At 37.8% G+C, this 100,948-nt stretch carries 77 protein-coding genes and 6 tRNA genes; 25 read left to right on the top strand and 58 right to left on the bottom strand.

The features are described from left to right. Window positions 1-81 precede the first annotated feature (81 nt). The 14 genes from GAB14E_RS05490 to GAB14E_RS05555 form a co-directional block, all read right to left on the bottom strand. Window positions 82-158 (bottom strand) — tRNA-Arg (locus GAB14E_RS05490). A gap of 163 nt (window positions 159-321) precedes the next feature. After that, a tRNA-Arg gene (locus GAB14E_RS05495) sits at window positions 322-398 on the bottom strand. A 172-nt stretch (window positions 399-570) separates the two neighbouring features. Then, a tRNA-Ser gene (locus tag GAB14E_RS05500) sits at window positions 571-663 on the bottom strand. Window positions 664-854: 191 nt separating this feature from the next. Beyond that, a tRNA-Arg gene (locus GAB14E_RS05505) sits at window positions 855-931 on the bottom strand. A gap of 64 nt (window positions 932-995) precedes the next feature. Continuing rightward, window positions 996-1,072 (bottom strand) — tRNA-Arg (locus GAB14E_RS05510). 83 nt (window positions 1,073-1,155) lie between these two features. Further along, window positions 1,156-1,248: transfer RNA gene (locus tag GAB14E_RS05515), tRNA-Ser, on the bottom strand. A gap of 235 nt (window positions 1,249-1,483) precedes the next feature. Continuing rightward, a complete protein-coding gene (csrA, locus tag GAB14E_RS05520; RefSeq protein ID WP_033083594.1) occupies window positions 1,484-1,681 on the bottom strand; it encodes a carbon storage regulator CsrA in 198 nt (65 codons plus the stop codon). A gap of 444 nt (window positions 1,682-2,125) precedes the next feature. After that, window positions 2,126-4,732: an alanine--tRNA ligase gene (alaS, locus tag GAB14E_RS05525; RefSeq protein ID WP_033083593.1), complete on the bottom strand. Its 2,607-nt coding sequence runs from the start codon at window positions 4,730-4,732 to the stop codon at window positions 2,126-2,128. A gap of 810 nt (window positions 4,733-5,542) precedes the next feature. After that, window positions 5,543-6,601, bottom strand: coding sequence for a DNA polymerase IV (gene dinB, locus GAB14E_RS05530; RefSeq protein ID WP_033083591.1), 1,059 nt, complete (start codon window positions 6,599-6,601; stop codon window positions 5,543-5,545). 107 nt (window positions 6,602-6,708) lie between these two features. Continuing rightward, window positions 6,709-7,815: a ferrochelatase gene (gene hemH, locus GAB14E_RS05535; RefSeq protein ID WP_033083590.1), complete on the bottom strand. Its 1,107-nt coding sequence runs from the start codon at window positions 7,813-7,815 to the stop codon at window positions 6,709-6,711. Window positions 7,816-7,866: 51 nt separating this feature from the next. Beyond that, on the bottom strand, window positions 7,867-9,183 hold the full coding sequence (ccmI, locus tag GAB14E_RS05540) for a c-type cytochrome biogenesis protein CcmI (RefSeq protein ID WP_033083589.1): 1,317 nt from the start codon (window positions 9,181-9,183) through the stop codon (window positions 7,867-7,869). A gap of 36 nt (window positions 9,184-9,219) precedes the next feature. Next, the gene (locus tag GAB14E_RS05545) at window positions 9,220-9,687 is read right to left on the bottom strand and encodes a cytochrome c-type biogenesis protein (RefSeq protein ID WP_033083588.1); all 468 of its coding nucleotides are present in this window, start codon (window positions 9,685-9,687) and stop codon (window positions 9,220-9,222) included. 1 nt (window position 9,688) lies between these two features. Continuing rightward, window positions 9,689-10,237: a DsbE family thiol:disulfide interchange protein gene (locus tag GAB14E_RS05550; protein ID WP_033083587.1), complete on the bottom strand. Its 549-nt coding sequence runs from the start codon at window positions 10,235-10,237 to the stop codon at window positions 9,689-9,691. A gap of 2 nt (window positions 10,238-10,239) precedes the next feature. Beyond that, window positions 10,240-12,279, bottom strand: a complete 2,040-nt coding sequence (locus tag GAB14E_RS05555) for a heme lyase CcmF/NrfE family subunit (RefSeq protein WP_033083611.1) — start codon at window positions 12,277-12,279, stop codon at window positions 10,240-10,242. A gap of 336 nt (window positions 12,280-12,615) precedes the next feature. Here GAB14E_RS05555 and ccmA point away from each other — a divergent pair, with 336 nt between their 5' ends. From ccmA to ccmE, 5 genes are all read left to right on the top strand, one after another. Next, window positions 12,616-13,275 (top strand): cytochrome c biogenesis heme-transporting ATPase CcmA, encoded by a 660-nt coding sequence (gene ccmA, locus GAB14E_RS05560; protein WP_033083586.1) that lies wholly within the window; start codon window positions 12,616-12,618, stop codon window positions 13,273-13,275. A gap of 274 nt (window positions 13,276-13,549) precedes the next feature. Then, the gene (gene ccmB, locus GAB14E_RS0123310) at window positions 13,550-14,203 is read left to right on the top strand and encodes a heme exporter protein CcmB (protein WP_033083610.1); all 654 of its coding nucleotides are present in this window, start codon (window positions 13,550-13,552) and stop codon (window positions 14,201-14,203) included. 125 nt (window positions 14,204-14,328) lie between these two features. Then, window positions 14,329-15,072 carry a heme ABC transporter permease gene (locus GAB14E_RS05565; protein WP_033083585.1) on the top strand — a complete coding sequence of 248 codons (744 nt, stop codon included), beginning with the start codon at window positions 14,329-14,331 and terminating at the stop codon, window positions 15,070-15,072. A 38-nt stretch (window positions 15,073-15,110) separates the two neighbouring features. After that, window positions 15,111-15,356, top strand: a complete 246-nt coding sequence (gene ccmD / locus GAB14E_RS05570; protein ID WP_033083584.1) for a heme exporter protein CcmD — start codon at window positions 15,111-15,113, stop codon at window positions 15,354-15,356. Continuing rightward, on the top strand, window positions 15,356-15,892 hold the full coding sequence (gene ccmE, locus GAB14E_RS05575) for a cytochrome c maturation protein CcmE (RefSeq protein ID WP_033083583.1): 537 nt from the start codon (window positions 15,356-15,358) through the stop codon (window positions 15,890-15,892). The genes ccmD and ccmE overlap by 1 nt, the downstream gene beginning before the upstream one ends. Before the next feature lie 414 nt (window positions 15,893-16,306). On the opposite strand, the gene GAB14E_RS05580 is transcribed toward ccmE, so the two are convergent. From GAB14E_RS05580 to GAB14E_RS05600, 5 genes are all read right to left on the bottom strand, one after another. Further along, entirely contained in the window at window positions 16,307-16,522 is a 216-nt protein-coding gene (locus GAB14E_RS05580) for a TIGR02922 family protein (RefSeq protein WP_033083582.1), read from the bottom strand. A 371-nt stretch (window positions 16,523-16,893) separates the two neighbouring features. Continuing rightward, entirely contained in the window at window positions 16,894-18,210 is a 1,317-nt protein-coding gene (gene nagP / locus GAB14E_RS05585) for an N-acetylglucosamine MFS transporter NagP (protein WP_081967873.1), read from the bottom strand. An 89-nt stretch (window positions 18,211-18,299) separates the two neighbouring features. Continuing rightward, entirely contained in the window at window positions 18,300-19,430 is a 1,131-nt protein-coding gene (gene nagA, locus GAB14E_RS05590) for an N-acetylglucosamine-6-phosphate deacetylase (RefSeq protein ID WP_033083581.1), read from the bottom strand. Between the two features lie 59 nt (window positions 19,431-19,489). After that, window positions 19,490-20,404 carry an N-acetylglucosamine kinase gene (gene nagK / locus GAB14E_RS05595; protein ID WP_033083580.1) on the bottom strand — a complete coding sequence of 305 codons (915 nt, stop codon included), beginning with the start codon at window positions 20,402-20,404 and terminating at the stop codon, window positions 19,490-19,492. 188 nt (window positions 20,405-20,592) lie between these two features. Next, entirely contained in the window at window positions 20,593-23,247 is a 2,655-nt protein-coding gene (locus GAB14E_RS05600; protein WP_081967872.1) for a family 20 glycosylhydrolase, read from the bottom strand. Between the two features lie 179 nt (window positions 23,248-23,426). Here GAB14E_RS05600 and GAB14E_RS05605 point away from each other — a divergent pair, with 179 nt between their 5' ends. From GAB14E_RS05605 to GAB14E_RS05615, 3 genes are all read left to right on the top strand, one after another. Beyond that, window positions 23,427-24,143 carry a DUF6445 family protein gene (locus GAB14E_RS05605; protein WP_033083579.1) on the top strand — a complete coding sequence of 239 codons (717 nt, stop codon included), beginning with the start codon at window positions 23,427-23,429 and terminating at the stop codon, window positions 24,141-24,143. Between the two features lie 93 nt (window positions 24,144-24,236). Further along, window positions 24,237-24,944 carry a SapC family protein gene (locus GAB14E_RS05610; RefSeq protein ID WP_033083578.1) on the top strand — a complete coding sequence of 236 codons (708 nt, stop codon included), beginning with the start codon at window positions 24,237-24,239 and terminating at the stop codon, window positions 24,942-24,944. Window positions 24,945-24,953: 9 nt separating this feature from the next. Further along, window positions 24,954-26,516: a tryptophan halogenase family protein gene (locus GAB14E_RS05615; RefSeq protein ID WP_033083577.1), complete on the top strand. Its 1,563-nt coding sequence runs from the start codon at window positions 24,954-24,956 to the stop codon at window positions 26,514-26,516. A gap of 29 nt (window positions 26,517-26,545) precedes the next feature. Here the strand turns inward: GAB14E_RS05615 and GAB14E_RS05620 are convergent, their stop codons facing one another. The 3 genes from GAB14E_RS05620 to pgi form a co-directional block, all read right to left on the bottom strand. Then, window positions 26,546-28,075 carry a tryptophan halogenase family protein gene (locus tag GAB14E_RS05620; RefSeq protein ID WP_033083576.1) on the bottom strand — a complete coding sequence of 510 codons (1,530 nt, stop codon included), beginning with the start codon at window positions 28,073-28,075 and terminating at the stop codon, window positions 26,546-26,548. Between the two features lie 120 nt (window positions 28,076-28,195). Beyond that, window positions 28,196-30,808, bottom strand: coding sequence for a TonB-dependent receptor (locus GAB14E_RS05625; RefSeq protein ID WP_033083575.1), 2,613 nt, complete (start codon window positions 30,806-30,808; stop codon window positions 28,196-28,198). 508 nt (window positions 30,809-31,316) lie between these two features. Then, the gene (gene pgi / locus GAB14E_RS05630; RefSeq protein ID WP_033083574.1) at window positions 31,317-32,957 is read right to left on the bottom strand and encodes a glucose-6-phosphate isomerase; all 1,641 of its coding nucleotides are present in this window, start codon (window positions 32,955-32,957) and stop codon (window positions 31,317-31,319) included. Between the two features lie 254 nt (window positions 32,958-33,211). Here pgi and GAB14E_RS05635 point away from each other — a divergent pair, with 254 nt between their 5' ends. After that, complete coding sequence (locus GAB14E_RS05635) at window positions 33,212-34,237, top strand: LacI family DNA-binding transcriptional regulator (protein WP_033083573.1); 1,026 nt, start codon at window positions 33,212-33,214, stop codon at window positions 34,235-34,237. 500 nt (window positions 34,238-34,737) lie between these two features. Here the strand turns inward: GAB14E_RS05635 and rraB are convergent, their stop codons facing one another. From rraB to GAB14E_RS05680, 9 genes are all read right to left on the bottom strand, one after another. Beyond that, complete coding sequence (gene rraB, locus GAB14E_RS05640; RefSeq protein WP_033083572.1) at window positions 34,738-35,088, bottom strand: ribonuclease E inhibitor RraB; 351 nt, start codon at window positions 35,086-35,088, stop codon at window positions 34,738-34,740. Between the two features lie 37 nt (window positions 35,089-35,125). Beyond that, a complete protein-coding gene (locus tag GAB14E_RS05645) occupies window positions 35,126-35,854 on the bottom strand; it encodes a 1-acylglycerol-3-phosphate O-acyltransferase (RefSeq protein WP_033083571.1) in 729 nt (242 codons plus the stop codon). 190 nt (window positions 35,855-36,044) lie between these two features. Beyond that, a complete protein-coding gene (locus GAB14E_RS05650; protein WP_033083570.1) occupies window positions 36,045-36,815 on the bottom strand; it encodes a response regulator transcription factor in 771 nt (256 codons plus the stop codon). Window positions 36,816-36,955: 140 nt separating this feature from the next. Further along, window positions 36,956-38,023 carry an ABC transporter ATP-binding protein gene (locus GAB14E_RS05655; RefSeq protein ID WP_033083569.1) on the bottom strand — a complete coding sequence of 356 codons (1,068 nt, stop codon included), beginning with the start codon at window positions 38,021-38,023 and terminating at the stop codon, window positions 36,956-36,958. Continuing rightward, the gene (locus tag GAB14E_RS05660; RefSeq protein ID WP_052093922.1) at window positions 38,020-39,648 is read right to left on the bottom strand and encodes an ABC transporter permease; all 1,629 of its coding nucleotides are present in this window, start codon (window positions 39,646-39,648) and stop codon (window positions 38,020-38,022) included. Before GAB14E_RS05660 ends, GAB14E_RS05655 begins: the two co-directional genes overlap by 4 nt. Next, on the bottom strand, window positions 39,645-40,664 hold the full coding sequence (locus GAB14E_RS05665; RefSeq protein WP_197061232.1) for an extracellular solute-binding protein: 1,020 nt from the start codon (window positions 40,662-40,664) through the stop codon (window positions 39,645-39,647). The genes GAB14E_RS05660 and GAB14E_RS05665 overlap by 4 nt, the downstream gene beginning before the upstream one ends. Before the next feature lie 123 nt (window positions 40,665-40,787). Next, entirely contained in the window at window positions 40,788-41,639 is an 852-nt protein-coding gene (locus tag GAB14E_RS05670) for a sulfite exporter TauE/SafE family protein (RefSeq protein ID WP_033083605.1), read from the bottom strand. Between the two features lie 51 nt (window positions 41,640-41,690). After that, a complete protein-coding gene (locus tag GAB14E_RS05675) occupies window positions 41,691-42,221 on the bottom strand; it encodes a YcxB family protein (RefSeq protein ID WP_033083568.1) in 531 nt (176 codons plus the stop codon). A 282-nt stretch (window positions 42,222-42,503) separates the two neighbouring features. Further along, complete coding sequence (locus tag GAB14E_RS05680; RefSeq protein WP_033083567.1) at window positions 42,504-43,961, bottom strand: HDOD domain-containing protein; 1,458 nt, start codon at window positions 43,959-43,961, stop codon at window positions 42,504-42,506. Window positions 43,962-44,414: 453 nt separating this feature from the next. Here GAB14E_RS05680 and nagB point away from each other — a divergent pair, with 453 nt between their 5' ends. Further along, a complete protein-coding gene (gene nagB, locus GAB14E_RS05685) occupies window positions 44,415-45,221 on the top strand; it encodes a glucosamine-6-phosphate deaminase (RefSeq protein WP_033083566.1) in 807 nt (268 codons plus the stop codon). Window positions 45,222-45,363: 142 nt separating this feature from the next. Here nagB and panP read toward each other — a convergent pair whose 3' ends face one another. The 4 genes from panP to GAB14E_RS05705 all read right to left on the bottom strand — a co-directional run bounded on the left by panP (window position 45,364) and on the right by GAB14E_RS05705 (window position 49,668). Further along, window positions 45,364-46,995 (bottom strand): pyridoxal-dependent aspartate 1-decarboxylase PanP, encoded by a 1,632-nt coding sequence (panP, locus tag GAB14E_RS05690; RefSeq protein ID WP_033083565.1) that lies wholly within the window; start codon window positions 46,993-46,995, stop codon window positions 45,364-45,366. A gap of 166 nt (window positions 46,996-47,161) precedes the next feature. Further along, a complete protein-coding gene (gene trmB / locus GAB14E_RS05695) occupies window positions 47,162-47,884 on the bottom strand; it encodes a tRNA (guanine(46)-N(7))-methyltransferase TrmB (RefSeq protein ID WP_033083604.1) in 723 nt (240 codons plus the stop codon). Window positions 47,885-47,921: 37 nt separating this feature from the next. Beyond that, window positions 47,922-48,686, bottom strand: a complete 765-nt coding sequence (locus GAB14E_RS05700) for an ABC transporter permease (protein ID WP_033083564.1) — start codon at window positions 48,684-48,686, stop codon at window positions 47,922-47,924. Between the two features lies 1 nt (window position 48,687). Further along, on the bottom strand, window positions 48,688-49,668 hold the full coding sequence (locus tag GAB14E_RS05705; protein WP_033083563.1) for an ABC transporter ATP-binding protein: 981 nt from the start codon (window positions 49,666-49,668) through the stop codon (window positions 48,688-48,690). Window positions 49,669-49,902: 234 nt separating this feature from the next. On the opposite strand from GAB14E_RS05705, the gene GAB14E_RS05710 reads away from it, so the two are divergent. Next, window positions 49,903-52,299, top strand: a complete 2,397-nt coding sequence (locus GAB14E_RS05710; protein ID WP_081967870.1) for a S9 family peptidase — start codon at window positions 49,903-49,905, stop codon at window positions 52,297-52,299. A gap of 119 nt (window positions 52,300-52,418) precedes the next feature. On the opposite strand, the gene GAB14E_RS0123305 is transcribed toward GAB14E_RS05710, so the two are convergent. The 5 genes from GAB14E_RS0123305 to GAB14E_RS05730 form a co-directional block, all read right to left on the bottom strand. Then, entirely contained in the window at window positions 52,419-54,185 is a 1,767-nt protein-coding gene (locus GAB14E_RS0123305; RefSeq protein WP_052093919.1) for an anti-phage dCTP deaminase, read from the bottom strand. A 448-nt stretch (window positions 54,186-54,633) separates the two neighbouring features. Further along, the gene (locus GAB14E_RS05715) at window positions 54,634-54,897 is read right to left on the bottom strand and encodes a hypothetical protein (protein WP_033083562.1); all 264 of its coding nucleotides are present in this window, start codon (window positions 54,895-54,897) and stop codon (window positions 54,634-54,636) included. Window positions 54,898-55,246: 349 nt separating this feature from the next. Beyond that, window positions 55,247-57,379 (bottom strand): winged helix-turn-helix domain-containing protein, encoded by a 2,133-nt coding sequence (locus GAB14E_RS05720; protein ID WP_033083561.1) that lies wholly within the window; start codon window positions 57,377-57,379, stop codon window positions 55,247-55,249. Window positions 57,380-57,803: 424 nt separating this feature from the next. Then, window positions 57,804-57,992 (bottom strand): hypothetical protein, encoded by a 189-nt coding sequence (locus tag GAB14E_RS05725; RefSeq protein WP_033083560.1) that lies wholly within the window; start codon window positions 57,990-57,992, stop codon window positions 57,804-57,806. Between the two features lie 89 nt (window positions 57,993-58,081). After that, the gene (locus GAB14E_RS05730) at window positions 58,082-58,480 is read right to left on the bottom strand and encodes a hypothetical protein (protein WP_033083559.1); all 399 of its coding nucleotides are present in this window, start codon (window positions 58,478-58,480) and stop codon (window positions 58,082-58,084) included. A 438-nt stretch (window positions 58,481-58,918) separates the two neighbouring features. Between GAB14E_RS05730 and GAB14E_RS05735 the strand changes: the two genes are divergently transcribed. Continuing rightward, on the top strand, window positions 58,919-59,311 hold the full coding sequence (locus GAB14E_RS05735; protein WP_033083558.1) for a hypothetical protein: 393 nt from the start codon (window positions 58,919-58,921) through the stop codon (window positions 59,309-59,311). Window positions 59,312-59,355: 44 nt separating this feature from the next. Here the strand turns inward: GAB14E_RS05735 and GAB14E_RS05740 are convergent, their stop codons facing one another. Together GAB14E_RS05740 and GAB14E_RS05745 are read right to left on the bottom strand one after the other, a co-directional pair. Next, a complete protein-coding gene (locus GAB14E_RS05740) occupies window positions 59,356-62,025 on the bottom strand; it encodes a serine/threonine-protein kinase (RefSeq protein ID WP_033083557.1) in 2,670 nt (889 codons plus the stop codon). Then, complete coding sequence (locus GAB14E_RS05745) at window positions 62,018-63,076, bottom strand: FHA domain-containing protein (protein WP_231562083.1); 1,059 nt, start codon at window positions 63,074-63,076, stop codon at window positions 62,018-62,020. The genes GAB14E_RS05740 and GAB14E_RS05745 overlap by 8 nt, the downstream gene beginning before the upstream one ends. A gap of 449 nt (window positions 63,077-63,525) precedes the next feature. On the opposite strand from GAB14E_RS05745, the gene GAB14E_RS05750 reads away from it, so the two are divergent. Beyond that, complete coding sequence (locus GAB14E_RS05750) at window positions 63,526-64,407, top strand: 1-acyl-sn-glycerol-3-phosphate acyltransferase (protein ID WP_033083556.1); 882 nt, start codon at window positions 63,526-63,528, stop codon at window positions 64,405-64,407. Between the two features lie 127 nt (window positions 64,408-64,534). On the opposite strand, the gene pulA is transcribed toward GAB14E_RS05750, so the two are convergent. After that, a complete protein-coding gene (gene pulA, locus GAB14E_RS05755; RefSeq protein ID WP_033083555.1) occupies window positions 64,535-67,408 on the bottom strand; it encodes a pullulanase-type alpha-1,6-glucosidase in 2,874 nt (957 codons plus the stop codon). Between the two features lie 104 nt (window positions 67,409-67,512). Next, window positions 67,513-68,469 carry a LysR family transcriptional regulator gene (locus GAB14E_RS05760; protein WP_033083554.1) on the bottom strand — a complete coding sequence of 319 codons (957 nt, stop codon included), beginning with the start codon at window positions 68,467-68,469 and terminating at the stop codon, window positions 67,513-67,515. A 180-nt stretch (window positions 68,470-68,649) separates the two neighbouring features. Here GAB14E_RS05760 and GAB14E_RS05765 point away from each other — a divergent pair, with 180 nt between their 5' ends. Beyond that, window positions 68,650-69,579 carry a TlpA family protein disulfide reductase gene (locus GAB14E_RS05765; protein ID WP_231562082.1) on the top strand — a complete coding sequence of 310 codons (930 nt, stop codon included), beginning with the start codon at window positions 68,650-68,652 and terminating at the stop codon, window positions 69,577-69,579. Between the two features lie 128 nt (window positions 69,580-69,707). Here GAB14E_RS05765 and GAB14E_RS05770 read toward each other — a convergent pair whose 3' ends face one another. Beyond that, on the bottom strand, window positions 69,708-73,652 hold the full coding sequence (locus tag GAB14E_RS05770) for an alpha-1,6-glucosidase domain-containing protein (protein ID WP_052093918.1): 3,945 nt from the start codon (window positions 73,650-73,652) through the stop codon (window positions 69,708-69,710). Window positions 73,653-73,946: 294 nt separating this feature from the next. Between GAB14E_RS05770 and GAB14E_RS05775 the strand changes: the two genes are divergently transcribed. From GAB14E_RS05775 to GAB14E_RS05785, 3 genes are all read left to right on the top strand, one after another. After that, window positions 73,947-76,754 (top strand): TonB-dependent receptor, encoded by a 2,808-nt coding sequence (locus GAB14E_RS05775; protein WP_033083552.1) that lies wholly within the window; start codon window positions 73,947-73,949, stop codon window positions 76,752-76,754. 143 nt (window positions 76,755-76,897) lie between these two features. Then, window positions 76,898-78,415, top strand: a complete 1,518-nt coding sequence (locus tag GAB14E_RS05780; RefSeq protein ID WP_033083599.1) for a tryptophan halogenase family protein — start codon at window positions 76,898-76,900, stop codon at window positions 78,413-78,415. Window positions 78,416-78,448: 33 nt separating this feature from the next. Further along, complete coding sequence (locus GAB14E_RS05785) at window positions 78,449-79,357, top strand: aldo/keto reductase (protein WP_033083551.1); 909 nt, start codon at window positions 78,449-78,451, stop codon at window positions 79,355-79,357. A 79-nt stretch (window positions 79,358-79,436) separates the two neighbouring features. Here the strand turns inward: GAB14E_RS05785 and GAB14E_RS05790 are convergent, their stop codons facing one another. Continuing rightward, on the bottom strand, window positions 79,437-80,126 hold the full coding sequence (locus tag GAB14E_RS05790; protein ID WP_033083550.1) for a hypothetical protein: 690 nt from the start codon (window positions 80,124-80,126) through the stop codon (window positions 79,437-79,439). Between the two features lie 147 nt (window positions 80,127-80,273). Here GAB14E_RS05790 and GAB14E_RS05795 point away from each other — a divergent pair, with 147 nt between their 5' ends. The 3 genes from GAB14E_RS05795 to ygjK all read left to right on the top strand — a co-directional run bounded on the left by GAB14E_RS05795 (window position 80,274) and on the right by ygjK (window position 84,725). Continuing rightward, entirely contained in the window at window positions 80,274-80,678 is a 405-nt protein-coding gene (locus tag GAB14E_RS05795) for a BlaI/MecI/CopY family transcriptional regulator (protein ID WP_033083549.1), read from the top strand. After that, entirely contained in the window at window positions 80,671-82,014 is a 1,344-nt protein-coding gene (locus tag GAB14E_RS05800; protein WP_033083548.1) for a M56 family metallopeptidase, read from the top strand. Before GAB14E_RS05795 ends, GAB14E_RS05800 begins: the two co-directional genes overlap by 8 nt. A gap of 245 nt (window positions 82,015-82,259) precedes the next feature. Continuing rightward, a complete protein-coding gene (gene ygjK, locus GAB14E_RS05805; protein WP_033083547.1) occupies window positions 82,260-84,725 on the top strand; it encodes an alpha-glucosidase in 2,466 nt (821 codons plus the stop codon). Window positions 84,726-84,843: 118 nt separating this feature from the next. Here the strand turns inward: ygjK and GAB14E_RS05810 are convergent, their stop codons facing one another. Continuing rightward, on the bottom strand, window positions 84,844-85,821 hold the full coding sequence (locus tag GAB14E_RS05810; protein WP_033083546.1) for a zinc-dependent alcohol dehydrogenase family protein: 978 nt from the start codon (window positions 85,819-85,821) through the stop codon (window positions 84,844-84,846). Window positions 85,822-86,055: 234 nt separating this feature from the next. On the opposite strand from GAB14E_RS05810, the gene GAB14E_RS05815 reads away from it, so the two are divergent. Both GAB14E_RS05815 and GAB14E_RS05820 read left to right on the top strand, forming a co-directional pair. Continuing rightward, entirely contained in the window at window positions 86,056-86,964 is a 909-nt protein-coding gene (locus tag GAB14E_RS05815; RefSeq protein ID WP_033083545.1) for a LysR family transcriptional regulator, read from the top strand. A gap of 95 nt (window positions 86,965-87,059) precedes the next feature. Beyond that, entirely contained in the window at window positions 87,060-87,617 is a 558-nt protein-coding gene (locus GAB14E_RS05820) for a class I SAM-dependent methyltransferase (RefSeq protein ID WP_331386602.1), read from the top strand. A gap of 293 nt (window positions 87,618-87,910) precedes the next feature. On the opposite strand, the gene GAB14E_RS05825 is transcribed toward GAB14E_RS05820, so the two are convergent. Further along, complete coding sequence (locus tag GAB14E_RS05825) at window positions 87,911-88,426, bottom strand: YgjV family protein (RefSeq protein ID WP_033083544.1); 516 nt, start codon at window positions 88,424-88,426, stop codon at window positions 87,911-87,913. Between the two features lie 70 nt (window positions 88,427-88,496). Next, window positions 88,497-89,093 carry a Crp/Fnr family transcriptional regulator gene (locus GAB14E_RS05830; protein WP_033083543.1) on the bottom strand — a complete coding sequence of 199 codons (597 nt, stop codon included), beginning with the start codon at window positions 89,091-89,093 and terminating at the stop codon, window positions 88,497-88,499. Between the two features lie 458 nt (window positions 89,094-89,551). Between GAB14E_RS05830 and GAB14E_RS05835 the strand changes: the two genes are divergently transcribed. Beyond that, complete coding sequence (locus GAB14E_RS05835) at window positions 89,552-90,178, top strand: hypothetical protein (protein WP_033083542.1); 627 nt, start codon at window positions 89,552-89,554, stop codon at window positions 90,176-90,178. Between the two features lie 47 nt (window positions 90,179-90,225). Here GAB14E_RS05835 and GAB14E_RS05840 read toward each other — a convergent pair whose 3' ends face one another. Further along, window positions 90,226-90,801, bottom strand: coding sequence for a DNA-J related domain-containing protein (locus tag GAB14E_RS05840; protein WP_033083541.1), 576 nt, complete (start codon window positions 90,799-90,801; stop codon window positions 90,226-90,228). Between the two features lie 394 nt (window positions 90,802-91,195). On the opposite strand from GAB14E_RS05840, the gene GAB14E_RS25570 reads away from it, so the two are divergent. After that, window positions 91,196-91,318: a hypothetical protein gene (locus tag GAB14E_RS25570; protein WP_269429126.1), complete on the top strand. Its 123-nt coding sequence runs from the start codon at window positions 91,196-91,198 to the stop codon at window positions 91,316-91,318. Window positions 91,319-91,865: 547 nt separating this feature from the next. Further along, window positions 91,866-93,074, top strand: a complete 1,209-nt coding sequence (locus tag GAB14E_RS05845; RefSeq protein WP_033083540.1) for a serine hydrolase domain-containing protein — start codon at window positions 91,866-91,868, stop codon at window positions 93,072-93,074. A gap of 559 nt (window positions 93,075-93,633) precedes the next feature. Here the strand turns inward: GAB14E_RS05845 and GAB14E_RS05850 are convergent. The 8 genes from GAB14E_RS05850 to GAB14E_RS25370 all read right to left on the bottom strand — a co-directional run. Further along, window positions 93,634-93,864, bottom strand: a complete 231-nt coding sequence (locus GAB14E_RS05850; protein WP_033083539.1) for a glutaredoxin family protein — start codon at window positions 93,862-93,864, stop codon at window positions 93,634-93,636. Window positions 93,865-94,236: 372 nt separating this feature from the next. After that, a complete protein-coding gene (locus GAB14E_RS05855) occupies window positions 94,237-94,575 on the bottom strand; it encodes a hypothetical protein (protein WP_033083538.1) in 339 nt (112 codons plus the stop codon). Between the two features lie 303 nt (window positions 94,576-94,878). Further along, a complete protein-coding gene (locus GAB14E_RS05860) occupies window positions 94,879-96,066 on the bottom strand; it encodes a DUF3500 domain-containing protein (RefSeq protein WP_033083537.1) in 1,188 nt (395 codons plus the stop codon). A gap of 104 nt (window positions 96,067-96,170) precedes the next feature. Continuing rightward, window positions 96,171-97,049 carry a TolB family protein gene (locus GAB14E_RS05865; protein WP_033083536.1) on the bottom strand — a complete coding sequence of 293 codons (879 nt, stop codon included), beginning with the start codon at window positions 97,047-97,049 and terminating at the stop codon, window positions 96,171-96,173. Between the two features lie 219 nt (window positions 97,050-97,268). Next, window positions 97,269-98,144, bottom strand: a complete 876-nt coding sequence (locus GAB14E_RS05870) for a TolB-like translocation protein (RefSeq protein WP_033083597.1) — start codon at window positions 98,142-98,144, stop codon at window positions 97,269-97,271. 291 nt (window positions 98,145-98,435) lie between these two features. After that, a complete protein-coding gene (locus GAB14E_RS24265) occupies window positions 98,436-99,221 on the bottom strand; it encodes an AraC family transcriptional regulator (RefSeq protein WP_052093915.1) in 786 nt (261 codons plus the stop codon). A gap of 388 nt (window positions 99,222-99,609) precedes the next feature. Further along, the gene (locus tag GAB14E_RS0123295) at window positions 99,610-100,215 is read right to left on the bottom strand and encodes a porin family protein (RefSeq protein ID WP_052093913.1); all 606 of its coding nucleotides are present in this window, start codon (window positions 100,213-100,215) and stop codon (window positions 99,610-99,612) included. Window positions 100,216-100,703: 488 nt separating this feature from the next. Beyond that, the coding region (locus tag GAB14E_RS25370; protein ID WP_033083535.1) for a hypothetical protein at window positions 100,704-100,948 on the bottom strand (245 nt) is incomplete at its 5' end.

Below are 100,948 nucleotides of genomic sequence, written 5' to 3'. Positions count from 1 at the left end.
GCTGAACTACCCGCCCAAAGTATAAAATTTTATCCAGCTTTAACAATAGCTGCTCTTCATTATTTAATCACTTGAAGAAAGTGGTGGGCGCGGCAGGAGTCGAACCTGCGACCGCCTGGTTCGTAGCCAGGTACTCTATCCAGCTGAGCTACGCGCCCTTAATTCAAGTTATATTTTATATCGTTACTTAGTCGATATACGAACGTTGCTCGTAGCCTTCAGATTATACAATCCGATCCAGCTGAACTACCCGCCCAAAGTATAAAATTTTATCCAGCTTTAACAATAGCTGCTCTTCATTATTTAATCACTTGAAGAAAGTGGTGGGCGCGGCAGGAGTCGAACCTGCGACCGCCTGGTTCGTAGCCAGGTACTCTATCCAGCTGAGCTACGCGCCCTCAATTAAGTTATTTTTTATATCGTTGCTTATCGATATTCGAATCTAGTACTTAACCATCAAATATAATTTATCCGGTCAACTTAGTATCCTCATAAACTATTTTTTATATCTTAGCCTAAAGATAGTGAACTTTCATTCTACACAACCATAATTATTCATAAGAAAAATAATGGCGGAGAGGGAGGGATTCGAACCCTCGATCCGGCTACAAACCAGATACTCCCTTAGCAGGGGAGCGCCTTCGGCCACTCGGCCACCTCTCCAATGGGTGCGAAAATAAGGAATTATAAAAAATATATTTCATAATAAGCTTACAACCGCAGTTCTTCATTATTTAATCACTTGAAGTAAGTGAGAACTAAGTAAAACTCAATACTGCGTTTATATACCGTATTGGGTAGTCTCTAACCTTAGAACGAAAAAAGCCCCACCTACTAAGGTGGGGCTTTTGATGTGGTGGGCGCGGCAGGAGTCGAACCTGCGACCGCCTGGTTCGTAGCCAGGTACTCTATCCAGCTGAGCTACGCGCCCAAAGTATAAATTTTATCCAGCTTTTACAATAGCTGCTCTTCATTATTTAATCACTTGAAGAAAGTGGTGGGCGCGGCAGGAGTCGAACCTGCGACCGCCTGGTTCGTAGCCAGGTACTCTATCCAGCTGAGCTACGCGCCCTCAATAAGTTATTTTTTATATCTTACCTTAAAGATAGTGAACTTTCGTTCTACACACAACCATAATCCTCATAAGAAGAATAATGGCGGAGAGGGAGGGATTCGAACCCTCGATCCGGCTACAAACCAGATACTCCCTTAGCAGGGGAGCGCCTTCGGCCACTCGGCCACCTCTCCAATGGGTGCGAATAATAAGGGATTCTAAAAATAAGTCAAACAATTTTTAGTATTTATTTAGTAATAATTACAGTTTGCTGACAATTCAGCCAATTGTGTTGTTTTTTAATCATTATGTGAGTTTGAGACATAAAAAAACACCGCCATAACGGTGTTTTTTAGCTGTTAAATAAATCTTTAAATAACGCTTTTCTGAAAAGCCTCTAATAACCGGCTTATTATAAGCAGTTATTAATTAGACTTTGTTACCTGAAACTTCAGTACCACCCTTTTCGGCTTGAATGCGCATGTAAATTTCTTCACGATGCACTGAAATTTCTTTTGGCGCATTAACACCTATTCTTACCTGATTTCCTTTAACGCCTAAAACAGTTACGGTGACTTCGTCACCAATCATTAATGTTTCACCTACGCGTCGTGTTAATATAAGCATATTTTCTTCCTTATCCTTTAAAGTGAGATCACTAAGTAAATATATATAAGCTAGTAATATATTAGAATTAGTTACTTTTTACTCCATCCACTATAACTAATAGTCAATTTTCAGTAAAAAGTCATTATTCACCAAAAACATCATATCCGATGATAGTTCCCAATGAAGCTTCGATAATTAGCAGCAAAAAATTATGCAACTACATCTATCGTTCATATTTTAGCAAGATTTCCATATCCTTGAATAGTTTTATACTCTAATTTAACTACCGATTCAGTGATCATTTGCAATTTTTTGTGGTTTTTTGTGACATTTGACCAACAAGTTGCACAAAACATTAAAATTAACATTTTTTTAACATGAAATATAAAAAAGGAAGCAAACGCTTCCTTTTTAGTTTATTTAAGCCAACTATTCATTTTAGCTAACTTTTTTAATTAGCATTTAAGCTAGTTTATCAGCTAACCATGCAGAGACACTAGCAAGGGCTGGCGTGATATTTTCAGGCTGGCTACCACCTGCTTGCGCCATATCAGGACGCCCACCACCTTTGCCGCCCACTTGCTGAGCAACCATATTAACAAGCTCACCGGCTTTAACACGGCCTATTAAGTCTTTTGTTACGCCAGCAATCAAGCCAACCTTTGGTCCATTGGCAGTTGCCAACATAATAACACCTGATTGCATTTTATTTTTAAGCTCATCGACCATGCCACGAAGTGCTTTGCTTTCTACACCACCGAGATCAGCAATTAAAACTTTAACACCATTAATCTCTATTGCATCATTAATTAAATCAGAGCCAGCTTGTGCAGCTAATTCCTGTTTAAGTTGCCCTATTTCCTTTTCAAGCTGCTTAGAGCGACTAACTAGAAGCTCAACTTTGTCACTAACATTAGCCACATCACTCTTAACCAACGCGGCAATATTAGTTAAAGAGGCGGCCTGCTGGTTAATAAAGTCAAGTGCCCCGGTAGCCGTAACAGCTTCGATACGACGAACACCTGCAGCGATACCCGATTCAGAAACAATTTTTAATATACCAATATCACCAGTTCTATCAACATGGACACCACCACAAAGCTCTATTGAAAAATCTCCAAGGGTAACTACGCGAACTTCGTCATCGTACTTTTCACCAAAGAGTGCCATAGCACCTTTTTCTTTAGCTTCTTCTATATACATAGACTCAGTTTTCTTTGAGTGGTTACGACGAATTTCATCATTAACCATTTGCTCAACCGCATATAATTCTTGGGCGGTAACGCCTTCAAAATGAGAGAAATCAAAACGTAGTTTATCATTATCACATAATGAGCCTTTCTGAGTAACATGTTCACCCAGTACTTTGCGTAATGCCGCATGTAATAAATGTGTTGCAGTATGGTTTTTAACTATAGCAGCTCTGCGCTCAACGTTGATTTCAGCTTTTACCCTACGGTTTAAGCCAATATCTGTACGTGCGGTACCTCTATGGGCAAAAGCATTACCTAATTTAATCGTATCTGTTACTTCAAAGACTCCACCATCGAGGTGTAACAAACCGCTATCACCTGCTTGACCGCCAGATTCAGCATAAAACGGTGTATGATCTAAAATGACAATGCCCTGATCACCTGAATTTAACTGCTGGATCGCTTCTTGATCTTGGCTATTAAATAACTCAACTACAGTCGCTGAATATGAATCATTGTCATAGCCTTTAAAAGCAGTTTTGTGATCAGATTTCAGTTGTTGATTATAATCAGTACCAAATTGACTCGCTTTCTGGGCACGCTCTCGCTGTTGCTTCATCGCTGCATCAAAGCCATCGTGATCAATTTTCAATTGACGTTCACGAGCAATGTCCGCGGTCAAGTCGGCAGGAAAACCATAAGTATCATATAACTTAAAGACATCAACACCTTGAATGGTATCGCCAGATAAATTCGCTAAGATATCTTCAAGTAAGATCATACCGCGGTCTAAAGTACGGCCAAATTGCTCTTCTTCAATGCGTAATAGTTTTTCAATAATCGCTTGTTGTTGGACTAACTCAGGGTATGCTTCACCCATTTGTTCAATTAATGAGGCAACAATTTTGTGAAAGAAGTGTCCATTAGCTTCTAATTTATGACCATGACGGATAGCACGACGTATAATTCGGCGAAGTACATAACCACGGCCTTCATTTGAAGGCACAACACCATCAACAATTAAAAAACTACATGAGCGAATGTGATCGCTAATAACACGTAGTGACTTATGCTCAAGATCAGTACAACCAAGTAATTGTGCAGTATCTTTAATTAATGCTTGGAAAATATCAATTTCATAGTTGCTATGCACATTTTGCATAATAGCAGAAATACGCTCTAAGCCCATGCCGGTGTCTATTGATGGGTTAGGTAATGGCTCCATAGTTCCGTCGCTTTGACGGTTATATTGCATAAATACTATATTCCATATTTCAATAAAACGATCACCGTCTTCATCAGGTGAGCCTGGAGGTCCACCAAAAACATCTGCTCCGTGATCATAAAATATCTCAGAGCAAGGTCCACAAGGGCCAGTGTCTCCCATAGACCAGAAGTTATCTTTAGCACCTATACGAATAACACGCTCTGCCGGGACACCTACTTTCTCAATCCAAAATTTTTCGGCTTCATCATCTTCTTCGAATACAGTAACCGTAAGTTTATCTTTTGGTATTTTTAAAATGTCAGTTAAAAAATCCCAAGCAAAAAATATCGCCTCTTCTTTAAAATAATCACCAAAACTAAAATTACCCATCATTTCAAAAAAGGTGTGATGGCGTGCTGTGTAGCCCACATTCTCTAAATCGTTATGTTTACCACCAGCTCGCACACAACGTTGTGCTGAGGTTGCTCGGGTATAACTGCGCTTCTCTGAGCCTAAGAACACATCTTTAAAAGGAACCATGCCGGCATTGGTAAACAATAACGTGGCATCATTACCCGGTACTAACGAGCTACTTTTAACTATTTGATGTTGTTTGGTGGCAAAAAAATCTAAAAATGCCTGACGGACTTCGGCGGTGCTTTTAATCATGGGATACTCAACAAATCGATTTTAGGTCTATTTAAATTCAGGGTTTATTCTAGTTATGACTCTACATTCTGTAGTTCAATCTAATACAGCAAAAAATTCATCACTGGAATAAGCGCACTATTGTAAAAAACGAATCTTCTTGGCGTGTTGTTTCTGCTCTGCTTTTTTATCAAGCTCGCTATCAATGTTTTCATTAATACAATACTTGTCGCCAAATCGCTTATTATACGCAAGCTGGGCTTGAAGATACCAATCAATTTCGCAACTTTCACGCAATTCTTGAATAATTGTTGTACTGTCGCCTTTTTGATCAAGGTCATGAGCAATGATAAAGCAGTCATAACCACTCTTCGATTATTATCGAGGGGATTACCATTTCGACATTGGTTAGCAGTAAAACCTTGATCACTTAAATAACCTGAACTCTGGATAAGCAGCATTTGCTCAATATTCCCCTTTATCCAATTCCCAGCGTTAAAACGTCGATAAATAACCCGTTATTCATAAACATTTTGCCTTGATAATCGAATAAAGTGATAGAGTATATCGCTATTTAATCCAGTGATTTTTATTTTTAATAACCGCAAACTGTTGTTTTTACTTAAATATCAAGCACTCACTATCCAGAGTTCAGGTTAAATAGTTTTTTTCATTCAGCTTCCCACTGCCGCATACATATCTGCTGGAAAAACTCTCATTGCTCAAGTTTTTGACGTAATTCAATCGACGAATATTCTTCCTAGGCTAATAAACCAACAACGAAGTGTAGTGAAGTTTATTTCAAGGTTTTACTTCTTAGGTAGGGGAATGCTAGAGCGATAGCTGTAGCTGATGGCTTTCACCGGGAGTGTCCGCAAAACCAAGTGTTAGACCAACTAAGCGAATACCTCGTTGATTAGCTCTACTATATGCTTTTGACAGTAAGTTATTAAAAAGTACTTGCTGACATTCATTACTCTGTGTCTCAACAGTGGTCTGATTAAAGTCAGCAAACTTAAGCTTTACTCCTTGCCTAATAATTTCTCTATTACTGTGCGGTGCTAGTCGAGTTAATAACTTTTGATATAAGGACTCTATAACTAGTTGGCACTCATCCTGGGTCGATATATCTTGCATTAACGTTGTTTCAATGGCGAGTGACTTTCGCTGTCGACTTACCTCTAGAGCACGGTTATCGACACCATGAGCCTTTAAATACAAACTATTAGCAAATTTACCGACAATATTCTGTAATGCTCTTATATTACTTTGACGTACATCCGCACAAGTGACATAACCATGACGATTGAGTTTTTCAAAGGTTTTAGGACCAATGCCCGGTATCTTCTTTAGCGATAATTGTTCAACAAAATTCGCGACTTTATCTGGGGTGATTACACATTGACCATTAGGCTTATTTTCGTCGCTGGCAATTTTAGCCAAAAACTTATTCGGTGCAATACCTGCAGATGCAGTCAAGTTCAACTCATTAAAAATATCTGCTCTAATTTGTCCCGCAATAAGTGTCGCGCTGCCCTGACACATAGTTGCCTCAGTGACATCAAGAAAGGCCTCATCTAGGGATAAAGGCTCAATAAGATCGGTATAGCGAGAGAATATTTCTCTGATATGTTTAGAGGTTTCTTTATATACATCCATTCGGCCATGAACTATGGTCAGATTTGGGCAAAGTTGTTTAGCTTTGATAGCTGGCATGGCAGCACGGACACCAAATTGACGTGCTTGATAGTTACTGGTGCACAAGACACTACGAGGGCCATCGCCACCCACTGCCAGCGGGATATTTCGATATTCAGGAAAATCTCGCATTTCAACGGCAGCATAAAAACAGTCCATATCTATGTGAATTATTTTTCGCTGATTACTCATTTATTACCTACACCAGGATAACTGTACATATAAACAGTATACTATTTATATCTGGCTTAGCAAGTGAGTAGTTGGCTTTATGACTAGCTTTGTAACTAGCTCACTGCCTAATTAAGGGAGTTCGGTGAACCCAAAGCTGGCACTAACACATCAAACAAAGCATCAATATGATCGTCACGATCGTTTAATGCAGCAATATAATGGTAATACTCACCACCAGCATTGATGAATATCTCCCGGTTTTCATGCTCTAATTCTTCCAGTGTTTCCAGGCAATCACTACTAAAAGCAGGACTTAAAATAGCAATGTGTTTATCACCTTGTTCTGGTAGATTAGCTAATGTTTCATCGGTATAAGGCTGTAGCCATTGTGCTTTACCAAAACGAGATTGAAAAGTTGAAATGATCTCATCATCCTTAAAGCCACATTGTTCGGCGATACTTGTCGTTAATAACTGCTGTTTTAACAAGTCAGTTGTTTGTAAGCAAAAATCATAATAAGGATCACCCCACTGGCGAAAAAGCTCCGGCATACCGTGGTATGACAACACCAGTTTATCAGGCTTACCATACGCTTTAACATGTTCAACAATAGTATTGATTAATGCCTTAATATAAAGCGGGTTGTGGTGATAGGTATTTAAAAAGTAGATTGATGGCACATAACGCCATTGTTGCAGCTCTTTACTTAAAGCATCGAAGGTAGAGCCCGTTGTTGGCCCTGCATATTGTGGGTACAAAGGTAATACCACAATTTTATCGACGCCTTGTTGCTGAAATTTCTGTAAAGCGCTAGCTATTGATGGATTACCATAACGCATGGCGTAATCAACAATAACATTATCACCATATTGTGCTTTAATTTTCATGGCTAATTTTTGTTTTTGCGCAGCGGTGATAGTCAGTAAAGGTGCGCCGTCATCTTGCCAAATACTTTGGTATAACTTGGCTGATTTTGCCGGTCTAATACGTAAAATAATTCCGTGTAAAATCAAAAGCCAGATCAAACGAGGTATTTCAACCACCCTTCTATCTGATAAGAATTCTCGTAAATAACGACGTAAGGCACTAGTACTAGGTTCGTCTGGCGAACCTAAATTAGTTATTAATACTGCCGTTGTTAAACTTTTCTTATCGGCAGTATTACCTTCAGCAGCATTATCTTCAACGGTACAGTCGCTATTTTCTTTCCGTGCACTAAAGCGAGATTTCATTTGGCTTTTTCTTCTTATTATTAATTAATACTCTAGGCTTACTCAACAAGACTATTCAACGAGTTTATTCACTATAAGCTCAAGTGTTTCACTGCGGTTAACTTCAATACCTAAGGCTTCAGCTTTATAGTCTCCCGATTTAATGCCAACACCACCTTGCATTGAAACAATGGCATATACATGTACTTTTTCTACACTGCCGATTGTATGTTCACTGCTCATGGCTTGGCTGTTGTTTAATACAATAACGGTTGGTAAATCACTGGCTTTCATTTTAACCGCGGCAAGTGGCATACGCTGACCATTAGTTGGTACAGCATAAATAAATACTACTCGGTCTTCGCCTTGCGCTAGTTGTTTGGCAATATCGTCAGACAAACTAACACTCACTTTTAATTGTGGTCCGGAGCTAGCTTGCTCTTGTGTTTTAGCCTCTTGATTCAGCGCCGAATTACTTGCTGAGTTAGCTGCCGAATTACTAGCAAAGTTACCGAGCCTATTTTTAGCCTCAGCTACAGCCTCTTTAAGGGCTTCAATATTAACGCCTTTATTATTTTCATCAATAACACGCTGCCAATAAGTAATGGCACTCTGGTAATTTTCACCAATGAAATTGTGCATACCGAGTAAGATATTAGTTGATGCATCGTTTACATCAAGGGCTAATGCTTTATCAATATACTCTTGTACTTGGGCATTAATTTGTTGGTCATTTTTATAATAAAGCGCTTGTGCAATAGCGCCTAATAAATCGGCATGTTCGCCTTCAATTTTCATCACTTGGGTAAAGGCAGCAATCGCTTCATCAAAACTACCCACCGCAACATAGGTTTGCCCTAAGTTATACCAAGCTTCACTATCTTCAGGGGTTGCTTCAATATGCTGTTGCAGCTTTTCAATATGTGCCATCGCTTGAATTTCACGTTGCTTCAGCATTTTATCTGCTGACATAGCTTGTTGTTGACCATGCCCCGCAGGTAACTCTGTAATAAGTTTGTAACTACCTTGTTTGTTATAGAGCGCCACAGAAAAAATGATTATAAATACACTCAAGCCTAATGGCCAAAAAGGAGAATATTTTTTACCCTTACCGATAGCTAAGTTATCTGCTTTAGTGGTACTTTCAATATCTTGTAATAAGGTATTATCAAGCTCAGCTAGCAAGTATTGATAGTTCTCCTCATCCATCCTATTTTCATTATAATCTTTTTCTATTTCTTGTTTGTGCTCATGGTATAAACGGACATTGGTTTCATCACGTAAGTTACCATTAACACTTACTTGTTGTGTTTTCTGTTTAAAGAAAGGTCGCCATACCATTAATAATAATAAAATTAAAAATATAAGGCCGATTATTAAGAATTCCATAATGTTATCTACTACTTCTTTTAAGGTGTCGAGTTGCTATTTATCATTTAAAAAGTTTTTAAGTTTATCTTGTTGCTCTTTCGATAAAACCAAATCACTTTTAGCCACTGGTTTTCTGCGCACAATGACAATAACGACAATAAAGCCTAACAAAATTAGTACTATCGGACCAAACCATAATATGTAGGTTAACGATGAAACTCTTGGTCGATACAAAACAAACTCACCATAACGGTCTACCATAAAGTTGACAATTTCGCTGTCTGCCTTACCCTGTTGTAATAGCTCATAAAGCTCTTTGCGTAAATCAGCGGCAATTGGTGAGTTTGAGTCGGCTAAGTTTTGATTTTGACACTTAGGACATCGTAATTCTTTGGTCAATGCTTGAAAGCGAATTTTAGTCACTTCATCATTAAATTCATAAGTATCAACGGGACTAGCTTTTACCGGATTAACACTAAAAGCGAATACTAATGTAAGTAGAAGTATACTGATTAAGCGCATGTTATTTCCCCTGATTTTTTTCTTCAACTAGCTGAGCAATTAATGGCTCAAACTCACGTCGCCATACTCTAGTATCAATGGCGCCAGCAAAACGTTTACGAATAATGCCATGATGATCAATAACAAACGTTTCCGGTGCACCATAAACACCTAAATCTAAACCTAAGGTACCTTCTTCATCAAAAATTGAAAATACATAAGGATCATCATAATTTTTCAGCCATTGCTGGGCTGCAGCCCGATCATCTTTATAGTTCAAGCCATAAAGTTTTACTTGTGGGTCTTTTGCTATATCAACTAAATACGGATGTTCGTATTTACAAGTTGGACACCATGTTGCCCAAACATTAACTAAGACAATATCACCTAACAAATCAACCTGAGTGACTACTTGTCCATTATCCTTTAGCGTTTTTAGTGCAAAAGCCGGCATTGTCTTACCCACTAATGCCGAGGGCATATCTTGTGGGTTAAGAGACAAACCTCGATATAACACTACACCTAAAGCGATAACTAAAATGAGTGGTAGAAAACGTATAAAACTGCCCATGTTTATGCCTCCGACACTTTTGCCGAACAAACTGTAGCAGCGGCCACGTTATTAGCCCGTGAGTCAGCCATCGCAGCAGACTCTGCAGCCAGTGCTTTTTTACGGCGATAACGTTTATCAAGCATAGAAAGAATGCCACCAATTCCCATGAAAATAGCACCTAACCAAATCCAACGAACAAATGGCTTATAGTGCACTCTTATTGCCCAAGCACCACCCGGTAATGGGTCACCTAAGGCAACATAGACATCCCGGAACAAACCAGGGTCAATACCGGCTTCGGTCATGCCCATGGTTTGCACACGATATTCACGACGCTCTGGTTTAAGTAAGCTAACAAAGTCACTTTCGTTTTCGCCAGTTACTTTATAAATATTAATTTGCCCCTGCTCGGCACTATAGTTTGGCCCTTCGACATGTTTAATGCCTTTGAACTCAATTTCATAACCAGAAACAGTAACTCTTTCGTTTAGCGACATTTTTACATTGGTTTCACTTTCATACATGGAAACAATAGTGACACCAACAATAGTGATAGCAATACCTGCATGAGCCGTTGCCATTCCTAAATGACTGGTAGTTAATTTTCCGGCTAATTGATATTGGTTTTTAACTTCTTTAACTACAACTAAGAAAACCCAAGTCGCTAAGGTGATACCCATGGCAACTAAAGCATTAAACTCACCGCCGTAAACCACTGGAAACATTAAGCCAAAAGCAATACTAAATACTGACGGTTTTAACAGTTGCTTGCTGAGCTCACCTTTTTTAGCTTTTTTCCAGCGAATTAAAGGACCGATACCCATAAAAATAAATAGAATACTCATTATCGGAATAAAAACGGCATTAAAATACGGAGGGCCGACCGAAATCTTCCCATAACCTAAGGCATCAACCAATAAGGGGTATAAAGTACCAAGAAGTACAGTCATCGTGGCAATAACCAATATAACGTTACAAAGTAGTAACGCTGTTTCACGGGAATAAAAAGCAAAACGTGAAAAACTCGCCACTTTATTAGCTCTAAAGGCATACAAGGTTAACGCTCCGCCCATCGCTATCGCTAAAATCACCAAAATGAAGATACCGCGAGAAGGGTCAGCTGCAAAAGAATGCACAGAAGTAATTACCCCTGAGCGTACTAAGAATGTGCCTAATAAACTTAAGCCAAAAGCAAATATTGCCAGTAAAATAGTCCAGTTTTTAAAAGTACCACGTTTTTCTGTTACCGCTAATGAGTGGATCAGTGCGGTACCAACAAGCCAAGGCATAAAGGATGCGTTTTCAACAGGATCCCAGAACCACCATCCGCCCCAGCCAAGCTCATAGTATGCCCACCAGCTACCAAGTGCGATACCTATAGTTAAAAATACCCAAGCACCTACTGTCCAAGGACGAGACCAGCGAGCCCAAGCGGCATCCATTTTTCCAGCCATTAACGCAGCAACGGCGAAAGCAAAAGCGACGGCAAAACCAACGTAGCCAAAATATAATAATGGCGGATGAATAATTAAACCGACATCTTGTAATAATGGATTTAAATCACGACCTTCCATGGGAACATTGGGCCATAAACGGTCAAAAGGATTAGACGTTAACAAGGTAAAAGCGATAAATCCGATAGCAATCATACCCATTACAGCTAAGACTCGAGCAATAAATTCCTCTTCAATAGCATCTGAAAAACGTGCTACTGCAGCAGTCCAGGCAGTTAGGGAGAAAACCCACAACAATAAGGAACCTTCATGCCCGCCCCAAACGGCACTGATTTTAAAATAATAAGGTAAATGAGTATTTGAATGACTGGCAATATATTTAACTGAAAAATCATCTACGACAAAACTATAGGCAAGAATGATAAGACTGATGCCAGTAAAGAGAAACATACCATAAGCTAATGGTTTGGCATATCCCATGAGTTTTTTCAAAGAACTCTGTTCTGGGCTATGAACACCTATTAATGGGATAAGACTTAAGCAAATAGAAAATGCTAAAGCAATAATAAGGGCTAAGTGACCAAGCTCAGGTATAAGCTCAGGCATTTGGGTTGCTACCAGGTCAGGTATCATTGAGTTCTCCGCTCTACTTCAAAAAAACAATTAACCTCTAATAATTAGTTTTCGATACTAATGAGGTTAAATATTACCGCGTCATACTAACATTTTATTAGGCGAAATATTAATGTAAATTAAGGGCTCAAGTTGTTTCATAATGTTACAACTTTCTGGGCTATGTTAATCTTGGCTATGGTATTATATCACCCAAAGTGATTATACGATCCATATCAAGGATTACTCGACAATCATACGCTAGAATTCACTCTCCTAGCTTAATGCGATAAACTTTTACTCAACGTTGATAAAGAATAAGTGAAGACATTGCCCAAACAAACCTCAACACCTTTGCTCAGTGCGGTAAAGTTAACCTGCATTCGAGAAGAACGCTTATTATTTGACGAATTATCCGTTGAAATAAATGCCGGTGATATTGTGCAAGTTGAAGGGCCTAATGGCTCAGGAAAAACCAGCTTACTACGCATTTTATCTGGCTTGTCTCAACCTTATGATGGTCAAGTTCACTATAAAGGCCAAGCTATTCATCGCTGCCGAGAAGATTTCCATGAAAATTTATTATATTTCGGTCATTTAGCCGGGGTAAAAGGCGAAATGACCGCAGAAGAGAATCTCGACTTTAATTTAGCCTTACACGGTAACAAAACAGATCAAAGCTTGGCTTATTTATCCAAAGTGAATCTCTCCGGCTTTGAAGATAGTTTGGCATCACATTTAAGTGCCGGTCAGCATAGACGTATTGCGTTGGCTCGCTTATATCAAAGTCATGCACCTATTTGGATTTTAGATGAGCCTTTTACTGCCATTGATAAACAAGGCGTTGCTAGCTTAGAGAAATTATTCACCACACATGCACAGCGCGGTGGTTGTATCATTTTAACCACACATCAAGATTTAATTAGCATTAAGCCAGAACAAATCAAAAAGATCACCTTAGATGATAGCTATGATAGTGCTTTTGATTAAGATACCCTTTACCATTTAAAGTGCACTATGAAACATGCATATTGAGTGATAACGAGTATATGTATTTCGTTTATAGCGTTTAGAGAAAAGTAACCAAATGACCCTAAAAACCCAGTCAACGCAAGAGACTGAAAAATTAACAGCTATTATCGATGATTCTGTAATCAAGGGTCTCGCGTTAGAAGGTGATACATTGCATAACTCAGAATTGCAAAACTCAGAGTTAACAAGTAACGCACAGTCATCAGCACAACTCTCTTATCGCCATGCTTTTATGTTGGTTTTGAAACGTGACCTTACCATTGCCATGCGCCATAAAGATGACATTATCAACCCCTTACTATTTTTTGTTATCGTCATTACCCTCTTTCCTTTGGGTATTGGTCCAGAAGCACAAACCTTAAGTCGAATTGCTCCAGGCATTATTTGGGTGGCAGCCCTGCTAGCAACACTTTTATCATTAGATCGTTTATTTAAATCTGACCACCTTGATGGCTCTCTCGAGCAAATGTTATTAAGTCCTCATCCAATTTTTGTATTAGTCTTAGCCAAAATATTTGCCCACTGGTTAATAACGGGTTTGCCAATTATCTTGATTGCGCCACTGCTAGCAGTACTGCTGCATTTAGATGAAAACAGTTATAGCGCATTGTTTCTTACCTTATTACTTGGCACACCTGTGCTTAGTTTGCTTGGCGCAGTGGGCGTTGCTCTTACCGTCGGCATAAAAAAAGGCGGCGTATTACTTAGCTTACTGGTGTTACCGCTTTACATACCGGTATTAATTTTTGCCACCAGTGCCATAGACACAGCAGCACTTGGCTTACCTTACAGCGGCCAACTTGCTATAATCGCCGCATTATTCTTTGGATCTTTAACGCTTGCGCCTTTTGCTGTTGGCGCAGCCCTCAAAGTGAGTACCAATTAACATGATAGGTGGCAAGTGGAAATGGTAACGCCCAATATAAACACGAAAGAGCACTGTTACTTTGTCATGAAGCATAACACGGTAATCCTGCCTTATAATCGACAAAAATTAGTGAGTATTAATTAATGTGGAAATGGTTACACCCTTACGCAAACCCTGAAGTGTCTTATCACCTTACCAATAGGTTGTTACCTTGGTTAAGCGCTTTCTCGGCCATTTTTCTAAGCATAGGCTTAGTCTGGGCATTATTATTTGCCCCTGCTGATTATCAGCAAGGACACAGCTTTCGAATTTTCTATATCCATGTACCTGCAGCTTCTTTATCTATGGGTATCTATGTATCCATGGCAATAGCAGCATTTAGCAGCTTAGTATGGCAATTAAAACTAGCCGATGCGTCTGCAGCAGCTATGGCGCCCGTTGGTGCAGCTTTTACTGCTATAGCATTAATTACCGGTGCTGCCTGGGGTAAACCTATGTGGGGAACTTGGTGGATTTGGGATGCACGTTTAACATCAGAACTTATCTTATTATTTTTGTACCTTGGGGTAATAGCTTTACATAATGCCTTTGAAGATAAAAACTTAGCGGGTAAAGCGGCTGGCATACTTACCTTGGTAGGTGTGGTAAACATACCAATCATTAAATACTCAGTAGAGTGGTGGAATACCCTGCATCAGGGCTCTACAGTTAGCAAATTAGGCAAACCATCCATGTCACTTGATATGTTATGGCCATTTATCTTTTGTTTTATTGGCTTTTCTTTCTTAGTTGCATTGATCATCTGTCTACGTTTTCGTAATGAAATTTTAGCGCGCAATAGCATTCGTCCTTGGGTGCGCGAGCTAGTTAAAAAACATAACAGTTAATTACAGCAAAATAGCGCAAAGTAGTAGGAGAGCACTCAATGCAATTTAATAGTTTTAGCGATTTCATCAATATGGGCGGTTATGGCTTTTATGTCTGGCTATCTTTTGGCACTGCCGCTTTGATACTTACAGCTTTATTGATCAGCTCTAAAGCTGGTCATCAGCAGATCATCGACCAAATAGCTAAGCGCAAGCAACGTGAAGATAAACTTCGCCAAGCCCGAGAGCTACGAAAGCAACAAAATGTACAGCAAAAAACAGAATTAAACGAGGTTACTGAATAATGAATCCACGCCGTAAAAAACGTCTCGCCATTGTTGGCTCTATCCTCATTGGCATCGGTGCTGTCGCCGGGCTGGTATTATATGCATTAAGTCAAAATATTGATTTATTTTTTACTCCTTCTGAAATCACTCAGGGTAAAAAAGAAACTGGTTTAAAGCCAAGTCTGGGTCAACGTATCCGTATAGGTGGTTTAGTGGTTCCTGGAACGGTAAAGCGCGATCCTGAAAGTCTTAAAGTATCATTTAAGCTTAGTGATATGACCATGCCTATTGTTTTCAAAGATAGTGACCCTATGGTTACTGTTTATTATGAAGGAATACTGCCTGACTTATTTCGTGAAGGCCAAGGTATTGTCGCCAATGGCACTTTGGCAGAACATCCGCCAACGGGATTAAGTATCGAAGCCAGTGAAGTACTTGCCAAACATGATGAAAATTATATGCCTGCGGAGTTAGCTGAGGCTGCAGGTCAAAAGCATGACAAAGCAACTTATAGTGAAAAACAATTAGAAAGTAAAAAAGCTAACAGCTATTAAGTCTAATTTCATTAAATGATTACTCAGTTGAGCGCCTTGCTTTGATTTATTTTTCCTATGCACAACAAGATCACAAACCTAATGAAACTGGTATAACTTAACCTCTGGATAATGAGTACTTGATGTTTAAGTAAAAACAATAACTTACGGTTATTAAGAACAGAATTTGTAAGATTAAGTAGATATATGCGCTATCAATGTTTCAATTTATTCAATTATCAAGGAAAACGTTTATGAATAACGGGTTATTTATCGACGTTTTAACGCTGAGAATCGGATAAAGGGGAATATTGAGCAAGTGCTGCTTATCCAGAGCTCAGGTTAACTTAATAAACAGACACAAAAAAGGTGACAATATTGTCACCTTTTTTTGTTGTTTTGCTTTACTTAACAGCACGGTTAAAAACGGTGAGATTAATTCCAGTACTCTTTAACAAGCCTGTCACCGATAATATTAATCACATCAACTTCGCCTTCACATACCGCTACAATAGTCTTACCACGTTTAAAATCTTGGGGAATGATCATATCGCCATAGGCGTTTAGTTTAAAACTCTGTGTTTTCCTGTACAGCTCTAATGCATCATCACAACAATAGATAACCGTTACTTTTCTTTTAGCTTCAGACATAACTAAATCCTTTTAAGTCATTAAATACTAAGTTTATTATTTCTTACCTCTCGCTAAGGAGACATTTACTTTTAATTCCCAAATCCATAAAAGTGGTTAAACCTTAACCAGAAAACTTATCATAGTACGCTTCAATCAGTTCGTCAATAGCTGGTACAACCAGTATTCAATGTTTTAAACAATCATTAATTCATCATTTATCACCTGACAACAAATATATTAAACCATTGAAATTAAGACATAAAAAAATCTCAGCGCAGCCAAATTTAAACAGAGCTGCATTGAGATTCTTTTTATTTTCGTTTAAATAACTATTTAAGTTACTTCTTATATAGTTATTTAAAACAACAATTAATCATTGGAGCCTTAATCTATTTCCAAGATTTCATTTTGCAGCCTTTAACAGCGTAGAATAAAATAAATAAATAACAAGGCAACATAACAACATAACCACTTTGTAGATCAACGGCTTGCCCGCTACTGCCACTTGCTAAACTCCAGAATAAAGGTCCAAAAGCACCACCTGAAATGCCCATAACTAACAACGCAGAGCCGACACTAGTTAACTTACCCATACCCGAAAGTGCTAACGGGAAGATAGCAGGCCAGACAATCGCATTCGCAAGGCCTAAGAAAGCAATTAAAATTAAAGTATCCGGTAATTGAACATCACCTAAAATAAATGATAGTGCATTAGCAATGGCAAAAGAGTTGTTATCACCAAAGATAACGCCAAAGCTTAATACTAAGCCTAAAACGGCTGATACCGTCAAAGCTCTTTGTTGTGAAATAAAACGTGGGATGAGCGCAATACCTAAGATGTAACCAAAAACCATACAAGCCATAGTGTATGAGGTCATAACGCTGTAACTTTCTACACCAAGAGCTAAGGCAAAAGCGCCAATAGTATCACCAGCGATAACCTCTACAGCAACATATAAAAATAAAGCCACCACACCAAGCGCCAAGTTCGGGTGACTCAACACTTCTTTAAGCTGACCTTTATTTTCACCCTCTTCGGCTTCACTTGCTAATTCAGGTAATGGAGCCTTGTTGATAGCAAAAGCTAATACACCAATAAAAATAGCTAATCCTAGATACGGCGTAATTAAGCTATTTGCCATGTCATCTATTTGCACTTGCGTTAATTCAGTACCAACGGTATCTGTAAAGCCACTTAAGATTAAAGCAGTAAATACTATTGGTGCAACCACACCTGCGCCTTTATTTAGTATGCCCATAATTGAAATACGTGCTGCCGCTGATTCTTCCGGCCCAATACGTACCACATACGGGTTAACTGCAGTTTGCAATAATGTTTGCCCTGCGCCCATTATTAATTGAGCTAACAAAAATAATGGAAACATTTGTGTTTTCGCTGCGGGGATAAACAATAAAGCGGCTAATGTCATTGTTGCTAGGCCAAGCGCCATACCATTTTTATAGCCGACTTTACGAATAATTGCCGCAGAAGGTAGCGCAGTAAATGTTACCGCAATGTAAAACGAAAATAATATCAATGACGCTTGAAATGGCGTTAAACTCAATACTTGCTGTAGATATGGCATCAATGAGCCATTCATCCAAGTGACGAAACCTAATATGAAAAATAACCCGGCGATGATTACCATAGGCAGTGCATTACTTTGCTTTTTCTCTTGTTTTTCTTGCGTGAGTGACATTTCCATAACTTCCTCGTTAACTTGCATTATTGTTATAATTATTACGTAAATTGAATGGCTACTAAATTTTCACTCAGTAACAGCTAAATTAGTTACTAAACTTTTTGGCCTGAAATCCAGGTCTCTTTTACCGATAAATCATCATTTAATACCACCATATCAGCTCGTTTACCTTCTGTAAGCTCACCACGAATAGTTGTTTGGTTTTGGTATAAATATTCTGCTGGATATAAGCTGCCCATACGAAGTGCCTCATCTAAAGCAATGCCTAAGCCTTGGTGGGTATTTTTTACTGCACTTGCCATATCTAATGAAGAGCCAGCTAACTCACCAGTTGTTGAGGTAAGCTTGCCATTATCTACGTACACAGTACGGTCATATAAAGCGAATTGAGTTTGGTTTGTACCCACTGGCGGCATAGCATCAGTTACCAAAAATACTTTGCCTTGTGGTTTAGCTTGAATTGCTAACTTACAACTAGCGTAATCGACATGAAAGCCATCAACAATAAGACCACAACTGGTATTATTGTTTATTAGTGCAGCACCAACAACGCCAGGTTCACGCCCTTGCAGTGGTGACATGGCATTGAATAAATGGGTAAAGCCACTTGCGCCAGCATCGATAGCTTGTTGAGTGGTTTGATAATCGGCATTGGTATGACCTAGGCAAACTTTAATACCCAAGTTAACCATACGCTTAATATCATCGCTACTGACAGTTTCAGGCGCTAGGGTTACAATAACCTGACCAATATCTTGCCGTGAAAGTACCTGCCACTCAGCGTCTGAGATAGGACGAATATAATCAGCACAATGCGTACCTTTTTTCTCAACAGATAAATGTGGCCCTTCGAAATGCACACCGACAATACCAGGTACTGCCTCAGCAAGTGCTTGAGCGATAGCATCAGCCGCTTGTTGCATCACTTCAACTTTGTCGGTAATTAATGTTGGCATCATTGCCGTCGTACCAAACTTGGCATGTGCTGCCATGATAGTTTTTAAGTTATTAACTGATGGAGAGTCATTAAACAAAGCGCCGCCACCGCCGTTAACTTGTAAATCAATATAACCGGGAACAACAAGACCTGTAGCGATAACATCCACATTAGCTGTATTTTGGTCAATATCGGTAATGACACCGTCAATTATGGTCAACACTTGATCATCGAGAAAATTTTGTCCGTCAAAAAGTCGTTGAGCATGAAAGCGTGTTTGCATCATTTGGTGTCCTTAATTATCAAGTTCAAATAGTAAGCTTATTATATTGGTTTTATATTGTATTATGCCGATTGCTGCATGGACTCTTTAGCCTGCTGTTGCCTTGCATAAATAACAGAGCCAACTTCAGGTGGATTTAACGGCTCTGCAAGCTCGACTTTAATCTCATCGGCTAACCACGACTTTAATCGCGGTGTCAAACCGCCAAGCATAGACATACGGGGTGGATTTTTAGCCGTCAAAGTACGAGCTATATTATTAATATACTCTGCGCCTTCATCAACAATCGCTAAGGCAACTTTATCACCTAGCTCTGCGGCATCGAATACTAAGTTTGCTTGCTGCGCATAAAATGTTGCTTTTTTACTGGCCACAGCTTCAACTAAGTCAGTATCATCATTACAGTTAAGTTTGTTTAACAGTACCGCTGACATCACTGTTGGCGAAACCAAACCATCGAGTGATAATAAAACTTGTTTTACACCTTGTAAGCCAAACCAAGCGCCACTGCCTTTATCACCATGAGGAAAACCATGAGCGCCAACAATGGTGTGTTGTTCATCTACACAAGCAAAACCGCACGAGCCAGTGCCGCTGATCATCACAGCACCATCACCACCGTTATGAGCACCTAAACAAGCGATTAATAAATCAGTCGCTAGATGCATAGTTTTAAACGGGTGCTGCCAAGCAGACATTTTATCAAACAACACAGGTAAGTTAACACCCGCTAAGCCAACACCAGCAATTATTTCATTCAGCTCTATGTGCGCTAAACCGGCATCTGCTAAAGCTAAGTGTGCAGATTCAGTTATTGAGTTAGTTGCTTGCTCAAAACCGTGCAAGGGGTTACCCGGACCTGAAATGCCTGTACCAAGTATTTCATTATCTTTATTCATGACAATGGTTTTACATTTGCTGCCACCACCATCAATACCTAAAAATAATTCATTGTTTTTATCACTACTTGTCAGCATACCAATCCCATGTTAACTGTTCATACAATAATTTTTGATTTTTCATCTTAGCCATAAATGACAGCGTTGTCATTTACTTTTTAGCATAAAATATCAGCTTTTTTCAAAAGTGTTACCAAATGTAAACTAAGCAACTGATAATATTGAAAAAATATCAGCTAGTTAATTTTAGCCCTATTATTAAATTACTATTTAACTTGGGTTATTCGGCTGGCCCTTAGCCCATTTATACTGCGACTTCGAATGTTTACCTGTCCTGAAACTTCGGTAGGCTCTTGATACGTAAGCCAGTTACCACCATTGACTTGATATTCTATAGTCAAACCAGGGAAAGCAATATTAGCGTGTAATTTACCTGCTTTAATAATTGCGCCAACGGTAGGTAGGCGGTAATCAATTTCTGCTAACTCAAGCTTAGCAAACTCTTTTTCTCCTAAAGTATTAGCAAATACCGCCCACTCGCTATCACGTTTATGTTGCATTTTAGAGTTGAAAGTATCCGTTTGTTGGGAATATTTAGCACCTTGGTAATTATATGGTACAGCCCAGTCTGCTAGGTGCCAAGAACGCTCAGCTAAGGCTAATAGCCGTGGAAAGACCTTATGTTCAACCATATCATCGGTGCGAACATTTTCACTCCACAATTGGCCTTGAATACCCAAGAATTTTTGACCTGCTGCTAATGGTGTTTTTGTATCATCGGCAATATAAGCATTATCTTGTCTGTCTAACCAAAACTCAGCATGAACGGGTAAGTTATCAGGCATAAATTGAAATACTTTTTCTGTATTGGTATGACGTGACGCCCAATAATAACCATGCTCTTTGGGATCTGCCTCATGTGGAAAGTCGAAATATAATACATCAGGGCTAGAGATAACGACTTGCCAATCTCGGTTAGCTAATAGATGAACCTTATCGTGGCCTCCCCAAAATAACGCGTCCCAGGCGTTGGCTTGTACAATAGCAGGCATATTTTCTTTTCGGGTATGTTCCATACCATCGCTCCAACCTGCGGTTTCAATATCAAGTTCAGATAAAATCCCGGCAACACGTTCAATAAAGTAAGCACCCAGCTCACTCATTTGTGTCACACCTTTATCGTTATTAGCGACAAAAGCTTTACAGGCTGGCGAGTCTAACCAGGCACCCGCAGTTTCATCCGCGCCAATATGATAGCGAGTAAGCGGCTGGCCAGCATCGGCATGAATTTTTTTCACTTGAGTCATCACTTCGACAATAAAATCATAAGACGACTCTAAACAAGCATTAATGGTGTTATCACCATAAAATTGCACTGAAGAGTATTTGGTCGTATCGTCAAAATCTTCAAGTAGAAACTGTTTAGCTTTAGCTTCATCTTCTAAGGCTTGATACTTTTTATAACGTGCAGTCATCGCCTTAATTGAGGCACGAGAATGACCCGGCATATCAAGTGATGGGATCACTTGAATATGTCGAGCACTAGCTGCTTTTAAAATGTCGTGATAATCACTAACACTGTAATAACCACTGACTGATGAGTTTTCATCAATGCCAGCACCCAGTTGAGGCATTAAACAATTTTCTTCGCTAGCATCAAAGCAGCGCTTGGCACCAATATCCGTAAGTTCAGGTAAGCTGGGAATTTCTAAACGCCAACCCTCATCATCACCAAGGTGTAAATGCAGTTTATTTAACTTGTAAGCTGCCATTTGATCTAACAGTTTTAAAATAAATTCTTTTGAATGAAAATTACGCGCAACATCTACTAACATGCCACGAAATGCATAATGCGGTTCATCATCAACCGTTAATTCTGGTATACGATTTTCACCCACTGTGACCAAGCTTGCTAATGATTGCAAACCGTTAAATACGCCATTAGCATCAACACCTACTATGATAATTTCTTCTGCCGTGACGTTTAAGTTGTAACTTCCAATCACTTTATTGCCATTACCACTAATGCTTAAACGTAACGGTAAACCTTGAAGATTTTGGTTAACCCCAAGCGTGGTTAACCGTGCAAGTGCCGCATCGACATCTTTGTGTTTAACGTTACCAAGCGATACAGCCACACCTTGGCTAATATTAGCAAATCCCCTATTCGCATCGATATTTACCGATTTAGGCGTAGGAATAATTGCCTGTATTACCGCTAACTTGTCTTGTACAAGTACTGAATTACGCTGATAAAGCTTTGCACTCGTTAACCACTGGGTTTTATCTGACGCTGTACGTTTAAACTGAGCATTACTATCGGTGAAAGTTTCAACATGAGGAAGTATTTCTAACCCCGTGTCTTTATCAATGAAAGGCACTGTGCTTTCAATAACTCTCGCTTCAAGCCTAGGTGCGCTAACAATATAGTTAGGCATAACATCAGACTCTGCTAATGACCAAAACATAGCACGGAAGTTTAAGGTTTTTTTCTCGTTAGCAGCAAAGCCAGAAAAGTTATCTTTTAGGCTGATTTGATGTAAATCGCCATTAAGGTGTTTAACCGTAAAATCATCACTTTCAAATGATTGAATTGGCGCTATTTGACTAAAATGAATAGTCCAGTCTTTAGCGGCAATAACTTGTTTAGCAGTAAAGGTTAACTGCACTTCAAAACAAGCGCCATCGGCAACTTTGCTATCACACTTATCACTTGGAATATTAGTAATAACACGATAGTTAACATCTAGGTTTTTCGCAATATTGTCAATATCATTTTGGGTGACTGAATAAATGGCCTGTAGGTTAATTTTTTCACCGGTATCAATTGCTGGTTTTGGGGATTTCTCACAACCGAGTAAAGTTAAGCTGGCGACAATAGTAAGCGCCAACATTTTTTTATTCAACTTGTTGATGTGCATTTAAAAGGACCTTTTGCAGCTTAAAGTGAATAAGCTGACCTGCTTTAGATGTTAATATTAAGCTAACTATCCATAATTTTGACAGCGCTGTCAAATCTAAGTATATTGATTTGTTACTATGTTAATTTATTAAATTTAAATCCAAACTGTCAGTATTAATATCATTTATGATGAGTAACATGAAAAACATAAAAGTAAATCCCGACTACAACCTACAAAGAATCCCTATCCCAGGGACCCCTTTACATGCAATAGTTGTAGATGAATTTCTATTTAATACTGATACAGTTACACACTTTGCCCATAACATTGCTTATTTCAATCCAATGTTCTCTGATAATACGCTATTTCCCGGCATGCGAGACAAAATGCCAATGCCATACACTCGATTATTAAAGTGTTTTTTTGAAAAAATAATTTTACCAAAGATAAAAACACAATCTTCTTACCAATCCAATTTTCATAGCAGCTTGTTATCATTGGTGACTTGCCCCCCATCAGAGTTAGCAATAAATCAAAAAATGCCGCACGTCGACTCTTGCAATAACGACGATTACGCTTTTGTTCACTATTTTTCTGCACAATCGCTAGGTGGAACTAGCTTCTATTGTTACAAACCCAAACAGCTAATTGAGTTTAAACAAGAACACAAACCTGTATTACCGGAAATGATTACTCAAGTAACCAATAGTCCTAATGATCACCTTAGTTATATTACGGCTAGTACAAGCCTTTTTGATCAAATACTCACTATTGAAGCAAAATTTAACCGTTTAGTTATTTATCCAGCAAACGTTTTACATAGCGCCAACTTGACTTCACCGAATAGTTATTGTGGTGATATTAATCGGGGTAGATTATCTATATCTTCGTTTGCGAGTATCACTAACAGGTAGCATTAATTCAGCGGTCAATACGCTTTGTTGTATTAACTAAAGAAGTAACCCGATAAATAACTATAAAAAGACAACTCAGGAGTATACATTTTCATGACCCCTTTAAATAACAAGCTACACGCAAACCTAAAAATACAACAAGCTAATGACGTTTCTCGCTTTAAAAATCAACAGTTAATACCGATAACAGTACAAGACTTTATTCCTTTATCGACTGAGTTCCCGATTGTTTTCGTAAAAAATGAAGACACTGGACAATTCACCAGTGTTGCCATGATGGCTATTCGCACCGGAGTTAACCTTTATTGCCAAGAAACTAAATGGTCTTGTGCTGTTACTCCTGTTGGGTTTCATAACGCGCCACTCTCTTTAGTCAAAACGAGTGAAAACAGCGATGAAGTAATGGTTTGTTTTGATGAAAAAAGTAACTTTATGAGTGCCGATAGTGGTGAAGCGTTATTTGATGTAGAAGGCCAGCAAACTGAGTTTTTAAATCGAAGAATACAGGCGCTATTAAGCGTTGCAGAGTTTACGGAACAAACTCAAACGATTATTAATATTTTAGCCCGAAAAAAACTACTTATCTCAAAACAGTTAAATGTAAAACTAGCAAGTGAACAAGAACCAACTTTAATCAGTGGTATTTACCTTGTTGATGAAAAAGCATTAAACGCGCTATCCTCTGAAGAGTTTGAAGACTTGCGTACTAAGGGTTTATTGCCATTAGTTTACGCGCACTTAGCCTCATTACATCAAATAACACGATTAACGATGAAGCAAAACGCATTCGAAGCAAAATAGAGATAACTTATGTCAGTAATAAACTCACAACCTAAAAAAATAATAATACTTGGCGGAGGTAGTGCAGGATGGATGACTGCAAGCCTGCTTGATAAAGCTTGGGCTGATAAGGGAACTGAAATATTACTGATAGAGTCTGATCTGATAAATAAAATAGGTGTTGGTGAAGGTTCCACCCCCTCGTTACGTTTGTTTTTCAATCATTTAGGTATTAGCGAACAAGAGTGGATGCCTGAGTGCAATGCGACTTATAAATGTGGCATTAGCTTTCCAGGTTGGACAAACCGTGACGATCCGGCTTATGCTGACTTTCCAGCTTATATACATCCATTTTATTCGAAGGCCGACTGGAAAACGGGTAATGCTTTTATGCATAACGCACGTTTAAGACGTGATGGTATAGATGTACCCGCCCACCCCGATGATTATTGGCTTCAATCATATTTAGCCAAGCATTTCAAAGGACCAATAGCTTCACAAAAATTAAGAGATGAAATGGATTATGGTTACCATTTTGACTCTGCCTTGGTTGGTGATTTTTTAAAAAAACGTCTGTTAAATAAAGGATTAAGCCACTTAGTTGATACTGTCAATGATGTGATACTAAATGACAAAGGTGAAATTTCTAGTGTTGTGACTAAAGATAATGGCGCGCACACGGCTGATATTTTCATTGACTGTACAGGCTTTGCAGCACGACTTATAAGGGGCGCACTTAAGGTTGATTTCATCGATTACAGTGATTGCTTATTTAATGACAGAGCTATTGCCATACAATCACCCATAGATTGTACTCAAGACATTCCATCTCAAACAACGTCTACAGCGCTATCTTCTGGCTGGGCTTGGCGTATCCCACTGATTAACCGCTATGGAAATGGTTATGTATATTCGTCTAAATATCTTAGTGATGGAGAAGCAGAGAAAGAACTTAGAGATCATATTGGTCCAAGCTGCAAGAATCAGGATGCTAGAGTAATAAAAATGCGTCTAGGTCGTTTAAGTCAACATTGGTATAAAAATGTACTTGCTGTTGGTCTATCACAAGGATTTATAGAGCCTTTAGAAGCAACCGCCTTAATGTTAATTCAGCACACCGTCGAATCTTTCATTGGTGATTACCAAGACATGTTTGCAAAAAAACGTGACCTATGTGTACAGCAGGATATTTATAATAGCCAGTTAAACAAGGTGTTTGAGAGTATAAAAGACTATATTGTCGCTCATTACCGGTTAAATTCACGCACAGATAGCCAGTACTGGCGGGACAATAGAGAAAATAAAAACAACTCGGCTCGCCTTAATGCTCTGCTTTCTGCTTGGCATACACAAGGTGCTGATTTTGAAGCAGAGTTGCATAATCATAATGCTGAGTTAACCTATTTCGCGCCTAGCTGGTATTGTTTATTTGCCGGTAAAGGTCACTTTCCTGCCTCGCTAAATAAACCTTCCGCTAATACAAAGGTAGCGCCAACAGCTGAAATCATAAAATATTGTCAACATGTTAGTCAGCAGTTTTATAATCATAATGAGCAACTTGAAAAAGTGTACGGTAACCGGTGGCCTAAATAAGTAAACACATTTCAGGACAAGACACATAATTAAACGGCCTGTAAGCCATACCGTTTGATTTTATTTATCAATTCCCGATGATTAGGTAACTGCTGATTAAGTTTTGCTGATATTGCTTTTATGCCTTCTGCATGTGCCTTTGCCTTATCATGGTACTGAGTCGATAGAGGTGACAACTTAGTTTTATAATTCATTCCGTAAAGTAAGTATAAATAATTATCATAGTCAAACACTTCAAATTTACTAAAGAAGTCTTCCTTTTGTGGGCTAAATTGTTGCCATAAATCTAAACGAGCCTTTAGTGTGTCTGGAATAGTGTCTGCTTTTTTATTATCGAGCCAAAACTGAGAATCTTCTCGGTCTGAAATACAGTAATGTAACTTTATAAAATCAACAACCCGATTCCATGCATAACCCATAACATGATTAAAACGCTGCTCTAATACTGCCATTTTCTCCTCTGACTCAGGAAAACGGTCTACTAAAAAGCTTGCTGCAAAGTCGGTCAATAAAATAGAAGTGGCTTCTAATGGCTCTAAAAAACCTTGCGCTAAACCTAATGACACACAGTTTTTATGCCAAAACTTCTCTCTGTGCCCTACTTTCATTGGCAGTTTACGATAGGAGAGCCCTGTTGGGTTTCCTTTTAAATAATAATCGAGTTTACGGCTCGCCTCCTCATCAGACATATGATTATTTGAATAAACAAAACCTACACCTCTCCGATTGGTCAAAGCTATATCCCAAATCCAGCCAGCCTGATGTGCAGTTGCTACTGTATAAGGTGGGATTTCGTCACTCTCTTTGGTTGGTACTTGCACCACTAATGCTGAATTAACGAGCAACTCTTTAGACTTATCAACAAAAGGGATATTAAGTGCCTGGCCTGACAGTAATGATTCGAAACCAGTGCAATCAAGGTAAAAGTCATATTCAAGCTTGCCAAGCTCCTTGGTGTTTAACGCCGCGATAGCGCCAGAGTCACTTAATTCGACATTAATAACATTTGCCTTAATATGACAAACACCAAACCGTGCAACCGCATTCTTAGACAATAAGTGAGCAAACTTAGCGGCATTCAAATGGTAGGCATAACCTAATGTTCCTTCATATTCTGGAGTAGTAATCGATTTGGGCGCTTTTTTATGCTCACAAGCACTGTGTTGAGGAGAAACCATATCTGCGTAAATTTTATCTTGCCCAAACTTGAGCCAATGTGCGGTAAGATCTTCGCCAAACTTACTTGGCGCATCGAAGAGGTGATGAAAGAAGTTATCCGAACCGTGCTTTTTTTTATCCATCCAATTGACAAATTTGATGGATTGCTTAAACGTTACATCACACTCACGAATAAACTCAGTTTCACTAATACCAAAGCTTGATAAAGTCTTCCTTATATTTGGTACTGTGCCCTCCCCAACACCAATAGGTGCAATGTCCGGAGATTCAATTAAAGTGACTGTTATCGCATCATTGTGCTTAAACTTCTTACCTAAATGGTTTGCAGCTAACCAGCCTGCCGTTCCACCACCAACGACAACAATTTTTTTCATGGGCATTATTCCTAATAAATTATCAGTTTAAGCATATTTTCATTCTAGTGAAAATACCACTAATCTCATATAAAAAAACCCAGCCTAAGCTGGGTTTTTATGATTAAGCAGTATATTAACTATCGTCTAAAAACGAACAGCTATACCCACTTTGTAACGAGCTTCGCCTTCAAAACTCCATGCTGGGTAGCCGTGTCTAAGTTCAGGTTTAACTTCTGCATCACCCGTGGCAACACCAATTTGAACACTATCTTCTTCAAGAATGTTAGCTGCTTCAAATGTCACATCTAAGTAATCAGTAGCAGACCAAGTAGCACTAAGATCTAATGTACCGTAGTCTTGATGTTCACGTTGACCATAGAAACCAGACTCACGAATCATGTACTCTGAACGCCAGTTATAAGCTAAACGAGCTGAGAAATCGTCATTTTCATAATAACCTACTGTGTTAACAGTGTGCTTAGATGAGTCAGAGAAAACACCAACTTGATCAGGGTAGTTAGATGAAGGAGAACTTGCATCAGCGTAAGTATAGTTTACAGAGTAACCAAAACCGTTATCAAATGCGTCTTGAAGCTGCATTTCTACACCTTTGATTTTACCACCCGTCGCATTTTCTTTGTTGATAACAGTCCAACAATCATAAACCTCATCACCACAAGCACTTCCACCAGCAGCAATTAGGTCGTTATCTTCGATACCAACTTGTTGATTAAGCTTTTGAACTGTAGTTACAAAGCTATTTACTTCTTTTAAGAAGTAAGTTGCACTGAACATACCATCTTCGCTGAAGTACCATTCAACACCTAAATCAGATTGGAAAGCCTTGAATGGGTTCAATGCCACGTTACCCGTTTGAACACGCTCGTTACCTGCAGTACCATCGTTGTAACCAGGTAAACCTGAGCTAGAGAACATATCAGAGTAGTTAGGACGAGACATAACCTGTGCTGCTGATGTACGTAAAAGAACATCTTCTGCTAAGTCAAATACGATGTTAATACTTGGTAATACTTCGCTATAGTCTGTAGAAGCTGTTGATAAAGTATCTGCATAGTTACCTTGTGCATCTAAGGCAAAGAAATCAGATGATGCATCAGTTTTTACATAACGTACACCAAAGTTACCGCGGATACCGTCAGCGTCAAAATCAGCCATTGCATATATAGCTAAGTTTTCTTCTTCGACAGTACCGTAACCATCTTTAGCTTCGGTGTAACCATCAATGAATGAATATGAATCAGCAATCATTGCATCAAAGTTAGGCTTAGGTAAGGTAAAACCAGCACCTGAAGACATAGTACCTGAGTAAAATGCTGAAGCATCTTGTGCAACAATATTAGAAGAGTTTGCATTCAACGTTTGCTGTTTAACGGAGTGATCAGCGTAACGAATACCCGTTTTAATTGAGCTGATAGCACCTAATTCTAATGGTACTTCAAGATCAAGATTTACATAAGTTTCTTCATCTGAGTTAGGTTGCTTTTTAAGCGCCCAACCAGCTGAAGAAATATCCGCATTAAAGTCGCTTGCGTCAAATGATTTGTTTGCTATATCAATTGCAATAACATCACCCGTTGCATCATAAGTACCGGCAAAATCAGCTGGTGCACCGATAAAGAAGCCATAGTTAGAGGTAAGGTTTGTTCCACCTTCAGACTTAGTGTTACCTACACGGCCTGAAACAGTAAAGTTCTCGGCTTCATATTCCCAATCAAAATCGTAAGTATCAGAAGTCATACCCGTTGAACGAGCCCACGTTTGTGCCCAACCTGGATTAGCGCCAGTGCCTGGACGACGGTAGAAGGTACAAGTACCATCGGCATTTTGTTGTTCACAGATAGCATCTTTATCATCTGGAAACATAGTGAATAAAGAAGTATTTAAGTTATCAGCTTCAAGATCTAAACTAGTTACTGTAAAACCGAATTCTAACTCTTCAGTCGGTGCGTATTGTACAGCAAGGTTAAGTGAAGTACGGTTACGCATTTGTTGGAAAGTTGAAGGAACGATATCACCCCAACCAACTAAAGATTCAATACCATTACGTTGGTATTCTTTTTCAGACACAGAGCCAGCGATTAATATACCAAAGTTTTCATCTTCATTTTTCCAGCTATACAAAGCTGAAACTTCTGGGTCAACTTCTTCAGAAATTGTACCGTAGTCACCTTTAACACTTGCAAATACTGTGTTTGCATCAAGATCAAATGGTTTACGAGTATTTACAATAACTGTCCCGCCAACACCACCTTCAACAAGGTCGGCTTGTGAAGATTTATATACTTCAATACCGCCAACTAATTCCGAAGGTAACATTGAGTAGTTAAAACTACGGTCAATATCTTGTTGGTCATACCAACCAGTTGATGCAACTGAGTGACCATTTAATAAAGTACGAGTTAGCTGTGCAGAAGCACCACGAATAGATACCTGTGAACCCTGCCCGAATTGACGGTTAACAGCAACACCTGGAATGCGTGCTAAAGATTCGCCAACATCGCTATCAGGAAATTTACCGATATCTTCTGAAGATACGGCATCTACTACTGAGTTTGAAAAACGCTTAGCGTTTAAAGATGCTTTTAATGAACCACGAATACCAGTAACTTGAATTACTTCTACTTCGTCTTTTTTAACTGCTGCTTTTTCGGCTGCCATAGCTTGTGATGATACACCAGCTAGGATCATAGCAATTGAACTTGCTAACACGCCTTTTTTAAATGATTTAGTTGACATCGACTTTCCCTTACACACGTTTTGTTTTTTAGAATGTTATTATTTTTGCTTTTAATTATTTATTTGGTTTTACGACAGCGCTGTCAATATTTAATGACAACGCTGTCATAAGACGTAAGAAACCATACCGTTTATTTTTACGTTTGACCAGAATAAATTAACCGAAAAGACCATATTGATCACAAAAAATAACAAAGATACTGAATTTAAAGACTTTATTCTTTCTATTATTTTGTTATTAAATCGTTAATTATCTAAATTATTATCAGTTTTAGTATAAAAAAAGAACGTAAAATATTACCAGTTGGTTTTTTATTCTAATATACAGCATAAAAATTCACAAGGTAATGAAAGAAAGTCAAATCGTTATTTTACTGATATATTTGATTTAAGCAGAAAAAAAAGCTAATGCCTACTTTAAGTAAACATTAGCTTTGATTAGTTTAGCTAACCATTGATAGGGTCAACAAGACTAGCGGGCATTAGAGGTGGCTTGATTTCTATGTCATTATTTAGCTGACTGATAGAACTTCAGTAAGCTCGCTGTTGAACAATCATGCTGCTCAGAGATATTGTCTTTTTCTAATTCTTCTTGTATTTCTGCCGCTAGTCCCTTGCCCAGCTCGACGCCCCATTGATCAAATGAACATATCTGCAAGATAATGCCTTGCACAAATATTTTATGTTCATAAGCAGCAATCAAGCTGCCTAAGGTTTTAGGATCAATACGTTTTAATAAGATGGTATTGGTAGGTCTATTGCCTTTATGAACTTTATGAGGAGCAACTTTATCAATATAATCTTGGGCTCGGCCTTTAGCTTTAAGATCAGCACGAACTTGCTCTTCATTAACACCAGCCATTAAAGCTTGTGTTTGTGCAAAAAAGTTAGCCATTAATGTTTCATGATGACCTTTCACCGGGGTAACACTTTCTACCGAGCCGATAAAATCGGCAGGCACAACATTATTACTTTGATGTAAATATTGGTAAAAAGCATGTTGACCATTAATTCCTAGCTCCCCCCAAATAGAGGGTACAGTGGCATAATCTACTTCATCACCATCCCAGCTAACTGATTTACCATTACTTTCCATTTCAGCTTGCTGTAAATATGCAGTCAGCATATGTAAAGTTTGATCGTAAGGTAAAATAGCTTGTGACTGAGAGCCAAGGAAAGTGGTATTCCAAACGCTGATCATCGCCAAAATAGCAGGTAAGTTATCTTTTAAAGGTGCGTTGATAAAGTGCTGATCCATATCATGAGCACCACTGAGTAACTCTTTAAATTTATCAAAGCCTAAATCAAGCGCCACAGCCAGACCAATCGCAGACCATAATGAGAAACGACCACCAACCCAATCCCACATATCAAAAATATTTTCTTCTTTAATACCAAAACCCATGGCATTTTCTTTATTAGCGGTTACCGCAACAAAATGTTTGGCGACAGACTTTTCATCAAAAGAAGCGCTTGTTAACCAATTGATTGCTGTGCGCGCATTTGTCATGGTTTCTGTGGTAGTAAAAGTTTTACTTGAAACAATAAATAGCACTTTTTGTGGTTCTAATGGGCGTAATACTTCAACAATTTGTGCACCATCTACGTTAGATACATAATGAACATTAACACTGCCATCACTATAATGTTTCAATGCTTCAGTTACCATCTGTGGGCCAAGGTTTGAGCCACCAACGCCAATATTCACGATATCGGTAATGCGCTTGCCTGAATAACCTAACCAATGCCCTTGACGTACTTTATTAACAAAAACTTCCATTTCAGCCAGTTGTTTTTGCACATGCTCAGTAACATTTTCACCATCAACGATTAGCGGTTCATCACTTTGACGACGCAGCGCTGTATGTAGCACGGCACGGTCTTCAGTTTTGTTAATTTTTTCACCAGCAAACATCTTAGCACGCCAATCACAGACTTTTGTTTCTTCTGCTAAGGCTAATAAGGCAGTGATGGTTTCACTATCAATTAAGTTTTTAGAGTAATCGAGCAGCATGTTTGGTAATTCAATAGAGAACTTATCGAAACGTTCGCTGTCTTGTGCAAACAAGGTATTCATGTGCTGAGATTTTTTATCTTTGGCAAGTTGCTGAAGCTTTTTCCAGCTAGCTAATGTTTGACGAGATGGCATACTAATTCCTGTAAGGTGATGTAGACACTATTATTAACTTTGTCACAACTTTAAACTGAGTTTTTACTCCATTTAACAATTATGACTTGATAAATTTTCATGGTACCCTATAAAAAAATGACAGCGCTGTCAATTATTAATATACTTCAGAATACTGTAAAACCTAATGGATTACTACAGATTAGCTATGTAATAATACCAACCACCTGGTACTGCCAGTAGACAGATAATAATAAAAACAAGGTTACCTGCATATGAAAGCAACAATTAATGACGTAGCGAAACTAGCCGGCGTATCTATAAAAACCGTTTCACGTGTCATCAATAATGAAACGTCTGTTCGCCAACTAACACGCGAAAAAGTGCAACAGGCCGTTGATGAGCTTAAATATCAACCTAACTTATCTGCTCGTAACTTAGCCGGCACTAAGTCTTATTCTATTGCATACATTTATGATAACCCAAATGCTTATTACATTATTGATATGCAAGAAGGCATTTTATCTGCGTGTAAACAACAAGGCTTTGAATTATTAATTCATCCTTGTGACTCAAAAAGTCAAGGTGTCACCGAAGAGGTAGTAAATATGGTTAAGCAAGCACGTATTGCTGGCTTAATATTAACACCACCTTTATCTGAAATGCCTGAGTTTGTGCAATCAATGGTAGACCTTGATGTGAAGGTGGTGCGCATCATGTCTGGTGATGTTGCCCCTGATGATCTTAGTCCCTGTGTTATGGTCAATGATAGAGATGCGGCACAAACTATTACCCAGCACCTTATCGACTTAGGCCACACCAACATAGCTTTTATTGCTGGTGATGCAGAGCATATGTCAACGATAGAACGTTATAAAGGTTATCGAAGAGCACTAAAAGCCAGTAACATTGCTTTTAACAAAGATCTTGTTATTGAAGGTGAATATTCATTTGATTCTGGTGTAAGTGGCGCCAAACAATTGATGGTTGAACAAAGTAATAAGCATGTTCGCCCTACCGCTATATTTTCTTGTAACGATGAAATTGCAGCTGGTGCATTATTCGCAGCAAGGTTGATGAATATTTCTATTCCTGAGCAATTATCTATCGTTGGTTTTGAAAACAGTCCTTTCTCTCGTCAAACATGGCCAAAACTTACTACTGCTGATCAGCCGAATAACCAGATCGCTGAAGATGCCGCAAACTTACTTATCAGCCAAATTCGTAAGCAGAAAAATCCGATAACTATCAGTCAATATGTACCTAAACTTATCGTCAGAGATTCAACAGCTAAATGCTAAAATAGCATAGCTTAGTTTTTCAGAGGTGTTTACTAGACCAGTTGCTTGAAGATTTTAACTGTAAATATTTACGTAGTTATTACTGGAAGTTTTAACTAATATTTTTCTATTAGCATTACCCATTAGAGAATTATCATTAAGATAATATTTGAAATATATTGATTATGAAGAGCAATATACTTATTTAATATTAAAAGACTCGTCTATTTTTTTTATTTTTGCTAGGTGGTTTAAATGCGCTCTTCTTGCCGCGAAAATAAAAATAGTCAAAACAACACTGATCGAGATAATCAATATGGCAGGTTCTTGTGATAGGGTTTTACTCAGCCAATCCATGGTCTACTTTCCTTAGTATTAAAAATTATTACAATCCAATGTTATTTCAATGTTAGCCAAAGTCCATGGTAATGGCTGGCTAACACTTTTACTTACTTTAAATCAATCTGCAAAAACTTTCAAGTTGTGATGTAGTAACAGCAACTTACCAACCTTTATACATACTACTCTTCGAAATAAGTGCCCCAGCCATCATAATCGACGCCACACTTTTTTGCCAGCTCAAACATAACCTGAGTTTCTTTTTTGATTAAGTCTATATCTAACATTTGCTCGGTGACAATGTCAAATGCAAAAACCTTATCACCATTTTCTAACTCAGCTTCTTCTGGCTCTTCAATTTCCAAACCTAGCTTAAACGCCGCGATAGCAGTCTTCTCTAGTAAGTCAAAATCACTGCTAGCGAAGTGGTGCTCTATGGTGTGATAAACTTCATCATTAGTACCATCTTCTAGCAACTCACTAATGAGTAATTCAGTATGGCTGAACCACTGTTGTAACTCTTCTTCAATCATTTTAATACCTATATTTACTTACTATAAATAACCAAAGCTATTTATTATGATATGCCGCTGCTTCAGCAGATAGTTGCTCTATTTTATTATACATCGATTTGTGAACATCGTTCACTGTGTTACGTAAATGTTCACGATCAATATCTTTCAGCTCTACGGGGTCAAGAAACTCGATAATAATTTTACCATTATCCCAGCGGTTTAAATTAATAGTGCCATGTTGGTTACTGGCACATATGGGTACTATTGGCACGCCTGCTTGTATGGCGGTACGAAAAGCCCCAGTTTTAAGCGGTAACAAACCACGGCCACGGCTACGAGTTCCTTCCGGAAACATCCAAACAGAAAGTTTATCTTTCTTTATTTTATCCGCGGTTAAATCAATAGTACTCATGGCTTTATTAGTATTTTTACGATCAATTAAAATATTACCAGTCAGCCAGTACATTTGGCCAAAAAAAGGAATCCACTTCAAGCTTTTTTTACCTACACTAACCGTGCCGGGTAATACTGCATTCGCATGAGTAAAAAGATCATAACTATTTTGATGATTTGCCGCCCATACCACAGGGCCTATGCCTTTAACTGAATCAGGAATTCTTACTTCAACATCAACACCTAACAGTTTCGGAATTTTGCCAAGAAATCGAGAAGTATGGTAAACATTATTACGATGAAAAGGACGTAATAAACAATAAAAAATTGATATAGTGCAAATGATGACCAACGCCAAGGTCATTAAAAAAACGCGTATTACAGCTAACAAAGAAAGCTCCCACATTGGTAGCTAAAGAAAGATTATTGGCGAGTATACAGAAAAATAAATAATAAGGTAAAGCGATTACTTATTTATACTAGAAATGACATGGTCTGCCATAAGTGTCCAATACAGCGCAAACATTTCAAGGCACCGATTATTGGACACTAGGTAAAAGATAAAGTGATAAGCGTTAGTGTTATGAAGTTAGATTATTAAACATATAACCTTGCCCCCAAACCGTTTCGATTTGGTTCTTCTTCATACCTGCTAAAGTCAATTTCTCACGCAACTGTGACATTCTAACATCAAGGGTACGTTCTACACCGTTATATACACGTCCAAGCAAAGTACTATACAACTGATCTCGAGATAAAATCTTACCTTGATGTTCAACTAATGACTTTAATAAATTAAACTCAAAAGTAGTTAATTTAACACCTTCACCATTGATAAAACATTTTTGTGATTTAGGCTGTAAACAAACATCACCTATACTTAAACTTGCCAGTTCAACTTGATTTACTAGGCTTTTTTGACGACGAAACAAAGCAGCTATTCGCATCATTAATATACGACTATCAATTGGTTTTAGTAGGTAATCATCTGCGCCAATAGTGAAGGCATCAACATGCTCTTGCTCACAGTTCTTGCTTGAAACAACCACGATCAAACCATCAAATAATGCTCTAAGATCACGAACAATTAACAGTTGCATGTTCTCAGCAAAGCCAATATCTACCACAATCATATTGGGTCTATTCTCAACTAGGTAGCTTTTCAACTCTTGGCTAAGCACTTCACCTGTACATATTTTGGTAGTTTGATAGCCTAATTGATTGCCATTAGTCATAAACGCTTTACTTAGGTAATGATCATTTTCAATCAGCAATAGCTTTTGTTGTAATTGATTATTCAGATTAGTTTCAAGTGTTTGTGTATTCTCAACGAGCTCTATACTTGATCCCATGACATACTCCTTAAAATTAAACGATTTTGATTTAGTAACTAAATTATAAAATCAAAATCGACTGGAGACTGTAAGAGCTTGTAAAGAAACTGTAACAACTTGCAGGGTACTGTAAGCTACTAATATATAAGATTAATAGCTTAGGAGAAAAATAAAAACTTATGAGGTTTAATGCTTAAATTAACTTTTTGATTTAATGAAAGCGCAATATCGCTATACAAACTTAATTTATTAAAAGCCAGTTTTTTATCGGCATCAGAGACTTCAATACTACTTAAATAATAATGATAGCCCTGCTCTGTAACGCTAATGTATGCCACTTTAGCATTGGCGACATTATTGTCATTAATCTTATCGTTAAGTAAAAGTTGTGATGGTTTCACCAACAAATGAGTTAGGCTAGCTTGCTCAACATGTTCTGTTTCTAGCTCAAGTTTACCTAATAAATTTTCTGCGTTAGTTGCATTCATTTGGCAAGGTAACCAACTGCCTAACTGAAGAAAGTCAGCAACTTGATAACTATTAGGATATTGGCAAATAACACTAGGGGCATCAAATTGAAGTAACTTGCCTTGCGCCATCACCGCCATTTTATCTGCAAAGGTAAAGACTTCATCTTTGTTATGAGTGACAAAAATAGCCGTGGTCTTAAATTGCTTAAGTAAGCCCCTTATTTCCACCATTAATTCATTTCTAAGACGAGCATCAATATTCGAAAAAGGTTCGTCGAGTAACAATAACTTAGGTTTAGGAGCTAAAGCTCGAGCAATAGCAACACGCTGTTGTTGTCCACCAGAAAGCTGATGAATATAACTATCACTAAGATCGGTTAGCTTTAATATTGTCAGTAAGTGATCTATTTGTGCAACTTGCTCTATTTTGCTTAACTTAGCGATACCAAAAGCAATATTTTCTTTTACAGTTAAATGAGGAAACAAGGCATAATCTTGGAAAATCATACCTACTTGACGTTTTTCCGCTGGCACACATTGACTACCATCGCTAAGCAGTTGGCCATCAATTGCTATTTGACCTTCACTCGGTTTATTAAAACCAGCAATAGCATTAAGTAAGGTTGTTTTGCCGCAGCCACTAGCGCCAACAAGTCCTAAAATATCACCTTCATTAAGCGTTAAATCCAACGCGGATAAAACCACTTTATCTTGTAGTTTTACCGAAAGTTGTTGAATCGTTAATAACACCGTCATATTTTTTCCTTGCTCTTATTCAGTAACACAATAGGTAATAAGCCAAACAATACAATAAGAATTGCTCCTAAAGCGCCTTGCTCTAACATTTCATCAGAAATAAGCTGATAAATTTGGCTACTTAAGGTTTCAAAATTAAACGGCCGTAATAATAATACTGCAGGTAACTCTTTCATTGACTCTACAAAAACTAATAGCCAAGCCACCAGTATTGCTGGTGTTAAAATAGGTAAATGTACTTTAGTTAAACTGCCTTTTAAATTAACACCTAATGATGCCGGAGCATAATCAAGAGATTGTGGAATTTGTTTTATGCCACTAATAATAGTGCCATTAGCAATAGCTGAAAAACGCACAACCAGCGCAAATATAATAGCAAACAGTGAACCTGATAAAATGAGTCCTGGCGGAGTAAAGCCGAAAAACTCAACAGCGTCATTGAGCCAATGATCAAGTGGCCCCAAAGTCGATAACATAGCCATAGCCAGTACTGTGCCTGGTACAGCATAACCAAAGCCTGAAATTTGCAGTGGAAGCTGACGATATTTATCACTGTGTAAGCGCTGATATAAACCCAGTGACAAAGCAATCAATACAGCTACAGTTGCCGCTATCACTGAAATTTTCAATGAATTAATACCGGTAGACATTAACACCGATAATTGTGCTACATCGCTGTATTCAACTGCCATAACGATTAACAACGTTAACGGTAATAAAAACCCAAAAATGACCAGTGCCCAGCAGAAAATGCTGGCAAATATTTGCTGACTAAGAGATAGCTTAATAAGCTCTCGATTCAAATTAGGGCGCGCACTTTGATGACGTAGCCCTGCCCTACTTTTTTGCTCAGCTAATACCACAAACAGTACTAACAACATCAACACACTCGCTAAAGCATTGGCTGCACCGAGATCGCCATAACCAAGCCAAGTATCATATATTGCAGTGGTTAAAGTATTCACAGAAAAATATTGCACAGTAGCAAAATCAGCTAAGGTTTCCATCAACACAAGGCTGGCAGCGACCGCAATAGCAGGTCTTGCCAAAGGAAGTGCAACTTTAAAGAAACTTTGTTTCGCGGTTAAGCCAAGTAATCGGCTGGCTCGAATTAGGTTTTGATCTTGCTGTTCAAAAGCGCCACGAGTCAGCATATATATATAGGGAAATAACACTAACGCCAACATCAAAGCAGCGCCAGGTAAGGTACGAATATCAAAAAACCAATAGTCACTTGGCGATTTCCAGTCAAACCAAGCACGAAGACTTCGTTGAACAGGGCCAGCATAATCAAATAAATCAGTATAAAGATAAGCCACTAAATAAGCAGGCATTGCCAGAGGAAGTAACAACAACCAACGTAATTGCTTTTTAAAAATAATATTAGTTTGGGTAATAATAGCGGCGCTGAAAACGCCAAAGATTAATGCTAATAACACCACCCAAAAGGCGAGTAATAAGGTGTTTTCGAGATAACTTGGTAGTACAGTTTGCCACAAATGAGAAAATAATTGTGTTGAAGCACTGACACCACCGACTAGCATAACCAGCACAGGTACTATAAGTACCAGTGCGATTAAGTAACTAGATAACTTCCATGTTTTACTATTGTTCAGTGCTATCACAAATCAAACTGTGCTTGATCTAATAGCTTTAAAGCTATTTTGCGGTTTTTAGCGATATCTTCTAGTGGTAAATCATCGGCTTTATAACTGCCCCATGAAGCAACAAGCGGTGACACTTCAACTCCAACTCGAACTGGATATTCCATATTCGTTTCTGCGTATAATTGTTGCGCGGGTTTAGACACTAAGAATTCCATTAAGCTTTGCGCATTTTTTGCGTTAGGGGCATATTTAGCCATGGCAACGCCAGAGATATTAATATGGGCACCACGATTTTTTTGGTTAGGGAAGTTGATATACACTGCATCTGCCCATACTTTTTGCTTGTCATCTTTTAACATTTTACCAAAGTAATAACTATTACCTAAAGAAATGTCACACAAATTTTGATGTATTGCTTGTACTTGGCCACGATCACTACCTTGTGGTTTACGTGCTAAATTATTTTTAACTTTCTTTAGCCAGTCTAAAGTATAAGCTTCACCATGTTCACTGATCATTGATGCAACTAAGGCGACAGTATATGGGTGTTTACCACTACGTGTACAAACACGTCCTTTATACTTTTCATCGGCTAAATCTTCATAGTTTACATCAATCTTGCCTAAACGTTTCGCTGAATAGATATTACGAACTCGGGTAGTTAAAGCAAACCAAGTATTATCTTCTGCTTGATATTGCTTAGGAATAGCATCACTTAAAATAGATGAGTTAACCGCTTGAACTAGGTCTTTTTCACGTAATTCAACCAAGCGGCTAATATCTGTGGTTAGTAAAACATCAGCAAGACTATATTTACCTTCACGCTCTAAACGTTCTGCCATACCTTTTTTAGCAAAAACCACGTTCACTTTAATACCCGTTTGCTCGGTAAACTTATCAAACAAAGGTTTTACAAGAAAAGGTTGTCGGTAAGAGTAAACATTAACTTCTTCGCTAGCATTAGCAATAAAACTGGTGATAAAACTTGTAAAAAGTAATACTACAAGTGAGGTATTAATCAATTTTTTCAACATAAATAGTGTCTCAATAAAATATTGTGGGCGAATTGTACAAGTACAGTAAAGGCTGTCAAGGTATTTGAGAATAACTCTCATTAAGACTTGTAACAGATCATTTTTTTCTTTTCTTAAGTTAAGTTAAGTTAACCCGACAACACCACTGACCAACAACCAACACGCAAAAAATAACTTAAGTTTAGTTGCCGATAAATGTGTCACTAACGTTTTAGCGAAAATACCGCCCAATACAGCGCCAGGACCGGCAAACAAAACCACTTGCCAATAAGCGTCATGATGAACTTGGCCAATTGCCGCCCAAACACTAATAGCAGACACAATAACAGCTGCTGCTACCGCCATACTAATATCAAAATGACGTAAGAGCAGATAAATAACCAATAACTCACCCACACCAACACTTAACCAAGCGGTAACGGCACCACCAAACAAACCAATCATTATCAGTGCAATATAATCGACAGAATATAACTGGCTGCGCTCACGGTGCGGTTGCAGAAAATAGATAGTCAATATGATGAAAAAACCTAGCAACAGTGAGAACCAGCTAAAACTAATATGCAAAGCTGCCGGAGAATTAGCTTGGAAATAAAAGACCACATACAAGCCAATAACTGAAGCAATACTAGTTACACAGATGATACGTTTAAAGCCTTGCCATAAACGTAAATCAGTTTTTTCTGTTTTATAATGCTGCCACCAAGTAACTGCACCGGCGGTCATGCCAAAACATTGAATAGCAAAACTTGTTGCTATGGATTGTTGCTCGGTAAAATTAAGCTGAGTAAACATGGGAATGAACACCACACCACCGCCAGCTCCAGTTGAATTAGCAAAAATAGCCCCTAAAGCACCTAATAAGGTAAATAGACCATAATCAGCTAATTCGCTCAGGGTATAACTAGAGCTCAGCAATAAGCTTGTCCATAATACTAAAAATAGCACAATGAACTTAGGGTTAGATAACCGCATAAAGGCTTGCTTACCCATAGATATATTGCTTCACTTACTTAATACCTTACTTTACTCAGCCATAGGCTTTTTATTTGCAATAAAAGTTTTAGCTTCATCAGACAAACAACTTTTAGAAATATAACTTTTACTGGCAATATCTTTGCCAGTGACGCTTTTACCTAAGCTAAAATAAATAACAAAGCCTAATTCCGTTTCAGTGACAGCCGTAACATCGGTCCATAAAATACGACTATTTATATGGAATGACTCCGTTAGTATGCCTTGTTCATCAACCGTTAGTGTAACTTCACTACCAGAGGCCTTACTAAGCATCTGTCTCATTACCCACCAAGGTTTATGATAATAAACACTCAATGTCTCGAGAATACCGCAAGCTATAACAAACCAAGCAGCATAAGGATTTACCGGGGTAAACAGTAAAATAATCAAACCAAAAACAGTTAATATATTTGCTTTAAAATAGGTTTTTTTATTATGTTCTAGCGTACTAGATTGGCTATAACATTCACTATAATGGGCTTTATCTAAGGTAAAGCTGGCAGAAAAAGAATTTGACTGAGTAATTGAAGGTTGAGTCATTGAAAGTTCAGGTACTGAGGTACATCGGTAAAGAAAGTTAACGCTAGTTTATCAGAAGACTTGCTAAAACGAGTAACTAATTGTCGCGACAATGACAAAGAAGCTTGCCACACTCTGTCATACATAAAAAACTAATTACAATTAGGATCTGTTGATCTTTTAAGGTTGTTTTTTTAAGCTATTTGTTGGGCATTGGTTAGAAATTTGTTACAAGGCAGAGCCTTTTTATGCTTATTCAACATAAAAAGGCGATAACGCCGTAAATGCTCAACAGGTGCTAGCTTAGCTGTATTTTATCATGGTTAAGCACATATTAAGGTGTTCAATAAAAGCACACACTTGTAGAAAGTCCTGAGTCTCTACTTTCCCCTCGGGCGTGAGCAACTGCAAACATATTACACCTATTGCCTTGCCACCTATTTTTACCGGCACAAAGGCAATAGCACCCTCAGTAATTAAATCACTAATCTCTTGGGTAACTAAATCACGCCAGCGAGCTTCTCGATAATCATTTATTAAGGCTGCAGTATCGGTGTTAATCACTCTCGCTATAACATTATCGCTGTGTTTAATATCAATGCTAATTTTACTGACATCGTCTTGACCACTTTTATTTACCACCAAGCGAGATTTAACCCTAGCCCTATTATCAACCAACATGAGGAAAGAACTGCGATCAAAAGCAAAAGTATTGGCAATACTGACCAAAGTTGACTGTAGGTATTCATTAAAATCTTTACTGTTTTGCATCAACTTTGTCAGTTTCATAAAGCCATCTAATAAAGCCTTGTCTCGACTTTCTGGCTCTGTCGAACCAGCGGTAGCCTCTGCGCCTTCAAAGTCCTTACTGGTAGGTAAACTTTTAATTCTGTCTGTTAATATTTCGGCTCCGTACGATGACAGTAATTTGCCAGCTTGCTCTCGGGTATGATCAATTCTAACCGTTAATTGTCTAACCGAAATATTCATGATGTTAGCAATATCGTCAAGTAAGCGCTGGTAATCTTCAGCATTGCCCGCCGGTTTGGCAATAATTGCGCTAAGTTTATCAGCGAAATAAATAATTTTCACTTCATCAGTACGCGTGGTTGGCTGATCTAATGCCTTTATTAACAAGTCACTCAGGTTCCACGTTCCGGCAAGACCTTTACTTAAATCATTAAAGCTAGTGCCCATTTCTTGCTGGCAATATTGATTAAAATCCTGGTTTGATTTAGCGTTATAATTAGCTATTTTTTTCGCGGTATCACCACCCGCACTCCAAAAAGCGGATTCTCCTATACGGTATAACAGAGCAGCAAGGTAAACTTCTTCTTGCACTTCTTCGCTATAGCTAGGCACCATCATTTTAGCTAACATACCGGCATAAAATGAATTAGCCATCAGTTGAGTTAATTGTTCATAAACACTGATATCTAACGTTTTAGTGGCCAGTAAACTAGAAACTAATTTTGCCGTTAAACAAATATTTTTAACCCTTTGAATACCTAATACCACAGTTGCTCGCGAGACAGTGGTTACTTTATTAACACTGATGTACTGAATATTATTAGCAACTTTGAGCAAACATGAAGACAACCCTTGGTCATGTAAGATAGCTTCACTGAGTTTAGGTAAGGACGATTTATCATCGTTGGAAAATTTATCTAGCAGTTTAGCGGTCGACGTAATGGCAGGCAGCTCATTATTAGCGATTAACTCAATCCATTGCTCAGTTGTACGTAAAGCTTTATTGTTCATGGCAATTTCTCGATATTTTCTTCTAACCAAATGCATTAATCTAACTATGCACCCTATGAACTGTTATGTCTAATACCATTCCGCCCAATGCATTCCCAAAGGGCATTACTTAAGATGAAAATAAAGGTTTATATACTGCGTTATTGATTTTGCTAAGGGCGCTACATGGATGCAGTTTATTAGATAATGCAGGAGCAATTATCCTGAATAGCCATTACCTGCAACCATTGCCTTGTCTATATACCTTTAAATTATCGCTAAGTGCACACTTTCTTATTAGGATTGGTATTATCTTTAGTAAAAGAAAATAATTTTCAACAAATAGCACTAACAATTGACAGCGCTGTCATTTTTTAATAATGTGACATAATATTTATTATGCTAAAAGAATTATCGATTACACTGTAATAAGCGTACCGGGCTCTTTTAATTTCATTTTCCTAAGGAAGAAACATGCAAGTTATTATTTTTGATGATGCACAACAAGTTGCCAAAAGTGCAGCAGAGTGGGTTGCAGAGCTGATCAATAAAAAATCAAATCCAGTATTAGGTCTGGCTACAGGCAGCACACCAATTAGTCTGTATAAAGAATTGGTCAATAAACATAAAACTGGTGAGCTCAGTTTTAGTAATACTACAAGTTTCAATTTAGACGAATACTTAGGAATTGATGGTACAAATGAACAAAGTTACCGTCACTTCATGAATGAAAATTTATTCGACCATGTTGATATTGATAAATCGAAGACATTTTTACCCACCTGTAATCAAGGTGAAAATCCAAGAGAGCAAGGCTTAGCTTACGAAGACAGAATTGTCCAAGCTGGTGGCGTAGATTTACAAATTTTAGGTATTGGCGCTAATGGCCATATTGGTTTTAATGAACCAACATCAAGCCTGGCTTCTCGTACCCGCATCAAAACACTAACCCAACAAACCCTCGATGATAACAGTCGTTTGTTTGCTGCTGATGAATTTCAACCAACATTAGCCATGACCATGGGTATTGCCACTATTCTAGATGCTAGATATGTATTACTTATGGCTACAGGTAAAAACAAAGCCAAAGCAGTAAAAGATATGGTAACAGGTGCATTATCAGCAGTTTGCCCTGCATCGTCATTACAGTTACATGAAAATGCTATTATCTTACTTGATAAAGAAGCGGCTAGTGAGTTGGATGATCAAGAGTATTACCTTTGGGCAGATAAGCAAAACTGCAAAATAAACCTAGAGTTTGGTTTGTATCATAATTACTAGAAGCATAAGCTAAACATTAACAATACTTAGCTTTTAAATCAGTTAAACAAAAAGGCGCAAGTTAATCGGTTGATTAACTTGCGCCTTTTTTACTTATTCATTTGTTAGATAAAGAGTTAATTACTTAACTTATTTAACAGCTTTATTCTGCCATCTCCAGTAACTCGGGTAAAAAGTTCTCACTCTCTTGCGCTAACTGACATTGCTGTTCTAAAATATCTTGTAAAATTTCTTTAGTGGTTAACGGATTGGCTAATACCACTCTAAAAACAATCATTTTTTCACCGCCATAACGGCTCACTTCAATACGTGTACGAGAGACAAAAGAACGGCCATCTTCACGTTGCCGTTTTTGAATAAACTTAGTCAGCTTACCTATCAACAAGTTCAGCGATTTATTCGATTCATCATCATTACGGGCCAACAAAGCTTGTACTGACTTAGGTGCATAACGATAAGTTAATAAACACAGCTCTGGGCGAGTAATTAACTCAAAATCATCATGTTGATTAATCAGCTCAGCAAAATACTCGGCTTTTTCTATCGCCTGATTAATTAACATTTCATAACCTGGTCGGCTAATAATATGCAAACTTGCATACACTAACATTGCCATGCCCGAACGAGAGCCTTCTAAAGTATGACTACCTAAATCTTTTGAGCCTTTACGTAATATATATTCCGCATGATGTTCAATGGCACTCACAGAAGCAGGATCTTTAAAAATAACTAAACCTGCCCCCATAGGCACATACATCTGTTTATGCGCGTCAATGGTCACTGAGTCAGCTTGTTCGATGCCTTTAAGCAACGGACGGTATTTATTGGATAGCAATGTTGCCCCGCCCCAAGCGGCATCAACATGGAAGTGGCATTGGTATTGCTGAGCAATTTCAGCCATTTTATCAAGAGGGTCAATGTTACCGGTTTCTGTAGTACCAGCAACACCAACAATAGCCAGCACTTTAATATTTTGTCCGGCAAGTTGTCGACATTTTTCAGCTAACTTGTGGCAATCTATCTTATTGTGTTCATCAGTCGGTATAGCGATGACATTCTCTTGACCTATGCCAAGAATATCAGCAGATTTTTTCAGTGAATAATGGCCACGGTCCGACACTAAAATCACTAAGTCTTGATAACCATAATGTTTCATAGCACGGTGTAAACCTTCTCGTGCCACGCCTCTAAAATCACCATCGGCTTGAAGCAGCTTATTTCGTGCTACCCATAAAGCAGTAATGTTAGCGACAGTACCACCGGAACAAAAAGAGCCCAGTGAATGCTGCGCGCTATGCATCCAGTTTTGATAAAAACCATCATCCTGCTGATAGACCAAATTATGCATCATACCTAAAACTTGACGCTCTAGTGGCGTGAAAGCTTTTGATGTTTCAACTTTAACTAAGTTTTGATTTAAGCCCACCATCAACTTAGACAGCGGTAAAATAAAGGAAGGTAATGCCGAGGTCATATGACCAATAAAGCTGGGACTTGAGGTATGAACCGATTGCGCCACTAACTTATCAAGTAAGTGATGCATATGATCAGAAACGAATTCAGGCTGCTCGGGAATGTGAGCATTAACAAAATCTTGCTCAATATCCGTTAAGGCATTTTTACTGGCAACAATATGGTTGTTTAGAAAGCCAACCAAATTTTGTGACATTTCTTGCTCAAGGCGTCCCAAAGTAGAATCAGGCGCTTCAGCAATGGTAAAAATTCGATGTAATGACTCTTGCGTTGCCTCAGCAATGCGCTTAGTTGCTCTCATAGTTTTTCACTTTACTTTTACTATATTCACTTGCTTGGCCAAATCCTGTAGCGCCTACTCGCAAGTTTTATAATTGTTGGCTATTTGTAACTAACACGAAAAACGCACTTTAATAAAAAATACCGCAAAAGTCTTCTAATTTCGTTAACATTCCTATCTATATTCATTATCGTTCTAGGGTTAACTGCCAACATATTTGTCCACTAGCTTGATATTTCGCCTCAAATGGCGTCATTGCTAGTGAAGACTCAACAACGGGCAATGCGGTAATTTCACCATGTAAAACAACTAATTTAGCCGCCTGTTGAAATTCCTCTAAATATATTCGCCAATTACTACGTAAAATTAGCTGGCCACCAATACTGGTCATTTGTGGGAAAACGCCACTACCATGCCAGCGGCGTTGTAGGTGTTTAGACTTAGGCCAAGGGTTAGGGTATAGAATATAGTGTTTTGATACTGGCCAATTAGCCGTTTTAACTAAACGGTAAAAATCATTTAAATCAGCGCGAACTAAATGATAGTTTTCTGCACTAAAGCCATCATCAACAGCAAAGCCTTCAACATTACGATTAATTCTATGATCAGACTTATCTACACCAATCACTAATGCTTGTGGGTTTTGCTGCGCTAACAGTCGAGTGCTCTGCCCTACGCCGCAGCAAGCATCTAAAATTATTTCACCCTCAGGGTTAGCTTTTAGAAAAGCTTGCACCAAAACATGCATCTCTGCGAATGCTTGTTCAGTGTGTTTTTGATAAGGTTTTTGAAAAGCATGAGTTAGATGTCTTTTCACCACCTCATCAAGCTTTTCATGAATACCTTCTTGATTACTAATAATAGCTTTAGAATCACCCATAGCTTGGCTGTCATTTGTATTAGTTGTCATTTTATCTGTCTTCTTTTCAGTCATCTTATCGGCCATCTTAACTTCTTAGTCCTATGCCTTTAGAAATAAGTGTCATAGCAATGGTAAATAGAGTGACAATAAAGAAAATAATCACCGCAAAAGCAGTCACTAAACTCACATCAGATATACCTAAAAAACCGTATCTAAAAGCATTAACCATATAAACTATTGGATTTGCTTGTGAAACGCCCTGCCAGAAATCAGGTAATAAACTGATCGAATAAAACACCCCACCAAGATAAGTTAACGGCGTTAAAATAAAGGTTGGGATAATTGAAATATCATCAAAGCTACCAGCAAAAATAGCGTTAATTAAACCACCTAAAGCAAAGGTTGCCGAGGTTAAGGTAACAGTCGCGATAATTACCCAGATATTGTGCAGTTGAATATCAACAAATAATAATGAAACTAGGGTAACAATCAAACCAACTAAAATACCACGACACATACCGCCGCCAACATAGCCAGCTACAATAACCCAGTTAGGCACAGGCGCTACTAACATCTCTTCAACATTGCGCTGCCACTTAGCACTAAAAAATGACGAGGCTACGTTAGAGTACGAGTTAGTAATAACACTCATCATAATAAGGCCTGGTACAATAAACGACATATAATCAAAGCCGCCCATTTCACCAATGCGCGAACCAATTAACGAGCCAAAAATAACAAAATACAAGCTAATGGTAATGGCTGGTGGTACTAGGGTTTGTACCCAAATACGCATAAAACGCTGTATTTCTTTAGTTAAAATGCTTTTTAGGGCTATAGAGTTGTTCATATTATTTTGCGTCCTCAGCAACGGCTTGCTGCTTCGTTTGCTTAGTTTTAGGCTTTTTATTGATCAAACTTACAAATAAAGCTTCTAAACGGTTACTTTTATTACGCATACTCAACACTTCAATATTGGCGGCGTTAATTTGTTCAAATACCTGATTAAGATTTTGCGACTTATTTAAGTCAACTTCCAAGGTATGATCATCGACAACACGGTAATTGATTGTTGATGACTGCGCGGCAAAACTATCAAGTTCACTTAAGCTGGTGCCCACTTTCATATCAAAAATAAAGGTTTCAACATCTAATTGCGCTAATAATTTTTTCATACTGGTATCTTCAACAATTTCACCACCATCAATAATGGCAATATTGCGACACAGCATTTCAGCTTCTTCTAAATAGTGCGTGGTAAGAATAATAGTAATACCCTGCTTATTTAGCTCACGTAAAAAATCCCACATAGAGCGGCGCAGTTCTATATCAACGCCCGCAGTAGGCTCATCTAAAATAAGCATTTGAGGCTCATGCATTAATGCGCGGGCAATCATTAAACGGCGTTTCATACCACCAGAAAGTGCACGGGCAGGCTCGTCACGCTTGTCCCATAACTCTAACTGTTTTAGGTACTTTTCAGCACGTTCAGTAGCCAAGGACTTAGATACGCCGTAATAACCCGCTTGATTCACTAAAATATTCATCAAAGGCTCAAACTGACTAAAGTTAAACTCTTGTGGTACTAGACCAATAAAGCTTTTTGCTTTTTCTAAATCGGTATCAATATCATAACCAAATACTTTTACCTGACCGCCAGTTTTATTCACTAATGACGTTATCACCCCAATAGAAGTAGACTTACCCGCGCCATTAGGGCCAAGTAAAGCAAAAAAGTCGCCCTTTGATACAGTTAAATCAATGCCTTTTAAAGCTTGAAAACCGCCTTTATAGGTTTTTTCTAATGCGCTAATTTCTAGTGCGTAGGTCATGCTAGCTGCCAGTAAAAATATGGATGGATTATAAATATGGAGCCTAACAATTCAATTTCAATAGCGCGAATATTATATTTATTCGTTAAAGTCAATTTCAACGGTCTTACAACGATCATTCTACGTTAACAATAAAGATTGACGACTCATCGCCTTTAACTTGTACATAGATTGTATACAATTTATAGTGCTTGCTTAAAATTACCTAGCGTATTGCCAAGTTTAAGGAAAACTATGCTACATACACACTTAACCTCTTCACTCACTAAGTTATCAGCAAAATTGCTGCTTACTGCGGCTATTGCCTTATCACTTTCGGCTTGTCAAAGCACAACTAGCGACGATAAAAAATCAACCGCTAAGCAAACAGACTCAGCACTTACCCTTAAAAGCATTTATCAAGATAAAGCTTTTAAGTCTGAAACTATTGGCCAAATTCGCTGGCTTAAAGACGGCAGCGGTTACCTTTCGATAGAAGACTCAGAAGCTGACAAAATCGAAGCGAGCGAAAGCGATACCAACAGAAATAGCAAAAACAGCAGCGACAGTAGTGAAAGTAAAGAAGAAGCAAATAAGGAAATAGTGCAATACGACTCTAAAACCTTAACGCGCACTGTATTAGTTACTGCCAAGCAGCTAACACCTACAGGCGCTAAAAAAGCCCTTGAAATTGATGACTACACTTTTTCAGATGATCGCAGCAAGTTATTAATTTATACCAACAGCAAAAAAGTATGGCGTTCAAAAAGCCGTGGCGACTATTGGTTGTTTGATTTCAGCAATAACAAACTTAGTCAGTTAGGCGGTAAAGATGTAGCCGATAGCCAACTTATGTTTGCTAAGTTTTCACCAGATGCCAAACAAGTTGCTTTTGTATTAAACAATAACATCTATGTGCAAAACCTTAACGACATGGCCATATCTCAGCTTACTAATAGTGCTGGTAATGGCATTATCAATGGCTTATTTGATTGGGTATACGAAGAAGAGTTCATGATTCGTGATGGTTTCCGCTGGAGCCCTAACGGTAAAAAAATCGCTTACTGGCAACTAGATACCAGTGGTAGTAAAGATTTCATCATGATCAACAATACTGATGAGTTATACCCTACCCTCACTAAATTCCCTTACCCTAAAGTTGGCGAAGACAATGCTTTGGCTAAAGTAGGAGTTGTTGATTTAAACAGTAAAAAAACTACTTGGACTAAATTGCCTAACAATTCACGTAATATGTACATTCCGCGCATGAATTGGTCGGGCAACAGTACTGAAATTTTAGTGCAACATGTTAACCGTAAACAAGATACTAACCACTTATACCTAGCCAATGTTAATAGCGGCAAAGTAAAGTTGGTAATGACCGAAAAAGAAGAAAGCTTTATCGACTTTGTTGACGATGCAAGATGGTTAGACAAGGGCAACAGCTTTATTTGGACCAGTGAGCGCAGTGGTTGGCGTCACCTTTACCGCATTTCACGTGACGGTAAAACCATAACAAACCTAACAAACGGCGACTTTGATATCACTTCAATTAAAGCCGTTGATGAAAAGTCGGGCTGGTTATACTTTATTGCTTCACCAACAAATGTTGCACAACGTTACTTATACCGCAGTAAGTTAGACGGCAGCTTGTCTAATCAACGTGTTACCCCTGATGAGTATGCTGGTTTTAACCAATATCAAATGGCAGAAAATGGCAGCTGGGCAATTCACAGCTACTCAAGTTTTGCTGAGCCTACCAGCAAATATTTAGTCAGTATTCCTGTTACTAGCAACAGTGTTCATCTGAAAAAACACACCTTAATGACCAACGACAAGTTAAAGGCTAAGTTAGCAAAGCTAGATATTGGCCAAACAGAGTTCTTTCAAGTTAAGGCACAAGACGGCCTCGTCCTTGATGGTTACATCACCCGTCCAGCAAACTTTGATGCAAGTAAAAGTTACCCAATCATCTTTTATGTTTACGGTGAAGCGTGGGGACAAACAGTACAAAACAAATGGCGCGGCAATGCTTTCATGTGGGATCAAATGTTAACCCAGCAAGGTTATATCGTTGCTTCAGTTGATAACCGTGGTACCCGTGCTCCTAAAGGCCAAGAATGGCGTAAGTCTATTTATGGCGGTGTTGGTATATTATCTTCTCGCGATCAAAGTGACGCTTTAAAAGCCATGACTGAACGCTGGTCGTACATCGACAGTGATCGTGTAGGTATTTGGGGACATTCAGGTGGCGGCTCTATGACCTTAAATATGTTATTTAGATACCCAGAACAATATCATGTTGGTATTTCATCAGCGCCAGTAGCTGACCAACTGCTTTACGATACTATATACCAAGAGCGTTACTCCGGCTTATTAGAAGACCATGCTGATGGTTACAAGCAGGGTTCACCTATAACTCATGCTGCAAACTTGCAAGGTAAATTGCTACTAGTACATGGTACGGGTGATGACAATGTGCATTACCAAGGTAGTGAGCGTTTAATCAATAAATTGGTTGAGTTCAATAAGCAGTTTGAGTTTATGTCTTACCCTAACCGTAGCCATAGCTTACGTGAAGGTGAAGGCACTACCCTGCATTATAAGACTATGAAAACTGAGTTCTTTAAAGAGAATTTGTTAGAGAAGTAATTTTTCGAGTGATTAGTTAATAAGTAACAGCAAAAAAGGACAACTAGTGTTTAGCTAGTTGCCCTTTTTATTGATAATTCACCATAAAAAAATCAGGTAGGATTATATTTAATACAAATTCACTCTTGCAGTACTTCAATTACATCAGCAAATTTAACTCCTTTCTTTGTACCATCTTTAATGTTAAAAGATACAGCTAGACCCTTACCTAATTTATCTAAAATGCTATCGTCCGCCAAGTTTGAGGTATTAAAAAAGTAATCATTTTCATACTCATCAGGATTTTTAATACATCCATACTCCTCATTTTCTCTCCAAAATTTAACTTCAGAAGTAACTCTTTCGCCCTTATCAACACTTGCTGTATTGAAATCTTTAGATAACTCCACAAAATTTATCTCTGCAAGATATCGCGTCTCCTTTAACTCGATAATGTCTTTATCAATACTGATTCTAAGGGGGGCTGATGAGACTCTGGAAAGATAGATGGCTGAACCATCATATTCTTTTCTTTTAAGTGCCTTACCGTCACCTAACTTCATCGAAAAGAAGTCTTGGTATAACCTAGGCGCAATTCCTGAAAATGCGGTAAATAAAACTTTATCATTGACCTTTTGTGAGTCTTCGGTCTGTTCCTCTATTGAATCTGAATGCGAGTCTATTGCTTTGCTTTTTGAATAAGGCTCAATGTAAAAAACCTTAACAATACCTGATGCTACAATGTGTTTAGCACAGTTGTGACAAGGGTATGTTGTACAAAACATGATTGAATTTTTTACCGCTATACCATTTTTTGCTGCACTCATTATTGCCGACATTTCAGCATGAACAGCCCTGCCATATTCCGTTATATCTGACAGCTTAGAGTTTTCTATGGCGTTAATTAACTCTGCTTCATTCTCAATTTTAACTTTTTCTTTTATTGAATCGACAATACTTTGAATAATATTTGATTTTTCCTCTGCATTCTTATCAATTCCTAGAATGTAATCTCTCTTGTCTTTAAAGTTAGAATATTCAAAACCGTCCTTAACAAAGGCTTGGTAAGGTTCATCAGGCCAATAACTGCCACCTTCAAATTTAGGTACATCATTAGCCCCCATAGCAATAATATCATTATCACTATTGATAATTGCTGAGCCTACTTGTCTAGATAAATCAGCAGATTTTAATGAGGACATATAAGCTAGAAACATATTATGTTCTTCAGGGGTAGGCGTGATATTTTCTGCGCCAAAAATAATATCGATAAACCTTTCTATAGATGGTAAAAGAGTTTCAGGATTTTTGGGGTCAAGATAAATGAACAAATCAGATACTAAAAATGCTTTATGTGTTTTATTATCATACTCACTACGTGTGTCTTGATTCTTTTCATCATCAGAATCAACAAGTGTTCGTGCTAATTCCTCACCATTAGGCTCACTTTGTAGCTCCTTAGTTTTAAATAAAAGTCTATCCTCATAGCTAGATGTAACACCAATAAGAAAAAAACTTTCCCCATAAATTTCTCTCAGCAACTCAACTTCTTCAGGTCTCTTTAAGCTATCAATAATATAAACTTTTTTGTTTTTTTTATTTCCTTTTAAGAAATTGACAAGTAGCGAAGCATAAACAGAAGATGAAGTTAAATTATCAGGTAATTTACCTGTACTTTTTTTTCTAAGTTTACCCATTTCTATATTTTTATAGTCTAGATCTTGTCGAGTATCTGATGTTAACTCTTTCTCTCCATTAATAGCTTTATCTAAATTGGCAAGTTGTATTACTTTATGTTCATATCCATAATGCTTTACGGCTATCTCAATTGACTCATTTACTAAATCAAGATCAACACCTATTGGAGCAACTAGACCAATAATAACCGTATTACTTCCTTCACTCATATTCGCCTCATACCTATTCATATTAATAATCAATTTTTTGGATTTGGTTTGAAATAAAGGATTCCGTGAAATTTAAAAATCATACTTCCCCTCTGCGCCAAAGCCCTTTTAATGAGTGATAAGAATTAACTCTTACAACCCCCCTTTTCACATGTGGCTTTTAATTGTGTGACCACCCAATGGTTATTATTCTTTCGCGTGTCTACGCCGCAAGCAGTTGTGCCATCCTTTTTTTCTTGATGTACGATGCCAGTTGGAAGGTGTTTAACAGCCATGTGTCTCTCCTTTGTAATTTGGATAAATTTATTAATTAATACTATTTAGTCTTTGCTGACTCATTATTTATTCATTACTTACTCATTATTTTTTATATTAATAATGACTAACAAAGTGATGGCTCTGATACCTGAAAGTAACATTCAAACATCACTGCCTCGCCTAGCTCAACTCAAAAAAGACTTGGCTCTGATTGGCTAACATTCACCGCCGCATCGTAGACAGTAATGCCTGAATATTTTGCTGCCGCTGCGACGTCGAGTTTCACCTCATTGATAATTTTTTGTTCGGTTGCACTTTCTGCATAACTGGTAAACCAAGTTGTTGTTACTTTGGCGAGTTTCCTCCAACCACTATCTTTTATGTGAGCATTGAATTTTTCACGCTCTAAGCTGGTGATATTTTTATCTAGATCTAGCGTTAACAGTGCATACATTGCTTTTACTCCCTTACCCAGAACAAGCTCGAATAATTACAAGGGGAAACCTATGGTTCGCTTTGTTATTTATTCGAAAAGTTATTCGACAGATTGAACAACCAGTTAAGAGCTAAGTTTTTCACAAGAGGGGAAAGGCATACACAATATGATGATTACGGGATCTTTTTTATCGACTCTAATCGTGTCTTTAACAACATTTGATTGAGTCGTATTTTGCGCAGAAGCACTACTAATTAATAAAGCAAGGGATAGTATAGTGATAAGTTTTTTCATGATTTCCATCTTTGACTTATGGTTTTAGATGGAATTAAGTTACTGCAATTTAACGGATAAAAATAACTGCCGTTTACTGCCTTTTACTGCCGCCGGCTGATATTTGTGCGATATATGAATCATTTAATACTTTTTTACTAAAGTAGATGTTTTCGGCTGAAACATTAAAACCTATTAGGTTTTCATCATTCATCTGGGCTTGAGGTTTAGTGCTAGTTTTAAGGCTCATAGAGTAAAGTGCTCTTTGCTCAACAAAATAGGCAATGTCATTTTCTACTAACCACTGCTTGCCACTACCAAAATAATAATCAGCCAAAAGCGGTGTTTTTTGAATAGTGTCTGGTAAGCGACTTAATAAATATATGCCAAGCTTTTCTTCTTGAGCAACATAATATTTATCATTGTTGCAGTCCGCTTTAATACTCGTTATGCCTTTTGATAAAATATTAACAGTTCCCGTTGATGGTATGATTTCAGCTAAAGACCAAACATCATTTACCTTGGTAGTAGCGAGAATAGTTTCGCTACTACAGTGCCAAATCGGACTTCTGAAAAGTACTTCATTGTTTGTTACTTTTTGATAGATTTGCTCACCTATATTAATGACATTTATTGATGAGTTTGCTAAATAAACTAATGAAGTATTATCGCTAGATAAACTCAGTTCTTTGATCAGTAACTGTTTTTTATAATCTGTCAGCTGCTTTAAGCTGCCGTTATCATAAAGCCAAATTTGCTGTAGACCTGATCGGTTGGAAACAAAGGCATATTGTTCAGGTGAATCACTTATTGAGGTAATTGAATGATCATTGAAATGGCTTTCTTGCAGCTGCACTGTTTTATAGCTATCCAAACTACTCTTATATAAATCACTGATATAAAACTCACCAAAACCAACCAAAAAGTCACCATTTTCAATAACTTGAATAGTTTGTGAGCTTTGGCTCAGTTTGGTTATTTGCTTATGAGTTTTATTATTTAAGTCAAATTGAACAATATAAGCATCTTGATCTATATAAAATAAAGATTTGCCCTGTTTTGCCCAATCAACATTATATAAAAGGTGTTTAAAGGTAAACGCCAAAATTTGTTCTTTGGTCTGTAAATTCAGGGTATATACACGACCATTAGCGGCAGCATCAAACGCTAATATCGCTAACATTGTACCGTCAGGACTTAAGCTCAAACTATAGTCACCGTAAGCATCTTCAGTTGGGCTGGTTAGTTGTTGTTCTTTACCGGTAATTAAGTGAATTCTTTTTAGGTACATCGCTTTGTTTGGCGCTGTTTTATAAGAAAAGTATAACCATTCATCACTTTTATCTACCGCCACAGGGCTTTCACTTTTTTCTTTACCACATGAGGTAATAACTTCAGCTTTACTGAACATCATTTTATCAATCAGCTGAACTTTTTTAATGAAACATTCTTCATTTTCAAAGGCTTGATAATATAATGTTAAACCGTTGGCACTCCAACGAGGGGAGCTTGAAAAGGCAGCATCATCAAGGCTTAAGAACTTATTATTCGACAATAACTTAACTTTTATTTGATATTGTAAAGTTTTATTTTTTGCATGGGTAAAGGCTAGGTATTTACCATTAGGAGATAGACTTGGTTTTAATTCCTGGCCTTTAATATAGGTAATTGGCTTAGTTTTAAATTCTTTAACTTTTTCAGGCTGGTTAGCGTTAACAGTAAAATATTGCATTGTTATTAATGCTATTGTGACAATGGCAAAGACAGCTATAGCCGCATATACAGAGCTTGTTATGCCCGATTTTTTTACTGCTTTATGCGCTAACGTTTGAGCGATTACTGTTTGGGGTGCTACTGTTTGAGAAGTTACGGTTTGCGCTATTACTACTTGAGAATCTGTCGGGTCATTAACGGCTATAACTTCACAAACTAAACGATAGCCCTCACTTCTTTCATTAATAAGGTTTTCATCTGCTTGCCAGCCCAAACTTGTTCGCAGCTTGGTTAATGCAGCCTGAACCGTTTTATCTTCTACTTTACGATTCTTCCATATGCGACTATGTAGCAGTTCAGAAGTAACTAACTGCCCTTTATATTCAATAAACAACGCTAAGATACTTGCTCGTTGCGGTCTCAGTTTTTCAATTGAGCCATCCTGCTTTGTAACTGTTTTAGTTGTCGGACAGAAAATTAAATTTGCTAGGTGATACTTAATTGAACTATTCATAAAATGATCGATTCATATAGATTGCCCTACCTACTAGCCAAAAAGTTTGTAAATAAACATACAACTTAAGTTTGTCACTTTTAATGTTATTTAATAATAAAAAAGAACACATTACGGTTTTGAGTCTATATAAATAGCCGTTACGCTACTACTGGAGATGATAATTTCTGTAACAGCACAGCAACTAATGAGGTAAAACTATAGCTGGATCAGTTTTTGTTGGTAAAAATCTAATTACAAAAACATGTTTTAGCTATGCTACGAGGTAAATTCAGCTTATTGCTCTGTAGGAAGTAATCTTTAGCCGAAGAGCATAGTTGGGATTGGTATCATGTTATCTGCATATTTGCCCATAACAATTGGCATATGCTGCAGTGGGAAAACATCTATAGAGCAAAACCTATGCTTAAGCGGCTTCATCTACTTAGTTCAGGTGGCATAACAACTTAATGAACCTTTCAGCCTCTAATAAGCTACCAAAACGACCAATAGCATCTTCATTAGGGTCTTCTACTTCAAAAGAGGTTCTTAAAATGTCGCCGCTTTGCGCCAATACATCTGTTTGTACTAGGTTATAGCCAGACGTACTTGTTAGTGTTTTTTTATTTTGCATGAACTACTCCGGTTGCAAATATTGGGCAAAAACAACGTGCCCGCTATAACTTCCTTATTAACTTATGCAACTACTTTGAAAAAATTCCATTAATTTTTGATGCATGCATCAACGCCGTCGCTATATCCGAGAGCAAAAGCTTGATGAACACTTTTGTGACTGCCATCAGCATTTGCATGTGAGTCACCTAAACTTTCCAAATCCAGACTAATAAATTTTTGCAACAACAAGCCTTGTTGGTAACCAGAGTTATATGCGCATTGACAACACTTAATAGCGCCCTTAACTTGCAACTGCGGCCCAACTAAATTTTCAAGTAAATCTTCATCCACTTGTCTTAGATGAACTTGCTTGCATGGCATGGTATCTTTCCTATTGATTATGCTTAATCTTTTTGGCTCGGTAACATCCCCTGATTTTCTACCTGCCTCTCGTCCTGAGTTTTGGCCAAGATTTAAGTTTAGGTCTGTTGATAACATTGCATGCATTATTATTGTCTTCCTTAGCCGTACAGTCTGAATATGTCTAAAAAACTTACTATTTCTTCCCTTAGTTAACTATTCCATAGTTGCTAGTAAAAGAACATTACACGACATTACAACAACGCTGACATTTGCCAAAAAATTAGTTGGTTTTTAGCAAAATTAAAAAAAACAAGGCAATAAATATGACACTACATTACGAAAATAAAATATCAGTATTTTGGGTTGTAGATATTGACAAAACAACACGTATACACTAAGCACCTGTTTAACAATAACTTATTGGGGGGGAAAATATTGAATAAAAACAAAAATAGCCGTATTAAGTAGGCTGTAATTGGCTGTCATGGTTTACAGCGCATCAAAACTGTAAATTTACCTCAGCTTTCAACCGAACTCATCTCGAACATCGACATGATTCACCAAAATTTAGCAGGAAAAGTCATGAACAAATATATTAAAGTTGTATCACTATTGTTGGCATTAACTGGCAGTATTTATTTACCTAGCGCTAATGCAGCTAGCTCAACAGATATGCTAATCACCATTGCTGAAACCAACCCGGTATTGGTTGATAGATTAAATGACATTGCCCTGAATGACCCAGAATTATTACAACAGCTAATGAAAATGGCTGACTCAGATGCTAATCAATTAGAAAGATTATTAAATATTGCTGAATACAATCCACTTATATTTGCAAAAATTGTAAACATCAAAAATGTTGAAACGGCTCAAAAATTAACGTTAAAAGCCGAAGAGCAACAGGTTTCACCTTATGGACAAATGTCTACGTTTGGAACTATTGATGATAGTGGCGGCATTATTCAAAATTAATTTAGCAGTCTAAATTATCTAATGATATTTTCAAGAAGAACAGCCTAATTTAAGCAACGTGAAGCATTATCATATTTTACCATTAACAGCTTAAACTCGTACTCAGTACATAAACCATCAAACCAGGGAAGGTTAAACCAAACAATACCGACATTATTCTTTAATGCGTTTTTTACATGATGAATTGCCGAGGCTTTCTCATTCAATAAACTATAAACAATGGCTGAGCTATAAAACACTTCACCACTTTCTGCTGCTAAGGTTTGTGCTTGACTCAATGCTTCTATTGCCAAGTTTGCCTGTTCAAGCTGACCATAAGCTTGCGCCAAGTTGGTTAAATATTTAACTTCATTTTTACCTATCAAAATAGCAACTACTTGTCGGTAATACGCTATTGCGGATTCTTTATTACCTAAAATCATTTCAATATCGGCTAAGTTCAACAGTTTAAATGGATGTTTAGGGCTCTGTTTTAATGCTTTTTGAGCAAACTCTAGCGACTTATCGTATTGTTTATTTAATGCATACGCCAAACTTAAATTAGTCAAATCAGTGCCATTATTTAAATTAGTGACTATTTCTTTATATGCGGTAATTGCGAATTCAAGTTTGCCTTGCAGTAACCAAATATTTGCTTGCATCCGCTGTGCTCTATAATTATCAGGGACAATTGCTAACATACTATTTAGGGCACTTTCTGCTTTAATCAGATCACCAAAGCGCCAATAACTGAAGGCTATATTGTTTAATAATGTTGAACTGGGTCTGAGTTTAAAAGCATTAGAGTATGACTCAGCAGCTTCTTTATATTGCCCTGAGCTAAAAAACATAAAGGCTTCAAAACCTAAAATGGTTAAATCATCAGCACCTCTTTTTTTTGCTTCAATAACTTGAAGCCTTGCATCTACCATATTCCCTTTATCTGAGGCTAACCAAAAACGGTCTATAGCTGAAAAAACACTGTAACGATACTCAGGTGGGGAATTTTGTAATACTAGCTCTAGTCGTTCAAGGTAACTTTTATCACGGGAATGTTTATATAAGTTTGAAGCAGTTTCACGATACAAAGCATAAGCTGCATATAAATAAGGAGAGCGGGCTAATAAGGCTTCTAACTGATCCAAACTGTCAGCACTAGAGTTGCCGTGGCCTTTTATTTGGCTATACAGTTCGATGTAATCTCGATAATCACCTTCATTAATCGGCCGTTGGACTAAACCTGATTGATTGACTTCTGAATGCTGAGGAAAAAGTGAGGCAAACTGTGTTTGGCTAGTACTGAAAATAGCATTAAATTTATCAATTGGCGCTATCCAATTTTTCTCAGACTTTACTGTTAACCTGTCGATGTCCTTCGATTTAGCCACTAATCGCGAAAAACTTACTTTACAACGACGGTTATCACATTCCAATTCTGTTGAAATAATGTCTGATGCACCTACCGCTTGTTTAAGTTTATTTAAATCATCAGGGTAGGCTTTACTAATCGCATTAACTTCTCGTTGCGAGATTAAATACATGCTTTTGGTATTTATTACTGCTTGCCTTAAAGCATCTTCTACCGCTGACATAACTAAATCTTGCTGCATAGGCGCCATTATCGAGTTGTCTGATAACGTTGGTTTTAATATAACGACTTGCTTGTTTTCCACTTCATTGGTGTTATTAAGCCAATAAAATACAATCAGCATAATAAACAATATAGTCATGCTAGTTATGGCTATAGAGCTTTGTCTAAACCATGGTGTAGGTAAGTTCTCAGTAAGCTTAATTGGCTGGATAGCTTGAGTAAAATCGTTAGCTGTTAGATCTATAGGTAGGGTTAATTCACCTAAAGGTAATGTAGCTTGTTCGTTTATCTCAGCTTGCATTAACGCAGTTCTAATGTGCTTTATTCTATGTTCGATGGTACTCGCTGTTAATGTTCTTTGCTCGAGTGGCTGAATTAACATTTCCATCAGCAAATCAGTTAATGCGCTGGGTGCATTTAACATTAAGTTTTTAGCATGCTCTGCTGGGCTTTGACATATTCTAACTGCAATTTCTGTCGCTGAGCCGCCGTTATTACCAAGTGCAAAAGGATGGCTACCGACCATTAATTGATAAGCAACAATTCCGAAAGAAAAAATATCACTACGATAATCTAAGGTCTTTTTTTGTATTTGCTCTGGCGACATATAAAGCAAACTACCGAACTGAATACCTTCGCCGCCATCAGCCTGTTCGTTATCACTCTCATCTGACTGTTCATTGTGTGCTATCAGAGCGATGCCAAAATCGGTGATTTTCAGCTGCCCTTGATCATCCACTAAGATATTAGTCGGTTTTAAATCACAATGAATAACGCCATTTTTATGCGCCGCTGCAAGCCCCGCAGAAAATTGCTGCAATAAATCTAGCTTCTGTACTAGTGTGCAGTAGTTTTCCTGCTGAAATTGCGTCAAGGTTTTACTATTGAAGTATTCCATGACCAAGGAAATATGGTCACCTTCATCATGGACATTATAAATTTGTATAATATTGGCATGGTTCACACGCGCTAATAAGCGTGCTTCTTGCAAGGCGTGATTAACCCCATCATCTTTAGGCTGATAGGTTAATTCTTTTATGGCAACTTGTCGTTGTAATTGGTTATCTTGGGCTAGGTAAACTTTACCCATGCCACCTTCACCCAATAATCTTTCACGGCTATAATGTGGTAACTTATTATCCATGTAATACCGTAAGGGATACTTTATCTTGTCCGCGATTCACAATCAGTTCATTACCTTTATAAATACGATAAGAAACGCCGGCAAAACGAATCTTCTTACCTTTACGCTCAATTAATTCATCACCATCACATGCACCATCAAGCATATCCCTAAACTGTTGTTTAGCTCGACAAACATGAGTATTAAATAGAGTTATTTCATAACCTAGCTCTTTAATTAAAGTTTCTGGTAAACGCCAACCTTGACTGTCTTCATCTATACCATTTTTAGCATCTTGGTCACGATGTCTAGCCAAACTTAAGGTTAAGTAGTGATGTGCTTTATTCGCTAAAGAGAATTGTTCATCATCAGTGGTTACGGTTAACTCAGTATTTTCTTCATCTAGGCTTAAGTTAAAGCGATACTTTATCTGATGAACAGATAACTTAGCTTTAGCCATTAATACAGTGTTTTCAGTTAGTGGTGTTAGTTTTAACTGCCACTTTTGGTTAGAAAAAAACAATAAGTCTGAGTTTACTACCGGGTAAGCACTACCATCGGTATCAACAAGAAACTCTTTATACCACTGGTCTTTACTCGGTACATAAAACAAAGCGATCTCTGGATTTTCTTCTGAGGGAAGTAAATTACCATCAGATAAAATAATTGGCGATGCCGTTACTTGTTCACCCGCTTGACCAATGGGCAATAACATATTTTGTGGAGGATTTAAGTCCTGTATCTCAAAACCATGGCTTTCACCTGAGGCGAAAAATATTTTATCACCTGCATTAAGTTTATGTGAGATATCTTTTACTAATTTTTGGCTGTTTACCCAGGTGCCATTATTACTGATATCTCGAATAAACCACTGGTTATTGGTCCACTCAACGACAGCATGAATGCGAGACACTTCTTGGGCATTGATAATTGTATCAACATTCGTCGGCGATCGACCAAAGCAATGACAGGCATTTAAATAACTTAACGCTTCACTTTTATTATTGAGATTTAAAATAGCAGCCATAGTATTATTGATACGTTGAGTGATTACAGGAATGCAAAATCGCATATATATAATTGATTGTATATAAATACAAGTAACTCTTCTAGTGAATATAATAACTTCTCTTCTATTATCCTCAGTATAGTGTAAAGCATTGCCCTTAAGAATTATTAATGTAAATACAATGCATTAGCCCTAGTTTAGGGCTATTCAAGCAGTTTTTGTATAGCAAACAGCCATAAAAATTCAGACTTAAATTAGTGAATATTTATGTTTTAAACAGTTAAATTATTCTCTTAGTTCTATTTCCTTGGCTAAAGCCCTGCTAATAGCTTGTTATTATTGAGAACAGTGCCATAACCCTAAGACAATGCCAAGTCACTTTCAAACAAGCGCTCAACTTCAATCAGTCTAAAATGAGCAAAGTGAACGAAATAGCTAGCTACATCAATATTTCCTGCCACTTACCTGCTACAATAACCCTATCTTCGTAGTAACTTTGTATAAACTTTACCATGGCTAAAAAAACACTCACCATTAGAGAAAAAACCATCTTCGACGGTATTTTCACAAAATATTTCTTAAAATTTATCTTCTCATCGTGGTTCAAAATCGCTGGTTGGAAACTTTGTAAAATAGCACCTGAGGGTGCTGGTGTGGCAATTGCAGCACCTCATACCTCAAACTGGGATTTTGTTTACGCCTTAGGCGCGGCAATTTTACAAGATGTTAAAATTTATTTCTCAGTAAAAGAAAGCTTATGTAGAGTTCCGGTATTAGGTACTTGGATGATGTATCTAGGCGCCATTCCTATTGACCGTTCAGCAAAAGGCATAGGCCAAGTTGAGCAAATAAAAAGCTTTATTAATAGCCAGAAATTAAACCGAGTGTTTTTCTTATTTACCCCCGAAGGAACACGTGGCCTAGTACCTAAATGGAAAAGCGGATTCTACCATGTTGCTCAAGGATGTGGTTTACCAATATTTTTAGCGAAAGTTGATTATTTAAGTAAAGAGACTGGGGTTTTTCATACCTTTACTCTAACGGATAATAAAAACAATGATATTAAAGCTATACAGGCTTCTTACGAAAGTATTCAAGGTAAGTTCCCCTTACTTCAATTCCCTCCATATACTGGCCGTATGCCAAAAATATCTGAAGCGGAAGCCAAAATTATAAAAGCGCTGTATTCTTTTAAGGGTGTTGCCACCAAAGTTGAAATTACCGCGAAAACCAAATTAAGTGAGCTATCAACTAACATGTTAGATTTTTTGGTTGAAAAAGGTTTGTTAGAAAAAAGCATTAATACCGATGATAGTGTTGATAGTGTTGAGCCTCGATATCAACTTACTTTTGCCGGTCGTGGCTGTTTCTTACATTTATCGCCGAGTGTTTAAACACTGGCTAAACTAACTAAGTCTAACGCTTTAAATACATTCAAGCCCTGCTGGACAATTATTAATAATTGTCCAGCAGGGCTTTTTTATCATTAATAACCGAATACTGTTTAACGTATTTTGGCCATTACAAGTCTCTCAGCTTAACAAATACCACACTGCTTAGTGCCGGTACGATAAAGCCATTAGCCGTTACTTTGCTTGGTTTAATGACTTCATCAGCACCACTTTTCTGTATTGGGTGTAATTGATAACCCTGAGTACTGCCATAGGCAAAAGTCTGTACTTTATCACTGGTATTAAAGATAACCATTAAACTTGCTACCTTGTCATCAATAGCCACACCTTGAGTATCATCAATTTTCATTACCAATAAACCTAACTGTTGGTTATCAGTATTAAGAAAACTCACTTTATCAATAATGTCTTGTTCACTGGTTAATCTAAATAGTGGAGTGCTCATACGTATAGCTAACATGTTGATAAAGATGTTACTGCTTCGCTGAATTTGCTCTGCATTAACTTGATCACGCCCTTGATGTCCTGCTAATACTTGTTTAATTAAAGGCCAGTTCGCTTTATCTTTCTCTGCTGGTGGTAAACCAACATTATAGAAGTTATCTTTTTTGGAGAAATCAACGCGGTTAAACCAGTCACTATAGTCATAACTATCTCGAAGGAATGACTTAGAACGCATAAACTCTGAGCCCATATGCAAGAAAGGTATGCCCTGGGCGAAAAAGGTGTAAGACAAGCTTTGTAGATGCATCCTCACCCTGTCTTCCGTCGATACATCAAATGCTAGGCGATATTGACTGTTATCCCAAAGGGTTTGGTTATCATGCTTGGAAACATAGTTAATTGTATCAGCAGGGTCTAGGGCATAACCTGTTGGCTGATCACCATATGGGATATCTTTGCCTAATACTTTTTTGCCATTATTCTCACCATTGTGAAATCTTAACGGGAAGTTAATTAAGTTACCGGCTAAGCCAATACGTAATTGATCCATACGTAAATTATAATCCGCCCGACTTTCTTCTTCATTTTGCTTTTCATTGGCTTTGTCATTAGGGAAGGTTAATAGACCATTACCTACGCCTTGAGAATCTCGGGTATTGTTACCGCCGCCACGAACGGCATCGCGTAATCTGTCAGAGAAAGTGCCTATTTCACTGCCACCTAACTCTAACTGGCTGGCTTGAACAAACTGGCTATTGCTAGCGACTTCACCAAAGTTCCAACCTTCACCATAAAAGTAAGTATCACTGTCTACTTGGCGTACAGCTTCTCTTGCCATTAACATGGCATTTTTGGGTTGATGGCCCATTAAATCAAAACGAAATCCATCAATTTTATAATCACGCGCCCAAACGACTAATGAGTCTGTCATCATTTTTGCCATCATTACACGCTCTGTCGCGGTATTATCACAACATGTCGATTGCTCAATAGCGCCTGTTAGTGGGTCTAAACGATGGTAATAATTAGGCACTATTTTATCTAATACCGCATTGCTTTCTAATCCTGCTTGGTGAGTATGGTTATAAACCACGTCCATAATCACCCGAAACCCCATAGAATGGAGGCTTTGCACCATTTCTCTAAATTCAACTAAACGTGATACACCTTTTGCTTCAACAGCATAACTGCCTTCAGGCACTGTGTAATGAAAAGGGTCATAACCCCAGTTATAGTTGTCATGTTCACGTAATTGACTCACTAATTGCTGTGCTTTTTCTCCAGCAACCGAAAAACCCTGTAATAACGACCTAATTGACTGTTTTTCATCGTAAGATTGCTGACAGATACTGGTATTTGGTGTAATAGTACAAAGCTTAGCCAGGCTATCATCTATATCAAGATGTTTAGATTCATCTTCGTTAACCGTAGCAATGTCAAAAGTAGGCAATAGGTGAATATTATTTAGCCCTGCTGCTTGTAGTGCTTTTAGATGTTTTATGCCATCAGACTTTTGTTCACTAAAAGCTTTGTATTTACCTTTAAATTTAGCATTACTTAACTGCTGCTCGTTCGAGCTAAAATCGCGAATATGTGTTTCATAAAAGACATTATCTTCGACATTATTAACCGTAGGTATTTGCTGATTAAGCCAGTTTTCTGGTTGAGTAATAGCGTCATTTAAGTCAACTACCTGTGAATATTCACTATTAACAGATAAACTCAAAGAATATGGATCGGTAACTGATAATGACTCTATTTTTTTCGAAGCTGGATGATAAACATCAAGTTGATATTTATAATAAACATATTTGGCGTGTTCATCTGATAATGCCTGCCAAACACCGGTATTAGTATCTTCTACCATTTTAAGGTTTCCAGCTGAAATGGCTTGTAAATCATCATCAAAAAGTTGCACCGATACCGACTGCGCCGTTGGAGCCCATAACTTGAAACTAACACCTTGTTTAGTAATAACCGCACCTAAGTCAGTCACTTCATCAGCATCGTTCTCACCCTGGGTATAAAGTGCATCAATTACCGGCCCTATTTGCACAAAAGAAACCTTTTGTACTTGCTGAGCTCTATCAAGAGCAACAACCATTAATTGTTGCTTTAACCACGCCTTAACTTTCGTCTGTGACAAGTCAACTTTATAAGCCTGAAACTCAGCAAGGTGCGGGAATTTTTTAGCTAAATTTTCAGGGAAATCGACTGGCAATAATGTAACTGCATCAAATTCTTTTATTGATGTATTGAGTAATTGATATAACAGTTCTTTGTTTGTTTTAGGTAAAACTAATAATTCAGCTGTTAACCAATGAGCTGAACTATCACTCGCTAGATTGACTAGTTCACTAGTAATAGCAGCATTTTTATCAGTGGTAACAGTTTCATTGTCGACACTGATTTCTGCTTGCTGTAATTGTGGCGGTTCACTTATTTCACCACATGCACTGACAAGCATAATCGTTGAGAGCGCAAGAGAAATAGTGCGATTAATCGTTGAATTAGCGGGAGAAAAAGAAGTTACTTTCATGATAGAGGAGTCGTTAAATTTGTTATGGATATTAACTTACTCGTTCAGAGATTAGATAAAAACTAGTTTTAGCTAATTACATACGTATTCAGTATTGAGAAGTATCAGGCACCAGTGATCTCGCTCGGTATTTCCCATGTATCAAGCCAGGTTTGCGATGGCGACTCCCCTATTTCTTTAAGATAATTTTTGACAAACTCGATAAATACTTGCATGCGTTTGGGTAAGTCTTTACGTTTAGGGTAAACAATAAATACCCCAGCATTGGGAAAGTCATCAAGTTTTGCCACAACCTTCATCTTGCCTGCAACAACTAAGGCCTTGGCGGTAAAATGGGGCATAAGGCTAAGCCCTAAACCTTCTGCGCACATTTGCGCCATCGCTTCACCATCATCAACAATAGTGACCTTTTCAGGCTCAAAGTTAATAGTGCGACCTTGATAAGAGAAGTTTATCGGCATGGTCTTACCCGTTTGCTTGAAGCGAAACAATACCCAAGGCAAAGCGGCCAGTACTTTATTAGAAATTACAAACTCTCGCGTGCTTATTAAATCCTTACTACTACACAAAACAAAAGGCATTGGTGACAGCTTTTGTGCCACCAAACGGCTATCATTTAATGTACCACTGCGAATAGAAACATCGACCGCATCACTAATCATATCGACATAGTGATCATTAAAACTGACATCTAACTGGATTTCAGGATAGGCCTTTTTAAATTGACTTAACATTGGCAGCATATACATACGGCCATACGATACCGGTAAGTTAATTTTCAACGCTCCACTGTAACTATTATTGTCTGATTTTAATTCTTGTTCACACGACTCAAGTTGTTGATAGAGAGAGCCAACCGTATCTGCATACTTCTGTCCTGCTGAGGTCAAACTCAATTGCCGAGTAGAGCGATATAACAATTGCAAACCGAGTTGCTCTTCTAACCTTTTAATCGCTTTACTTACTGTAGAGGGGTCGGTCGAATGTTTTTTGGCGGTTGCAGAAAAGCTGCCAGTTTCGATAGTCGACATAAACAAAGCGATGGTTTTAAATTTATCCATAGTGCTCTTTCTTAATAAATGGAATGAGTAAATGTTATTAATGAATTATATTCACCAATGTAATTCATTATCCGCACTTCTGATAATAATAATTTGCCGTAAACTGAGTTTTATTGAAATGGCTAAGCAGAAAAATCTATAAATCACCTTCAACTAATTACCAAAAGGTTCCTTATGTTCATGTTAAAAAGATTGTTATTGTCCATCACTCTGACACTATTTATCAGTCCAGTTTCTTTGCTGCAAGCCAGTAACTTATCGAAACAGTTATTAACTGTACCTATGACCTTAACCACTGGAGAAGTGATTACCTTAGAACAATATCAAGGTAAAAAGCCGGTCTATTTAAAGTTTTGGGCAACGTGGTGCAAACCCTGTATTGAGCAAATGCCCCACTTTGAAAAAATCAGCCAACAACATGGTGACAATTTAGCGGTCATCGCCATTAATCTAGGTATCAATGATAATTTAACTGCAGTGCAAAAAGTGCAGCAAGAGTTCAACTTATCAATGCCTATGGCTATCGATAATAGTGGCGACTTAGCGCAAGCATTCAGGTTACTAGGTACCCCATATCATTTATTGTTTGATAAACAAATGAACTTAGTTCACCTCGGCCACAAAGCCGATTCAGTGCTTGATAACAAAATAGCTCTGATTAGTAACAATCAGCCGTTAGACTTATTGGCCGACAATGCTATTACAGAAACTGCGTTGCCACTGGAGTTAGGACTTAATAACAATAAAACACAGGCGTTTTTATTTACTGCCTCTTGGTGTGATTGGTACTTTAAAGACTCTCGTCCAAGCGCATCACAACAATGTATTGCGGCACAAAATTCTGTCAATGATTTAACCCTGCAGTTTGACAACATCGAATGGCAAGGCATCATTTCAAGACTTTGGACAGGACCTGCTGAACTGGCGAATTACACCAAAAAGTATCAGGTAAAACATGCCATTGCGATTGATGTTAGCAATGGTATGTTTCATCAATATGCGGTGAAAGAATTACCGAGCTTAGTCATTGTAAAAAATGGTGAAGTTATATTAAAAACGTCTGACTTTTCCGAGCCTGAATCTTTAGCGAAGCAAATATCGAAGCTGTAAGCAGAGTAATAATTTACAAGTAGCTTTCCTGTGCAAAGTTACAATGAAAAAGGCTTGCTGATTTACTCAGCAAGCCTTGTTAACTTATCACTTAGAAGTATAGGCCTAAGTGATTAACTATATTTAGCTTAAGGTTGGCACTGCTGAATAATTAAATTACCAACATTCGCGCCCGGTGCAGGGGTAGCTTCATTAAGTGTTAATAAAAAGCTATAACTGCCAGCAGGTAAGTTCGCTGCATTATTCGTTTCACCGGCATTTTCATAAGCAACATTATAATTAATACCTACGCTAAGGTTGTCAGGGTTAATGTTAGTACTATCGTTAGCTTGTGCCCACAATTGTGTGGTCCAGCTATCATCATCAGAGGCTAATTTAAATGACATTGCACCATCAAAATCGGCAACGGCTTGATATTGCTTATTGCCTTTATAATGTAAACGATATAACTCATTTGCGCCCCAGCCAGAATGATCACCTCTGACATAGAGTTCACCGCTGCCAGCAATGTCAAATGGAATACCATCAGCAGAGTCAGTTAATAAAGAACAATCAACCGTAGGTGAAACACTGCTAACCGTTATCACTGGCGTAGCAATTGAAGCATCAAAGGTGAAAGTAAAGCTACCTTCAGCATCAGCTGTGAAATCCATGTTTCCGCCATTATTTGTCACTGCAATTGAGTTTGCATCAATACTGACATCAATAAAGCCTAAATCAATCGCTACTGAATCAATGGAGGTTATGGTAAAGCTTTGCACGCCAGCAGTTAGGCTAGTGTTTAAACTATAAATGCCATTACCGTCGTAGGTAAAAGTATCTGCTGAAGTAAAACCATCAGCGCCATCGTTGTTCATCGAACCACGCAGATAAATCGTGTTATTACCATAAGGTGCAACATCGACAGCATCTCGAGTAATACCCGCTGCTAATCCTATTCCTTGGGCACCAACTTGCATTTTAACAAATACTGCAGTGGTATAAGCAGGTACTGTAAAGGTGCCTTCACCCGTTCCCCCGGTAAAGCTTGCTGCTTGGACACTGCTATCTACAGACGTTTTCTGTATCGAGTGAAGAGTAAAATTAGTTGCCGTACTGATGGTATGACTTTGCTGGGCATCAGTGCCGTTAATGACCACAACAATAGCGTCATAGTTATTATCTAAATCCGTTAGTTGAGGAGAACCCTCAATACCACTATCAATACCATCATCGATGCTCATCACGATCAAACCTTGGGTTTGATTAGCGCCGGTATTATGAAAACCAACACGGTCAATAATATCTTGCTCTGTGGTTAATCTAAATAATGAACTATCACTACGAATAGCTAAGAACTCAGCAAAGATCGCAGAGCTGAAATCAATATCGCTATTATCAACGGCTATTTCGATGTTACTTTTTATGGTGGCAATCGTTGTTAAATTACTATCGTTACTATTATCAATCGGTGTACCAGCCTGCCAGTTATTACTTTGGTTGGTATAATCAACGGCGTTATACCAATCACCTGCATCATAGGTATTTCTGTCCATGGATTTAGAGCGCATCTTATCTAGTCCTAATTGGAAGAAAGGTATGCCTTGGCTTAATAACGGAATGCTTGCCGATAAGGTATGCACACGCACACGATCATCATTGAGCATTGCTGTAGGTAAGTTATATTGTAAATAGTCCCATAAAGTTTCATTATCATGTTTCGAAACATAGTTAATGATATCGGCAGGATCTAAAGCGTAAGCTTGACCATCTGAAAAATCACGACCTAGCTTAGTAATGCCTTTAAAATCTTGCAGTTGATAATTTTGTAAAGTGCCCGCTAAACCACGACGAATTTTATCTATTTTATTTAAATCAGGTGAGCTGACCGAAAGTACCGCTTCACGAATGGCATCACGTGGACGATCATTAAAGGTACCAACCTCTGAGCCTGCCATCGTTTCTTGAATGGCATTTTCAAATAAACGACCACTTACAACTTCTCCCCAGTTCCAGCCTTCACCATAAAAGTAATTATCAGGGTCAATAGCTTGCACCGCTTCACGAGCAGCCAAAATATTAGCTTTAGGCATATGTCCCATAATATCAAAACGGAAGCTATCAAATTTATACTGCTTGGCCCATTGCACTAAAGAATCAACGACAAACTTGCCCATCATCACATGCTCGGTAGCCGTATTATCACAACAGGTAGATTTTTCTAAATCACCAGAGATCTCGTTGTACCTGTGATAATAACCCGGCACCATTTTATCAAAAACAGAGTTATCCCATAAGCCAGACGCTGAAGTATGGTTATAAACTACATCGAGAACGACTCTAAAACCTAAGTCGTGTAAGGCTTTGTTCATTTCGCGCATTTCTTTAATACGTGTTACGCCATCAGCATTTGAAGCATAACTGCCTTCTGGTGCATTAAAATGATGCGGGTCGTAACCCCAGTTAAAGCTATCGATACCACGCATAGCTGCAACTAAATCTTTAGCGTCATTGCTTGTTGGCTGATAACTTTCTAACACCGAAAGAATAGTGGCGCTATTATCTTCCACACCACATACCGGTGCACTAGCATCTAAAGCACATAATTCGGCAACCGTATTATGAATATTAACCGTTTCTCCTACCCCTTCTTTAATGGTCGCTATGTCATTGGCGGGTAACATATGAAAATGAGTGACACCAGCGTCGGCTAGGATTTTCAGGTATTGCACGGCATTTGAATCAGTTTCAGTAAAAGCTAAGTATTTACCACGATTTTCTGCTGTTGTGGTGCTATCAGTGACACTAAAGTCTCGAATATGCGCCTCTAAAATCACCGCATCTTCAATTTCTACAATCGTTGGTGATAAATGATTATCCCAACCAACGGGCTTTAAATCATCATCATTTAAGTTAACAAATTGCGAATACAAACCATTAGTCGCTAAACTCACTGAGTAAGGGTCAGTTGACCAAATGTTTTCAATTTTTTGTGAAATCGGGTGATAAATACTGACTTGATAACGGAAAAACTTACGATCATAAGATGTCTTATCACCGGTAAATGACCATATACCTGTTGCATCATCAAGTATCATAGATTCGGTACTGGTTAAGGTTTTAGCCTCATCAAATACTTGTAAGGCAACAACCTGAGCTGTTGGTGCCCAAACTGAAGCTGTAATATTATCGTTGCTATAAACAACACCGAAAGTTGCTTCATTTGCATCAAAATCACCTGAGGTATAAATATCATCAAGGGCTTTGGCAATTTGCACACGTGTTGCCGATAACATCTCACCATCCGCTGAATACGCTATTGCTACTAACTCACCTTTTAAAGCGGCTTTAATTAATGATAAGTCGGCAGTCGTTGCATAAGCTGCAAATGAATCTTTAATATGAGGCACCAATGCGGCTTCATTTTCGCTAAGAGTACTTGGGGTAAAGCTAATAAAGTTATCACCCGCTATGCCGGTAACAGAATCAAAACCTAGGTCAGCATTAGCTGAATGGTATATACGAACTTCAACGGTATTGTCAGTAGGTAGTAAAATTGTAGAAGCCGTTAACCAATGTGCGCTAGCATCTTCGATAAATACACCTTTAGAGGCTAATATAGCGGCGGTATATAATTCACTGTTACCGGACAATGTCCAAATAGTGTGTTCACCGGTTAGGTCGACTACGTTATTAGTATCACCACCAATGTCTTTTTCATCACCTTTATGCACAATAAAATTAGCACAACCGTTATGATCAGTTTTTAGTGGCAGTATCCAATAAGCACCATAGTTTGCATCTATGCCGCTGTTTTCTTGTCCTGATGCCCATTCGGTATTTTCGCTGGTGTAGGAATCACAGCCATCGCCATTCCATAAATGTAATACCCAGTCGTCATAACTATCATCAGAGCGGTCGTAGAAAATAACTAACTCGTTATCACCTGCGCTAGCCACTGGCTCTGGTAAAGTATCAACCACAGGGATTGGTGTAACTTCGTCAGTCGTTTCATCACCCTCTTCACAGGCAAGTAAACTTACTGAGGTGAGCGTAACAATTAAAATATTCCTTAAGCTTTTTATTAAAATCAAAACTATTTCCTTTTATTGTTTTTAGTTTCTCTTTTAACCTAATGACTTGTTTATTTTTAAAACAGTCGTTGCATACGTATTCAATGTACATGGAAGGCCAAGCTACCCGTTGAATACGTATGCAACGGCTATCCATCTGTAATTTGCCCCTTTATATTAAAGTTGCTCACAAATAATAACGAATTAATACACGTGAGCAACATAACGAACATTTTAAATACAAACATATAATTATTAGGCTAAATGGAAGTTAGCCTATAAAATTAATCAAGGATGGCTAGGGGAGAATATTCAATGCTACATTTTAAACCAAGCAAAATGACTTTAGCTCTACTTTCAAGTGGCTTAATGGCATTAAGCACTGCGAGTTTTGCTGCCGAAGAAGTCAAAGCAGAAGAGAAAGCAGCTGAAGAAGAAGTTGAAGTAATTCAAGTTACTGGCTTTCGTAAAAGCTTAGTTGAATCAATCAACTTAAAACGTTATTCATCAAACGTTGTTGAAGCCATTTCTGCTGAAGACATTGGTAAACTACCTGACTCTTCTATTGCTGAGTCGATCGCACGTTTACCTGGCCTTGCGGCACAACGTATTGACGGACGTGCCAGTAAAGTCAGCATTCGTGGTTTTGGTGAAAATGAAAGTGGCACCACCTTAAATGGTCGTGAGCAAGTGTCTATCGGTGATAACCGTGGCGTTGAATTTGACTTATACCCTTCTGAAATTATGAGCGGTGTTACCGTTTATAAAACACCAAATGCCAGCCTCGAAGGTGAAGGAATTGCCGGCGTTATTGATTTACAAACAATCAAACCACTCAACCAAGATGGTCGTGTTATTCAATTTAACGGTACCTATGAAAAGACCAGCTTTGATAAGTTAAATCCTGATGGAGATGATGCTGGCTTAAAAGGTACATTCTTTTATATGGATCAGTTTGCTGATGATACCTTAGGTGTTGCTTTTGCTTATACTACTATGACATCGCCAAACCAAGAGAAGCGTTGGAATGCTTGGGGTTATCCTGAGTTTGAGTATGAAGATGGTTCAAAGGGTTCTATTTTAGGTGGTGCTAAGCCATATGTACGCTCTTCAACATTAGAGCGTGATTCTGCCATGTTAGTTATCGAAGCGGCACCAACTAACAACTTAAAAATGACCTTTGATGCACTTTACGTTGATTTTTTAGATACTAAAATATTACGTGGTATTGAAATTCCTTTTGCTTGGGGTCAAGGCAGTATTTCTGCAGATACCGCAGTAATTGATCCGGCAACTGGCTTTGTCACCAGTGCCATAACTCAAGATCAACGCGTTGTAGTACGTAATGACTATGAAGAGCGTGATGCGGAGTTAATGTCATTCGGTTTTAATACTTCATGGGCAGCAAGCGATACTTGGACTTTAGACTTTGATGCCAGTTACTCTAAAGTAGAACGTGATGTTTACAGTGTTGAAAGTTACTCAGGTACTGGTCGTGGCGATAGTCGTGGTGCAGCTGATGATTTGGGTTACACTTTCGATTCTGGTAATACCGGAGCGACTTTTAGCCATGGACTTGATTATAGCGATTACAATCTAATTCAATTAGGCGGACCGTTAAGTTGGGGTTGGAGTGGTGCTCTTAATGATAAATATGGCGTTACCGGTACTGACTATGAAAACCAATTACAAGATGGTTTTATAAATACCCCGAGTATTGATGACGAGTTACAGTCTTTGAAATTTGCTGCTAGTCAGGAAATTGATTCAAACTTCATTTCAGATATCACTTACGGTGTTTCTTATCGTGAACGTGAAAAAACTAAAAAATCTGAAGGCTATTTCATGACCTTAAGCAGCTTTAGCTACCCTGATAATCCTGGGATGCAATCGGTACCAGAAGAGTATCGTTTAGGCAGTGCTAATTTAGACTTTATTGGTATGGGCGACATGATAGCCTACGATACCATGGGTTTAATCAACGATGGTTATTATGACTTATTACAAGAAAGCTTAACCAACCCAACTCATGCCACTAAGTCTTGGACGGTGAATGAAAAAGTAATGTCGGCATTTGTTCAAGCTGAGCTTGTGACTGATATTGCCGGTTTACCACTTACGGGGAACTTTGGTGTACGTTATGTTTATACTGACCAGTCTTCACAAGGTAATGCCTTTAATACCGTTAATGGTTTAGTAGTTACTGAGCCTACTGATGTAAGTCATGATTATGGTCACTTTTTACCTAGTATCAACTTGTCATTGCAAATTGATGATACTCAAACGTTACGCTTTGGTGCAGCTAAAACCATATCTCGTGCCCGTTTAGATGAAATGAATGCTTCATTTAATGCCACATATAACCAAACACCTGATGAACAAGGTAACTACTGGAGTGTTGAAGGTGGTAACCCGTCGCTTGAACCAAAAGAAGCCATTGGTATAGATCTATCTTATGAGAATTACTTTAGTGATGAAGGTTATTTTGCGGTAGCTCTTTTCCATAAAGATTTACAAAACTGGATTTTCGACGGAAGTTATGAGGTTGATATGACAGGTGTTGCCGATCCATCCACGGGTGAATTACCAGCAACAACTTCAGGTACAGGTAAAGGTAAAGTGAACGGCGGCGACGGTACACTTTGGGGTTATGAACTTTCCGCAACTTTACCATTTAACATGATGTCAGAGCACCTAGACGGTTTTGGACTTATTGCTAGCTACACTGGCATTGAATCAGACATGAAAGATCAAAATGGTGATGACTACCAATTACCAGGTTTATCAGACAGTATTACCAGTGCAACCTTCTATTATGATAAAAATGGTTTCTCAGCTCGTGCTAGCATGCGTAAACGTGGAGCCTTTAAAGGCGATGTTTACGGCTTAGGTTTCGATACCGTGCAAGTTGATATTGTTGGTGAAACCATTGTTGATGCACAAATTGGTTATGACTTTGGTGAAGGTGGTTTTGAACGTTTAGAAGGGTTGTCTATCTTCTTACAAGCTTATAACTTAACTGAAGAGCCGTTCACTTCATTGCAAGGTGATAACGCATTGCAAGTACGTGATTACCAAGACTACGGTAGCACTTATTTACTGGGATTTAGCTATAAAATGTAATAATTTTAGCTAAACCACTTTAGTTAAATGCTACTAATAAAAGCCCTAGTGAACATGTGTTACTAGGGCTTTTTATTTCAACAATAAAGATTTATGGTCAGGTTAAGGAAAGTCCAATGCAACAAACTAACAGTCAAAGTCATATGCAAGATAAGATTCAAAAAGTTGTTATTGTCGGTGGTGGCACTGCCGGTTGGATGACTGCATCTTTACTAGCAAAAACCTTAGGTAAAACCCTCGAAATAAGCCTAGTAGAGTCTGACAAAATAGGCATCATCGGTGTTGGCGAAGCGACTATCCCACCAATAATTAATTTTAACAGTGCTATTGGTATTAATGAAAAAGCCTTTATTAAAGCGACCCAAGGTACCATTAAGTTAGGCATAGAGTTTAATAATTGGCATCGAAATGGCGATAGTTATATGCATGCTTTTGGCAAGATAGGTAAAAAACTCCCTTTTTGTGATTTTAATCATTTTTGGCTACGGGCGCAGCAGGATAAACGAGGTAACGCTAATGCCAGTAGCACTATTGATACGAGTAGCTTTTGGGATTTTTCACTGAATTACCAAGCAGCGAAACAGCATAAATTTGCCCCAATAAATAACATTCCCAATACTAATTTACCGGGTATCGCCCATGCATATCATTTTGATGCTGGTTTATACGCTAAGTTTTTACGTAAACACGCAACAAATTTGGGAGTCAAGCGTATTGAAGGTACTATCACAAAAGTGAATCAGCATACTGACTCTGGCTTTATCAACAGCTTATCACTTGAAAACGATACCAATATTGCCGGTGATTTATTTATCGATTGCAGCGGACTTGCTGCTTTATTAATAGAAAAAACCCTTAGTACCGGTTATGAAGATTACTCACACTGGTTGCCTTGTGATCGTGCTATTGCAGTTCCTTGTGAAAAAGTTGAACCAATTGAACCCTATACTCGTTCAACCGCACATAATTTTGGTTGGCAATGGCGTATTCCACTGCAACATAGAACGGGTAATGGTTTAGTGTATTCAAGTAAACACATGAGCGACGACGAAGCGAAAGAATTACTGCTCAATAATCTTGACGGTAAAGCGCTAGCAGAGCCAAGAGTAATCCCTTTTAAAACCGGTCGCCGTCGTAAACAATGGCATAACAATGTTATAGCCATTGGTTTATCTAGTGGTTTCTTTGAACCTCTTGAATCCACCAATATTCATTTAATTCAAACCGCTGCCATACGATTAATGAAGTTCTTTCCGCATAACGGTATTAAACAAATAGAGGTTGATGAATTTAATGCTCAGTCTAAAGTTGAACTGGAAGGCATTCGTGATTTTATCATCTTGCATTACAAACTTAACAACCGAGGCGATAGTGAGTTTTGGCGTGCTTGTCAGCGCATGGATATACCTGAATCATTAGTTACAAAAATAGAATTATTTAAAAAAACGGGTAAAGTCTTTTGCAAACCTGATGACTTATTTACTGAAATAGCCTGGCAGCAAGTGATGATAGGCCAGGGTAATATCCCTGAAGATTATCATCCCTTGGTTGATACTTTATCCATTGAACAACGGACCGATTTAATGGCAAGTTTGAAAACATTGATCAATCGTACGGTAGAGAAACTGCCTAGCCATGATGAGTTTTTACAGTCACTTTAACCACGGTACATAATTATAAAACAAAGGCATAAAATGCAAAAAATAAAATTTAACTCTTCAAAGGTCATCAGCTCACGCCTTATTTATGGCTGTATGCGCATTGCCGGTGATAATACTCCTGCGGATAAAACTAAGGGTAAGTTGGCACTTAGGACTGCACTTGAAGTGGGTTATACCCATTTTGATCATGCTGATATTTATGGCGCTGGTCACTGTGAAAGCTTATTTGGTGAGTTATTAACTGAGCTTAAACAAGAAACGCCAGATATTCGCGAGCAACTTATTATTACCTCAAAAGCAGGCATTCGTCCTGATCCACAACGTTATGACTTTTCAGCAGATTACCTAACAACCAGTGTTGAAAACTCACTAAAACGATTAAATGTTGATTACCTCGATATGTTCTTACTGCATCGTCCTGATTATTTATTTAATGCCGAGCAAGTTGCGCAAACATTTGAGCAACTAAAAGCAAGCGGAAAAGTGAAACACTTTGGCGTAAGTAACTTCTCTCCTTCACAACTGAGCTTATTGCAATCAGCTTTAGATAAGCCATTATTGGTTAATCAAATAGAAATTAATATTCATAATATCAGCAGCTTGACCGACGGCAGTTTAGATCAGTGTCAGCAGCTAGGCATTACACCTATCGCTTGGTGTCCACTTGGTGGAGTCGTTTACCCTGCTTGGGGAAATACTTTCTCAAAAGCTGATGAACAACGCATTGCCGCTGAATTAGCAAGACAAGCGGAGTTATATAACTGCTCAACTTGGCAACTTATTTTAGCTTGGTTACTTAAACATCCAGCCAATATCTGTCCTATCATTGGTTCAACTACGCCAGAGCGAATTGTCGCGGCGAAACAAGCCTTATCCATTGTCTATAATCATGCCGATTGGTACCGCTTGCTTGAAGCAAGAAATGGTTATCCGCAGCCTTAAGTCGCCAACTCGTAGTCAAATACTATTAGCGTATTAGCTTAGTTAATACGCTTTTTCTTTTATAAATATAGAAATAAAATTAAGCCCTTAAGCCATAAAAAAAACTACATTTGGGCAATGTGTAATGATCATCTAATGGCTTTAATTCAATAACCTCTACTTTCCCTACCACATCCGTTATAGCGCTTTTTTGAATCTCATAGTAGAAACGCCACACTTTATTCAATGAGGTCAACTCAATATAAGGGTAACTTGTGATCTGCCACGTTCCCGTTAGTTGTTCCATTTGACTGTCAGTTTTATTCGGGTATAGAAATTGATAACTAGCGTCATTATTTAGCCTAAGTTTGATCGCTGAATCACACGCTTTACTTTTATATTCATTGGCAAGATCTTGCCTGATCACTTTATCACTTTGCCTGCCCCCATCGGGCAATAACAGCAGACCAACACTATTTTTGGTGTAATAGTGATTGCCAGCAAAGATTGGCTGCACATTAGGCATAACCCAACCTATATCAGCTAGTGTATCTATTAAAATATTTAAACTGTTTTCCCCTTCAACAAATGGCGAATAAAGCAAGGTAGATTGCTCAATACCGTCAGGAAAAACCAGAGTATTGGCTATGACATCAAAGCCTAGTTGCTCTAAATTTTTAGTAACTGCATCAGCTTCTTCTGCTGATAAATAACGCGTGTAAAGGTGAACCTTTGTTGAAGAACACGACAAAATAAAAAAGCACATCAACAAAATACTTATCATCTTCATTTTATTAAACCCCTTGCTTAAAATAACTAACCTTAATAAAAATAACAATTGACAGTTAAGATTACAAATGTAATCTTAACTCATCGATTACGTTTGTAATAGTTAATATTACCTAGAATCAAAACCTAGAAAAAACTTGGAAATGAGATGACTGAAATCAGTAATGCCGAATTTGAAGTATTAGAAGCCTTGTGGCAAAACCACCCTGCTAGCGCGAACGATATAATTACCAAACTTAATGAAAATACCAATGCAACAGGTATCGAAAGTCAGGATAAGCAATGGCATGATAAAACGGTAAAAACATTGCTAAACCGTCTAGTAAAAAAGCAAGCTATAAGTTTTGAAAAACAGCAACGTCATTATTTATATTCCCCCTTGTTAGAGCGCGAAGCCTACACATTAAAAGAAAGTAAAAGCTTAGTAGCGCGTATGTTTAGCGGTAAGTTAGCGCCTTTGGTAGCTGGTTTTGCCAAACAAAATGAGCTTAATAAAGACGATATAAGCGCGCTAAAATCATTGATTTCTGATTGGGAGAAAAATAATGATTAGCGCCTTAGTTAATTTATTGCTGCCACTAACCGTTTTGTTATCGTTAATGCTGCTTATCCGCAAGCCGTTAAGAAAAAGTATTGATGCCAATACGGTTTATAATTTATGGCTGGTTATTCCATTGAGTTTAGTGCTTTATTCATTGCCCTTTCCTTGGCAACACTTAAGCTGGTTAAACATAAGTGAACTAACAGCTATTGAATCTCAATATGGCTTAATGCAGCGTTACTTAGTGACACCAAGCCAGAGTATAAATCAGCACTTATCAATAGATAAGCTGTTAGGTTTATGGCTCAGCAGCACATGGGCCTTAGGTTTCACCTTACTTATAAGTTACTGGGCTATAACGCAATTCAACTATCGCAAAGCGTTAAAATTAGAATTCTTAGCTGATAATAAACATCAACAACAAATAACCGAAAGTGGCATAACAAAGTTAGTACTTGCACAAAGCAGTCATATTCATAGCCCAATGCTTATCGGATTATTCAAACAAGTTTTAGTTATTCCTGAGGACTTTGAAACACTTTATACCCCTGAACAGCAACAGCTGATTATCAGTCATGAAATGTGTCACTTCTCTCAGCACCATATGTGGACGAATCAGCTAGCGCTTATGCTCTTAGCACTATTCTGGTTCAATCCGCTAGCTTGGCGTGCTTATGCGGCATTTCGTCAAGATCAAGAGCATTCCTGTGACCAAGTTGTTTTGGCGCGAAAGCATACCCAATCCAGGATCCAATACTGTAAAGCACTGGTACTAGCGGCAGAAACAGCTCCACCTAACGCTTTTACCTTACTTAGTTTTATGAATAGTTTTAAGCAAAACGGAGAACAACACTTTATGTTTAATCGAATAGAACAAATAAAACAGATGTCAAAAGGATTTTCAACAAAGAGCACCATCACTAAAGTCGCTAAACTAAGCTTAGTTACTCTAATATCAAGTTCATTACTGGCTGGCGTTAGTTATGCTGGTCATCAATTACATCAAGATGAAGGTAGCAAGGTTACAACTAAAAAAGTTGTTCTTGGTTTATCCCCTACCCATAGAATAGAGCCTAAGTATCCTATTGCAGCAGCTAAAGCGGGCACCGAAGGCTCTGTAGTATTAAAGTTTGATGTAGAAGCCGATGGCTCAGTAAGTCATGTAGAAGTGGTTATTGCTAAACCAGCTTATGTCTTTGATAAAAGCGCTGTTACGGCATTAAAACAGTGGAAATATAAAGAAAGCGATAAGATTAATAAAAACTTATTGGTGCAATTAGACTATCTGATGGGCCCATCATCAGAAAAACTAGAATCACTGATTGAGCGTATCGAGGTAAGTCATTAAAGCTAAGTGATTGATACGCGAAAAATGTTCAACCTGTAAGGCTTCCTCTGCCTTGCAGGTTTTCTTTATATTTTTTATTGTCCCCTTAAATTTTCCATTTCACTTATCTCTATTAGACCCCTCACCTCTCAAAAAAGCAAAAGGTATACAATATACTCTTATTGCTTCATAGTTATGCCATCAAACTGCGAAATAATACTTGCTCATTAAAAATCTAATACCAAGTTCAACTAAGAAGAAGCTCAATGCCATTATTTAGAAATACATCGTTAGCATTAACACTTATATCCCTCATGTCATTGTTATTTCCATCCCCTAGCTTAGCAACGACAAGTAATACCAGCGATGTCATCGACAGAGCGGGTACACCAACACAGCATAAAGAATACGATAAATACCAAAACCAACGCTTTAACCCATTGTTTGATTTAGGCGCTTGGCACGGTTTTTTATTGCCTGAGCAGAAAAACAATTATGCCGCCTTTACTGGCCCTATGGTTATCGCCGAAGAATACAGCTTATTTATTGCTGAAAAATTAGAGCAATTAACCCTAACTGATTTAGCCAATAAAAAAGTATTAGACTTCTCACAGGCAAAAATCAGCCGAACTTCTAAGCCAGGTGAGTTACAGCAAAGTTTTGTTTTTAAACAATTAACACTTGAGCTTAATTTACACTTTATTAGCGACCGAACAGCGGTTATTGAAACAAAAATTATAAATAATACCAGTGACAAGCTTGCTTTAGCACTGACTTGGCAAGGTGAGTTACTGTCAAAATGGGATGATAAAAAAACAATTAAACAAGCCCTACCACAGTGGCAAAGAAGTTTAACAGCCAATACTAACGGTCTAACTTTTCATTTTAGCGAAGTGCGTAATACCTGGAATATTATGACCAGCAAGACTGCGCAATATCAAATTAGCCGCTCACTACCCACTAAAACAACGATCAAACAAAAACAGCATAGTTACCAGAGCACAGCCACAATCAATATTGCTAAAAATAGCAGTAGCAGTATTTTTAGCACACAAAGTTATTTCCATAATCAAAGCGAAGCAGATGCTGAGCAAGCTTTTATCAAAACAGCTTTAGAAAACCCTCAAGCAAAAATATTAGCAACAAAGCGCCGCTGGCAACAGTACCTAGACAAGGCTATGGCGGTAGGCAAGCGCAGTCCCGCACAAGATAAAGTCGCCATAAAAGCCGTTGAAACCCTTAATGGTAATTGGCGTAGCCCCGCGGGTAATTTAAGCCATGACGGCGTTACCCCGTCAGTTACCGCCCGTTGGTTTAATGGCGTTTGGGCATGGGACAGTTGGAAACATGCTTATGCCATGGCGCACTTTAATAGCAACATCGCCAAAGAAAATGTTCGTGCAATGTTTGCTTATCAAATTCAAAAAGATGATGCCATCAGGCCACAAGATGAAGGTATGGTCATTGACGCCATATTTTACAACAAAGACAAAACCCGCGGTGGTGATGGCGGTAATTGGAATGAAAGAAACACTAAACCACCACTGGCAAGTTGGGCGGTATGGGAGATATATAAAGCGACAAAAGATGTTAGCTTTATCGAAGAAATGTTACCTAAATTACAGCGTTATCATCAATGGTGGTATCGCAACAGAGATCATAACAAAAACGGTTTAGTTGAATATGGTGCCACTAAACATAGGTACCATAATAACCAACAAGGCGATATCAGCTTTAAAGTGCGTTACTTAACTAAACCGAATAACTCTGCTATTGATTTAAAGGCCTGCAAAAGTGCAGATGAAGATTGGTATCTTTGTACAGGCATTAGCCTTTACCAAAACATTATCGCCCGCAGCGATTACGATGATATTGATATTGGCGCTCAACATGGTGCTGGTTGGGAGTCAGGCATGGATAATGCCGCAAGATTCGGTTTTATCAATGCCGAGCAATTAGCAGATTACGCTAAGGAAAAATATCAAGGTGATCGAATAAAAGCCCGTGAAGACTGGCAAGTGATGTTCTATCAAAACACTAATAACGCCGGTGATTTACTGGGGTTCTCAATCAATCAAGAATCGGTTGAGCTAAATACCTATCTTGCTCATGAAAAAACATTATTGGCCAATATGGCAGAGCTACTGCAACAGAAAAAACTCGCAGAAAGTTACCGGCATGAAGCTAAAGCATTGGCAAAACGTATTAATCAATGTTTCTTCGATGAAGAGAGTGGCTTTTACTATGACCGCAGTTTTACCGTCACTAATATGAAGAGTGACAAAATCGATAAAAATGGCTGCGTAGGTACTTTGTTAACGGCACGTGGTAGAGGACCAGAAGGTTGGAGTCCATTATGGGCAAAAATTGCCGACGAGGATAAAGCTGAACGAGTCAAAAACGTTATGTTAAAAAGTAACGAATTTAATACCACGATTCCGCTTGGCACCGCGGCCTTAACAAATCCTGCTTATGATGCTGATATATACTGGCGTGGCCGTGTTTGGTTAGACCAAGTTTATTTTGGCTTAATCGCCCTTGATAATTATGGTTATCATCAAGAAGCTAAAACCTTAGCAGAGAAGTTATTTAATAATGCCGAAGGTTTGAATGAAAATGGCACCATTAGAGAAAACTACAATCCTGAAACCGGTGCTGTACAAGGCGCTACCAATTTTAGTTGGAGTGCTGCACACCTATTGATGCTCTACCGAGAATTTTTGGCTGAATAAATGGCATAAATATTTAACCCTTTGTTTGATAAAAATAGAAAAGGTACTAATGAATCATTAGTACCTTTTCTTAAAATTAAGCTGAATCTAATTCAGTTTAATTTAGTCCTGTAGAAAATTATGCTGTAAGTGTGATTTTTCCTACCGCCTTACCCGATGCCATGTGGTCATGAGCTTTGGCAACGTCCCAAATGGAAAAGTCACTTTTATCAATAATAGGTGTGATTTTCCCTGCATCTACCAAGGTTGCGATTTCAGTAAGGATACGGCCATGTGATTCATGGTTAATGCCGTGACATAATGGAATAAGCATCAAAATACTGTGGAATGACAAACTTTTAAGGGCTATTTGCAAAGGATCGGCAATAGGCAAAATTGTTGCAACATGACCATTGAACTTAGCTGCCTCAAAGGATTTTTCAATGTTATCGCCGGCAACCGTATCGAAAACTTTGTCAAAGCCAACACCAGTAGTAAAAGCTTGCACGTAGTCGGCAACTGACTCTGCTTTATAATCAACTAAGTTATCAGCGCCTAACGTTTTTGCTAGTGCTTCGTTAGCTGATGAATAAGTTGCAGTGACCTTGGCGCCCAATACTTTCGCTAACTGAATCGCAATATGACCAACGCCGCCAGTCGCGCCATGAATAAGTACCATGTCACCTGTCTGCACATTCATTTTTCCTACCAGCGCTTCATAAGCAGTGATCGCCACTAATGGCAGAGCGGCAGCTTGTTTCATGGTTAATTTTTTAGGTTTTTTAGCCATCAAACGGGCATCAACCAACATAAATTCAGCTAAAGCACCGTCAACACCGTTAATACCACCAGCCATGCCATAAACTTCATCACCGACGTTAAAATCAGTAACACCTTCCCCTATTTCACTAACAATACCGGCAACATCACCGTGCAAAATTTCCGGTAAATTTACCGACCAAGGCAGCTCAATTGAACGTAACATAGTATCAATTGGATTTACGCTTGTTGCTTTCACTGCGACTATCATATGGCCCGATTTAACGATTGGTATTGCTTTTTCAACAAGTTGAAAAACGTCTGTGCTGCCTATTTCTTTAATGATCATTGCTTTCATATATTTCTCTCTGTAGCTGTAATTTATTTATGTACTTTCTAAGGTAATCAACTTGCTTGCTCGTTTAAGTGCGGCCATATTATGCCTTGCCAACAAGACAAACCATTACCCAACTGACAAATCACTTTTGCTTTTAAAGCAACGCAAAGTTAAAGTAATGAACAATAAGAGTAAGTGTCTAAGAGTCCTTATTTAACAGGCCTTGTTTAAGAGCCAACACTGAGAGGAATAATGATGAGTTCATTAAATCGATTACTGTATTTTAACTGTGTGGTGGAAACTGGCAGTATTTCAGAGGCGAGTCGAATATTTGATGTCCAACCCTCCTCTATTTCAAGGCAATTGGCAGTACTTGAGCAGGAACTTGGTGTACGTTTATTAAATAAAACTACTCGAAATACAGGCTTAACTGAAGCGGGTCAAAAGTATTATGAGTATTCTCAGCGCATTGTATCTGAGTTTGATGAGGCTAAAAAAGCAGTTAATGACCTACACGAAAAACCGAAAGGAAAACTAAAAATAAGCATGACTGTAGGTTTTGGTGAAAGCATTGTGCTGCCATTAATGCCAAAATTTATGTTGCTGTATCCAGATATTGATATCAAACTAGAATTAACTGAGCGCGTGGTTGACCTTGTTGAAGAAAATATAGATGTTGCTATTCGCAGCGGACGTTTAGTTGATTCCACTATGATAGCCAAACACTTATCTCTCAATAACTTTTTCCTCTGCGCTAGTCCGCAATATTTAGCAAACAAAGGCACACCACAGAGCCCTGAAGAGCTAATAGATCATCAATGTATTCGCTACAGTTATTCTCGTTGGCAAGATTGGTATTTAATGGCTAAACAAAGAACAAAATTAGCCATTAAAAATACTATTTCTGTTAACTCGGTGAATGGTCAAAAACAGCTAGTTTTAAATGGTGGTGGGCTAACGTTAATGCCGCTCTGGGCTGTTAGAAAAGAGCTAAAAGATGGCTCATTGGTTCACGTTATGCCGAAATATACTTTTAGCCCTTATGAAGAGCTCAGCTCGACCTATGCCATTTATTTAAAGCGAGAAATGGTATCGGTTAAAACCCGAGTTTTCTTAGATTTTCTGCTAGAAAATATAGTTGAAACAGAGTTGAAACAGAGTTGAAAACATAATTAAAAAAACAATTGAAAAAATAATAGAAAATACAGGTGAAATAGTGTCTATTCTGAAAACTAACCTTTCCCGTTGGAGAATTTCCTTTGCTTACATTTGATATCTTTTTAACCCTATTTTTTGCGCTAATAGTGTCAGCCGTAACAGTATCTATTATCTATACCACTGTAAGTTTAGGCATATCCCCAATGCCAAGCTCTAATAAAGCTTATCTAGCAATGATGCAACTAGCCGATGAAACTGGCTCTGGCACCATAATTGACCTGGGTAGTGGCTGGGGCAACTTTGTTATACGTATTGCCAAACGATATCCTCATCGGCAAATTATCGGGTATGAACTATCTTACCTGCCTTGGCTAATATCAAACTTAATTAAGAAGTTTTTAGGCTTAAAAAACCTTACCCTACATCGACAGAACTTCTATCAAATAGACCTATCTTCAGCCTCGGTATTAGTGTGTTATTTATTTCCACACGCGATGGCAAAAATCAGCGATAAACTACAACAAGAACAAGCAGGTGTGGATTACCTTATAAGCAATAATTTCGCCCTACCGTCATTCCAAGCGAGTAAAACCATACAACTCGATGACTTCTATAAGTCCCCAGTGTATTTATATAAAATTGCTAAGATAAAAACTTAAAATACAATGTTAAAAAATGGCACTTTCAGGCATTACCTTGGAATGTAAGTATCATACTGCGATCATCGTTGGTTGAGGTGTCCAGCTGTTCAGGTTTTGTATCAATAACGCCACGTTAAACGGCAGTCCTCGCTATCCAGAAATCAGATTGACTGATACTTTACCAAGTAAAGTATCTATTCACTGAGATGGAGTTCGGAGTCTTTAAGTTGGCTCTAACCACATTTATTTAAAATCTCCTCAAAAGCACGTTTTTTGCCATCAGTCGCCAGTAGCTAGTTCATATTAAGATTCTAATTACTTGTTAATGATTTTCGCGCAGGTCTTACATAAAATCGGTAATAACCAACTATATTACTACTAATAAATAAAGCTTCCATAACGACCGCCGCAGGAGAGTTAACAATAAAATTATGCAATAACCAAAAACTTGTTCCAATAATCATTAGTTGCCTTAATGTTTTATCATTTTTACTAAAAGAAGCAACCGTTTGAAATACGGAGCCCGTAAAGCATAGAAAGCTAATAACTCCCATAAAAGTAAATATAAACACTATTAATGAGCAAAATATAAAAACTAACATTACACACTTTGAAGTTGTAAAAATACTAACGAAATATCTGGTGGTTGCAATCAACATTAACCCTGCAGCAGGCCATTGCTCGAGCAAGATAAAATGACTAAAAATTAAAGTACCTGCGACACATAAGCAGCTAACTATTTGTTTGCGTTTCTTAAATTGAAATGACGCTAAATCAAAAAATATAGCTACCAGAATTAGTAGCTGTGACAAAATAAACACTGACAATGTAGTTTCCTCATAAAACGGGTTTGAATTATGAGTGATTATGTAATTTAATAGGCCTCAAGGAATTAACTTAAGTTAAGTTTTTAAACTCTTTAGATGTTTTTTTAATCCTACTTTTTATTCTAGACAAGCTAATGGGACTTATACCAATATAAGCCGATAATTGAACATCGTTAAGTCTGCCTAACCATATTGGAGAATATTTAACCATATGAAGATACCTCTCCTCAGGGTTTTTCAGAAGTAGAAAAACCTCTTTTTCTTCCTTATAGAGAAGTTGTTGCTTCAACAAATTTAATTTGGCTGACTGCCAACCTTTAGAGTTTAATATCTCTAAAGGTATGCGTATAACTTTCGATGGTTTTAGCGTATCAATCTGATAATTTGCAGGCGAATTAGTTAACCAAGCAGAGTACAAAAAACTCATTTCTCCTTGAAAATAGTATTCTTTGCAACGCTCACTACCAATATCGGAAAAATAACAAGCCCTCAGAACTCCTGAAATAATTAAATATCCGTATAGCTGAGACTCACCTTGATGCAAAAGCACTTGCGAAGATTCAAGTTCCATAAGTTTTAATTTGGAGCCAGCCTTTTCAATAGTTTCAGTTTCAACATCGAGATTTTTAAAAAACTTAAAGAAAAAATTAAATGTTTGGGAGTGCATAAAGAGTTACCACAAAAATATTAAAGCTAGTTTAACATCTGAGAATAAATTATGAATATGATGTTACCTTGTGTCAGTTGTTCGGTCTAAGGATACATTGATTTTTTCAATATCTTAGGTCAACAATGAGTATGCCAAAGCCGTTTCGATATTTTTGAGATATTAATTTTCTAAAGTTAAACTCAAAGAGCTGTAGCTGCCACAAATTGGTCCATTTTTGTGAACCAAATCCATCTCAACTAACTGGATGTTTAAATACGTCAACGGACACTACTCTCCTTGTATATTTAATGTTTACTTTCGGACTGTATACCTAAAAGTAGAAACTAAAAGCTGTGTGATTGATTTATAGCAATGAATCCAAAAATTAGTATTGATTTTCTTTTATCCAGTATTGACTAACCTCCCATCAAAGTCTCTAATATGTCGCAGTAAAATAACAATATAAAAGGTGTCGTATGGCTATTCACAATATCACTGATAGCGCATTACTAGTAAAGAAGTCACGAAGAACAATTCAGCGATACATAGCTAACGGAAAGCTAACAATGGTAGCTAATACCTTAGGCAAACCACAAATTGATACTACTGAATTAATACGTGTTTTTGGTGCATTATCTAAGGTGTCGTTAAAGAAAATAGATAAAAAGTCACAGCATGTCACAGTGAAGTCATCTAAAAAAAACAACATCATTAAATTAACACATGATGAACTTGAAGATATCATTACACGCGCTGTAGAAAAAGCATTAAGTAAAGCAATACCGCTACTGGTTGAACATAAGAAAACAGCACCAATACCTGCAGTAATACCTGCTGTAATGCCTGAACCAATTACATCAATGGCTTCCGTAGCTCATACAACAAGAAAACCAGCCCTCCCCACAAATAGGCCGTTCATTGCTAAAAAGAAAGAACGTAAAAATGGTTATGCTGCTGCTTTTGGCCTGCCTAATGTTATTACCGAGGTTATTCATTTACAGATAATGAAGTTACATGGTGAGGGCTTAACATCACGAGAGATTGAAAAAGAGGTTAATATTAGTCAGACATCAATACAACGGACAATAAACGTTAGTACCTAAGCAGAACTCTGGATAAGGGGTAAGAATTAAGAGATAAGAAATAAACATCAAGTTCTATGGTAACTGTATCTTAAAATCTCATAGGCTGCTCGGGTTTCGATAAAGTCATCTGCACAACCGCCTTTATCAGGATGACTAATAATAATTTTCTTTTGGTAAGCCTGACGTATCTCAAGCCAATCCACACCTTGATCGAGCCCAAGAGTAGTCAGAGCAGCATCAATATCATCTACAGCGCGATATCTTTGCCAAAAGCTAGAAAAGAGTGTCTCAACCTCTTCAACAGTGATGTTATTCAAATTAGACCAGTCCAAGTAGTAGTGAGCCAGATCAGTGTCGCGCGTGGTTAGTGTATTTTTAGCTCCTGCACAATTCGGAATCAAACAGATTTCTAATGGAAAAATAGTAAGTAAAAATCCCTCTGTTTGAATATCACGTTGAATTTGATAAAGCGCATTCATAACAAAAAAATTCTTTTGGAAAATGACTACCTGAGCATCAACATCCTTTAAAATAAGCGAACGAAAGTCTTGCTGACAAAGAGCCACTAAATCAACCAGCGAACAAGAGCTGTTCTGCTTTCTTAAATACCCCAGTATTGAAATAATCAACGGGTTGATCATTGCTTTCGGCTCCCTTACAAATTACGGCTAACACAAAACAGTCAACCTACACAGTATAGCTACGGTTAAAAGAATACCTGCTATTAGCTTTTCAACTCAGAAAAATTTCAGAAAACACCACATTGCAGACATTAGCTAAAAGCCCCATGGAGCCTTTTTAAAAGCGTACAATCACGCCGACAAAAGTACCTTAAAATTCAAGTTCGGTAAATAAAGAGTCTAAATTTTCAAATTCCATTTTCACGACCCTATATCCTAAGCTCAGGTTTAAACCCACTCTACGATTATCAACTAAATCATAACTTAGGCCAACTTGATAGTCATAAAGTGAATGGTCATCTATTAATAAAAATCACCCTGAGCAAATGCACTTAGACCCGTCAATGGCAAACTAATGTTAGTGGTAACATACACCATCGACTCAAATTCGTTAGTTTTACCTGTGGTATCAAGCTTGGTACGTGAAATGCGTACATTAGGTAGCAAAGGATCAGGGTGTACAACGGCAATAAAGTAGTTACTTTGCTGTTCTTTTTTTAAATTAACATCAATTAGAGTGTTTTTTCACCAAAAACACCACTTACTTCTCTTTGCCAAATTTGGCCGCCCAGATATAAACCAACCGTATTATTTGCTTGTGGGGTAAGGATAATTTTTACCATTTAAACTCAAGACACAAAGCCGACCTAGTTTAGACTCCTATTTATCACAGTAAATAGTCCGCTTCGCCACCATAGCCGGCGTTCAATGTTCACTTGTAACGATCACTTTGTTGCACACAAGACACTTACATCAACGTTTTTACCCTATATTTTCTAATCAATCACTTTTATCATATTACTTAGAAGCCCCCATAATAACCGTTATATGCATCTAATAAGTTGATTATTACCGTCAGAAAAAAATCATCTAAAAGTCATGAGGACGTCAGGTGTTTTGAAACCAAATTGGTTAAATTGACCGCTAATTCAATCACATTCAAACGAATGTTAAATAATTCGTTGATTTCAAAATAAAGATAAATAGCACAATTAATTGTTTTATACCTAGAGGATAGGATACCTATGAGCATCAATTTAAGTTTCAAAATTTTACTCTCCGTCGTTTTTTTAAGCGGATTTTCCGTTGCCGCCGCTGGAAAAATCGTCGGAGGAAATAATGACCTAGCACCAGAGGCCACAGCCGCCGATGCCAAGATCTCAGTGCGGGACCTTCCCTATCTGGAAAAAGCCTTTATCGATACAACACCAGCGGATAGAAAAGACGCTGTTCAAGTGGGTGAATTGGGTGTAGATGGCGGCAATAGTGACATGATTGTCAAGCTTGCCGAGGAAATAGCCGAAAGTAAACACAGTCCCTACGACAGTCTGCTTATCACCTACAAGGGCAAGTTATTGTTTGAATCTTATTACCGACGCGGCCGCGTCAACCTACCACACGGCCAAGCATCAGCCGTTAAAGCCTACACCAGCTTGATACTGGGTCGCGCTATTCAGTTGGGCTATCTGACAATGGCCGATCTAAACAAGCCTTTAGTCAGCTTTCTTAAGGACTTAGAGCCAACAAAGTTTGTTAAGGGCGTAGAAAAAATCACCCTCCATAAGGCTTTGACCATGCACGGTGGGCTTCGCATCAGTGAAGCACAGAACAAAGAATTAAAGACGGCTTCTAGCAAGCTAAAAGGCCAAGGGTTCGTCCAATCCCTTCTTGAGCATAGTAAACCTATTACCTCAGACTCTCAGATCTATAAATATGGCAACTACAACCCAGGTTTGGTGATGCAAGTGATTGACGCCGTTGTGCCTGGTTCCGCTCAGGAATTCATCAAGAAAGAACTTCTCGACAAAATGGGGATTGTAAATTATCACTGGAAGGATCATACAGTGAGTGGTCTGCCCGAATCAGGTTGGCGCGTGAGAATGACATCGAGGGATATGGTTAAGTTAGGCAGCTTGCTCCTCAATAAAGGAAAATGGCAAGGCGATCAGCTTATTTCAGCAGATTATTTAGCTAAGGCCACAAGTAGCATTACTACGCCTACTGGATATGATTGGATGCCCAAAAATTATTTTTATGGCTACTTTTTTTATCAAACGGATATAACAATCGGGGATAAAAGCTACAGTGCCAGTTGGGCTTGGGGTGGTGGTGGACAATTCATTATTACGGTTGAAGAGCTTGACTTAAGTATTGTGATTACTGGCCATGATAGGGATGAAGAAGTCTTTTTGAGCAAGGTTTATAAAAGAATTCTACCGGCTTTTTCCAAATAAAGTCACAACAACATGTAAGCTAAGTACATAATAAGTTACAGAATGTTCCCCCGGCAAAAAAAACGCTGGGCTGGAGGCTGTTAAAGTTGCCAGAACGAGCCCATACTTGTATAGAATAGTCCGGTTCAACAAAATATATAACAATCAAATATTGCGGAGCGCCTTACGCTTCGCGTCAGTCATTCGCAAATTTGGACGTTATCGACACAAAATCTAACCCATTAATTGTAATAGCTAATGTCTATTTTGTGGTGATTGTGATCATTCAGAGACAACAAACCACTGGCGGCTTTGAGTTTTCAAGAGGCATGAACTACCAATCCAGATTGACTATCCCCAACTGGCGAGTGAGCCAGCATAGTTGCCATAAAGGTTTTTAATCAAAGCAGCAGCGCTCACACCACATGCTGACGAAGCAAACATATGAACTATCTAGTGAAAGCTGAGTAACAATACTTGTGCTGATTGATAAATTATGGAGTTATAATGCTAATCGGCTGATTATATGATGCTCTGTGCCCATTGGTTGCTCAATGTTCTAATTAGATAATTCTACCTCCTAATCAGCGGCATAGAGTTTCTTGAAATTTTCTATATTCCAACCAATCATTACTTCATTACCAATTTTAAGAGCAGGTACTGACCGAGCCCCTATAGCGTCAAGTTCTTTTCTACCGCGCTGCATTTTCGCATTTGTTAATCTGTATTTAATGCCATTATCATCCAAGTATTTTTGAGCTTCACGGCAATGGGAGCATTTATCTGAAATATATAATACAACGCGTTTCATCACTAACCTTTACAGAACTGTTAAAGACTAACTATTTTACTGAACTATCAAAAAAATACAAAGATGAATTAGCTGAACTATCGATTCTATACAAAAGAATTAAGCTACTTTAGTAAACCTATGGGGCCAAAGCATTTGAAGTAGCCGTTTTAGCTTTGATTTAATAGTTTAAGGTTATAGGTACCAACGGCAACAATGAGCTTGAAGCGGAGGTTAGGGAAAATGACTTGAAACTTCCGCTTTGCGGCATGATCAATACATGACAGCATTTACCACAAAACGGTCATTAGCTATAACCGAATAAAACAGATTCAGATTAGTTTTTGTATCGATAACGTCAAGCCAAGCTGGCGCGTCTAGCTAGGTTTTCCTCTATTCAACAAATTCTAGTGATTTAACGTAGCAAAAACCTTCATCATTTTTTAATGCATTATCAACTACTAGCTTAACTTGTTTTCCGGAAACTTTAGCTGCTAGAGCCAAAGAATACACCCTATTACCAGAGGCGCTAGTTTGAATTTTAGCTATTACCAAGCCAGAGGAAACAGGACAGTTACCAGCGCTAGTGAAATTATAAACTGCAATATAATCTCGATTATCTCCACCTGGGATAGAAACAAGCCTAACAATATTACCCGTTCCAGTATATTGAGTGGCACTAGCGAATACAGAGATCATAGAGAGTAAAATTACTGAAATTACACGAATCATTATTTATCCTTGATTAATATGAAAATCTAACAACTAATTAAGAGCCAATAAAGTAGCTGGTTAAATATGCGACGAAGGAACAAAAAAAAACTGTTTTTTCCGTTCGTAAACATCTTATTATGGAAATTTCTCAGTAATATAACACAACTAATTCATTAGATGATATATGGCAAACAATTTAAGGTTAATGTCAGCAAAGCGCACCAAGAGGCCTTTAACAAAAGAGCTACTTCACAGCACAAAGCAGACATAAAATCAGATAGTAGTTCCAATGCTCATATCAAAATAACAATGAACATGACACTAATGCTTATGAGTTGATAAATGTTGATTTAGTAAATCCTTCCCATAGTCATTACCATTTGGTGTTCGTACTATTACGTGAATATGTTGTCGAGTTGGTTTGCCTGATTCTTCATTTGGGTTACCCACTGGGCGCTGGTGATCGAACTCAATTAAAAGCACTGGACTGTGTATGCGATAATAAAAAACTGAATGATTATCCGTTCCACCAATCCAAGAGAAATAGGTGTTATCTAAGTGCTCTATTACCTCTTTCATACGTATTTGTGCATGTTCTTTACGTATATTATTAACAAATAATTTAATGAGTTCAATGAGCTTTTCTTTTTGGACAGGGTTAAAATCTTTAACCTTAATTCCTGAGTACTCTAATACTAAGTTGTCTTTATTCGCTTCAGCTTTGATGTCTACACGGTTTTTTTCTCGTTCGATTATAGCAAGTTTTTGCTGTTCTTTATTAAGAGATTGGAGTAAGAGTAGACCTTTATCCTGTTCTTCCTGAAGTACTGAATTTCCAATATACTTTCCTGATGTAGTAACCGATGGTTCAGCCCCTAAAAACATTGGAGTAACAACAACCTGATCTCCAAGAATGAAATAATTAATGACTAAATGATGTCCATCTAGTTGCCAACCCCAGGGTTCGGTTTTTGACGGAGTACCCATAATAGTAATGAAATACTTTTCTTCTCCGTAGCTTAGTTTATCATTATTCAGTTCTCTGAGTGTCTGATCAGTTTTCATAATATCTTTACTTAACTTTACACCTTCAGCACTCAGTGAGGTTTGTAAAAGTTTCCAAGCCTTCTTTTTTTGTTCTTTAGTCATTTCTTCAAAACTAATTCCCTGACGAACATATATTCCATTGTCAACATTTGACCATTTTCTCCATTCGGGATCATCAACAGAAAATTGAGTTCTCAATTTTTGTATTGGAGTTAAAGCCTTTAAAAAATCTGTGCCTGCGTCAATAATAGTTTGGGTGGATACTCCAGTTGATTTTACTGGAAATAAACCATGCTGTTTTCCTAGTTTTGATGAAATACCGACAAATTTTTCGGCTAAGGCAGATAGTTCATTATTAGTGAACCACTTTTTTACTGCTAATGTCTGATTACTATATTCTGTTTGTGAATATACTGTCGATTGAAGTCCTATCATTGCAATTAAAACGAAAATTATTTTCATAAATGCCTCTATTTTCACACTGGGATATACCGCCCGCAGAAAGCACGATTCCCTTTACCGTACTCCTTTCTGCGATTGTTTTATGCTTCACTATTTGGATCTGGCTAAGGCTTAAACACAGCATCTCTACCTCTGATAATTTTCCTTAATGAAGAACCATCTTTATTCATAATATACATATCCCATCCTGTATCCGCGTGGTGTGAAAATAATATTTCGGAACTGTCAGGAGACCAGGATGGGAGCCAATCATCAACATCACTAAATGTTAATCGTTTTTGATTAGAACCATCTATATCCATCACATAAATTTCATGATTTCCATCTCTTTTAGACATAAAAGTGATTTGCTTGCCATCAGGAGAAACTTCAGGATGCCAGTCTTCAGCTTCATTATCTGTCAAATGGATAGTGTTGTTACCATCACTATCGGCGATGCTTATCTCATTTTTTTTATCTTTGTGTTCTGAAGCAAAGACGATTCTCCCATTTGGAGTAAAATGAGGGTTACTCCCTTTCAGTGATTCTATTTGAGTCTTTTCGCTACCATCTGAATTCATCATCCAAATTTCAGCATGCCAAACGCCTTCCGAATCCTTATATTCTCTTGCAAAAGCAATTTTTTTTCCATCTGGAGTCCATGCAGGAACACTATCCCATTTATTTTTTTCATGAGTTAATCGTTTCCAATTCGTACCATCACTATTCATTGTATGAATAGACCAAGTATTTCCGTCATCATGATATTTTCGAGAAGCAAGTTTTTTTCCGTCAGGCGACCAAGCTAAGTAATCACCTGTCACATTTGGAATTTCAATACTTGATTGACCTTCTCTATCAGTTAAATAAATTTTTGTGCCCGCCGCACTAACAGCAATTGTATGGGGGCGATCGAGCACTGGAGGGTCATCTTGGGTATGACTTGTGCAACCTATCACCGACAGAGAAAGTAACAGGTATATTGAAAAGCAAATAGATTTCATGAGTTTTCCTTGTTTTGAAATAAACGAATTATTTAACTTCGCTTAAATGTGATTGATCAAGCGGTCAATTTAACCAAACCGGCTTCAAAAGACCTGACGTCCTTATGACTTTTAGATGACTTTTTTTCTAACGGCGATAAACGACTTATTAGGTACATATAACGCCCGTAGAAGGCGCGCTGTCTTTTGGCGTCGCTCATGCTGCAATTGATATATGGATTATAGTTTGGGCCTGAGCGTTTCAATAATTTGTGCGTCCACCCAGTTGATATTTACCTCTTCGTTTCCGCTTTTTGTCCGCAAACTGAAAAAGATAAATTTTCCATCGGGTGACAAACTTGGATTTTTTTCAGAGTGCGCGGTATTGATCTTGTCACCCAAGTTGATCGCAGGGCCCCATGAGCCATCTGCCGCTCGAAAGCTGATATAGAGGTCTGATCTGCCATAGCCTCCTTCTCTTACGCTATCAAAGATAATGTAGCTTTCATCCGCTGCAATAAAGGGGTGGGCATTGTATCTGCCGATGCCAAACTGCGGGCCCAGTGACTTCGGCTGCTCATATTTGCCGTTTATCAAACGCGAATAGCGAATAGGGGTATCCATTGTTTTTGGGGTAAAAGTATCAAAATAATAAGTGCCGTTGGAAGAAGCCGAAAGCCTCATAATGTCGATATCATCGAAAGGTGCGCCGTGTTTTTTTGGCTCCGACCAACCGTCGCTGGTGCGCTTAATATAGCTATTATTTAAATAGATGGTCTCGCCACCGGGAGAGATGGATGGCGCGCTCACTCCCTGTTTAACAATAGATTGCTGCCATTGATTGTTCTTATACTCAACGACATTCAAGGAATAAACTTCTTTTTCATCACGCCTGACGAAATAAAAGGTATTCATATCCGCTCCGAACATGCCCTGAATTTCAATAAATTCCTCTGTATTAACAATACCGGGTGCAAAAATCTCAGGTGTTGAGCCGGGTGGTGTTTGACCGAGATAGGGGCCATCTGGGATGGGAACGTCATCTTGGGCATAACTACCGCAACTCATTACCGACAGAGAAAGTAACAGAGATATTGAAGAGAAAATAGATTTCATAAATTTTTCCATATTTTGTATTAAACGAGTTATTGAGCGTTGCCAAATATTGAGAATACGCAATATCATCTTCACACCTATCTTTTATTGAAATAATGTCAGATGTAAAAATTTAGGGAGTCAGCCAAGTAGCTTTGTCCAAAACATTGGTCTTCTGGTTCTAAAATCTTTTTATAACATAGCTTTGCATAGTAACTAATACTAACAACAGCAAGTAAAAAGGAGACTTAGAAAATTCATTGGTTTCCCTCAAAAATGATCATCAGGACTAATTTAGTGCCAGTATTGCATTTAGTCTTGTAAAATCTTGACACTCTTTTTATAGATACCTGGCGTAACGCCAACGTACTTGACAAAAGAATGAGTGAAATGACTTTGGTCGTAAAAACCTGAATCAATTGCGATATCGGTAATATTTGAGCTTGAATCAAATAGCTGTTTTGCGTTTTCAATTCTTGCTGCAATTAAGTACTCTGAAGGGGAAAGTCCAATTTTTTTCTTAAAGTTTTTTTGCAGAGTAAATTTATTTATTTTGAATTTTTTTTCAAGACTATCTAGCGTAATTGACTCTTTGTAGTGTTGAGACAAATAACAAATAATCTCGTCAAAATTAGCGTGAATGGGGCGGAGGTAATTTGAATATGCGTTGTCATGCGCAATCTCAAGAAAGAGCTTTTTTAATATTTCAAAAATATAAAATTCATTGATTTCAGATGTATTATCGACATAGGTAATAAAGTAAGGAAAATTTAATAGCAATGAATAATCAATATTAAGGGTGTTGGTGACATTTTTTATTACATCATCGTTTAAATAAACAGCTTTGTAGCGCCACAAGCTGTTCTTGTTTCCCCAATGTTTATGAATAGAATTTGGTGGGATAAGCAAAACGGCGTTTTTGCTTAGCAAGAAAGACTCATTTGCAAATGAAATATTTTCACTGCCATATTCAATAAAAGCTAGACTCCAATTTTCATGGAAATGAAAAGGAAAAATCTTGTCTATAAATGTAGCTGATTTAATTTCAATCCCGTCAAGTATCTGCGACTTTTCTATTTTAATTTGGTTTAGAATCATAAACCGAGCTTATCCTAATTAAAGCATTGACATTTAAATACTCAGTTATCATCACTCGCTAATACCTTTTTAATAAAGAAAATAAGTGTAACAAATTATTTGCATTTTTTACCCCCGTAAAATAGGAGGCTAATGTGTAAGTAGACTTTTACAATGAAGAAGCAAAGTGCAATTGCAATTGCACTAAGGCCAAATATGAAATTGTAGTGGTCAAGTGATTCTGCTCACTCATTTAGAGTCATATTGTTCATTTTTCTAGAGCGCGGTGGCCCCAAAGCACCATAGAACTAATAGCAACTTTACCACATTGGAGACATTAGCTATTACAGCTAATTGTAATAGTTAGATTAGATTTTGTATTGATAACGTCTTGTTAGTTTCGCTTAAGTTAAAAGAATAAAACTGCAGATAAACTAAGGGAATTAGCATCATCATATTTTCCATAACCAAGACCAGCTGAAATTTGATCTGTAAAATGATACATTGCCGAAATATTAAAACCAGTATCAGATTCATCAGCAATATCTACATAACTAAGCGAACCACTTAACTCAATATGTTCTGAAACTAAAGAACGAATACCTGCTTGTAAAACAAAACCGTTTTCACTTCCATTTAGTCCAAACGGTCTACCGTAAATAGACATTTTGTTTTCTATATTTTGGTATGAAAAAACACCAAACAAGTCTATTTTGCTGGAGATCGCATGACGATAACCAAGACCAACAGACAATGTATTTAAATCTAAATCTACAGCTGCGATGCTGCTTGATTTATCATCATCATTATCACCAGATACAGAAGAATAGCTTCCGGTTATGAATAAATCTTCACCAATCAATTTTGTTCCAGAAACACCAAAGCCAGTTAACTTAAATATATCTATATCCACAGATTGATATGATAATGAAGCGCTATCCCAGCGAACTGATTCTGCAGCTTGAACAAAACCAATGGATAACAATAAGACTGATGCTAATACTACTTTTTTCATTTTAATCTCCATGCCCTGTGAAATTATCGCTAGAATCGTGGGCAGCGAAACGTAGCCAACTGTAACTATTATCTTTTATTTTTGTGGTTGTTTTTAACAAAATTGAATATTACTGAGAATTTTCAGTAACATCATAAAATCATTAGAAAATCTATGGCAAATATACTTGTGGTGAATGTCTCTTTTGCGCACCAACTTGTCATTAAGATATTTTGAAATATTGAATTTCTAAAATAAAACATAAAGTGTACGTACCGGACTGCTCAAAGGGCAGTAGCTACCACAGAGCAGACATTAGCTATTACAGCTAATTGGACAGGTTGGATTAGATTTTGTATCGATAACGCCTCATTAAGAGGCTAAAAACATTTGGTTAAAATAAGCGACGAAGGAGCAAATACCAACTGTTATTTGTCCTTTTGAACGACTTATAGCTTTAGTACTAGGCATATTTGAAAATATAAGATAATCGATAATTTATTTCCGTTTTATATTGTTTTAACCATTTCCAGACTACTGCTAATATTCTGAACTGTGCAGCTTGAGTCGCTTGCCGATACTCTAAATGTAATGCTTTTAGATGACATTTGAGAAGAAAGGAGTGCTGAATACATTTCTTTGGTCCCTTCGTGAGCATGATAACCAACAAGCTTCCAGCCAGTTTCTGCACCTTCAAGTGAATTAAACTTGACTAAAACCGTAGTTTTTTGAATTTGTAAATGTTTCACAGAAT

The sequence above is a fragment of the Colwellia psychrerythraea genome (genome assembly GCF_000764185.1).
GTDB classification, from domain to species: Bacteria; Pseudomonadota; Gammaproteobacteria; order Enterobacterales; family Alteromonadaceae; genus Colwellia; species Colwellia psychrerythraea_B.
The sequence above is the reverse complement of the archived record's forward strand: the minus strand, read 5'-3'. Positions and strand labels throughout refer to the sequence as shown.

Bases quoted from the DNA above. Each gene is read 5' to 3' on its own strand.
- GAB14E_RS05745 (WP_231562083.1), bottom strand. From the start codon at position 63,076: ATGCGATTTTGCATTCCTGTAATCACTCAACGTATCAATAATACTATG.
- GAB14E_RS05730 (WP_033083559.1), bottom strand. From the start codon at position 58,480: ATGCATGCAATGTTATCAACAGACCTAAACTTAAATCTTGGCCAAAAC.
- hemH (WP_033083590.1), bottom strand. From the start codon at position 7,815: ATGAAATCTCGCTTTAGTGCACGGAAAGAAAATAGCGACTGTACCGTT.
- GAB14E_RS05835 (WP_033083542.1), top strand. From the start codon at position 89,552: ATGGCTATTCACAATATCACTGATAGCGCATTACTAGTAAAGAAGTCA.
- GAB14E_RS05790 (WP_033083550.1), bottom strand. From the start codon at position 80,126: ATGAAGATGATAAGTATTTTGTTGATGTGCTTTTTTATTTTGTCGTGT.
- GAB14E_RS05855 (WP_033083538.1), bottom strand. From the start codon at position 94,575: ATGATTCGTGTAATTTCAGTAATTTTACTCTCTATGATCTCTGTATTC.
- GAB14E_RS24265 (WP_052093915.1), bottom strand. From the start codon at position 99,221: ATGATTCTAAACCAAATTAAAATAGAAAAGTCGCAGATACTTGACGGG.
- GAB14E_RS05555 (WP_033083611.1), bottom strand. From the start codon at position 12,279: ATGCCTGAGCTTATACCTGAGCTTGGTCACTTAGCCCTTATTATTGCT.
- ccmI (WP_033083589.1), bottom strand. From the start codon at position 9,183: ATGGAATTCTTAATAATCGGCCTTATATTTTTAATTTTATTATTATTA.
- GAB14E_RS0123305 (WP_052093919.1), bottom strand. From the start codon at position 54,185: ATGAGTGAAGGAAGTAATACGGTTATTATTGGTCTAGTTGCTCCAATA.
- GAB14E_RS05615 (WP_033083577.1), top strand. From the start codon at position 24,954: ATGTCAGTAATAAACTCACAACCTAAAAAAATAATAATACTTGGCGGA.
- GAB14E_RS05545 (WP_033083588.1), bottom strand. From the start codon at position 9,687: ATGCGCTTAATCAGTATACTTCTACTTACATTAGTATTCGCTTTTAGT.
- GAB14E_RS05870 (WP_033083597.1), bottom strand. From the start codon at position 98,144: ATGAAATCTATTTTCTCTTCAATATCTCTGTTACTTTCTCTGTCGGTA.
- GAB14E_RS05735 (WP_033083558.1), top strand. From the start codon at position 58,919: ATGAACAAATATATTAAAGTTGTATCACTATTGTTGGCATTAACTGGC.
- GAB14E_RS05670 (WP_033083605.1), bottom strand. From the start codon at position 41,639: ATGCGGTTATCTAACCCTAAGTTCATTGTGCTATTTTTAGTATTATGG.
- ccmE (WP_033083583.1), top strand. From the start codon at position 15,356: ATGAATCCACGCCGTAAAAAACGTCTCGCCATTGTTGGCTCTATCCTC.
- GAB14E_RS05610 (WP_033083578.1), top strand. From the start codon at position 24,237: ATGACCCCTTTAAATAACAAGCTACACGCAAACCTAAAAATACAACAA.
- GAB14E_RS05765 (WP_231562082.1), top strand. From the start codon at position 68,650: ATGTTAAAAAGATTGTTATTGTCCATCACTCTGACACTATTTATCAGT.
- GAB14E_RS05775 (WP_033083552.1), top strand. From the start codon at position 73,947: ATGCTACATTTTAAACCAAGCAAAATGACTTTAGCTCTACTTTCAAGT.
- GAB14E_RS05830 (WP_033083543.1), bottom strand. From the start codon at position 89,093: ATGCACTCCCAAACATTTAATTTTTTCTTTAAGTTTTTTAAAAATCTC.
- rraB (WP_033083572.1), bottom strand. From the start codon at position 35,088: ATGATTGAAGAAGAGTTACAACAGTGGTTCAGCCATACTGAATTACTC.
- GAB14E_RS05665 (WP_197061232.1), bottom strand. From the start codon at position 40,664: ATGTTGAAAAAATTGATTAATACCTCACTTGTAGTATTACTTTTTACA.
- panP (WP_033083565.1), bottom strand. From the start codon at position 46,995: ATGAGAGCAACTAAGCGCATTGCTGAGGCAACGCAAGAGTCATTACAT.
- GAB14E_RS05725 (WP_033083560.1), bottom strand. From the start codon at position 57,992: ATGCAAAATAAAAAAACACTAACAAGTACGTCTGGCTATAACCTAGTA.
- GAB14E_RS05785 (WP_033083551.1), top strand. From the start codon at position 78,449: ATGCAAAAAATAAAATTTAACTCTTCAAAGGTCATCAGCTCACGCCTT.
- nagK (WP_033083580.1), bottom strand. From the start codon at position 20,404: ATGCTGACAAGTAGTGATAAAAACAATGAATTATTTTTAGGTATTGAT.
- GAB14E_RS0123295 (WP_052093913.1), bottom strand. From the start codon at position 100,215: ATGAAAAAAGTAGTATTAGCATCAGTCTTATTGTTATCCATTGGTTTT.
- ccmB (WP_033083610.1), top strand. From the start codon at position 13,550: ATGTTGGTTTTGAAACGTGACCTTACCATTGCCATGCGCCATAAAGAT.
- csrA (WP_033083594.1), bottom strand. From the start codon at position 1,681: ATGCTTATATTAACACGACGCGTAGGTGAAACATTAATGATTGGTGAC.
- GAB14E_RS25570 (WP_269429126.1), top strand. From the start codon at position 91,196: ATGTTAGTGGTAACATACACCATCGACTCAAATTCGTTAGTTTTACCT.
- nagB (WP_033083566.1), top strand. From the start codon at position 44,415: ATGCAAGTTATTATTTTTGATGATGCACAACAAGTTGCCAAAAGTGCA.
- pgi (WP_033083574.1), bottom strand. From the start codon at position 32,957: ATGCCATCTCGTCAAACATTAGCTAGCTGGAAAAAGCTTCAGCAACTT.
- GAB14E_RS05675 (WP_033083568.1), bottom strand. From the start codon at position 42,221: ATGACTCAACCTTCAATTACTCAGTCAAATTCTTTTTCTGCCAGCTTT.
- GAB14E_RS05795 (WP_033083549.1), top strand. From the start codon at position 80,274: ATGACTGAAATCAGTAATGCCGAATTTGAAGTATTAGAAGCCTTGTGG.
- ccmD (WP_033083584.1), top strand. From the start codon at position 15,111: ATGCAATTTAATAGTTTTAGCGATTTCATCAATATGGGCGGTTATGGC.
- GAB14E_RS05780 (WP_033083599.1), top strand. From the start codon at position 76,898: ATGCAAGATAAGATTCAAAAAGTTGTTATTGTCGGTGGTGGCACTGCC.
- GAB14E_RS05865 (WP_033083536.1), bottom strand. From the start codon at position 97,049: ATGAAATCTATTTGCTTTTCAATATACCTGTTACTTTCTCTGTCGGTG.
- GAB14E_RS05650 (WP_033083570.1), bottom strand. From the start codon at position 36,815: ATGGGATCAAGTATAGAGCTCGTTGAGAATACACAAACACTTGAAACT.
- nagP (WP_081967873.1), bottom strand. From the start codon at position 18,210: ATGGAAATGTCACTCACGCAAGAAAAACAAGAGAAAAAGCAAAGTAAT.
- GAB14E_RS05800 (WP_033083548.1), top strand. From the start codon at position 80,671: ATGATTAGCGCCTTAGTTAATTTATTGCTGCCACTAACCGTTTTGTTA.
- GAB14E_RS05815 (WP_033083545.1), top strand. From the start codon at position 86,056: ATGAGTTCATTAAATCGATTACTGTATTTTAACTGTGTGGTGGAAACT.
- trmB (WP_033083604.1), bottom strand. From the start codon at position 47,884: ATGACAACTAATACAAATGACAGCCAAGCTATGGGTGATTCTAAAGCT.
- GAB14E_RS05705 (WP_033083563.1), bottom strand. From the start codon at position 49,668: ATGACCTACGCACTAGAAATTAGCGCATTAGAAAAAACCTATAAAGGC.
- GAB14E_RS05750 (WP_033083556.1), top strand. From the start codon at position 63,526: ATGGCTAAAAAAACACTCACCATTAGAGAAAAAACCATCTTCGACGGT.
- GAB14E_RS05605 (WP_033083579.1), top strand. From the start codon at position 23,427: ATGAAAAACATAAAAGTAAATCCCGACTACAACCTACAAAGAATCCCT.
- GAB14E_RS05845 (WP_033083540.1), top strand. From the start codon at position 91,866: ATGAGCATCAATTTAAGTTTCAAAATTTTACTCTCCGTCGTTTTTTTA.
- GAB14E_RS05715 (WP_033083562.1), bottom strand. From the start codon at position 54,897: ATGTATGCACTGTTAACGCTAGATCTAGATAAAAATATCACCAGCTTA.
- GAB14E_RS05550 (WP_033083587.1), bottom strand. From the start codon at position 10,237: ATGGGCAGTTTTATACGTTTTCTACCACTCATTTTAGTTATCGCTTTA.
- GAB14E_RS05565 (WP_033083585.1), top strand. From the start codon at position 14,329: ATGTGGAAATGGTTACACCCTTACGCAAACCCTGAAGTGTCTTATCAC.
- GAB14E_RS05600 (WP_081967872.1), bottom strand. From the start codon at position 23,247: ATGCACATCAACAAGTTGAATAAAAAAATGTTGGCGCTTACTATTGTC.
- GAB14E_RS05850 (WP_033083539.1), bottom strand. From the start codon at position 93,864: ATGAAACGCGTTGTATTATATATTTCAGATAAATGCTCCCATTGCCGT.
- GAB14E_RS05700 (WP_033083564.1), bottom strand. From the start codon at position 48,686: ATGAACAACTCTATAGCCCTAAAAAGCATTTTAACTAAAGAAATACAG.
- GAB14E_RS05760 (WP_033083554.1), bottom strand. From the start codon at position 68,469: ATGGATAAATTTAAAACCATCGCTTTGTTTATGTCGACTATCGAAACT.
- alaS (WP_033083593.1), bottom strand. From the start codon at position 4,732: ATGATTAAAAGCACCGCCGAAGTCCGTCAGGCATTTTTAGATTTTTTT.
- GAB14E_RS05635 (WP_033083573.1), top strand. From the start codon at position 33,212: ATGAAAGCAACAATTAATGACGTAGCGAAACTAGCCGGCGTATCTATA.
- GAB14E_RS05710 (WP_081967870.1), top strand. From the start codon at position 49,903: ATGCTACATACACACTTAACCTCTTCACTCACTAAGTTATCAGCAAAA.
- pulA (WP_033083555.1), bottom strand. From the start codon at position 67,408: ATGAAAGTAACTTCTTTTTCTCCCGCTAATTCAACGATTAATCGCACT.
- GAB14E_RS05720 (WP_033083561.1), bottom strand. From the start codon at position 57,379: ATGAATAGTTCAATTAAGTATCACCTAGCAAATTTAATTTTCTGTCCG.
- GAB14E_RS05620 (WP_033083576.1), bottom strand. From the start codon at position 28,075: ATGCCCATGAAAAAAATTGTTGTCGTTGGTGGTGGAACGGCAGGCTGG.
- ygjK (WP_033083547.1), top strand. From the start codon at position 82,260: ATGCCATTATTTAGAAATACATCGTTAGCATTAACACTTATATCCCTC.
- GAB14E_RS05680 (WP_033083567.1), bottom strand. From the start codon at position 43,961: ATGAACAATAAAGCTTTACGTACAACTGAGCAATGGATTGAGTTAATC.
- GAB14E_RS05580 (WP_033083582.1), bottom strand. From the start codon at position 16,522: ATGTCTGAAGCTAAAAGAAAAGTAACGGTTATCTATTGTTGTGATGAT.
- GAB14E_RS05625 (WP_033083575.1), bottom strand. From the start codon at position 30,808: ATGTCAACTAAATCATTTAAAAAAGGCGTGTTAGCAAGTTCAATTGCT.
- GAB14E_RS05860 (WP_033083537.1), bottom strand. From the start codon at position 96,066: ATGAAAATAATTTTCGTTTTAATTGCAATGATAGGACTTCAATCGACA.
- GAB14E_RS05655 (WP_033083569.1), bottom strand. From the start codon at position 38,023: ATGACGGTGTTATTAACGATTCAACAACTTTCGGTAAAACTACAAGAT.
- GAB14E_RS05740 (WP_033083557.1), bottom strand. From the start codon at position 62,025: ATGGATAATAAGTTACCACATTATAGCCGTGAAAGATTATTGGGTGAA.
- GAB14E_RS05810 (WP_033083546.1), bottom strand. From the start codon at position 85,821: ATGAAAGCAATGATCATTAAAGAAATAGGCAGCACAGACGTTTTTCAA.
- dinB (WP_033083591.1), bottom strand. From the start codon at position 6,601: ATGAGTAATCAGCGAAAAATAATTCACATAGATATGGACTGTTTTTAT.
- nagA (WP_033083581.1), bottom strand. From the start codon at position 19,430: ATGATGCAAACACGCTTTCATGCTCAACGACTTTTTGACGGACAAAAT.
- GAB14E_RS05840 (WP_033083541.1), bottom strand. From the start codon at position 90,801: ATGATCAACCCGTTGATTATTTCAATACTGGGGTATTTAAGAAAGCAG.